Annotated in this window: 105 protein-coding genes and 4 pseudogenes (1 of these 109 running past the window's edge); 50 read left to right on the plus strand and 59 right to left on the minus strand. The window is 39.8% G+C overall.

Translation table 11 applies throughout. The features are described 5' to 3' along the window. Positions 1–79 precede the first annotated feature (79 nt). From B806_RS0101870 to B806_RS0101950, 17 genes are all read right to left on the minus strand, one after another. Positions 80–334, minus strand: coding sequence for an acyl carrier protein (locus tag B806_RS0101870; protein WP_001987856.1), 255 nt, complete (start codon positions 332–334; stop codon positions 80–82). Positions 335–339: 5 nt separating this feature from the next. After that, positions 340–600 (minus strand): phosphopantetheine-binding protein, encoded by a 261-nt coding sequence (locus B806_RS0101875; protein ID WP_000067033.1) that lies wholly within the window; start codon positions 598–600, stop codon positions 340–342. A gap of 1 nt (position 601) precedes the next feature. Then, positions 602–1,405: a lysophospholipid acyltransferase family protein gene (locus tag B806_RS0101880; protein WP_079380914.1), complete on the minus strand. Its 804-nt coding sequence runs from the start codon at positions 1,403–1,405 to the stop codon at positions 602–604. Next, positions 1,390–2,004, minus strand: a complete 615-nt coding sequence (locus B806_RS0101885; protein ID WP_017402538.1) for a beta-ketoacyl synthase chain length factor — start codon at positions 2,002–2,004, stop codon at positions 1,390–1,392. Before B806_RS0101885 ends, B806_RS0101880 begins: the two co-directional genes overlap by 16 nt. Positions 2,005–2,200: 196 nt before the next feature. Then, entirely contained in the window at positions 2,201–3,610 is a 1,410-nt protein-coding gene (der, locus tag B806_RS0101890) for a ribosome biogenesis GTPase Der (RefSeq protein WP_005066184.1), read from the minus strand. Positions 3,611–3,799: 189 nt separating this feature from the next. Next, the gene (gene bamB, locus B806_RS0101895) at positions 3,800–4,945 is read right to left on the minus strand and encodes an outer membrane protein assembly factor BamB (protein ID WP_017402539.1); all 1,146 of its coding nucleotides are present in this window, start codon (positions 4,943–4,945) and stop codon (positions 3,800–3,802) included. Next, on the minus strand, positions 4,945–5,643 hold the full coding sequence (locus B806_RS0101900; RefSeq protein WP_017402540.1) for a tetratricopeptide repeat protein: 699 nt from the start codon (positions 5,641–5,643) through the stop codon (positions 4,945–4,947). Before B806_RS0101900 ends, bamB begins: the two co-directional genes overlap by 1 nt. Positions 5,644–5,671: 28 nt before the next feature. After that, positions 5,672–6,964: a histidine--tRNA ligase gene (gene hisS / locus B806_RS0101905; protein WP_017385736.1), complete on the minus strand. Its 1,293-nt coding sequence runs from the start codon at positions 6,962–6,964 to the stop codon at positions 5,672–5,674. Then, positions 6,961–8,076, minus strand: coding sequence for a flavodoxin-dependent (E)-4-hydroxy-3-methylbut-2-enyl-diphosphate synthase (ispG, locus tag B806_RS0101910; protein ID WP_017402541.1), 1,116 nt, complete (start codon positions 8,074–8,076; stop codon positions 6,961–6,963). Before ispG ends, hisS begins: the two co-directional genes overlap by 4 nt. A 21-nt stretch (positions 8,077–8,097) precedes the next feature. After that, on the minus strand, positions 8,098–8,889 hold the full coding sequence (locus tag B806_RS0101915; RefSeq protein WP_017402542.1) for a helix-turn-helix domain-containing protein: 792 nt from the start codon (positions 8,887–8,889) through the stop codon (positions 8,098–8,100). Further along, positions 8,880–9,680, minus strand: coding sequence for a type IV pilus biogenesis/stability protein PilW (gene pilW / locus B806_RS0101920; protein ID WP_193786206.1), 801 nt, complete (start codon positions 9,678–9,680; stop codon positions 8,880–8,882). Before pilW ends, B806_RS0101915 begins: the two co-directional genes overlap by 10 nt. 14 nt (positions 9,681–9,694) lie before the next feature. After that, positions 9,695–10,930: a 23S rRNA (adenine(2503)-C(2))-methyltransferase RlmN gene (rlmN, locus tag B806_RS0101925; RefSeq protein ID WP_002115097.1), complete on the minus strand. Its 1,236-nt coding sequence runs from the start codon at positions 10,928–10,930 to the stop codon at positions 9,695–9,697. A 123-nt stretch (positions 10,931–11,053) separates the two neighbouring features. Then, the gene (gene ndk, locus B806_RS0101930) at positions 11,054–11,485 is read right to left on the minus strand and encodes a nucleoside-diphosphate kinase (RefSeq protein WP_000963851.1); all 432 of its coding nucleotides are present in this window, start codon (positions 11,483–11,485) and stop codon (positions 11,054–11,056) included. 113 nt (positions 11,486–11,598) lie between these two features. Further along, positions 11,599–11,799, minus strand: a complete 201-nt coding sequence (gene iscX, locus B806_RS0101935) for a Fe-S cluster assembly protein IscX (RefSeq protein WP_004698764.1) — start codon at positions 11,797–11,799, stop codon at positions 11,599–11,601. A gap of 99 nt (positions 11,800–11,898) precedes the next feature. Then, positions 11,899–12,450 carry a phosphatase PAP2 family protein gene (locus B806_RS0101940; RefSeq protein ID WP_005066176.1) on the minus strand — a complete coding sequence of 184 codons (552 nt, stop codon included), beginning with the start codon at positions 12,448–12,450 and terminating at the stop codon, positions 11,899–11,901. Between the two features lie 24 nt (positions 12,451–12,474). Next, the gene (locus tag B806_RS0101945; RefSeq protein ID WP_079380913.1) at positions 12,475–13,764 is read right to left on the minus strand and encodes a glycosyltransferase family 1 protein; all 1,290 of its coding nucleotides are present in this window, start codon (positions 13,762–13,764) and stop codon (positions 12,475–12,477) included. A 137-nt stretch (positions 13,765–13,901) separates the two neighbouring features. Next, complete coding sequence (locus tag B806_RS0101950) at positions 13,902–16,085, minus strand: carboxy terminal-processing peptidase (protein WP_017385731.1); 2,184 nt, start codon at positions 16,083–16,085, stop codon at positions 13,902–13,904. Between the two features lie 192 nt (positions 16,086–16,277). Here B806_RS0101950 and nagZ point away from each other — a divergent pair, with 192 nt between their 5' ends. Further along, entirely contained in the window at positions 16,278–17,297 is a 1,020-nt protein-coding gene (nagZ, locus tag B806_RS0101955) for a beta-N-acetylhexosaminidase (protein ID WP_017402545.1), read from the plus strand. 325 nt (positions 17,298–17,622) lie between these two features. Then, complete coding sequence (locus B806_RS0101960; RefSeq protein WP_017402546.1) at positions 17,623–18,465, plus strand: class I SAM-dependent methyltransferase; 843 nt, start codon at positions 17,623–17,625, stop codon at positions 18,463–18,465. 55 nt (positions 18,466–18,520) lie between these two features. Here B806_RS0101960 and B806_RS0101965 read toward each other — a convergent pair whose 3' ends face one another. After that, positions 18,521–19,834 (minus strand): alpha/beta hydrolase, encoded by a 1,314-nt coding sequence (locus tag B806_RS0101965; protein WP_017402547.1) that lies wholly within the window; start codon positions 19,832–19,834, stop codon positions 18,521–18,523. A 299-nt stretch (positions 19,835–20,133) separates the two neighbouring features. Here B806_RS0101965 and B806_RS0101970 point away from each other — a divergent pair, with 299 nt between their 5' ends. Beyond that, on the plus strand, positions 20,134–21,399 hold the full coding sequence (locus tag B806_RS0101970) for a glutamate-5-semialdehyde dehydrogenase (protein ID WP_017385727.1): 1,266 nt from the start codon (positions 20,134–20,136) through the stop codon (positions 21,397–21,399). Between the two features lie 67 nt (positions 21,400–21,466). On the opposite strand, the gene B806_RS0101975 is transcribed toward B806_RS0101970, so the two are convergent. The 5 genes from B806_RS0101975 to edd all read right to left on the minus strand — a co-directional run bounded on the left by B806_RS0101975 (position 21,467) and on the right by edd (position 27,840). Beyond that, entirely contained in the window at positions 21,467–23,095 is a 1,629-nt protein-coding gene (locus B806_RS0101975; RefSeq protein ID WP_017402548.1) for an NADP-dependent glyceraldehyde-3-phosphate dehydrogenase, read from the minus strand. A gap of 167 nt (positions 23,096–23,262) precedes the next feature. Further along, complete coding sequence (locus B806_RS0101980; RefSeq protein WP_014208329.1) at positions 23,263–23,775, minus strand: gluconokinase; 513 nt, start codon at positions 23,773–23,775, stop codon at positions 23,263–23,265. A 17-nt stretch (positions 23,776–23,792) separates the two neighbouring features. Beyond that, positions 23,793–25,151 (minus strand): gluconate:H+ symporter, encoded by a 1,359-nt coding sequence (locus B806_RS0101985; RefSeq protein WP_017402549.1) that lies wholly within the window; start codon positions 25,149–25,151, stop codon positions 23,793–23,795. A 185-nt stretch (positions 25,152–25,336) separates the two neighbouring features. Beyond that, the gene (gene eda, locus B806_RS0101990; RefSeq protein WP_009390833.1) at positions 25,337–25,966 is read right to left on the minus strand and encodes a bifunctional 4-hydroxy-2-oxoglutarate aldolase/2-dehydro-3-deoxy-phosphogluconate aldolase; all 630 of its coding nucleotides are present in this window, start codon (positions 25,964–25,966) and stop codon (positions 25,337–25,339) included. Positions 25,967–25,986: 20 nt separating this feature from the next. Continuing rightward, a complete protein-coding gene (gene edd / locus B806_RS0101995) occupies positions 25,987–27,840 on the minus strand; it encodes a phosphogluconate dehydratase (RefSeq protein WP_017402550.1) in 1,854 nt (617 codons plus the stop codon). Between the two features lie 660 nt (positions 27,841–28,500). On the opposite strand from edd, the gene B806_RS19100 reads away from it, so the two are divergent. From B806_RS19100 to B806_RS0102020, 5 genes are all read left to right on the plus strand, one after another. Next, positions 28,501–28,620: a hypothetical protein gene (locus tag B806_RS19100; protein WP_079380912.1), complete on the plus strand. Its 120-nt coding sequence runs from the start codon at positions 28,501–28,503 to the stop codon at positions 28,618–28,620. Next, the gene (locus tag B806_RS0102005) at positions 28,602–29,804 is read left to right on the plus strand and encodes an acetate kinase (RefSeq protein WP_005066132.1); all 1,203 of its coding nucleotides are present in this window, start codon (positions 28,602–28,604) and stop codon (positions 29,802–29,804) included. Before B806_RS19100 ends, B806_RS0102005 begins: the two co-directional genes overlap by 19 nt. A gap of 45 nt (positions 29,805–29,849) precedes the next feature. Further along, entirely contained in the window at positions 29,850–31,994 is a 2,145-nt protein-coding gene (pta, locus tag B806_RS0102010) for a phosphate acetyltransferase (RefSeq protein ID WP_017402551.1), read from the plus strand. Positions 31,995–32,222: 228 nt separating this feature from the next. Next, positions 32,223–33,749 carry a fumarate hydratase gene (locus B806_RS0102015; RefSeq protein WP_017402552.1) on the plus strand — a complete coding sequence of 509 codons (1,527 nt, stop codon included), beginning with the start codon at positions 32,223–32,225 and terminating at the stop codon, positions 33,747–33,749. Between the two features lie 143 nt (positions 33,750–33,892). Next, on the plus strand, positions 33,893–34,447 hold the full coding sequence (locus B806_RS0102020; protein ID WP_017385722.1) for a DUF2059 domain-containing protein: 555 nt from the start codon (positions 33,893–33,895) through the stop codon (positions 34,445–34,447). Between the two features lie 25 nt (positions 34,448–34,472). Here B806_RS0102020 and B806_RS0102025 read toward each other — a convergent pair whose 3' ends face one another. The 4 genes from B806_RS0102025 to tig all read right to left on the minus strand — a co-directional run bounded on the left by B806_RS0102025 (position 34,473) and on the right by tig (position 38,894). After that, positions 34,473–35,189: a DUF2846 domain-containing protein gene (locus tag B806_RS0102025; protein ID WP_002115030.1), complete on the minus strand. Its 717-nt coding sequence runs from the start codon at positions 35,187–35,189 to the stop codon at positions 34,473–34,475. A gap of 152 nt (positions 35,190–35,341) precedes the next feature. After that, a complete protein-coding gene (gene clpX, locus B806_RS0102030; RefSeq protein WP_002114726.1) occupies positions 35,342–36,655 on the minus strand; it encodes an ATP-dependent Clp protease ATP-binding subunit ClpX in 1,314 nt (437 codons plus the stop codon). Positions 36,656–36,760: 105 nt separating this feature from the next. After that, positions 36,761–37,366, minus strand: coding sequence for an ATP-dependent Clp endopeptidase proteolytic subunit ClpP (clpP, locus tag B806_RS0102035; RefSeq protein WP_002114870.1), 606 nt, complete (start codon positions 37,364–37,366; stop codon positions 36,761–36,763). Between the two features lie 193 nt (positions 37,367–37,559). Continuing rightward, on the minus strand, positions 37,560–38,894 hold the full coding sequence (tig, locus tag B806_RS0102040; RefSeq protein WP_002114878.1) for a trigger factor: 1,335 nt from the start codon (positions 38,892–38,894) through the stop codon (positions 37,560–37,562). Between the two features lie 415 nt (positions 38,895–39,309). Between tig and B806_RS0102045 the strand changes: the two genes are divergently transcribed. From B806_RS0102045 to rdgB, 7 genes are all read left to right on the plus strand, one after another. After that, on the plus strand, positions 39,310–41,598 hold the full coding sequence (locus B806_RS0102045; RefSeq protein ID WP_017385721.1) for a TonB-dependent siderophore receptor: 2,289 nt from the start codon (positions 39,310–39,312) through the stop codon (positions 41,596–41,598). A 104-nt stretch (positions 41,599–41,702) separates the two neighbouring features. Then, complete coding sequence (locus B806_RS0102050; protein ID WP_017385720.1) at positions 41,703–42,386, plus strand: Fe2+-dependent dioxygenase; 684 nt, start codon at positions 41,703–41,705, stop codon at positions 42,384–42,386. A gap of 458 nt (positions 42,387–42,844) precedes the next feature. Beyond that, the gene (leuA, locus tag B806_RS0102055; protein ID WP_005066113.1) at positions 42,845–44,542 is read left to right on the plus strand and encodes a 2-isopropylmalate synthase; all 1,698 of its coding nucleotides are present in this window, start codon (positions 42,845–42,847) and stop codon (positions 44,540–44,542) included. A gap of 83 nt (positions 44,543–44,625) precedes the next feature. Next, complete coding sequence (locus B806_RS0102060; protein ID WP_002114709.1) at positions 44,626–45,786, plus strand: homoserine O-acetyltransferase; 1,161 nt, start codon at positions 44,626–44,628, stop codon at positions 45,784–45,786. After that, on the plus strand, positions 45,786–46,379 hold the full coding sequence (metW, locus tag B806_RS0102065) for a methionine biosynthesis protein MetW (protein ID WP_017402553.1): 594 nt from the start codon (positions 45,786–45,788) through the stop codon (positions 46,377–46,379). The genes B806_RS0102060 and metW overlap by 1 nt, the downstream gene beginning before the upstream one ends. Then, positions 46,376–46,963, plus strand: a complete 588-nt coding sequence (locus B806_RS0102070) for a tetratricopeptide repeat protein (protein ID WP_005804213.1) — start codon at positions 46,376–46,378, stop codon at positions 46,961–46,963. The genes metW and B806_RS0102070 overlap by 4 nt, the downstream gene beginning before the upstream one ends. A 174-nt stretch (positions 46,964–47,137) precedes the next feature. After that, positions 47,138–47,764: an RdgB/HAM1 family non-canonical purine NTP pyrophosphatase gene (gene rdgB / locus B806_RS0102075; RefSeq protein WP_017402554.1), complete on the plus strand. Its 627-nt coding sequence runs from the start codon at positions 47,138–47,140 to the stop codon at positions 47,762–47,764. Between the two features lie 193 nt (positions 47,765–47,957). Here rdgB and B806_RS0102080 read toward each other — a convergent pair whose 3' ends face one another. Then, on the minus strand, positions 47,958–48,833 hold the full coding sequence (locus B806_RS0102080; protein WP_017402555.1) for a permease: 876 nt from the start codon (positions 48,831–48,833) through the stop codon (positions 47,958–47,960). A 252-nt stretch (positions 48,834–49,085) separates the two neighbouring features. Here B806_RS0102080 and B806_RS0102085 point away from each other — a divergent pair, with 252 nt between their 5' ends. From B806_RS0102085 to B806_RS0102105, 5 genes are all read left to right on the plus strand, one after another. After that, positions 49,086–49,304 (plus strand): Sec-independent protein translocase subunit TatA, encoded by a 219-nt coding sequence (locus B806_RS0102085; RefSeq protein WP_002114991.1) that lies wholly within the window; start codon positions 49,086–49,088, stop codon positions 49,302–49,304. Positions 49,305–49,316: 12 nt separating this feature from the next. Beyond that, positions 49,317–49,754, plus strand: a complete 438-nt coding sequence (gene tatB, locus B806_RS0102090) for a Sec-independent protein translocase protein TatB (protein ID WP_017402556.1) — start codon at positions 49,317–49,319, stop codon at positions 49,752–49,754. After that, positions 49,751–50,521: a twin-arginine translocase subunit TatC gene (gene tatC / locus B806_RS0102095; RefSeq protein WP_017402557.1), complete on the plus strand. Its 771-nt coding sequence runs from the start codon at positions 49,751–49,753 to the stop codon at positions 50,519–50,521. The genes tatB and tatC overlap by 4 nt, the downstream gene beginning before the upstream one ends. A gap of 175 nt (positions 50,522–50,696) precedes the next feature. Then, complete coding sequence (locus B806_RS0102100) at positions 50,697–52,649, plus strand: alkaline phosphatase PhoX (protein ID WP_017398797.1); 1,953 nt, start codon at positions 50,697–50,699, stop codon at positions 52,647–52,649. 205 nt (positions 52,650–52,854) lie between these two features. Next, the gene (locus tag B806_RS0102105) at positions 52,855–55,047 is read left to right on the plus strand and encodes a PhoX family phosphatase (protein WP_017402558.1); all 2,193 of its coding nucleotides are present in this window, start codon (positions 52,855–52,857) and stop codon (positions 55,045–55,047) included. A 47-nt stretch (positions 55,048–55,094) separates the two neighbouring features. Here the strand turns inward: B806_RS0102105 and B806_RS0102110 are convergent, their stop codons facing one another. Further along, a complete protein-coding gene (locus B806_RS0102110) occupies positions 55,095–55,874 on the minus strand; it encodes an NRDE family protein (RefSeq protein WP_017402559.1) in 780 nt (259 codons plus the stop codon). 93 nt (positions 55,875–55,967) lie between these two features. Between B806_RS0102110 and lgt the strand changes: the two genes are divergently transcribed. The 7 genes and pseudogenes from lgt to msrA all read left to right on the plus strand — a co-directional run bounded on the left by lgt (position 55,968) and on the right by msrA (position 60,811). Beyond that, positions 55,968–56,786 (plus strand): prolipoprotein diacylglyceryl transferase, encoded by an 819-nt coding sequence (gene lgt / locus B806_RS0102115; protein WP_005066098.1) that lies wholly within the window; start codon positions 55,968–55,970, stop codon positions 56,784–56,786. Positions 56,787–56,866: 80 nt separating this feature from the next. After that, positions 56,867–57,226: a hypothetical protein gene (locus B806_RS0102120; protein WP_002115133.1), complete on the plus strand. Its 360-nt coding sequence runs from the start codon at positions 56,867–56,869 to the stop codon at positions 57,224–57,226. 9 nt (positions 57,227–57,235) lie between these two features. Beyond that, positions 57,236–57,701: pseudogene (locus B806_RS0102125) on the plus strand (hypothetical protein). Between the two features lie 18 nt (positions 57,702–57,719). Beyond that, the gene (gene thyA, locus B806_RS0102130) at positions 57,720–58,562 is read left to right on the plus strand and encodes a thymidylate synthase (RefSeq protein WP_017385709.1); all 843 of its coding nucleotides are present in this window, start codon (positions 57,720–57,722) and stop codon (positions 58,560–58,562) included. 44 nt (positions 58,563–58,606) lie between these two features. Beyond that, a complete protein-coding gene (locus tag B806_RS0102135; RefSeq protein ID WP_002114723.1) occupies positions 58,607–59,116 on the plus strand; it encodes a dihydrofolate reductase in 510 nt (169 codons plus the stop codon). Positions 59,117–59,130: 14 nt separating this feature from the next. Continuing rightward, positions 59,131–60,186 (plus strand): DUF4105 domain-containing protein, encoded by a 1,056-nt coding sequence (locus B806_RS0102140; protein WP_017402560.1) that lies wholly within the window; start codon positions 59,131–59,133, stop codon positions 60,184–60,186. A 100-nt stretch (positions 60,187–60,286) separates the two neighbouring features. Continuing rightward, entirely contained in the window at positions 60,287–60,811 is a 525-nt protein-coding gene (gene msrA / locus B806_RS0102145) for a peptide-methionine (S)-S-oxide reductase MsrA (RefSeq protein WP_004794799.1), read from the plus strand. 57 nt (positions 60,812–60,868) lie between these two features. Here msrA and B806_RS0102150 read toward each other — a convergent pair whose 3' ends face one another. The 5 genes from B806_RS0102150 to B806_RS0102170 form a co-directional block, all read right to left on the minus strand. Beyond that, the gene (locus B806_RS0102150; protein WP_017385707.1) at positions 60,869–61,273 is read right to left on the minus strand and encodes a biopolymer transporter ExbD; all 405 of its coding nucleotides are present in this window, start codon (positions 61,271–61,273) and stop codon (positions 60,869–60,871) included. Further along, positions 61,273–61,893, minus strand: coding sequence for a MotA/TolQ/ExbB proton channel family protein (locus B806_RS0102155; RefSeq protein ID WP_001011664.1), 621 nt, complete (start codon positions 61,891–61,893; stop codon positions 61,273–61,275). The genes B806_RS0102150 and B806_RS0102155 overlap by 1 nt, the downstream gene beginning before the upstream one ends. Before the next feature lie 43 nt (positions 61,894–61,936). Continuing rightward, positions 61,937–62,686, minus strand: coding sequence for an energy transducer TonB (locus B806_RS0102160; RefSeq protein ID WP_002114938.1), 750 nt, complete (start codon positions 62,684–62,686; stop codon positions 61,937–61,939). A gap of 379 nt (positions 62,687–63,065) precedes the next feature. Continuing rightward, entirely contained in the window at positions 63,066–63,929 is an 864-nt protein-coding gene (purU, locus tag B806_RS0102165) for a formyltetrahydrofolate deformylase (protein WP_005066088.1), read from the minus strand. Between the two features lie 74 nt (positions 63,930–64,003). Then, entirely contained in the window at positions 64,004–64,696 is a 693-nt protein-coding gene (locus B806_RS0102170; protein ID WP_002114968.1) for a TetR/AcrR family transcriptional regulator, read from the minus strand. Between the two features lie 112 nt (positions 64,697–64,808). Here B806_RS0102170 and B806_RS0102175 point away from each other — a divergent pair, with 112 nt between their 5' ends. The 4 genes from B806_RS0102175 to B806_RS0102190 all read left to right on the plus strand — a co-directional run bounded on the left by B806_RS0102175 (position 64,809) and on the right by B806_RS0102190 (position 68,687). Next, entirely contained in the window at positions 64,809–66,257 is a 1,449-nt protein-coding gene (locus B806_RS0102175; RefSeq protein ID WP_017385706.1) for a coniferyl aldehyde dehydrogenase, read from the plus strand. Between the two features lie 167 nt (positions 66,258–66,424). Then, positions 66,425–66,661, plus strand: a complete 237-nt coding sequence (gene rpmB, locus B806_RS0102180) for a 50S ribosomal protein L28 (protein WP_000048256.1) — start codon at positions 66,425–66,427, stop codon at positions 66,659–66,661. A gap of 12 nt (positions 66,662–66,673) precedes the next feature. Continuing rightward, entirely contained in the window at positions 66,674–66,829 is a 156-nt protein-coding gene (gene rpmG, locus B806_RS0102185; RefSeq protein WP_001205031.1) for a 50S ribosomal protein L33, read from the plus strand. 148 nt (positions 66,830–66,977) lie between these two features. Continuing rightward, the gene (locus B806_RS0102190; RefSeq protein WP_005066082.1) at positions 66,978–68,687 is read left to right on the plus strand and encodes a cation:proton antiporter; all 1,710 of its coding nucleotides are present in this window, start codon (positions 66,978–66,980) and stop codon (positions 68,685–68,687) included. A 35-nt stretch (positions 68,688–68,722) separates the two neighbouring features. Here B806_RS0102190 and B806_RS0102195 read toward each other — a convergent pair whose 3' ends face one another. From B806_RS0102195 to B806_RS0102240, 10 genes are all read right to left on the minus strand, one after another. Next, positions 68,723–69,001, minus strand: coding sequence for a hypothetical protein (locus B806_RS0102195; protein WP_002114792.1), 279 nt, complete (start codon positions 68,999–69,001; stop codon positions 68,723–68,725). Positions 69,002–69,113: 112 nt separating this feature from the next. Further along, entirely contained in the window at positions 69,114–69,617 is a 504-nt protein-coding gene (locus B806_RS0102200) for a DUF6586 family protein (protein ID WP_005066079.1), read from the minus strand. 80 nt (positions 69,618–69,697) lie between these two features. Next, on the minus strand, positions 69,698–70,060 hold the full coding sequence (locus tag B806_RS0102205; RefSeq protein WP_017385705.1) for an ASCH domain-containing protein: 363 nt from the start codon (positions 70,058–70,060) through the stop codon (positions 69,698–69,700). A 9-nt stretch (positions 70,061–70,069) separates the two neighbouring features. Continuing rightward, a complete protein-coding gene (locus tag B806_RS0102210; protein ID WP_002115113.1) occupies positions 70,070–70,309 on the minus strand; it encodes an RNA-binding protein in 240 nt (79 codons plus the stop codon). A 73-nt stretch (positions 70,310–70,382) separates the two neighbouring features. Continuing rightward, on the minus strand, positions 70,383–72,362 hold the full coding sequence (locus tag B806_RS0102215) for an ATP-dependent helicase (protein WP_017402561.1): 1,980 nt from the start codon (positions 72,360–72,362) through the stop codon (positions 70,383–70,385). Positions 72,363–72,476: 114 nt separating this feature from the next. Further along, positions 72,477–73,058, minus strand: coding sequence for an HdeD family acid-resistance protein (locus B806_RS0102220; RefSeq protein ID WP_014208303.1), 582 nt, complete (start codon positions 73,056–73,058; stop codon positions 72,477–72,479). A gap of 126 nt (positions 73,059–73,184) precedes the next feature. Next, entirely contained in the window at positions 73,185–73,943 is a 759-nt protein-coding gene (locus B806_RS0102225) for a hypothetical protein (RefSeq protein WP_017385702.1), read from the minus strand. An 88-nt stretch (positions 73,944–74,031) separates the two neighbouring features. Continuing rightward, positions 74,032–76,668, minus strand: coding sequence for a type I DNA topoisomerase (topA, locus tag B806_RS0102230; RefSeq protein ID WP_017385701.1), 2,637 nt, complete (start codon positions 76,666–76,668; stop codon positions 74,032–74,034). A 35-nt stretch (positions 76,669–76,703) separates the two neighbouring features. Beyond that, positions 76,704–77,153: a hypothetical protein gene (locus tag B806_RS0102235; RefSeq protein WP_002114763.1), complete on the minus strand. Its 450-nt coding sequence runs from the start codon at positions 77,151–77,153 to the stop codon at positions 76,704–76,706. Positions 77,154–77,301: 148 nt separating this feature from the next. Then, positions 77,302–77,679, minus strand: a complete 378-nt coding sequence (locus tag B806_RS0102240; RefSeq protein ID WP_005079187.1) for a helix-turn-helix domain-containing protein — start codon at positions 77,677–77,679, stop codon at positions 77,302–77,304. A 99-nt stretch (positions 77,680–77,778) separates the two neighbouring features. On the opposite strand from B806_RS0102240, the gene B806_RS0102245 reads away from it, so the two are divergent. Further along, positions 77,779–78,798, plus strand: a complete 1,020-nt coding sequence (locus B806_RS0102245; protein WP_017402562.1) for a zinc-binding alcohol dehydrogenase family protein — start codon at positions 77,779–77,781, stop codon at positions 78,796–78,798. Between the two features lie 44 nt (positions 78,799–78,842). On the opposite strand, the gene B806_RS0102250 is transcribed toward B806_RS0102245, so the two are convergent. Further along, positions 78,843–79,088 (minus strand): SlyX family protein, encoded by a 246-nt coding sequence (locus tag B806_RS0102250; RefSeq protein WP_002115104.1) that lies wholly within the window; start codon positions 79,086–79,088, stop codon positions 78,843–78,845. 32 nt (positions 79,089–79,120) lie between these two features. Between B806_RS0102250 and B806_RS0102255 the strand changes: the two genes are divergently transcribed. The 4 genes from B806_RS0102255 to B806_RS0102270 all read left to right on the plus strand — a co-directional run bounded on the left by B806_RS0102255 (position 79,121) and on the right by B806_RS0102270 (position 84,300). After that, complete coding sequence (locus B806_RS0102255) at positions 79,121–81,031, plus strand: ATP-binding cassette domain-containing protein (protein ID WP_002114959.1); 1,911 nt, start codon at positions 79,121–79,123, stop codon at positions 81,029–81,031. 224 nt (positions 81,032–81,255) lie between these two features. Then, positions 81,256–81,888, plus strand: a complete 633-nt coding sequence (locus B806_RS0102260) for a LysE family translocator (protein WP_017385699.1) — start codon at positions 81,256–81,258, stop codon at positions 81,886–81,888. A 110-nt stretch (positions 81,889–81,998) separates the two neighbouring features. Further along, positions 81,999–82,934 carry an LpxL/LpxP family Kdo(2)-lipid IV(A) lauroyl/palmitoleoyl acyltransferase gene (gene lpxL, locus B806_RS0102265; protein WP_017385698.1) on the plus strand — a complete coding sequence of 312 codons (936 nt, stop codon included), beginning with the start codon at positions 81,999–82,001 and terminating at the stop codon, positions 82,932–82,934. Positions 82,935–83,199: 265 nt separating this feature from the next. After that, entirely contained in the window at positions 83,200–84,300 is a 1,101-nt protein-coding gene (locus B806_RS0102270) for a glycosyltransferase family 4 protein (RefSeq protein WP_017385697.1), read from the plus strand. A gap of 56 nt (positions 84,301–84,356) precedes the next feature. On the opposite strand, the gene gltP is transcribed toward B806_RS0102270, so the two are convergent. Then, positions 84,357–85,643, minus strand: a complete 1,287-nt coding sequence (gene gltP / locus B806_RS0102275) for a glutamate/aspartate:proton symporter GltP (RefSeq protein WP_017385696.1) — start codon at positions 85,641–85,643, stop codon at positions 84,357–84,359. A gap of 698 nt (positions 85,644–86,341) precedes the next feature. Further along, positions 86,342–87,451 carry an endonuclease/exonuclease/phosphatase family protein gene (locus B806_RS0102280; RefSeq protein WP_017385695.1) on the minus strand — a complete coding sequence of 370 codons (1,110 nt, stop codon included), beginning with the start codon at positions 87,449–87,451 and terminating at the stop codon, positions 86,342–86,344. A gap of 187 nt (positions 87,452–87,638) precedes the next feature. On the opposite strand from B806_RS0102280, the gene asd reads away from it, so the two are divergent. The 5 genes from asd (at position 87,639) to truA (ending at position 93,419) form a co-directional block, all read left to right on the plus strand. Continuing rightward, positions 87,639–88,757, plus strand: coding sequence for an aspartate-semialdehyde dehydrogenase (asd, locus tag B806_RS0102285; protein WP_016142294.1), 1,119 nt, complete (start codon positions 87,639–87,641; stop codon positions 88,755–88,757). A gap of 148 nt (positions 88,758–88,905) precedes the next feature. Next, on the plus strand, positions 88,906–90,255 hold the full coding sequence (locus B806_RS0102290; RefSeq protein WP_017385694.1) for a hypothetical protein: 1,350 nt from the start codon (positions 88,906–88,908) through the stop codon (positions 90,253–90,255). Positions 90,256–90,314: 59 nt separating this feature from the next. After that, complete coding sequence (locus tag B806_RS0102295; protein WP_017385693.1) at positions 90,315–91,577, plus strand: hypothetical protein; 1,263 nt, start codon at positions 90,315–90,317, stop codon at positions 91,575–91,577. 58 nt (positions 91,578–91,635) lie between these two features. Continuing rightward, positions 91,636–92,601 (plus strand): asparaginase, encoded by a 966-nt coding sequence (locus B806_RS0102300; protein WP_017402563.1) that lies wholly within the window; start codon positions 91,636–91,638, stop codon positions 92,599–92,601. A gap of 20 nt (positions 92,602–92,621) precedes the next feature. After that, positions 92,622–93,419: a tRNA pseudouridine(38-40) synthase TruA gene (truA, locus tag B806_RS0102305; RefSeq protein WP_017385691.1), complete on the plus strand. Its 798-nt coding sequence runs from the start codon at positions 92,622–92,624 to the stop codon at positions 93,417–93,419. A 242-nt stretch (positions 93,420–93,661) separates the two neighbouring features. Here the strand turns inward: truA and B806_RS0102310 are convergent, their stop codons facing one another. Then, complete coding sequence (locus tag B806_RS0102310; RefSeq protein ID WP_005066032.1) at positions 93,662–94,672, minus strand: AraC family transcriptional regulator; 1,011 nt, start codon at positions 94,670–94,672, stop codon at positions 93,662–93,664. 263 nt (positions 94,673–94,935) lie between these two features. Here B806_RS0102310 and infA point away from each other — a divergent pair, with 263 nt between their 5' ends. Then, positions 94,936–95,157 carry a translation initiation factor IF-1 gene (gene infA / locus B806_RS0102315; protein ID WP_001284370.1) on the plus strand — a complete coding sequence of 74 codons (222 nt, stop codon included), beginning with the start codon at positions 94,936–94,938 and terminating at the stop codon, positions 95,155–95,157. Positions 95,158–95,208: 51 nt separating this feature from the next. Here the strand turns inward: infA and B806_RS0102320 are convergent. Beyond that, positions 95,209–95,578, minus strand: a pseudogene (locus B806_RS0102320) (lysozyme inhibitor LprI family protein). A gap of 175 nt (positions 95,579–95,753) precedes the next feature. On the opposite strand from B806_RS0102320, the gene B806_RS0102325 reads away from it, so the two are divergent. Next, positions 95,754–96,161 carry a hypothetical protein gene (locus B806_RS0102325; RefSeq protein ID WP_017385689.1) on the plus strand — a complete coding sequence of 136 codons (408 nt, stop codon included), beginning with the start codon at positions 95,754–95,756 and terminating at the stop codon, positions 96,159–96,161. A gap of 53 nt (positions 96,162–96,214) precedes the next feature. On the opposite strand, the gene leuB is transcribed toward B806_RS0102325, so the two are convergent. From leuB to leuC, 4 genes are all read right to left on the minus strand, one after another. Beyond that, positions 96,215–97,294: a 3-isopropylmalate dehydrogenase gene (gene leuB / locus B806_RS0102330; RefSeq protein WP_002114882.1), complete on the minus strand. Its 1,080-nt coding sequence runs from the start codon at positions 97,292–97,294 to the stop codon at positions 96,215–96,217. 38 nt (positions 97,295–97,332) lie between these two features. Further along, entirely contained in the window at positions 97,333–97,917 is a 585-nt protein-coding gene (locus B806_RS0102335; protein ID WP_005066026.1) for a hypothetical protein, read from the minus strand. A gap of 112 nt (positions 97,918–98,029) precedes the next feature. After that, entirely contained in the window at positions 98,030–98,677 is a 648-nt protein-coding gene (gene leuD, locus B806_RS0102340) for a 3-isopropylmalate dehydratase small subunit (RefSeq protein ID WP_002114814.1), read from the minus strand. Between the two features lie 18 nt (positions 98,678–98,695). Then, entirely contained in the window at positions 98,696–100,114 is a 1,419-nt protein-coding gene (gene leuC, locus B806_RS0102345) for a 3-isopropylmalate dehydratase large subunit (protein ID WP_002115007.1), read from the minus strand. 237 nt (positions 100,115–100,351) lie between these two features. Between leuC and B806_RS0102350 the strand changes: the two genes are divergently transcribed. Both B806_RS0102350 and B806_RS0102355 read left to right on the plus strand, forming a co-directional pair. Beyond that, positions 100,352–100,561 (plus strand): DUF2061 domain-containing protein, encoded by a 210-nt coding sequence (locus B806_RS0102350; protein ID WP_029768954.1) that lies wholly within the window; start codon positions 100,352–100,354, stop codon positions 100,559–100,561. 160 nt (positions 100,562–100,721) lie between these two features. Next, complete coding sequence (locus B806_RS0102355) at positions 100,722–101,585, plus strand: LysR family transcriptional regulator (RefSeq protein WP_005066023.1); 864 nt, start codon at positions 100,722–100,724, stop codon at positions 101,583–101,585. A gap of 34 nt (positions 101,586–101,619) precedes the next feature. On the opposite strand, the pseudogene B806_RS0102360 reads toward B806_RS0102355, so the two are convergent. The 3 genes and pseudogenes from B806_RS0102360 to B806_RS0102370 all read right to left on the minus strand — a co-directional run bounded on the left by B806_RS0102360 (position 101,620) and on the right by B806_RS0102370 (position 104,700). Further along, positions 101,620–102,366: pseudogene (locus B806_RS0102360) on the minus strand (sporulation protein). Positions 102,367–102,420: 54 nt separating this feature from the next. Beyond that, positions 102,421–103,860 (minus strand): annotated as a pseudogene (locus B806_RS0102365) (DUF2252 domain-containing protein). A 189-nt stretch (positions 103,861–104,049) separates the two neighbouring features. Beyond that, complete coding sequence (locus B806_RS0102370) at positions 104,050–104,700, minus strand: HAD family hydrolase (RefSeq protein ID WP_017385686.1); 651 nt, start codon at positions 104,698–104,700, stop codon at positions 104,050–104,052. Positions 104,701–104,882: 182 nt separating this feature from the next. Between B806_RS0102370 and B806_RS0102375 the strand changes: the two genes are divergently transcribed. The 3 genes from B806_RS0102375 (at position 104,883) to katG (ending at position 110,429) form a co-directional block, all read left to right on the plus strand. Beyond that, the gene (locus B806_RS0102375; protein WP_000567255.1) at positions 104,883–105,368 is read left to right on the plus strand and encodes an RNA pyrophosphohydrolase; all 486 of its coding nucleotides are present in this window, start codon (positions 104,883–104,885) and stop codon (positions 105,366–105,368) included. An 85-nt stretch (positions 105,369–105,453) separates the two neighbouring features. Then, a complete protein-coding gene (gene ptsP, locus B806_RS0102380) occupies positions 105,454–107,748 on the plus strand; it encodes a phosphoenolpyruvate--protein phosphotransferase (protein ID WP_005066019.1) in 2,295 nt (764 codons plus the stop codon). 524 nt (positions 107,749–108,272) lie between these two features. Continuing rightward, entirely contained in the window at positions 108,273–110,429 is a 2,157-nt protein-coding gene (gene katG, locus B806_RS0102385; protein ID WP_017402568.1) for a catalase/peroxidase HPI, read from the plus strand. 66 nt (positions 110,430–110,495) lie between these two features. On the opposite strand, the gene B806_RS0102390 is transcribed toward katG, so the two are convergent. Further along, positions 110,496–111,548 carry an MBL fold metallo-hydrolase gene (locus tag B806_RS0102390; RefSeq protein ID WP_005066015.1) on the minus strand — a complete coding sequence of 351 codons (1,053 nt, stop codon included), beginning with the start codon at positions 111,546–111,548 and terminating at the stop codon, positions 110,496–110,498. A gap of 653 nt (positions 111,549–112,201) precedes the next feature. On the opposite strand from B806_RS0102390, the gene hcaR reads away from it, so the two are divergent. Continuing rightward, positions 112,202–113,107: a DNA-binding transcriptional regulator HcaR gene (hcaR, locus tag B806_RS0102395; protein ID WP_005066014.1), complete on the plus strand. Its 906-nt coding sequence runs from the start codon at positions 112,202–112,204 to the stop codon at positions 113,105–113,107. Positions 113,108–113,372: 265 nt separating this feature from the next. Then, the gene (locus tag B806_RS0102400; protein ID WP_017402569.1) at positions 113,373–114,050 is read left to right on the plus strand and encodes a DUF1345 domain-containing protein; all 678 of its coding nucleotides are present in this window, start codon (positions 113,373–113,375) and stop codon (positions 114,048–114,050) included. A 58-nt stretch (positions 114,051–114,108) separates the two neighbouring features. Here B806_RS0102400 and B806_RS0102405 read toward each other — a convergent pair whose 3' ends face one another. Further along, positions 114,109–114,714 carry a glutathione S-transferase family protein gene (locus tag B806_RS0102405; protein ID WP_017385682.1) on the minus strand — a complete coding sequence of 202 codons (606 nt, stop codon included), beginning with the start codon at positions 114,712–114,714 and terminating at the stop codon, positions 114,109–114,111. 49 nt (positions 114,715–114,763) lie between these two features. Next, positions 114,764–115,343 carry the 3' portion of a YafY family protein gene (locus B806_RS0102410; RefSeq protein WP_002114898.1) on the minus strand. 116 nt of this gene lie beyond the right edge of the window, so only the last 580 of its 696 coding nucleotides appear in the window; its start codon lies off the right edge, out of view; it ends in the stop codon at positions 114,764–114,766.

A 115,343-nucleotide genomic window follows, 5' to 3' on the forward strand; every position in this document is an offset into this window, starting at 1 on the left:
TCCTCTGAAGGATAAATGAAAATTAAGTACTTACACAAAATTTAGAACAGTCCCGTCATTATCCCTTTAAGAATAAACTTCATTCAGCAGTCATATTCTGAATAACCGTCACCACATCAAGTACGGTTCTCACATTTTTAAAGTCTTCAGGCTTTACTTGCTTGCCTGTTAACTCTTTAATTTTTACAACTAAATCGACCGCATCAATACTGTCTACATCAAGATCAGAATAAAGGTTCGAATCGAGTTGAACAGTCTCCGGTTCAATTTCAAACAAATCTTCCATCCATTCGCGGAGTTTAGTTAGTACTTGCTCTTGAGATAACATCATCACGCTCCTTATGACTTCTGTTGTGCTTCAACTAAAGCAACCAAGCTCTGGATTGACTTAAAATGCTGTTTGGTTTCATCCGACTCTGCATTTAAATGAATGTTGTAACGCTTTTTCAAAGCCAGTCCCAACTCAAGTGCATCAATCGAGTCTAATCCTAAACCTTCTCCAAATAATGGAGCTTCTGTATCAATATCGGCAATAGTAATATCTTCTAGTGCTAGAACATCAATAATCATTTGCTTTAGTTCATCAGCAAGATTGCTCATTTCAAGATAACTCTTCTTCAAAAATTTTATAAAAACTACGACTTAACTGACGAACTTGTTTAGGTCCTACTGTTAAATCATCTAACAGATCTGATACTTGCACAGCATCTAATACCTTGACCTCGATATGAAATGGTTGAGATGGTACGTGGTACCATTTTTCATTTTTGGTTAAAGTTGATGGTGTACAAGTAATAATTACTGGGCGAATTGGTACATTTGCACGAATGGCAATATTGGCTGCGCCTCGCTGAAACTCGTTTAGGGCCATCCCTTTTTCAGTGCGCGTTCCTTCCGGAAAAATTAAAAGAGAAGCCGCATTATTTTCTTTTAGACGCTTTACACAGTCTTCAACAAACTGCTGAGAACCTGCATTTAAAATATAGCCTGCGCTTTGTACGGGTCCTTTGGTAAATGGGTTCGACCAAAGAGACTGCTTCACGACACAATTAGCCTGCTGCATCATACCAATTAGTACTACAACATCAATCAAAGTCGGATGATTGGCAATCACCAGCTCTTGGCGACTATTTTGTAGTTTTTCCAGCCCCTCTACCGAATAAGTCATGATGCCGAGTTTGACCATCATGTCGGTAAAGCCTTTAAAACTATGTTTAATCACATTTTGCGCACGTTGCTGTCGCTTTTGCGGATCAGAAGTGGTTGTATTGAGTACGGGGGCAATCACTGAGGCAATTGCCATACCACCCAGCCCAAAACTGGCAAAACTAAAGCCAGTAGCAGCCACACGCCAGCAATAATTACTTTTTTGCTTGAGATTTTTAAGATTTAGCATTTGTTCCACCCAAATGCAGATGTTAACTGGTCAGCATCCTGCCAAAAATGAGCAAAAGCAGGAGCATCTGCTTCATCTCTATGCGTCCACGCAGTAATTTGTAAATTAGGTTGCTCTAGAGTAACGACAGCAGCCATCGCATAGGCAGGAAAATTGATTGCCTCAGCATAAATATTAGGTAATGGCTCATCATAAGCGACGACTAAGACCCGCTTAATCTTAGGCATTGACTTTAAAAGTGCATAAGCCTCAATCAAACCTTCAGTCCATGAACAGCTTAAGCTGGTAGAGGGAGTATCATCCTGACATAAAATTGAATAGAGGCCAGAAACTGCATTATGAACGGACGTTGAAAATTGTGTTGGCGATGGGGTTTGATCATTTAAAACATCTTGCAAGATATTTAACGTTTTGGCCTCATCACCATATTTTGATACCCAAACAATATAATCGGCCTTATTACTTTCTAATGCACCGATCGCACTATTTAAAGCAAGTTTAGCCAATGGTGATAAACGTCTACGCTGCATAGCTGGGATGCAGTCGAGAGCCGCATAGGAAGGCTGAGCATGTGTAAATATAAGCTGAGCAAGATGTAATGTTACCATGCTAAAAAATGAACCCTAAGCCGCGTTATTCTGTCGAAATATAAATTATTTTATAAAGATGCTGATTATAGCATTCGTTATAAAATTTACAAAAAATTACGTTTATCACTCACACTTTTTCATAACTCTTCGGAGTAGCTCATTTATTTGCAAAAAAAACCCAAAGAAAACTTTGGGTTTTTGAACAGTAAAAAACTTAACGGTTAAATTTTTTCTCTGCTTTCTTAAATTTCTGAATATAACGACGGCGACGTGCAGCAGTACGTTCATCAACCTGACTCTTACGACCTTCAAATGGGTTTTCAGAAGTTTTAAAGTCAATACGAACTGGCGTACCTTCGAGTTTATACACTTTACGGAACACGTTTTCTAAATAACGACGATAATCAGCAGGTGTCTTATCAACCTTATTACCATGGATGACGATAGTCGGTGGGTTCTGTCCACCCATATGTGCATAACGCATTTTAATACGACGACCGCTAATCATTGGTGGCTGATGAGCTTCTGTCGCATCACTCAAAATTTGAGTCAATTTAGCTGGTGATACTTTTAAATTCGCAGACTCATAAGCACGGTGGATAGAAGGATATAAATCACCTACCCCAGTTCCATGTAAAGCAGAAATTAAATGGATTTTTGCCCATGGAATAAAGTCAAAACGACGTTCAACATCAAGCTTACATTGCTTGCGGTCGTATTCAGACATGTTATCCCATTTGTTGATGGCAATAACCATGGCACGACCAGCTTCAAGCGCATAGCCAATTAAATGCAAGTCTTGCTCAACAATACCTTCACGCGCATCGACTACAACCACTACAACATGTGCATCTTTCATGGCTTGCAAAGTTTTAACAATTGAGAACTTCTCAATCATTTCATCAACTTTACCTTTACGACGCACACCTGCTGTATCAATTAAGGTGTATTTACGGCCTTCACGCTCAAAAGGAATGTAAATAGAGTCACGCGTTGTACCTGGTTGGTCAAATGCCACCACACGGTCTTCACCCAGCAAACGGTTGACCAATGTTGACTTACCAACGTTAGGACGACCAATAATTGCTAAACGTAAGCCAGTATCTTTGTCATGTTCTTCAGGGTTTTCATCTTCTGGAACTTCTGCAAGTACATCTTCCAGCATTTGCTGTACGCCACGACCATGGCTAGCGGCAACTTGTAATGGTTCACCCATACCAAGTTTGTAGAACTCAACCAAAGCTGCTTCAGCATGAACACCATCTACCTTGTTCGCAACAAGATAAATTTTCTTGCCTAAAGTACGTAGTTCACGAGCAATTTGCTCATCAGAAGCTAACAATCCCGCACGAGCGTCAACCACAAAAATAATAATATCTGCTTCATTGATCGCTGTTTTTGACTGCTCGGCCATGTAGTTATCGATACCGCCTTCACTCTCACCGATACCACCAGTATCAACAACAATGAAAGACTTATTTTGATAAGTCGCATCACCATATTTACGGTCACGAGTCAGACCTGCGAAGTCGGCTACAAGTGCATCACGACTCTTGGTAATCTGGTTAAATAACGTTGATTTTCCGACATTCGGACGACCAATGAGCGCAATAACGGGTTTCATACAATAACCTTAATTCAAGACCAGCCATATCTCATGGCATGAGCATTAGAAACAATACAGGAGATATATTTTAAGGTCAGATATGACCATAATAAAAGACGGGGCTTTGAACTGATTTAATTCAAACACCCCGATATTTTTTTAACAGCGTAATTTGTTAAGCGGCTATTTTAGCACAAGCAAACGAAATTAACGATTCTGCCAAATACTTAAATCGCCTTTTCTGGTCGAAACAAAAAGTTGGTTCTCAATAACACGTAATGTATTGACCTCACCACTTGTTTTTGAACGACCAATCAACTTACCTGTTGCAGGATCAACAAGATGTAATACGCCATCTAAATCACCAACAATAAGGTCCGATCCCAACACAACAGGGTTACTTAAATGACGGTTTAATAAACTATCATTTTGCCAAACTTGTTCGCCTGTCGTTAAATCATAAGCAGTTAACTTACCATCAGTTGATGAAACCAATACTTTATTGTCATAAACTTCTGGACGCTTCGTACTGCTTGAGTCTTCACTCCAAACTACACGTTGCGAAGCTAGATCAGTTACAGTCACTTGCCCTTGGAAACTTGTAGTTACCATAAACTGTCCAGCAACAGTAGGATCACCATCGATATCAATCAAACGTTGAATATCAGAACGACCTTCACTTACCGCAACACGGCGTTGGAAACGTGGAATACCACTAATCGTATCAATTGCATAAACATACGCATTCGCAGATGCGATTAATACAGTACGCGGGTCAAGACTCACTGGTGATGCTTGACCACGTAAACTAAATTGGACATTTGGCAATTTATAAGCCCAAACTTGCTGGCCTGAAGCAGCATCATGCGCAAATACAGTACCGTCGTTTGCAATGGTAATAACGCGTCCAGACTGAACTAAAGAAGGACTTAATAGTGCACCAGATAACTGCGCAGTCCACTTTTGTTCACCTGTTGCCTGATCTAAAGCAAAAAGTTGACCTTTACTATTACCAACAACAACAATTCCTTCAGCAGCTTCAACACCAGAGCTCAAGCCTAATTTGCTGACTTTTTTCTCCCAAAGACGCTGCTTACCACGATATGCAGCGACTTCACCTTTTGGGTCAAGCGTAAAGACCACGCCCTCACTTGCATCAAGCTGCAAACGTAACGGATCTGCCTTATCAGTAGAAGAAACACTGCGCGAAAACACGGGTACTAGAGTCTTTTTCGACTCAGTCAATTTCGGTAGTGGATTTGGTTTTGCTTCTTTTACTTTGTTGCTAGAACATCCCACCAGTACAGCTGATGCGATTGCAATTGCCAAAGGCAGTTTGAATTTCTGATTCATTAAGACTCTTCCACCTGTGTTTCCAAAATTGGGCGCTCAATCTGTGGATCTTCAACTAAAACGCCAACACTTTCGAGTTTAATTTGTAAAATTTGTCGTTCTTGTTTACGTTCCAGTAACGAATCCCATGCTGCCTGATACGCTTTTTTAGCAGAATCAATATCTTTCTTGGCAACAAAGATATCACCACGTAACTCTTCTACTGTTGCTTTAAATGCAGGATCAACGTTACCAGACAAGGTTTTTAGTGCTTCATCATATTTGTTTTGCGCCAATTGTGCATCTGCTAAACGCAATTTTACAACCTGAATCAAACCTTCATCTTTTACTTTTGAATTTTCGACTTTCTTCAATGCTTTTTCAGCAGCAGCATAGTCTTGTTTTTCATAGGCTAATTTTGCTAATACAAACTGAGTCTGTATCGCCTGAACAGAATCGATATCATCTTTTACGATTTTATCTGCCGATGCAGTGATCGAAGTTAAAGCATTAGGATTATCAGCACTTGCATTTGCCTCATCCATTAACTGCTGTACTTTTGCAGTTTCTGTCTGGCTGCTCGCAAGATTTCTTTTTTGCCAATATTCCCACCCAAAAAAGGCAATCAATGCAATGAGAATCCCGCTAATCATGGCAGAACCATATTTTTTGGCGAACGACTTTAAGCTGTCGAATTGTTCTTCATCACTTACACTCATGTGATTGTCCTTTTCCAGATGTTTCAGTTTATTTTGTAAATTTTTCGATTAAGAATGGTACAAGCTCAGCCAGCGCAACTTGTGACTGCTCAGCTGTTGCTAACTCTTTGATAGCAAGCTGCTGTGCTTCCCATTCACGCTCACCTAAAATCATGGCGTAAACAGCCCCAGCCTGATCAGCTTTTTTCATCTGACTCTTCATACTGCCTTGTGAACCTGTTTTGATTCGAATACTGCTATTTGCAGCTTCTAACTGGTCACGTAATTGCTCCGCTAAAATCAAAGCTTTAGTTTGATAAGCAGGTTCTGCAACCAAGAATACTTCACAATCACGAATAACTTGAGCTTGTTCAACCTGCTCAAGTAGAAGCAATAAACGCTCCATACCCATCGCAAAACCAACAGCAGGTACAGATTGATCGGCCTTACCTTTTAGCTGACCAACTAAACCGTCGTAGCGACCGCCAGCACATACAGTACCTTGCGAACCAAGTGCAGTTGTTGTCCATTCAAAAACGGTTTTATTGTAGTAATCCAGACCACGCACCAATTTTTGATTAATGACAAATTGGATGCCAGCAGCTGTCAAATAATCTTGTAACTGCTTAAAATGATCCAAACTTTCTTCTTTCAAGAAGTCATGTAATTTTGGCGCATTTTCTAAAATTTTCTGAGTAGATTCAATTTTAGAATCCAAAATACGTAATGGATTCGTTGTTAAACGACGCTGTGAGTCTTCATCCAACGCATCTTTATGCTCGTTTAAAAATGCAACTAAAGCATTACGATACTCTGTACGCTCATCAGTTTCGCCCAAAGTATTTAACTCAAGCTGAACCTTATCAGCAACGCCCATTCGTTTCCATAAACGAGCGGTCAACATAATCAATTCAGCATCAATATCAGGAGTCGCAACACCGAAAGTTTCCACGCCAAACTGGTGGAACTGACGGTAACGCCCTTTTTGTGGTTTCTCATAACGGAACATAGGTCCCATATACCACACGCGTGGCGTAGCACCGCGCAACAAATTATGTTCAACCAAAGCACGAACACAACCTGCTGTACCCTCTGGACGTAAGGTTAATGACTCTGGTGGATTACCTTTGTCGAAAAAGGTATACATTTCTTTTTCAACAATATCGGTAGCATCACCAATAGCACGTTTAAACAAGCCCGTTTGTTCAACGATCGGCAAACGAATTTGTTGATATCCATAAGCATCCATTAAAGATGCTAAATGTTGCTCGAGACGTCTCCACGCTACTGTTTGCGTTGGTAAGATGTCATTAAAACCTTTGATTGCGACGATTGAACTCATGATGAACTACGAATAATTTCTTTAGATTTAGCTTCTTCAAGCTCTTGGACACGTTGACGAACCATAGTTTCGATTTCATCAACCAATTGATCGGTATCGATTAAATGGCTTTTTTCACCATTACGATAAACCAATGAGCGAGGCGCAGCCCCAACAACCCCGATGTCAGCTTCTTTTGCTTCACCTGGGCCATTTACTTTACAACCAATTACCGACACATCCATTGGAGTACGAATATCTTCTAAACGCTCTTCCAATGCTTGCATTACCTGAATAACATTAAATTCTTGGCGAGAGCAACTTGGGCAAGCAATAAAGTTAATCCCGTTAGAGCGAAGCCCAAGTGATTTTAAGATATCAAAACCAATCTTGATTTCATCTTCTGGTTCGGCGGCAAGCGAAATACGCATCGTATCGCCAATACCTTCTATCAACAATCCACCAAGGGCAATCGCCGACTTCACGGTACCTGTACGGTAAATACCAGCTTCAGTTACGCCTAAATGTAATGGATTATCAATTTGCTGAGAAAGCAAGCGGTAAGCATCCATGGTTAAAAACACATTTGAGGCTTTTACGCTAACTTTAAACTCATGGAAATCAAGGCGGTCTAAAATATCAATGTGACGTAAAGCCGATTCAAGCAACGCCTGACCTGTAGGCTCGCCATATTTCTTTTGTAAATCTTTTTCTAGAGAACCCGCATTGACCCCAATACGCATAGAAATGCCATGATGACGCGCCGCAGCAACGACTTCACGCACTTTCTGATCTGAGCCGATATTACCCGGGTTAATACGTAAACAGTCTGCACCATAGTCTGCAACTGCCAGAGCAATTCTATGGTCAAAGTGAATATCAGCCACTAATGGAACTGAAACACGTTTACGGATCGCACCAAATGCCTCAGCAGCCTCCATAGATGGGACCGAAACACGCATAATATCAGCACCTGCATCAACACAACGCTCGATTTGAGCAACGGTTGCATCGACATCGCAAGTTTCGGTATTTGTCATACTTTGCACACTAATAGGTGCATCGCCACCGACATACACCGAACCAACACGGATTTTACGTGTTGGTCGACGTTTAATTGGGTTCTCTATCATTGTATCGCTCAACTCATGGTATTAGCGGGATAAACGGAATTCTGCTTTACCGTTTACCGTATATGGAGACAATGAAATCTGTTCTTGGTTTAGACTTAATGACACAGCGGTTGCATCATCAAGACGAATCTGGAATGGAGACTCACCATTTAAGTTTAGAGTTGATGACTGACGACCTGTCGCCAAAACTTTACCTGTTGCATCAACAATATGAACAGAAGTTGGTCGGTTAAAGTTTAACACCAATTGGTCACCCACTGTTGAGGTGGTAGCCCCTTGCATAGGTAAAACTTCAACATTCGATTGATTTACTTTAGGTAAATCAGCATCTTCTTTCTTTGAAGTCCATTTTTGGACACCCATAACAAGCAATGACACAACAGCAAGAATTACAACAGCAAGAAATATGCGTTTTAACCATTTCTTATTACGATCACTATTAGAACCCGGGAGTTTACCCATGATTTTAATTGGCGAATTATTTAAGGCATGATTTGGTAACAGCCCAGTATCATTTGCATAAATCTCATCGAAACGCTGAATTATTGCCGTCGCGTCCGTATTTAAATATTTTGCATATGAACGGTAATAACCCTTAATGAAAGTCGCTTCCGGCAATGATTTATAGTCATCTTGCTCTAAAGCGGTCAAGGTCTTAACCGGCATATTTAAATCTGAAGAAACTTGCCCTAACTCTTTATTCTGAGCAACTCGAATTTGACGTAAATACTCGCCAGGACGTTGAATATTTCCTAAAGCAGAAGTCGGTAAGCTTGAGCCAGTTGGCTGCTGTGAATTAGGATTTATTTCCATACGGCCTCAGTACTATACTGTAATTGCAAATAACGTTGATATTCTGGACTTTCCGGGAACAAAGCACGTAACTGGTTTACTAACACTTGCATTCCCATTTTATCCGTATTGGCTCGAGCCACTCTTACACCAATCCAAAGTGCTCTTGCACCCTGATTTTTCTGCCCCACTGTACGAACATATTGCTCATACATTTGTGTAGCAGCCGGAATCTGCTGCTGCAAATAAAAAATTTCCGCTAACTCTAACATTGAAATATAAGAGTCGCGGTTAGCAAGGAGTGCTTGTTTGAATGTTTTTTCAGCATTCGCAACATCACCCAATTTTAAATAAATACGCCCCAGATTTTCTAATGCCTGATAGCGTTGGTCATAACCTAATGTTGCGCCAGCAATACGAAATTGCTCAACCGCATCATTATAACGCTCCATTTGATATAAATAAGTACCATAATTATTATGTGCTTGAGCATTATCCGGTTCAGATGAAATTGCTCTTTTAAAATAATGTTCTGCTTTTTCTAAATTGGGCTTGCTACCTTCTTGCTGTAGCAAAATACCCATCATCATATTTGCAGTAGCATCGCGGCTATCTACACTTAAAGCTTGATCAAGAGCACGCTTTGCTGAGTCCAAGTCACCCGAACGAATATGTTCAGCAGCAAGTTGTGTACGCACTTTTACCGCTTTCTCTGGGTCTTTTTTTTGCGTATGCGTTGTCTGGCAACCACTTACCAGAAATGCAACTGCAATCCCCATACATAAAACCGTTTTTAACTTTGGAATACTCAAAGCCTGCCCTCAATTTATCCTTGTGTACGCAAAATCTCTTGACGCTGTGTGACTTTTTTCTGCCACTGTTCAGCACGACGGGTTCTGTCAGCCACTTGACCTACTAACTGCCCACATGCAGCGTCAATATCATCACCACGTGTTTGACGAATCGTACACACAAATCCAGCATCAGACAAAGTTTTTTGGAACGAGATAATACGATTTCGGCTTGAGCGACCATATGGCGCATGCGGGAACGGGTTAAACGGAATCAAGTTAATTTTACTTGGTAAATTTTTTAATAATTTAATCATTTGCTGTGCATGTTCAGGCTGATCATTTACGCCTTCTAACATCACATATTCAATAGTCACATGTTTACGCGTACTTTCATTACCATCTTTGGCAATATAACGCTGACATGCTGCAATTAACTGAGCCAATGGATATTTTTTATTAATAGGTACTAATTCGTTACGTAATTCATCGTTTGGCGCATGTAAAGAAATGGCTAAAGCCACATCAATGTCTTTCGCAAGCTGATCAATTTTTGGTACAACACCTGATGTCGATAAAGTCACACGACGTTTCGACATGCCATAAGCAAAGTCATCAAGCATAATCTGCATTGAGCTTAATACGGCATCATAGTTGAGCAATGGCTCACCCATGCCCATCATCACAACATTGGTCACTGAACGTTCGCGCTCAGCAACAGGCACTTCTTCCATATAAGAATAGTTTGCCATCCAGAGTTGCCCAATAATTTCATCTGGCGTTAAATCACGTTGGAAACCTTGTTTACCTGTTGAACAAAATGAGCAATCTAATGCGCAGCCCACTTGAGAGGAAATACAAAGCGTTTTACGTAACCCAGTTTTATCTTCGGCAGGAATTAATACAGTTTCAACTAAAGAACCTGCACCCTCACCTACGCGAAACACCCACTTACGTGTACCATCTTTTGAGTAATGACGGTGAACCACTTCAGGTGCTTTAATTTCACAAATCTGTTCAAGCTTCGCACGTAATTTGCCTGAAATATTGGTCATTTCAGCAAAGTCAGTAACAAAGTATTGATGTATCCATTTCATGACCTGTCCGGCACGAAACTTCTTCTCACCAATATCTTCAAAGAATTTTTCTAACTCAGGACGAGACATGCCGAGTAAATTCACTTTATTTTCGGCAGCAGGGATTACCGGCGTGGACGAAGATTGCTGCTGTCCATCAAGATTTTCAGATGAAACGACCACTGCAGAACTCATGTGTATTTACCTAAACCATGTCAAAAAACTGAAGATATTGTTCAAGAATCAAACAATATTCTCTTAAGAGAATAAAAAAACCAGATAAGTAGTATACCACTTATCTGGTTTGAATGCTTTCGATTAACGAGTGCGTGGGCAGATCTCGTTGTCAGCAAAGAAGTAAGCAATTTCACGCTCTGCAGAAGCAACTGAGTCAGAACCGTGAGCAGCGTTTTCGTCGATGCTTACAGCGAAGTCAGCACGAATCGTACCAGGAGCAGCTTCTTTAGGGTTTGTAGCACCTAAGATTTCACGGTGTGCAAGAACTGCGTTTTCACCTTCAAGAACAGATACTACAACTGGACCAGAAGTCATGAATGCAACTAAGTCACCAAAGAAACCACGTTCTTTATGCTCAGCATAGAAACCTTCAGCATCAGCTTGAGAAAGGTGTTTCATTTTAGTCGCAACAATTTTTAAACCCGCTTTTTCAAAACGAGCAAAAATTTCACCGATGTGGTTTTTAGACACTGCATCAGGTTTTACGATAGACAAAGTACGTTCAATAGCCATGAGTGGCTCCTTTATTTTAAGATTTAAACTTTAAAAAATTTGCCGCATTATACCGATGTCATAGGCAATAATCAGCTTTGAATGTGTAAAAGTTGCGATTTTTTCTACTGTTTTTAGCGAACTTCGTCTATCCAGGCCATCTGAATGCCTTCTAGCAATCCTTCTGTCGATTTATTTGGGTCATCACTGAAGTCTGGCAATGCGCACACCCATGCATGTAAATCGGTAAAACGGATCCATTGCGGATCAACTTCTGGATGTGCTTCTGACAATTCAATGGCAATATCAATCGTATCTGTCCAACGTAAGCCCATAGCGGCTCCTATCTGTTTAATCTGCTAAATCACGAACTGTGTACTTTAGCAAATCCACAAACCTAATCGATAGCTTAAGCTGATAAAAATTACCGATGCTTATAAAGCGATGTTCAATAATGGCGCCACAAAAATAATCGTAGCCGCGACCGCTGCACCAATTAGCGCACCAACAATCACATCACTTGGGTAATGAAGACCCAGTACCATACGAGACAAAGCGACAAGCACCATAAATGGGAACATGGCAGCAAGCAAAACTGGCTGGATGTAACCCAATACAATTGTCACCATGACCGCATGAAGCGTGTGACCTGATGGAAAACTAAAGTGATCAAGTGGTCTTTCACCAAGAACAATCACCTGATGCACCTGATAAGGACGTGGTCGCGTTGTTTTGTGTTTTAAAAATTTATAGATTGCTGTGCCAACAGAACCACCTAATAACAAGTAGATGATTTGCAAGCTATAGTTAATGCCTTGCATACCCCACACGATTGCCAACATTAGATACCAAAATGGACCATCACCAACACGACTGATAATTTTGAAAAAAAGGGCAACACGCTGTGAGTGAGAGAAATTGTTCAGATATAAACAGCCTCTCAAATCTAAATCGAGTATTTTTATTTTTGCATTCTTAAATTTCATGGTCATTCTCCTATCTTAGGATACTTAGGTGAAGTCCAACGAGGGCTCCTTCACTACCTGATAAAATGCCTGCTCCAATTGCTGAACCGGAAGTTGCCAACCGCTTTGCTGTACTTTATGACAGGCTTGTACGCCCATTTCTCTAAGTTGTTGTAATGAAGGAAGCTGATAAATTTGTTGTATAAAGTGGTTTTTTTGTCCAAGTGGGCTTAACCAGCCATTCACACCATGTGTTAAGTATTGATGTGCACATGCATAATCATACGCTATAACTGGTAAACCGCTTGCCATTGCCTCTAAAACTACGTTACCAAACGTTTCAACTTGACTCGCAAATACGAATACATCTGCACTCGCATAGGCAGCTGCCAAATCTTGACCTCTCAGACTTCCAGTAAAGATAACACCCTTCGCTTCAGGTAGTGACTTTAAACGAGCAAAATCTGGGCCATCTCCTACAATTACTAATTTAGTTTTATTTGGCTGAATAGTTTGCAGGTTCGCATAACTTTCAATGAGAACTTGTACTTCTTTTTCGGGAGACAAACGCCCCACATAAAGCATAACGCGTGTATTCTCATCAGCATCCCATTGTTTTCGCAAATTTTCAGAGCGATGCTTCGGTGAAAATCTGGTTGTATCTACGCCACGCCCAACGACAACCAGTGGACAAGTAATACCAAAACCGCGTAATGCTTCTTGAGTATCTTTACTCGGCACACAAGTTACTTGAGTGTTATTGTGAAACCAGCACAGGTATTTTTGAATCGGTTTGACTAAAAAAGCCAAATCGAAGAAACGACTAAAGTCTTGAAATGGCGAATGAAAGCCACTCGAAACAGGAATAGCTTTTGCCTTAGCAGCCTGCATGGCGGTTAAACCTAACGGCCCTTCAGTCACGATGTGCACGACATCTGGCACAAACTTTTCAAAAGCTTTCGATACTTTTAAATATTGTGGCCAACCAAATTGTAAAGTTGGATATTTTGGAATTGCCTGCGACATAACCAAACATTCTTGCTCTGGTGTAAAGTCATGGCATTTTGCTTTTTGCTCTGGGCGAATCAGTAAAATCTTATGCCCCTGTTTTTGTAAACCTTGGCATAACTGTAATAATGATAGTGCCACACCATTGATTTCGGGTGGCCAAGTTTCCGTCACAATCGCAATTTTTAAACGTGGGCGCACCAAATCATGCAATGAATGTGCATTAGATAGCTGCTGCTTTTGTTTAAAAAAGAATTGGAAGCTTTCAGGAAGTTGCTGTTGTTTTAATAGTGCTGTCGCATATGAACTTTGCATAGCGCCATCCATCAATGTATTTATTTTCATGCTTAAAGATTAAGCAGTTTTTTTGACATTTTGATGATAAATGCATGACAGTTTACTGACATGAAAAATAAAAAAAGCACACTGATGACAGCATGCTTTTTCTTAAATTCTAGTAACTCTTAGCGATTTTGCAATTTTGCATAATCCATGAGTACATTAGCAGCTTCAGTCACAAAAGTTTCTTCTTCAGGTAACGCTGGACGTTGCGATGCTTTCATTTTAGCGCGAGATTCAGCTAGAGCATCTAATGATGCTTGATAGCTTTCCCAGTTTGCAAAAGGCTTTTGACCCGTTGCAGCACGGCGTTCATTCTCTGCATCTAAAGTTTGTTTCTCTAAACCAAGTAATTCAGCACGGCGCTTATCAATATCAAGTACTACTTGTTTTTGATCACTCGTCACCTTAGCAATCGCAGTACGTTTATTTAGATATTTAAACTGAGCATCATTGCCAACACGTTGTTCAGAAAATTGAGACAACTTTGTCACATAAGGTTGAACAGAACCTTCGCGCTTAAATGGTGCAGTAGGAATTGTGTCCCACTTCAACGCATTTTTCGATTTACGTTCACCAAACTCTTCGTTATAGATATCGACGAGTTTAATGTCTGGCACTACACCTTTATTTTGTGTACTACCACCAGTAATACGATAGAACTTACGCTGAGTTAAAGTCGCTTGACCATATGCCAGAGTATCAAGTTGTACCTGAGCTGTACCCTTACCAGTGGTTGTACTACCAATAATAATACCGCGCTCATAATCTTGAATTGCAGCTGAGTAAATCTCACTTGCAGATGCAGATGCCAAGTTCACCAATACCGCGAGTGGACCTGTATAAATTTGCTGACCGCCATCGTTATCTTCAAACACACTTACGTTGCCATTGCCATCACGGATTTGTACTACCGGACCGGACTTAATCACCTGACCCAACATACGTGCAACTTCTTCTAATGAGCCACCTGGGTCATTACGTAAGTCAATAATAATACCTTCTACTTTCTTCGCTTTTAGTGCTTCGAAAGCATTTGCAGTATCTTCAGAAACTGAACGGTATTGTTGACCCGCACGACGTGAACGATAGTCAAAATAGAATGATGGAATTTCAATTACGCCCAACACATGCTTTTTGCCATCACGTGTCACTTCAACTGTGCGTGAACGAACACCAGCATCTTCTTCTTGAATAACATCACGTACTAAAGTCACATTACGAGCCTGACTCATTGATGCGCCAGCACCAAGAAGTTTTAGCGTGACTTTTGTTCCGCGTTTACCACGAATGAGTCCAACAATTTCAGAACTTGTCCAGCCAATCACATCAACCATTTTCTCGCCTTCTTGGGCGACACCAATGATTCGATCTCCTGATTTCACTTGACCAGACTTACTTGCAGGACCACCTTCTACAATGGTTTCAATCTTGGTGTAATCTTCGTTGCCACGTTCTGGACGAATCGACACCCCAATACCTTCGAGTTGCAAGGTAGTTTGGCGATTAAGTTCGATCGCATCAATTGGCGGGTAATAGTTACTATGTGGATCATAGGTCGCCAACATTGCATTTAATGTTTTGTCCAAGACGTCATCGCTTTTCACACGACTAATTCTTTCAAGCTGACGCGTATAACGTTTAGTTAACGTTTGAGCTGGCGTTAAATCTTCTGGGCCAGTTAAGTCTTGACCATCAGCAAGTGAAGGATTTTCTTTAAGCGCTTTTTGTTTCGCCTGCTCTTCTTCACGGCTAATCGTTAAATTAATTAACTGAGAAACCAGCATTTTACGCCAGTGATTTTGTTGCTCAGCAGTCGTTTTAAAATACGGTGCTTTTTCACGATCAACTTCAATATAACTATTAGGCTGCTTTAAATTTTGCTGTTGTTTTAACTCAGCTAACATGAACTCATAAAATTGTTTTAAGCGTTCACGATATTGCTGATGAATTGCAAACGGTCCAGTTAAATTCCCCGCTTTTAATGAAGCACCAAAATTTGAACCATATAGTTTTTTATAATTTTGAACTTCAGAATCTAGAAATAATGAGTGATCTGGATCAAGACTATCTAAATACATATCTAGAATACGATTTGATGTGGTCGCATCCAAACGCATATTTAAATAATGTTGACGATCAACTAAAGTTGCCAGTTGGCGAGCCACCAAAGCCTGTTCTTGCGTTGGCTGGATTGATTGAGAAACCGCAGCAGTATTGGTTGCCGCTCTCGCTTCATTCATCGTATGAGAGAAGAATAAACCGCCAGTCGCGATCGCTACTGCACAAGCTATAGTTTGAAGTTTCATAAATTTTTAATACTTCCTTGGGTGTTCCTATCTTACACGCTCTGTTTTCGATATGAACTAAGCAGATTCAAAATCTTAACCAACTAAATTGTTTATACCGTGTAGTTTTATCATATTCTGTACTGACAAAATGTAGCAAAACATTGCAAAATTCGCTTATTGTTTTTCAATCAAAATTCAAATGGAACCAATATGATTGGCGCATTGATGCTGGACATCGCCGGCACAGAACTTACTCAAGAAGATATTGAACTATTACGCGCTCCGCAAGTCGGTGGCATGATTTTATTTGCACGAAATATTGAATCTCCACAACAAGTGCGTGCTTTAACCGACCATATGCGTCAAATTCGCCCAGATATTTTGATTGCTGTTGACCAAGAAGGTGGCCGAGTTCAGCGCCTAAGATCAGGTTTTACCTTATTACCAGCCATGGCCCGTTTCGGAGAGTTGTATTTAACTCAACCACAAAAAGCACTTCAGCTGGCTGAACAGTGCGGCTGGTTAATGGCAACTGAAGTTCTTGCTGTCGGTATCGATTTCAGTTTTGCACCGGTTTTAGACCTGAATGCTATTAGTGACGTGATTGGCGACCGTGGCTTCTCTAAAAATATTGATGATATTGCCCCGCTTGCAGGCGCATTTATGCAAGGCATGAAAAAAGCTGGAATGGCAAATACGGGCAAACATTTCCCAGGCCACGGTTCTGTGAAAGCCGACTCTCATGTTGCTGCTGCAATCGACAGCCGTAGCTATGACGAAATTTATAACCATGATATGCAAAGCTTCATTAAGCTTATGCCTCAGCTTGATGCGCTCATGCCTGCACATGTGATTTATGATCAAGTTGACCCAAATCCAGCAGGTTTTTCACCTTTCTGGATTCAAGAAGTTCTACGCAAGCGTTTGAAGTTTGATGGTGTACTTTTCTCTGATGACTTAAGCATGCAGGCTGCATGTGTAGCAGGTGGCGCAGATGCTCGTATTCAAGCTGCTCTAGCGGCTGGGTGTGACATGGGGCTAGTGTGTAATGACCGAAGTGCAGCCTGTACAGCACTTGAAGGCATTACAAACTTAGAACTACCAAACCAAGAGCGTTTAGAACGCATGCGCGGCCAAATTCCACCAATTCAGATTGGTGAAACTTTATCGCTTGGAAATGAGTGGCAAGCTGTCAAAACAGCCATTGAAGAGTTTAAAAATTCGATTTAAGTTAGTAAAAATTTTAATTGGCTACAAAAACCTATTCACTATCTGATACGCGGTTAAGTCATACGCAACCTGCTCATCTGCTGATGGATATTGATTGCTTCAATATATTTGATAGATTCAGAAAGTGAACAGGTTTTGCGTATGACAATGGTTTTGGTTACTTTTCCCGAAAGAAAAGTAACTCCAACTGAAAGTTCATCCCAAAATGCTAACCTAATTGACAGGACTCCGTCATGCAGGTTCATTCAACATCAATGCAGTAAAAACTCTTCATTTTTATAAATAATGAAGATCACACAAAAACAATAAATCGAGTTCAGGACGAATGACACAACAACTTTCAAAACACCGCCACATCTCTTTTACAGCCCACTATACGGGTTATATCTGGTATCAAATGGGGATCTCTCATGAAGCACTTGCCACAACCAAAGGCAAATCACTGGCTTATTTGGTTCATCCAATAGAATCATGGGCAGAGAAATATGTCGGCGGTAGCATGCGTACCACGCTTAAACAACGCCACACCATGCTTGATCATTATTTAGAACAACTCATTCAAGAAAATCCTGATTTACAGGTTCTAGAAATAGCATGTGGCTTGTCTCCACGTGGCTGGTGGTTTAGACAACATTACCCTTCTATTACCTATCGGGAGCTTGATTTGCCCGATATGGCACAAACCAAACAAAATGCGTTACAGCAAATTGAAAAAAATGCACCTGAAATCTTATCAGTTGATTTATTTACAGATGCTTTTGCACAAGCATTTGAAGTATTTGACCCTAACCGCCCATTGGTTGTAATCAGCGAAGGCTTGATTAACTATTTTGATAAAGGTTTATTAAAACACTTGATCCAATCGATTGGCCACTATGGGGCTACTTTTAAAAAGTTCCACTATTTAACCGACTTATATCCTGAACCCATTAAGAACAAACTCGCTAGTATTATCTGGAATAGTAGTAAGTTACTTAAACTCATGTCTCGCAGTTCATTTAGTTTTCATTTCAAAAGTCCACAAGAAGTTAAAGACTTTTTTAAAGATACAGAATTTGAGCAGGTTACTATTGAACAGCCACAAATATTTTTTGGGCAAGTTTCTCAAGATAGCCATGAAGAGCATTTAGGCGACTTAGTCTGGATTATTCACGCTCAAATAAAATAATAAATATAAAAAATGGAAGCTCGACATAAACGAGCTTCCATCTATAACTATATTATTAAGCTGCTTGTTTTTGACGAGCAATAAAACGGCTTAACCGATCAGCAAGCTCAAAACTACCATGTTTAAATAAAGCACGTATTCCTTGTTCAGTAGCTTCAAAGATTAAACACTCAATTGCAAAATGACCTTCTTCATCTTCTAAATGAAGTGCCAAATCACGTGGATGATCATTCACAAAATCAAGCTGTGAAACATCATCCATTTTTAAATACATCCCAAAGAAAGTCACGTCAACAATCGTCACTGGCACTTCTGTTTTACATTCACGGTGGCTCAGTTGAGTATTCGGTTGCAAAACCGGAACTCGCTCTTCACCACGGCGCTCCATGTTTTGCATTTGTTCACGTGTCATTGGAATAATACCATCCAAATTTTGGATAGATTCACCCTTCAAGAATGAAGTGAACAAACTCATAGTTTCTTTACGACGCTGGAGCTGCGGTACATGATCAGCGTTTGCAATCAGAGCAAATTCCATATCCGGACATTGCAAAGCAAAATTGGCATTTTCATGAGGCAAAGTAAAACTATCGTACTGCCCTGCTGCTACCAGTGTTTTGCACTCGGGAATAGGTACATCTGTTAACCGCAAAAGGCGATTACAGTTAATTTCATAACGTTCTCGCTCAGTCCCCGTAAACTCGGCCATTTGTCTAAAAAATAACTTTTTAGCGGTTGGTGACATACGAGTTTTATCTAATTTTGCATGATTAACTAAATACAAAATAACAGCTTGCCCAAACTCTTCCATGCGGTTTTCTTGCATGAGTTTGAGGGATTCTTCCAAAATCATTCGCCAACTTTTTCGGGTCTTTTGCATAACACCCATCAAAATCATACGATCCATTAGGTCAGGACGGTGATGAGCAAAACAAGAGGCAATCACGGACCCTAAAGACATTCCCATTACAGAAACTTTTTGTATTCCAACGATATCTAACCAACGCCCTAACATTTCAGATAAATCAGGAAGTTCTAAAGTACCGGCAGATACTCCTGTGTCGCGATTGGTAATTTGCTGATTTGCACCCATTGAAGGTAAATCAATTAAAATAACTGGACCACTTTCAAACAATTGTTCAACACAATATTTATAAGAATTAAAATTCTGGAAAGCACCACCAACAATCACAATCGGCGTTTTGTGAATCGTTTGAGGATCGGCAATTGCCATATATTCAATTTTCCAACCGTCAATCCATGTTGTACGAGCAGGTTGTTTAAAACTATCTCTATGGTAGATATCGAAAAAGCCAAAACCGGCATAAGCTTGGTTGATCTCCGAATCCATTTGAATAATGGAATTCATATCCTTGCTTCCTCCTTGCTGTAATTTTTTTATGCTGCAAGAGTTCCTTCTTGAACACGTAATCTTTTATGCACAAAACTTTAAAATTTGTATTAGTTTGTATTGCACAATAACATTCTAAACAATTGTCTGAAATATACGCAATCGCTGAAATGACCGCTCATCTTGTTTAAGTCGCTAATAGTTTGCAAAATATTTAAATGTTTTTTTATGGCGGTCACATTTTTCAAAAAAAGCCATTCATTGTTCCGCATTTGACTGCTACTATCTTACTCATTGGTAAATGATTAAAAAATGCTATGCAAGATTCAATTGAACAATATATGCAAAAAGTTGGGCAACAAGCACGCGAGGCCTCACGCGTCTTAACAAGTGCTTCTACCTCACTAAAAAATCATGCACTCTCTGCTATTTATACTGCTTTGGAAAATAATCAGGCAGCAATCTTGGCGGCGAATCAAATCGACATGGATAAAGGTCGTAGCAATCAGCTCGACAGTGCCTTACTTGATCGTCTTGAGCTTACGCCCGCACGCTTTAAAGGGATGTTGCAAGGTTTAAAAGATGTGATCGCGCTTGTCGATCCAATTGGGGAAATTACTGATCTTGCATATCGCCCCACAGGCATTCAAATTGGAAAAATGCGTGTACCTTTAGGTGTGGTTGGTATGATTTACGAATCACGTCCAAACGTAACACTTGAAGCTGCATCTTTAGCGATTAAATCAGGCAATGCCATTATTTTACGTGGTGGTTCAGAAGCACTCGAGTCAAATAAAGCAATCGCAGAAGCAATTAAGCATGGTTTAAAAGTTGCCGGTTTACCTGAGCATTCAGTACAAGTCATTGAAACTTCTGACCGTGCAGCTGTTGGTCACCTCATCACCATGGCTGAATATGTAGATGTAATCGTTCCACGTGGCGGCAAAAGCTTGATTGAGCGTGTAACTAACGAAGCTCGTATTCCGGTGATTAAACATCTTGATGGTAACTGCCATGTATTTGTTGAAGCACAAGCAGACTTGCAAAAAGCATTGCCAATTACATTAAATGCAAAAACACATCGTTACGGTGTTTGTAATGCGATGGAAACGCTGTTGGTTGATGAAAAAATTGCAGACGTTTTCTTACCACGTATTGCTGAACTGTATGCTGAAAAACAAGTTGAATTACGCGGTTGTCCAGAGACACGCCGTATTTTGGGTGCCTCTGTAAAACCTGCGACAGAAGAAGATTGGTATACCGAATATTTAGGGCCAATTCTTGCTATTAAAGTGGTTAGCGGTATTGATGAAGCAATTGACCATATCAACAAATATGGTTCACATCACACTGATGCCATTGTGACTGAAAACTATACTTTGGCTCGTCAGTTCTTGGCTCGTGTAGATTCAAGTTCAGTCGTGATTAATGCATCAACTCGTTTTGCTGATGGTTTTGAATATGGCTTAGGCGCAGAAATTGGTATCTCTACAGATAAAATCCATGCCCGCGGTCCTGTTGGCTTAGAAGGCTTAACTTCTCAAAAATGGATTGTGTTAGGTGACGGTCAAATTCGTCAATAATTAATCTATTTGTTCAAACAAAAACGCCTGATCAATATCAGGCGTTTTTTATTATTCAAGTTATTAATTAGAAAATAAAGTCAGTATTCACAAATTTAGAGTAGTGCTCAGACACCATAGAAGCCAGCATACCTTTGCTTTCATCGGTCTGTTTAGCAGCAATCATAGCGCGGATCGAGAATGCACGTAACGCATCATGCACAGACAGCGTACCTTCGGCAGAATCTTTACGGCCACCGAATGGAAATACATCTGGACCACGCTGACATTGACAATTGATGTTTACACGACAGACCTGATGGACCAGCGGATCAACCAAGTGACCAATTTGCTCAGGGTCGCTACCAAAAATACTCACCTGCTGACCATGATCAGAAGTAGTGACATAGTCCAGCACAGTTTCAATGTCATCGTAAACAGAGACTGGTATCACTGGACCAAACTGTTCTTCGCGATACAGCCTCATTCCCTCACTCACTGGATAAACTACAGCTGGATAGAACATCGTTTTGCAGAATTCACCGCCTTCCGGATTAACTACTTTTGCCCCTTTAGCTACAGCATCTTCAATGACTTCAGTCATGTAGGTCGTACGGTGCATACCTGGTAACGGAGTAATAAACACACCTTTTTCCCAAGGCATACCCACTTTAAGTTTGGCCAGCTCAGCCGTTAAGCGGTTAACAAATTCATCTGCTATTGAACGATGTACCATCAACATTTTGAGTGCGGTACAACGCTGACCATTAAACGACAATGCACCCAGCAGACACTCTTTCACTGTTAGATCCAAGTCGGCATCTGGCAGAATAATAGCGGCATTCTTCGCATCTAGCCCCAAAATCGCACGCAGACGGTGAGATTTAGGATGTTGCTTCTTCAAATGATCAGCTACTTTACTAGAACCAATCAGTGCCAGTACATTAATTTGCCCAGATGCCAGTAGATGGGGTACCACTAGAGAACCTGGTGCATAAATGGTATTGATCACACCTTTTGGAAATGAATCACGGAACGCTTCTAGTAACGGTTCAAACAACAATGTCCCAAATTGAGGTGGTTTGAAGATGATCGTATTCCCCATCAGCATGGCTGGGATCAGAGTCGCAAAGGTTTCGTTCAGTGGGTAGTTGTATGGTCCCATACACAACACGACACCTAATGGAGTACGACGGATTTGTCCAATCGTACCTTCAGCAATTACAAAGCGGGAGTTGGCATTATCCAAATCTTTCAGGGCATCAATCGTTTGACGCATGTAGGTAATCGTACGATCAAATTCTTTCTCTGAATCCGCCAAGCTTTTGCCAATTTCCCACATGATCAGCTTAATAATCAGATCTCGTTGCTCCACCATGCGCTGAATAAAATTTTGCATACAGGCAATGCGCTCACCAACCTTCATCATGGGCCATTCGCCACGACCATTATTGTAAGCCCTTACCGCTGCTTCTAGTGCTTCATCGCTTTCTTTTTCACCCATGACTGGATAACTACCAAGTTCAACTTGCTGTAGGCTACCGTCAGGCTGCTGAATCCAGATCGGAGATAATGTTTTCTTGGTTGCACCAGCCCATAGCTTCAACTCACCATCCACGAGTGAGACACGCTGATGAATTTGAGATGGCAAACGTACACTTTCAGGAATACCGTCCACTACTGGGAATTTATGCTGTAGATTATTTAACTGATTCATTCTTCTTAATACCTTATTATTCGTATGTCTTTTATATATTCCCGAACTCGCCACTGTAATCAGGTTTTATTCGGGTCAATATCACTATTATTATCCGTACTCACCTTGCTTGAACCGTAAACCACAAGGTGAATATGTTAAAGCGTTGATAATCTTTCTAGATGAATTTACCCCCGACACACACTATCAGTCACCCCTAGCTTCTGGATGACTTGTTCAATGATCTGTTCTGGTGTGAGAGCAATATCAATAGCAATTGCTTCATTCACATCAGGTTCCTCTAATGTGTCTAGCTGGGTTTGTAGCAACGCTGGGTCAAAAAAATGACCTGATCTTTCTGCAAGTCGTTGCTGTAATAACTCATAAGAACCTTTTAAGTAGACAAACTTAACATTCTGGTCCTGACCTCTTAAAATATCGCGATACATGCGTTTTAAAGATGAGCATGTAAATACAGCCGTTTCACCGTCTCTCTGTTTGGTTTCAATGGCCTGACGAATTGCCTGTAACCATGGCAAGCGGTCTTCATCAGTTAAGGGAATACCTTGACTCATCTTACTTTTATTTGCAGCTGAATGAAGCGTATCGCCATCAAGGAACTCACAAGCCAAACGCTCTGATAACAATTCACCAATTAGGGTTTTACCTGTTCCACAGACACCCATTGCAATCACAATCATGGATTACTCACCTTTAATTATAAAATAGTGCTAAGCAGTAGCGTGAAAGATAAACCCAACACTGAAATGATCGTTTCTAATACTGACCAAGTCTTGAGTGTCTGCCCTACTGTCATACCGAAATATTCTTTGATTAACCAGAATCCTGCGTCATTTACATGTGAGAAAACTAATGAACCTGAACCTGTGGCAAGTACTAAAAGTTCTGGCCTAACTGCGACACCCGCCGTAGCTGCAATTGGAGCGACAATACTACACGCTGTAGCCATAGCCACCGTTGCCGATCCTGTTGCCAAACGAATCAGTGCGGCAACAAACCAGCCTAACAATAACGGCGACAGGTTTGCCTTCAACGCTGTAGAAACAATCTCATTAGAAATACCAGTGTCACGCAAAATACCGCCAAAACCACCACCAGCACCTACAATCAACATAATCCCAGCAATAGAAGCTAAACACCCACCGCAGAATTTTTCAATTTGTTCACGGTTAAAGCCCTGCATCGTACCAAAGGTAATAAAGCTGACCAGCACGGCAATGAGTAATGCGATATCAGAAGTACCAATAAAACGTAGCAAATCATTTGCGAAAGTTTGTGGTGCAAAGAAAAGATCAGCCCAGCTACCAACCAACATCAATCCAACTGGCAGCATGATCGTAAATAAGGTAATACCAAAACTTGGTAATTCACGTGTCTTACTAGCATCTGCTTCAACAAACTGCTTTGCTAAAGGATTATTTTCAGACAATTTGACGTATTTATTGATCCAAAGTGCATACAATGGTCCAGCAACAATTGCCGTTGGCACACCCACTATCAGACTATAAGCAATCGTTTTACCGATATCAGCATGATAAGCCTGTACTGCCAACAATGCTGCTGGATGTGGTGGAATTAAGCCATGCACAACCGACAAACCTGCAACCATTGGCAAGCCCACAACCAGTAAGGATTTGCCTGTTCGCTTCGCAATGTTGAATGCAATTGGAATGAGTAGAACGAAACCTACTTCGAAAAATACGGGAAGTCCAACAATAAGGGCAATAAACATCATGGCCCAGTGAATATTTTTCTCACCAAACCACTTAATTAAAGTAATTGCTATTCGCTCTGCGCCACCAGACTCGGCCATCATTTTACCGAGCATCGTTCCTAGTGCGATTACAATCGCGAGGTGACCTAAGGTTTTACCTGTACCTGCTTCATATGACTTAACAATATCACCCATTGGCATGCCAACAGCCAAGGCTAAACCGAGTGAAACAATAATGAGAACTAAAAATGGATAAATTCTAAACTTCGCGATCATGACAACCAATGCAATAATCGCGATTACAGTGTAGATCAGTAACATGCCACCCTGAACCGTCTCCATGGGACACTTCTCCTTGGAATAATTATTTAGGCACACTGCCTAAACAAGGGTCTTCAACCACAGTAATTCCTACTGTTAAGACATTAAATTTTTATATTTAGGTGTGACCAGCAAAAACTGGTCACATCAATACAGCCTTTAAAGCACATAAAATGCACTTCATTTTTTATAAATATTGTCTACATTTACAATGCTCTCAACTGACTCGCAATTTGTGCCAAGCGAGTAATTTCAGCCCAGTCTTGGGCAGCTACTGTAGCTTTAGGTGTTAACCATGAACCACCTACACAAACCACGTTAGGTTGTTTTAAGAAGTCTGGCGCTGACTCTGCCGTAATTCCACCAGTCGGACAAAAGCGCAAGTTTGGAAATGGACCATAAAATGCTTTTAGCATCTCAACACCACCTGCCTGTTGAGCTGGAAAGAACTTCACAATGTCATAACCCAATTCAATCGCTTGAATCAGGTCACTTGGTGTCATCACACCAGGCAATAGAGGTAAACCAGCATCTTGCGCAGCCAAATGTAGGTCTTTAGTCAAACCAGGAGATACCCCAAATTGAGCACCTGCTTTTTTAGCTTGAGCACAGTGTTCTGGCTTGGTAATCGTACCTACACCCACCACAATGTCATCAGCTAATTGGCTAGCACGCTCAATAGCAGCAAGACCAGCAGCGGTACGCAATGTAATCTCAAGAACTTTCACGCCACCTGCATGTAAAGCACGTGATACATCCTCACCTTGCTCAGCAGAATCAAATGCCAATACAGGGATAACTGGGCCTAATTTGACGATATCTTCAATTTTAATCATTATTTTTCAGTTCCTTTGACTCAAATCTGCTCTGGTGAATTTTCACCAACTAATGCACCAAATACAGATGCCCCATGTTCAGCTGGCGCAGCAGCAGCACGGAAAACACCAAATAATTCACGGCCAAAGCCAACTTCGTTTTCTGCCTGATGTTCTGGCTGTGCAACAGGGCGCGACTGCCATACACCGTCCTCTATTTCAACATCGAGTACGCCAGCTTCGGCATCAATGATTAACATATCGCCTGTTTGAACTTTAGCAATCGGCCCATTTAGTAAGGCTTCTGGAGATAAATGAATCACCGCAGGAACTTTACCTGAAGCACCAGACATACGCCCATCAGTGACTAAAGCAACGTGGAAACCTTGATCTTGTAAAACACCCAACACAGGCGTTAAACGATGCAATTCAGGCATACCGTTAGCACGCGCACCTTGGAAACGAACAACCGCAATAAAGTCTCTGTGTAATTCACCACGATCAAATGCAGCTTGTACTGCTTCTTGAGAATCAAACACAATTGCTGGAGCTTTAACTTTGCGATGTTCTGGCGCAACAGCAGAAATTTTGATAACACCACGACCTAAACGACCCTGCATTAAACGCAAGCCACCATCTGGTTGAAACGGCTCGTCAATGCTACGTAGAACTTTGTCATCAAGGCTTTGAACCACACCGTCAACCCAAGTGAGCTTGCCATCAATCAGTTTTGGTTCTTTGGTGTAGTGCTGTAAACCTTTACCAGCTACAGTCGTTACATCGTTATGCAACAGGCCAGCTTCAAGTAAGTTACGAATGAGGAAAGCGACCCCACCCGCAGCTTGGAAATGGTTTACATCAGCTTTACCATTTGGATAGATTTTTGCGAGCAATGGAACAACAGCCGATAACTCATCGAAGTCATCCCAGTCAATCAAGATGCCAGCGGCACGAGCAATCGCAATAAGATGTAGAGTGTGGTTGGTTGAACCACCTGTAGCGAGTAACGCCACAATACCGTTTATAATTGCTTTTTCATCGACAACATGACCAATCGGCGTGTAGTTTCCACGCTCAACTGTTAAATCAAGTACACGAATCGCCGCTTCTGCGGTGAGTGCATCACGTAATGGTGTATGAGGATGAACAAATGCGGCACTTGGCAAATGCAAGCCCATGACTTCCATCAGCATCTGGTTACTATTGGCTGTACCGTAAAAAGTACAAGTCCCTTGTCCGTGATAAGCAGCTGACTCAGCTTCTAGCAAAGCATCTCGGCCAACCTGACCCGTCGCAAATTGCTGACGAATTTTAGCTTTCTCATCGTTAGATAGACCACTGGTCATTGGGCCAGCTGGCACAAAAATAGTAGGTAAATAGCCAAACTGCAAAGCACCAATGAGCAATCCCGGCACGATCTTGTCGCAAACACCAAGACATAAAGCTGCGTCAAACATGTTATGAGACAATGCAATCGCTGTACTCATCGCAATGGTTTCACGAGAAAACAATGACAGTTCCATGCCAGCATTACCTTGGGTAATACCGTCACACATCGCAGGAACACCACCTGCAAACTGCGCTACTCCCCCATTTTCGCGAGCGGCATTTTTAATTAAATCTGGAAATGTTTTATACGGTGCGTGAGCCGACAGCATTTCGTTATATGAAGATACGATGCCAATATTTGGTTCACGGCCTACTTTAATAATTAATTTTTCATTATCGTCCATACTGGCAAAACCATGAGCCAGATTGGCACATGAAAGTGCTCCACGAGCAGGAAATTTGCCTTGTGCATGTTCAATACGTTGTAAATATGCAGAACGAGTTTTTTGACTACGTGCGATTACACGCTCGGTCACTTTTGCCAATACTGGATTCGGCAAGTCCATGCTGGACGCTCCTGTACAACCGGATAAGCCGGAACATAAAAATAGACCAAATGATATATTTCATCATCATTTGATAAGGGGAAGGAACAATATTATTAAGGCAAAAAGCGACATGCAAGCCCTAGTAAATTTTACGGTAATACCGGAGCATGGGTATTAAATACAAATTATGTTTAAGTTTTAAACAAGAAGCTGGTTTTATTTTTGACTATATTTACTGGTATATTAGCTTCTAATAACTACGAGAAAATTCTCATAATATCAAAGCAATAAAATATTCTTATAAATGTATTGATACCGGCTTTTTTATACTAAGTTTTATATTAAAAATGTTTATGATTTATATATTTTAACCTATATATAAACGATTAAAATTTAATTTCATTTACGTATATTATTTGTAATACTCCCCTATAGTTTGATTAAAATAACACCACTTCTTTTTTCTTAAAAAATTTATATCAAATATTTGAAAAATACATTAAATAGAAATTTACCTTTTATAAATATATACAAAAAACTCGTTTCAACACGCATAAAAAAAACAAGGAATACAGTGGTTAAGCTTTATACTGGACAAATATTAGTTACAAATAATTTGATGGTCGATAGTGCTTAAGTCTAATGGGCTAAAGTCTATCTTGGACAGAAAAACAACACATGTTAAAACATGACAACCCGTTCAATCTGTATCAAAAAATAATACATCTTGAACAGGAAGTTAGGAAAACTATTTTAAATCAGGACTTGGGTATTTCAACGTGGCTACATCAGTATTAGTTATCAATTGCGGCTCTTCATCTATTAAATACGCACTGGTTTCAGAGCGTCGTGAAGATCGTATTTACGGTTTAGCAGAAAACTTGGGGGCAGCTGATGCTCGTATTAAGGGAATTACAGTAGGTGGTGAACCACTTGAACTTTCAATCCCTTATGCTGACCATGCCAAAGCTTTAGAAACTTTACTTGCACGTCTTGCCAACTACAAACCGCAAGCAATCGGACATCGTGTTGTACACGGGGGTAGTTTAACCAAAGCAGAATTACTCACTCCTGAAATTATTGAACGTATTCGTGCTGCGACACCTTTAGCCCCACTTCATAACCCAGCACATTTAATTGGTATTGACGCAACCGTACGTCTATTTCCTGAATTACCTCAAGTTGCCGTATTCGACACTGCATTCCATCAAACCATGCCACCGCATGCATACCGTTATGCAATTCCTAAGTTTTTATATACTGACCACAACGTTCGTCGTTATGGCTTCCATGGTACAAGCCATGCTTATGTGTCTGATAAAGCGAGTGAGCTAGCAGGTAACCTTAAAAAAGGTGGATGGTTAACAGCGCATCTAGGAAACGGCAGTTCAACTTGCGCAGTGTGGAATGGACAAAGTGTTGATACCTCTATGGGTCTCACTCCACTTGAAGGCGTAGTGATGGGAACGCGTAGTGGTGACGTTGATCCAAGCTTACATAGCTTCCTTGCGAAAAATCTCGGTTGGGACTTGGCTAAAATTGATAAAGTTTTAAATAACGAAAGTGGCTTACTAGGCTTATCACAACTCTCTAACGACATGCGTACAGTCATTGAAGCTGCTGAAAATGGCAACGAAGATGCTAGTCTTGCAATTGAAGTGTTTAGCTATCGCCTAGCAAAATCACTTGCTGCATTAAGCTGTGGTTTGCCAACTTTAGACGGCTTAATCTTCACGGGCGGTATTGGCGAGAACTCAGCTTATATTCGTGAAAAAACCTTAGCGTATTTACCTCATTTTGGTTTGCAGCTTGATAAAGATCAAAACAACAACCTAAAACGCGGCACTGAAGGCCGAATCGACAACGGAACAGGACCTCAAATTTGGGTCATTCCTACAGATGAAGAAGGCCGTATTGCCAAAGAAACTCGTCAAGTTGTTGAAGCGGCAGAAAATACAGCATCTGTAGCAAGCCTTGCTTAATTAGAGCTTAGCGAAAACTCGATATTCGTTTATTTATAGGTTTATATGAATACAATTTTATTGATTCCTACAGGTGAAGGGGTTGGCTTAACCTCTGCCTGCTTAGGTATGATTTACGCTCTTGATTGCAACGGCATTAAAGCAGGCTTTTTAAAACCATTTTCTCAAGAAGACCAAGAGCATCTTGACCGAACCACTTCATTATTCGGTCATTTATTTCAAAGTAAAACCGTTCAATCTATTTCGCATGAAAAATTAACTCAGCTTATTGCCGCTGGGGAAGTAGATGAATTACTTGAAGAAGCGGTTAGCCTTCACCGTAGCGTTGCAGCAGACCACGATGTCATTATTGTGGAAGGCTTATTACCTAACGGACAAGACCACTTTGCCAGTGAGCTCAACGCAAGTCTTGCACAAGCACTTGATGCAGAAGTTGTATTAGTTAGTACAGCAGATATTCAAAACCCGAAAAAAGCAGCAGAAAAAGTAGATGCTCATTTACGCCAGTTTGGTGGAGCAACATCAAATCGTACTGCTGGTGTACTGTTTATGCGTACCCGTGGATTAACCGAAGAAACAGCTCAAATTCCTGTTGCGTTTGATCCATCGTTACGACCGACTGAAGAAATCGCAAAATTTACGACTGAACTGCAAAAATATAATCGTTATTTTGGTTCTAGTGATTTACCGATTATTGGGCTGGTTCCATTTAGCAACACGTTAAGCGTACCAAGAACACTTGATATTGCAAATGTCATTGATGGGCAATGGGTACATCAAGGTGAAGCGAAAACACGTCGTATTTTGCATTCGAGTTTAATTGCTTCAAGCATTGAATATGAACTGAATAAGTTTATTGCAGGCGAATTGATTATTAGCGCATCTGAGCGTACCGACGTTTTACTTGCAAGTAGTTTGGCAACCAGCAATGGTATTCCTCTTGCAGGTTTGGTACTTACCGAAAGAGAAGCACCAGCACCAGAGCTTTTAGAGTTTTGCCAAAGTGCAATTAAACAAGGTTTGCCAATTTTACATACCCGTTTAAATACACTTGAAACTGCTCAGCGTTTATCTAATTTTGGCAATGAGATTCCAACTGACGATACCGAACGAGCTGAGCAAGTGACTCGATTTGTTTCAAGTCATATTGATGTTGAATGGCTTAAGCAGCACAGCAACAATGCCGCTACCCCTCGCCTGTCGCCATCGGCTTTCCGTCATGAACTGGTGCAAAAATCAATTGCAGCTAAAAAACGGATTGTGTTACCTGAAGGTGATGAACCACGCACCATTCAAGCTGCAGCAATTTGTCAGGCACGTGGTATTGCTGACTGTATTTTATTAGCTAAACCAGATGCTGTGCACGATGTTGCGAAAGCACGCGGTATTGAATTACCTGCCGAATTGGCAATTATTGATCCTGATAGCATTCGTGATCAATACGTTGCACCAATGGTTGAGCTACGTAAAGGTAAACTCAATGAGCTTCAAGCGAAAGAACAGCTTCAAGATACTGTAGTGCTTGGCACCATGATGTTAGCCTTAGATCAAGTCGATGGCTTAGTTTCAGGTGCGGTACACACCACAGCAAATACGGTCCGCCCAGCATTCCAGCTCATCAAAACAGCACCTGAATATTCACTGGTTTCATCAATATTCTTTATGCTTTTACCAGATGAAGTTTATGTATATGGCGACTGTGCGATTAATCCAGACCCGACAGCAGAACAACTTGCTGAAATTGCAATTCAGTCGGCTGACTCAGCGAAAGCTTTTGGGATTGACCCACGTATTGCCATGATCAGCTACTCAACTGGTACTTCTGGAACAGGTGCAGATGTTGAAAAAGTACAGCAAGCAACTCAAATTGCTCAGCAACGTCGTCCTGATTTACTGATTGATGGTCCACTTCAATACGATGCAGCTTCCGTTGAAAGTGTGGGACGTCAAAAGGCACCAGACTCACGCGTTGCTGGCCGTGCCAATGTATTTATTTTCCCAGACTTAAATACAGGTAATACGACATATAAAGCAGTACAGCGTGCTGCAAATGTTGTGAGCGTTGGACCAATGCTGCAAGGCCTAAACAAGCCTGTTAATGACTTATCTCGTGGAGCATTGGTAGATGACATCGTCTTTACCATTGCGTTAACGGCAATTCAGGCAGAACAACAAGCCACTGCCAAATAATTAATATAATTAACCTTTACTACCTCTCGCCATTTGATATCCGCTCAAATGGCTTTTTTTATTTTAGTCATTCAAAAATAAATAATTCTCCGATCTGTCTCTTTTAAATCACATCAATATGTTCTTATGCGACTTTCGGTCAAAAGATCAACCAATCTCCCACAACACTGTCTTTTTGTCATATAATTTAGCCCGCTAGCTAACAGCCCGCTCAAGAGATTTTCTGGTATGACAACGATTATCAAACAAGATGACTTGATTACATCGATCAAGGACGCCCTACAGTTTATTTCGTACTATCACCCGCAAGACTTTATCCAAGCGATGAGCCGTGCTTATGATCGCGAAGAAAACAAAGCCGCAAAGGATGCAATTGCACAGATTCTAATTAACTCTCGCATGTGTGCGGAAGGTCATCGTCCAATTTGCCAAGATACTGGTATTGTTAACGTTTTCCTTGAAGTGGGCTTAAATGTTAAATTTGATTTAACGATGAGCTTAGACGATGCAGTAAATGAAGGTGTTCGCCAAGGTTACCTTGAAAACAGCAACGTTCTTCGTGCTTCTGTACTTGCTGACCCTGCATTTGGTCGTAAAAATACAAAAGATAATACCCCTGCTGTAATTCACTACAAACTCGTTCCGGGTAACAAAGTAGATATTACTGTTGCTGCTAAAGGTGGCGGTTCAGAAAACAAATCTAAACTTGCGATGCTTAACCCATCTGACTCAATTGTTGACTGGGTACTTAAAACTGTTCCAACTATGGGTGCAGGCTGGTGTCCTCCTGGCATGCTCGGTATTGGTATTGGTGGTACTGCTGAAAAAGCCATGATGCTTGCTAAAGAAGCACTCATGGAAGAAATCAACATGGACGAATTACTTCGCCGTGGACCAGAAAACAAAATCGAAGAACTTCGTATCGAAATCTTTGAAAAAGTAAACGCACTTGGTATTGGCGCACAAGGTCTTGGCGGTTTAACGACTGTTCTTGATATTAAGATTAAAGATTACCCATGTCATGCTGCTGGTAAACCAGTAGGTATGATTCCTAACTGTGCTGCTACTCGTCATGCTCACTTCCAGCTTGATGGTACAGGTGTAGCTCATATCCAAGCACCAAAACTTGAAGACTACCCTTCTGTAACTTGGGATTCTTCACAGTCTAAACGCGTAAACCTTGATACCATTACCCAAGAAGAAATGGACTCTTGGAAACCAGGTGACACATTACTTCTTAGCGGAACAATGTACACAGGTCGTGATGCTGCACACAAACGTATGGTTGAAATGATCGACAATGGTGAAGAATTACCAGTTGATCTTAAAGGTAAGTTTATTTACTACGTTGGCCCTGTTGATCCAGTGGGTGATGAAGTCGTTGGTCCTGCTGGCCCTACAACTGCAACACGTATGGATAAATTCACACGTAAAGTATTAGAACATACTGGCCTATTCGGTATGATCGGTAAAGCTGACCGTGGTCCTACAGCAATTGAAGCAATCAAAGACAACAAAGCAACTTACTTAATGGCAGTTGGTGGTGCGGCTTACCTCGTATCTAAAGCTGTTCGTGAAGCTGAAGTTGTTGCGTTTGCAGACTTAGGTATGGAAGCAATCTACAAATTCGTAGTTGAAGATATGCCTGTTTCTGTTGCAGTTGATGTAAACGGTACTTCAATTCACGCAGTAGCTCCAAAAATCTGGCAAGCGAAAATTGGAAAAATTCCAGTAGTCGATGCAGCAGCTGGCTAATCAAGAAAAGCACCGAATTCGGTGCTTTTTTTTATGCATTCTTTTTTTATTTTAAAATCTGAAAAGAATTGTAACAATTACTTCGTCAATCTGTGCTATTAATGAAAGCACCCTCTCGCCAAATATTGAATATAGGTCATTTCATGACTATTCGCCCTATTCTTAAAAATCTCTCAATCAGCCTCTGCCTAAGCTGTATTACTACAAGCTTATTTGCCTCTCCTGCCAAATTAAGTTCTGTTAAAGAACTCATGCAAATGAGCCAAATTGATTATCTGCTTAAAGAATCAATTAATGAATTAACGCCTTACTATGATCAACAGGCAGAACAGATCGTTAGTAATATTACGGGTATCAAAACTTTAGGTCCAAAAGAAAAAGAGGCCGCGAAGAAGTTAGGTTCACTCTTAAAAGATTCGAGCAATCAGCTCATTAGTAACCCAAAAACAGCTCAAGCCTTACAGGATATTTATCTTAAGACTTATACTGAAGAGGAAATTCAGGCTAATCTGAAATTTTTAAAAACCCCAGAAGGCCAATCAATTACGCGCAAAAACGTACAGATTATGGGGCAAATTTCAGAATATATGATGGAGTTGGGACAGCAAACATTTAATGACCCTAAAGCACGAGATCATATGCAAGAAGAGATACTTAAAATTCTTGCACCGTTGATGAAAGATAAAGAAAAGTCTTAAACTTTTCTTTATCTTTTGCAGCTCATTACCAAGTTAAAGGATTCCATAATTTAAATGGCTTAATCAGATGTACATCTGATTTTTCATCATATTTGGCTGGCTTTAATTCTTGTGGTTTATGACGGATCTTTCCTGAAGCATCTTCAGCCACAAAATTATAGCTAGAAGATTTAAGCTCGGTAAATGCTATCTCTCTACGTCCAATATTGTCTTGCATTAACATAAATGGACCAGTATGTTCACTGCGGTCCATTTTATTTTCTTCATCATATTTCAAATAATAAGACGTTCCCGCCTCAACAGTGATATCAATATATTTTGGTTCTTGAAAATGGATACCAAGTAAAGGGCGACTCGCAGAAAGGCGATACGTTCCTGCTGGCAACTCAATCCAGTAATAATGATTATGTAATAGACTCGGAATGCGCTTACCATTCACAAAGAGATTAATCGCTGCGATTTCCTGACGATTCCATTTTGTGTCTGGTCGATATAGATAAACTACAGCTGCCTGTTCATTTTGTGGTTTAATTGGAGCAAAAGTCTGACCCAATTTTTGGTTGACCCACCCTCCCACAGTAAAACCGCCTAAATGATATTGATCTAATAAACCAGGTTCTTTTTCAACATCAACTTTAGGTAGAGTCGCAGTCAATTCACTCGGATTTTTTTCTAAATGAGATGAACTTTGACAGCCCACAAATAGTCCTGCACAGCACAAAGATACGATTAAATAACGCATGGCATCCCTCAAAGCGTTTTGTTTTTGATTTATTTTTTACACCGCAAAACTATGCGTATTTTGTATTTTTAAGATTAACACTACCCATATAAATTGAAAACAAAAAAAGCATGAATCACTAACGCGATTCATGCTTTTTAGATGAATGAAATCTATGCAGACTTCGAATCAATAACCTTTAAATCTGCCTTAGCGACACTTTCATGCGTTGCAGCTTCTTTAGGTTGGCGTTCAGCCTGATAAACAGGTTCTGCTTCACCATTAATGACTGCTTCATTAATAATGACTGTTCCAACATCTGTACGACTTGGTAAATCATACATAGTTTCAAGCAGTACGTTTTCCATAATAGAACGTAGACCACGCGCACCCGTATTACGTTCAAGCGCTTTTTTAGCAACAGCACGTAATGCAGAATCTTCAAAGATCAGATCAACATTTTCCATAGTGAAAAGATATTGATACTGGCGTGTTAATGCATTTTTTGGCTCAGTCAAAATTTGCATTAAAGCTTCTTCATCTAACTCTTCAAGTGTCGCAATCACTGGTAAACGACCAATGAATTCTGGAATTAAACCAAATTTCACTAAGTCAGTTGGCTCAACCTGACGGAACAATTCAGCAAGCTTTTTGGTTTCATCTTTGTTTTTAACGTCAGCTGTAAAACCAATACCGCCTTTCTCTTGACGCTGTTGTACAATTTTTTCCAAACCAGAAAATGCACCACCACAAATAAATAAGATATTTGAGGTGTCAATTTGGATAAACTCTTGCTGTGGATGCTTACGACCACCTTGAGGTGGAATCGAAGCAACTGTACCTTCAATCATTTTCAATAATGCTTGTTGTACACCTTCACCAGACACATCACGCGTAATTGATGGATTTTCAGATTTACGAGTAATCTTATCAATTTCGTCGATATAGATAATGCCCTTCTGAGCCTTCTCTACATCGTAGTCTGCTTTTTGCAAAAGCTTTTGCACAATATTTTCAACATCTTCACCCACATAACCCGCTTCGGTTAATGTTGTTGCATCTGCCATCGCAAATGGAACATCTAAAAGGCGAGCTAATGTTTGCGCAAGTAAAGTTTTGCCTGAACCAGTAGGTCCAATCAGTAGAATGTTACTTTTAGCAATTTCTACTTCTTTAGACACATGACCATTATGACCAACTTTCAAGCGTTTATAATGGTTATAAACCGCAACAGAGAGTGTCTTCTTGGCAAGATCTTGACCAATAACATATTGATCAAGCGCAGCACGTATTTCATGTGGTTTTGGCAATGCCTTACTCGCCCAGTCACCCGCTTCAACCTGTTGGCTGGTTTGTACAAGGTCTAAGCAGACATCCACACATTCATTACAAATATATGCGTCCTCACCCGCAATCAGTTTCCCGACTTCAGACTGCGTTTTACCGCAAAATGAACAATGTTTTTGTCCTTGAGGATGTTCGGACATATTCACTCCACAAATAGAATCTTAAATATTAGGGCAAGATGCACTGCATAAATAACTAAATGGAGATCTTTTTCAACATCTCAAGTTATTTATATAAGACGGTCCTTATGGACGCTTACTTAACACCTGATCAACCAGACCATATTCTTTAGCAGCTTGGGCTGTCATAAAGTTATCACGGTCAGTATCACGAGCAACGGTTTCATAGTCTTGACCACTGTGCTCTGCCATTAAGCGGTTCAAACGTTCTTTAATAAAGAGAATTTCACGCGCATGGATTTCAATATCCGATGCTTGACCACGGAAACCACCCAATGGTTGATGAATCATGACACGGGCATTTTCTAAACAATAGCGTTTGCCTTTGGCGCCCGCATTTAACAAGAATGCACCCATTGAAGCAGCTTGACCCATACAATATGTCACGACATCAGGCTTAATAAACTGCATTGTGTCATAAATGGCCATGCCCGCTGTCACAGATCCACCTGGAGAGTTGATATAAAGGTGGATATCTTTATCAGGATTTTCAGCTTCTAAAAACAACATTTGGGCAACAATCAGATTTGCCATGTTATCTTCAACTTCACCTGTCAAAAAAATGACGCGCTCACGTAAAAGTCGTGAATAAATATCAAAAGAACGTTCGCCGCGAGAAGATTGTTCAACCACAACAGGAACTAAAGCATTTTCAATTGTTGGAACATACATACGTTATTTATTCCTAAATTTTTTGTGACTTAACCTATGGCAACAATATGCGGGATAATTTCTCAAATTGCAAAAGGTTCGCACTGAAATATTATATTATTTATACCTAAGTACTTAATGCCGCACTCTAATTGACCACATAAAGAAAAACAAAAAAGGCGCCTCAGGCGCCTTTTTCTGACTTCTTAAAAGATTAGCCCATACGGCGAGCTTGTTGTTCTTTCAATAAGTCATCATAAGATACAGCTTTGTCAGTCACTTTAGCACCAGCTAAGATGTGATCAACAACTTGATCTTCTAATACAACTGCTTCGATTTGAGCACGTTGTTGAGCATCATTTTTGAAGTATTCAATCACTTCAGTTGGATCTTCGTAAGAAGAAGCCATGTCGTCAATGTAAGCATCAACGCGAGCTTGGTCAACTTCAAGTTTAGCATCAGCTAAAACTTTGCTTACCAATACGCCAAGCTTAACAGAACGCTCTGCTTGTTCTTTGAACAATTCGTCAGGAAGCATGCTCTTGTCAAAAGATTGCGCGCCTGCACCACCAAATTGTTGAGTGAACTGTTGAACCATTTGTTGACGTTGACGGTCAATTTCTTGAGCAACCATTGCAGTTGGAACTTCAACTTCGTTCGCAGCAACAAGAGCATCAAAAGCAGCTTGTTTAACTTGGTTACGTAAACCATTGCGAACTTCACGTTCCATATTCTTACGAACGTCAGCTTTTAACTTTTCAACGCCTTCTTCTTCAGTTACACCGAAGATTTTTAAGAATTCAGCATCAATTTCTGGAAGTTTAGATTTTTCAACTTGCTTCACAGTGATTTTGAACTGAGCTGCTTTACCAGCCAAGTTTTCAGCTTGGTAATCTTCAGGGAAAGTAACATCAATTACTTTCTCTTCACCAGCTTTCATGCCAATGATGCCATCTTCGAAGCCAGGGATCATACGACCTGAACCTAACACAAGTTTAAAGTCTTCAGCAGAACCGCCTTCAAACTTCTCACCATCGATAGTGCCTTCAAAGTCAAAAGTCACTTGCATGTCTTTTTTCGCCATACCCTTGGTTACAGCCCAAGTTTGACGTTGTTTTTGCAAGTTTTCGATCATAGCGTCAACGTCAGCGTCTTTGATTTCAGCTGATTTACGTTCAACTTCTAAGCCGTCAAATGCTTTTACTTCAACTTCTGGATAAACTTCTACAGTTGCTTCAAAAACTAAAGCGTCTTCTTTATGTTCAACTTTCTCAATGTTCGGCATACCTACCGCATTGATTTTTTCTTGTTGAATTGCTTCAAAAACGCTATCACGAATGATGTCATTTACAACTTCTTGATAAATGCTTGCACCGTATTCGCGACGAACAACGTTTTCAGGTACTTTACCTGGACGGAAGCCGTTGATCTTCACAGTTTTGGCAGTGCGCTTCAAACGAGCTTCAAATTGCTCGTTAATACGGCTCGTCGGTACAGACACATTTAAACGACGGGCAACGCCCGAAACCGCTTCAGTCGTTACTTGCATGGCTTCCTCGATAAAAATTAGTTAGTAGGAACAGTTTTTAAAAAAGTGCTGTATTATATGACAACTTTCAAGATATACAAAATTAACCGATCACTTCATGTAAGTGAAGAACATTATTCTAGTAAATTTCACAGTAATTTTATGATTTTTTAAATATTTTTCATAAGCACTTAAGTAAAACTAATTTTTTAGTTATTCTTTATAAATCTAAATTTACAATCATTTTTCATAAATTTATCGCTTTTTAAAACAATTAAACACAATCAAATAATTAGCTATTTTTTAATACTAAAACCCATCCAACCTTTCACATTTCCTTCACAATTCTATCGACAAATCCAATTAACACAAACTGTACATATAAATAAGAATTATTATTATTCGCATAACCTTTATGATTTAAAGTCCTGAAATTATGTCTTTCATCAAAACCCGCAAGAAAATTGTATCGTCTGCAATTGCTTCTTCTCTCTCTGTGATAGCAACCGCTGCTATCGCACAAGAACAAGTTGAAGTATTAAAAACTATTAATGTGCATGCTGAAGCAAATCAAGCAGAATCATTGAAAATAGATCAGTCTGCGAACGCGAAATTTGTAGCTCCGCTAAAAGATACGCCAAAATCGGTGTCAATTCTTTCCCAAAAGCTACTTCAAGAAACGAATTCAAATACCCTACTCGAAGCTCTACGCAATGAACCAGGTATTACACTTGGTGCTGGTGAAGGCGGCGTTCCATATACAGATATTCCTTATATTCGTGGTTATAACGGCCAATCTTCTATTTATGTTGATGGTGTTCGTAATGCAACAGCTCAAACTCGTGACATGTTTGCGATTGAACAAGTTGAAGTCATCAAGGGCTCAAGCTCTGCTTTAACTGGGGGAAGCGGGATTGGTGGCAGCATTAACCTTATTCCAAAAATTGCCCATGAAGGTAATGTTTATCAAGGATCTGTTGCGGGTGGTACAGACAACTACCGTCATATTCAGCTTGATGCCAACAAAGACTTTGGCAATGGTGTTGCTGGCCGTGTTGTTGTTATGGGCCATGAAAATGACAAACCTGGTCAAAGTAATGGAGCCGAATACGCTCGTGTTGGTATTGCACCGAGCCTAGCGCTCGGCTTAGGTTCTGCAAACCGAGCTACATTAAGCTATTACTTCTTAAAAAGTAATGATGAACCTGATTCAGGTATTCCATTCAATAACCCAAACCTTGTTAATAATGATGGTACACCGAAATCAAATGTTCCTGCTGGTGCAGAAAAAGGAGATGGTAAGCCTGTCGCTGTTAAGCAAGGAGCATATTATGGTTGGAAAGCGCGTGATTTCGACAAACGCGAAAACCATATTGGCTCATTGAAGTTAGAACATGACTTTAATGATGATCTAACACTTAGTAACACAGCAAGCTATAGCCGCTCTAAAGCAGACTATATCTACACTAACCCAGATGACTCTAAGAGCAACATTTATAAAAATCAAGTTTGGCGCCGTGTTACACAATCTATTCGTGAAACAGAAGCGTTCACAGATCAACTATCTTTAGCCGGAAAACTTCAAACTGGTCAGCTTACACATAGTTTTAATGTAGGTGCTGAATATAGTCGTGAAGAGACTGAACGTGGCTCATATAACATCATCTACCCTGGTTATAAGGGAACAACGACAACTGGCTTTGATAATACATGTAAAAATAATGATGGGTGGTGTACCAGTTTAACAAATCCATCTGGGAATGCCCCATGGTTAGGTTCATTAACAACGAATCCAAAACAAAGAACATCAACCAATGAAACAGTATCAATTTATGCTTTAGATAGCATTGAATTCAATAAATACTGGTTGCTCAATTTAGGTGCGCGTTGGGATAAATTCGATTCAGAGTTAAAGTTCAATAAGGACTACGTAAGTGGCAGCACTACTACGCCTGCTGGAACTGTGTATACCAATGACTCTGATTTCTTCTCGTATCAAGCTGGCGTAGTATTCCGTCCAACTGAACATGGCAGTATTTATGCAAGCTATGCTACCGCTGCTAACCCAGTAGGTATGGATGCTGATATTGATGGCCTGTCTGCATCGAATCAGGCTTTAGATCCAGAAAAAGCTCGTACTTATGAAGTGGGAACAAAATGGAGCCTTTGGGAAAATCGCGCGAATGTTACAGCCGCAATTTTCCGTACCGAAAAGCAAAATACGCGTATTGCAGTTGATGCAAACACCACAACCAATGCTGGTGAAAGTAAAGTTGATGGTTTTGAGCTTGGTTTAACTGGTCATATTACCGATAAATGGGAAATGGCTGTAGGTTATAGCTATCTTGATAGTGAAGTTGAAAAAGCTGCCTACAATGCTGTTGCTCAAGAAGGCAAACCTCTACCATTCGTTGCAAAAAATAGTGCAAGCTTATGGACCACTTATAAAGTTCTACCAAAACTAACCGTAGGCGCAGGTGCACAATACCGTGACCAAGTGTATGCAAACACAAATCCAAATACCGCATTGACTTCAACCAAAATCTTACCTGCATTCACTATTTACAATGCAATGGTTCAGTATAAAGTTGATGAAAATGTAGATCTACAATTAAATGTTAATAATATTTCTGACAAACGTTACTTTACTAGTGCCCATGCAGCTCATTATGCAAATGAGGGTGAAGGTCGTAACGCAGTGTTAGCAATTAACTTTAAATATTAATCCTAAATCCCATAATATTTTTATGGATTTCATTTAGTTTCTATAAAATAGCCTCATCATGAGGCTATTTTTACAAATAGAATATATCTTAAAAGGTGTTTGCCGTGATTCATCATATCCCCAGTGTTTTAAGCAAAGAGCAAGTTGCCGAGTTTCGTAAGCTCATGGAAGATGCCGATTGGGTAGGTGGCAAAGTGACTGCCGGCACCTTGTCTGCTTCAGTGAAAAGAAATCAGCAACTCTCCGAACAGGACCCACTTACTCATCATTTAAGTGATCTTGTCATCAAAGCAATTTGGCAAAATCCAGTGTTTCAGGCCGCAGCCCTACCCCACAAAATTATTCCACCACTTTTTAATCGTTATGATGAACATGAAAGCTTTGGTTTCCATGTAGATAACTCGATTCGCCTTATCCGTGGAACTTCTGAACAGCTACGCACTGATTTATCTTGCACATTATTTTTAAGTGAACCAGATGAATATGAAGGTGGTGACCTAGTGATTGAAGACACTTATGGTTATCACGAAGTTAAATTACCGGCAGGTGATGTCGTGCTCTACCCGTCTACTAGCCTGCACGAAGTCAGTAGCATTACCACAGGTACTCGTTTTGCTTCTTTTTTCTGGGTACAAAGTTTGGTCCGTGACGATAGTAAACGTCATCTTTTATTTAATCTTGATGAGAGCATTCGAGAACTACGTAAATCACACGGCGATAACTATTCAGAAGTCATGAAGCTGACCAACATTTATCATAATTTAATCCGTATGTGGTCAGAACTGTAACTATATTTATTTTTGCCTTTTTAAGACCAGATAATCTTTTTTACCTTAATAAGGCAAAAATATGAAAATTATTTCCCCAAAAAAACAAAACAGCGCAAAATTAGAAAATTATTTTCTAAACAACTTAACTAAAATTATGATAAGAATTTCGTACAAGGTGTAATCATTGTTTAGATGTGATATATCTAAATAACAAGATTACCTGCAAACCACCAAACTTATTATTTCACGGTCTAGAGATGAAAACGAATTACTTGTTTGCCCAGCCTACTCAAGCAAGACATCATCTGCAACTCCTGATGCTGCGCCAAGCGCGCGTATAAAAATTTTGTCTGCATTTTAAAGCAGCACTTCAAAATTACCTTTAATTTTTCTGAATTAGATACCATATATTAAGTAGAGACGTTGCCTTTTAAATATATCCAGAGCAACCGCGCTACGAGACAAGGAGTTTTCTCATGATGTTGGCTGACCCTAGCAAAAAATACCGCCGTATGTACCAGCGTGTGGATTTACCAGATCGCCAATGGCCAAATAACGAAATTACAAAAGCGCCAATCTGGATGAGTACGGATTTACGTGACGGTAACCAAGCAATTTTTGAACCGATGAACATGGAACAAAAATTTAAAATGTTCAAAATGCTTGTAAAAATCGGTTTTAAACATATTGAAATCGGTTTCCCTTCTGCATCTCAAATTGACTTCGATTTTACTCGTATGTTGATCGAAGAAAATCATATTCCTGATGACGTATACATTGAGGTTTTGGTTCAAGCACGTGACCATTTAATTGAACGTACTTTTGAATCTTTGGCAGGTGCTAAACGCGCAATTGTGCATATTTATAACTCGAACTCTCCAACCTTCCGTCAAAAGGTGTTGAATGTAGATGTTGATGGCGCAAAACAATTAGCAATTAATGCTGCTCAAAAAGTTAAAGAGTATGCGGCTCAATATCCTCAAACTGACTGGATTTTCCAATACAGCCCAGAGTGTTTCTCTGCAACTGAATTAGAAGTCGCTAAAGATGTCTGTGATGCCGTCACAGAAATCTGGGATGCACGTCCAGATCATAAAGTGATTTTAAACTTGCCAGCGACTGTAGAAGTTTCTACACCAAATGTTTATGCAGACCAAATTGAATGGATGCATCGTAATTTGGCGCGTCGTGATGGCGTAATCATTTCTGTTCACTGCCACAATGACCGCGGCTGTGGTATTGCTGCATCAGAACTTGCCATTATGGCGGGTGCTGACCGTGTTGAAGGCTGTGTGTTCGGTAATGGTGAACGTACAGGTAACGTTGACGTTGCAGCAATTGCATTGAACATGTACACCCAAGGTGTAGCACCAGAGTTAGATTTTTCTAATATTAATGAAGTGATTGCAACGGTTGAAGAATGTACTGGTTTACCTGTACACCCTCGTCATCCATATGCAGGCGACTTGGTATTTACTGCATTCTCTGGTTCACATCAGGATGCGATCAAAAAAGGCTTCGAGTACCAGAAAAACGAAGAAATCTGGGATATGCCTTACTTACCAATCGACCCGAAAGATTTGGGCCGTGACTACGATGCTGTAATTCGTGTAAATAGTCAGTCTGGTAAAGGTGGTATCGCTTATTTATTAGAATCAAACTACAACGTTGTGTTGCCACGTCGTTTGCAAATCGAATTCAGTCAGGTTGTTCAACAATATGCTGATGAGAACGGTACAGAAATTAACGCTAAAGAGATCTGGACGTTATTTAAAGACGCGTATGTTGATGTGAAGAATCATCACTACACAGTCAAACACTACAAGTTATCTGACATTAATGGCACTCAAATTATCGAACTTGATATTGATGTCGAAGGTGAAACACAACAACTTCGTGGTGAAGGTAATGGACCAATTTCTGCATTCTTAAATGCTCTTCAATTACCAATTGACGTATTGAACTATGAAGAACGTAGTATTAGTTCAGGTGCAAATGCGAAAGCCTTAACTTTAATTGAACTTCAAGTAAAAGGTACTGGTAAAGGTTCGTTTGGTGCCGGTGTTCATGACAATACAGTCACCTCATCTATTGAAGCAATTATTGCGTGTACCAACCGTTTGATTGATCAAGGTGTTTTAAGTACAGATCAGGTTGTTGCCGCCGCTGTTTAATTAAAAAAAAGACTTTGGAAAGGATACCTAGCTTGGTATCCTTTCTTTTTATTCCTGAAAGATTTAAAAGGCGAAATGTTCCCGTGTCTTTTCCAGCTGATTCAGTGGGGTTAGTCACTCCGCAAAAGTTCCAATTTGAAGAACCATTACACCTTGAATGTGATCGTGTTTTGCCACGTTTTGAACTAATGGTCGAAACCTACGGCACTTTAAATGCTGATAAATCAAATGCAATTTTAATCTGTCATGCTCTTTCCGGACATCATCATGCAGCGGGTTATCACCACGAAGATGATAAAAAAGCTGGATGGTGGGATAGTTGTATTGGCCCGGGTAAGGCAATTGATACGAATAAGTTTTTTGTAGTTTCGCTAAATAATATTGGTGGGTGTAATGGCTCAACTGGCCCGACCTCACCAAATCCTGAAAACGATAACCGTCCTTATGGACCTGATTTCCCATTAGTAACGGTACGCGACTGGGTTAAAACTCAGGCCATGCTTTCTGACCGTTTGGGTGTAGATGTCTGGTATGCAGTGGTCGGTGGATCATTAGGAGGCATGCAAGCACTACAATGGTCCGTAGACTACCCTGACCGCCTACAAAAATGTGTGATTATTGCCAGTGCACCAAAGCTTTCAGCACAAAATATTGCATTTAATGAGGTTGCTCGTCAGTCAATCTTGTCTGATCCAGATTTCCATCATGGCCGTTATTTAGAAAATGATAGTTATCCGAAACGCGGACTAATTTTGGCTCGCATGGTCGGTCATATCACCTATCTTTCAGAAGAAGCCATGAAACAAAAATTTGGCCGTGATTTAAAATCTGGCAAATTTATGTACGGTTTTGATGTCGAGTTTCAAGTCGAAAGCTATTTACGTTATCAAGGTGAACAGTTCAGCCGTAACTTTGATGCCAATACCTATCTCATCATGACTAAAGCTTTAGATTACTTTGACCCATCACGTGAGTACGGTCATTCTTTAACTGAAGCGATGGGTAAAACTAAATGCCAGTTCCTTATTGTCTCGTTCACAACTGACTGGCGTTTTGCACCAAGCCGCTCACAAGAAATTGTAGATGCACTTATTACCAATCATAAGCCAGTAAGTTATCTCGACATTGATGCTGAACAAGGCCATGACTCGTTCTTATTCCCGATTCCACTGTATGTCAAAACCATGCGCGCTTTCTTAGGCGGTGAAGAACACTTAAAATCGACATCACTGGAGGCAAGCTAATGCGTATTGATCAACAACTGGCAGAAAAGTGGATTAAACCCGGCTCAAGCGTACTCGACTTAGGGTGTGGTGACGGTGAATTACTCGCTCATATGAGCCAAAAGCATCAAATTCGTGCTTATGGCTTAGAAATTGATCAAGAAAAGATTGCAATTGCCGTCAGTCGCGGGTTAAATATTATTCAACAAGATTTGAATCTCGGCTTAAGCCGCTTTGCAGACCAGTCCTTTGACTATGTGGTTATGGCACAAGCTTTGCAAGCCGTAGATGCACCCGATGTTTTATTAAGAGACATGTTGCGTGTGGGTAAACAGGCAATTATTACTTTTCCAAACTTTGCACATTGGAAGACTCGCTCTTTTCTTGCATTAAAAGGAATGATGCCTGTATCGGATGCTCTACCATATATGTGGTATAACACTCCCAACATTCATTTATGTACATTTAAAGATTTCGAAGCACTATGTGCTGAAAATCAGATACAAATTATTAATCGACTCGCCGTCAATGGAAATCAGCAGGGAAGCCTGTTAAGCAAACATGTTCCGAATTTGTTTGGTGAAGTCGCTATTTATCGAGTGAGTGCACTATGAAAAAGACATTATTTAGCACACTATTTGCAGGACTGCTAAGTATGCAGGCTCATGCAGATTATATCGCCCAGCCACAATCGGTTGCGAGTCAGGCTGCACGTTTTTCAACAATGGGGATTAACGATCTTCAGAAAGCAGCAAAAGCTGGTCAAGCAGGCGCACAGTTTTATCTTGGTACACATTATCAATATGGTAAAGATGTAGCAAAAGATGACAAACAGGCTTTCGCATGGTTTAAAGCAGCAGCGGATCAAGGTTTATCGCCAGCACAATTAAACGTAGGCCGCATGTATGCCGACGGTATTGGTGTTAAAAAAGATGAGTCTATGGCTCGTAAATACTTTGAAAAAGCAGCAAGCAATGGCGATAACCGTGCAAGCTATAACCTTGCGATGATGGAAGAGCAAAAGAAAAACTACGTTGGTGCTTACCAATGGTATGAGCTTTCAACTCGTGATGGCATGCTCGACAATAAAGTGATTAGCCTATCTGAAGGTAAGAAAACTGCTCTAGCAGCGAACTTAACTCAAGAACAAATCCGTACAGCACGTGACCGTGCGGACAAATGGATTCAAGCACAATAATAACGGTTCATCCGTAAAAAACCTTACTCGACTAAAGCCACCTTGTATGCTCTACAAGGTGGCTTTAGTTTAGGTTGTCCCATTTTATATTCTATTTGTTTTCCTCTATATCCCCTTCCAAAAAACACGTAACATAACTGATGTTTGATATTAGCTATAAAGTTTGGTTTTATTATGTCTACCCCACATTGGTTTGATCAGGGCAGTTTAGTTCTTGCCAGCAATAACAAAGGTAAAGTCGCAGAGTTTGAAAAACTTTTTGAACAGCTTAAGTTACCAGTAGAAATTATTCCTCAAGGTCGCCTTAATATTCCTGATGCAATTGAAGATGGTTTAAGCTTTATTGAAAATGCCATTATTAAAGCTCGTCATGCCTCTAAAATTTCAGGTAAACCTGCTATGGCTGATGACTCAGGCATTTGTGTTCCTGTTTTAGGCGGTGCACCTGGCATTTATTCTGCACGCTATGCTGGAGAACATGGTGACGATGCAGCCAACAATGCCAAATTATTAAATGACCTTTTACCCTACCGTAAAAATGGTGAAGTAATTGAAGGTATGTTTGTGTGCGTACTTGCTTTAGTCACTCATGCTGAAGATCCTTTACCACAAATTTTCCAAGGCATTTGGCACGGCGAAATTTTAGAAGCGCCACGTGGTGAAAATGGCTTTGGTTATGACCCACTATTCTGGTTACCTGAGCTACAAGTGTCTAGCGCTGAATTATCTAAAGAAGATAAGAATAAGATTAGTCATCGTGGACAAGCGATGCAGTTATTTAGAGAGAGCTTACAGAAGTAAGCTGATCACATGGCCACAATATGCAGCGTTAGAATATATTAAACTTTGTATAGGCAGACCTTACTTTTCAAAGATGAAAAAGTAAGCAAAAATCTTTTGTTAGACTGATGGTACGTTCATGTACCACAGTCTAACTGGCGGCATCCATGTCGCCTTCGCACAAGCAGATATAGGGGAAAAATTTTTAAATTAATTATAGTGGGAAATGCAAAAATACCGCATAAATCGCAATAAAAATACAACTCACAATCGTCCCTGAGGCAATATAAGCCGCCGATCTTCCCGTCCCTTGATAATGTGTTTCTAGCGCTACAATATTGGCTGCTGGCGGCAGACAGAACATTAAAAACATCACTCCAATTTGCTGACTGATATTTGGAATGGGTAAAAATCTATAAGTTAAGCCACAAAGAATAAACCCGCACACTACTTTAAATGCTTGAGCTTTTGTACTGTAAATTAAGTCTTTTAAATGCACTCGGGTACGGCGTAGCCACATTCCCAGCACACACATACCAGCAAAAGTCATCACAAACTTGGCAACTTCATATACCCAATGTATAGCAGGATGCTCGATATGTTGAGCACCTAACGACCTAAGTAAAAGTGCACAAAATATTGAAATACACGGTGGAGAAGTTAAAACCTTTTTTAATATGTTGAGCTTACTTTGTGGTGCAGTGGTGACTGCCGTAACAGCCCACGCATTGCCAAAAAGAGAGACTCCAATATATAGCGCAACAATAGGAGCTGTAGCATCAGGTCCAAATAAGGCCATAGCAAACGGAAAGCCAAGCCACCCCATGTTGGTATAACTCACGCATAGTGCTAATAATCTGTCTTTAAATAAAGCTAAATAAGCAAAGAAAATAAGAAATGCTGAACCAGAGCTAAACAGCATTAAACTCAAACTACCTGGCTGATAAAATACCATGTTGTAAATAATAACAATTGGAATCAGTAAGCGGGAAAGCCAAGCTGAAAGAACAGGTTTTAACGTTTCTGAAAGAGAAGTCTGAGCAAGTAGAAGTCCTGTGATAAATGCCAATACAGGCAGTAGTAGCGCCACGCTCTCTCCTCTTGCTCATTAAAACCAGCTTGCTATGCTACACCTTTTCAAAATGAAATGTACTCTCCATTTCAAGTAATTTAAGTGACTCTTTTCAAACTATGTATAAATAAAAAAAGAAGATATTCAGTTTATAAAATGAACTTTTTAGGTTTTGACAATCATTCATTGTCTTAAAAATGACATATAAATGTCACATTCCTGTCATGGCAACCTGTTGATATAAAGCAAACTGAAAAGAGGTATAAGATCATGGCCGGTTTATCTATTTGGCATGTCGTTATTTTTGCAATTGTCGTTATTTTATTATTCGGTACGTCGAAATTAAAAAATATCGGTAAAGACGTAGGCGGTGCAGTAAAAGACTTTAAAAAATCAGTTCGTGAAGAAGATGAGACTACTGCTCTTAATACTCCACGTACAATTGATGCCCAAGTCAAAACACCTGACAGCACATCAGTAAAAAGCTAAAGGTTTTCGACCATGCTTGATGTAGGAATGACAGAGCTACTCTGTTTTGCAATTATTGCAATTTTAGTTTTAGGCCCGGATAAACTTCCAGAAGCTGCACGCTTTGCTGGTCGTTGGTATGTTCGCCTAAAACGTTATATTACCAATTTGCAAAATGAGATTGATCAAGAGTTGCGTCTTTCTGAGTTTCGAAAAGAAATGCAAGAAGAACTCAACCGCATTGAAGCACTAGAACGTAAAGTACAACAACAGCTTGAAGAAATTCAAAAGCAAAATATTTCTGAAAATATAGATAAGGCTGAGGCAACCAAATCAGCACCCCAATCTATTCGGATATGTCTTCCTATATCAGGCCATTATAAAGTCCCATACATTAGAAAATTTATGCCTTTAGCATCACCAACTGATATTTCAGAGACATCACCTGTTAAATTGAAGATTGCCGTATGAACCAACTGCCTTCAACCACTGTAAATAATCAGGAAAATTTAGACCAAATGCCAATCATGAGCCATTTGGTCGTTTTACGACGTCATTTATTTAGGATTGTCGGAGTAACCTTATTTTTATTTTTTTGCTTATTACCATTTAGAAATAATACTTACCAATTACTATCTGAACCTTTGAGGCTGCAACTTCCAACCTCCTCCTCAATGATTGCAACAGATGTCACTGCAACATTCATGGCGCCTTTTAAACTCAATTTATTTGTCGCACTTGTGCTGGCAATGCCATTTATTCTGTATGAAATCTGGTCATTTGTTCGTCCAGCGCTGTATCAAAAAGAACGTCATTTAGCACTACCATTACTCATCGGTAGTATTGTCTTGTTTTATGCGGGTGTTGCTTTTGCATATTACATTACTCTTCCGGCAATTTTACATTTCTTTATTAGTGTATCGCCTGAAACTGTTGCACCGATGACGGATATTAATAGCTACCTAAGCTTCTGCTTAAAGTTATTTTTAGTATTTGGACTGACTTTTGAAATTCCAATCGCGACGCTCCTCCTTATTTTAATCGGTGTGGTAAATACAAAAAGCCTTGCTGAAAAGCGACGTTTTATCATTGTTGGATGCTTTTTTGTAGCGATGTTTATTACCCCACCAGATGCAATTTCAATGGTGATGTTAGCCATCCCAATGTGGTTGCTTTTCGAACTTGGCCTACTCTTTGGTAAAATTATTGAGAAAAGAAAAAACCATTCTGCTGAATAAAATGATTTCTAAGAAAAAGCCTGAGCCTACAAGTTCAGGCTTTTTTATGTAGAACACTTTTTAATCTACAAAGCAATAAACTGTCTTCAAAGTGACTTAAAAATGTAAGAAAAGTGTCATTTTCAGTCCATAGAATCAACTCAACAAATATACCCACAAAATTTACGGATTTCTTATGACAACTGCTTCTACTCAACCAACGCGTCGCGAAATTTTAAAATGGTTTTCGGGGATTCCTTTTCTACCATTAGGAGCGATGGCTACGGCAGCAACATTAGCAGGTTGTAATGATAGTGATGACAGCTCAGTAGTCACTCCAACACCACAACCAAGCAAATTTAAAAATGCAAAATTCACAGCAATGCCAGCGCCAACAACTGCGGCAGACCGTGCAACAACTGTAGTGAATTCTAAATTAAAAATTGATTGGGAAAATTCAACCAGTACTGAATACCAACTCGCTTATAAACCTTTCTTTAAAACTGGTGATAGCGTACCAAAACTTGGTGGTGGGACGATTATCGCGGGTGGTTATTTTGATGTTAACGGCAATCCAATTATGGATAAGTCAGTTGCTGGTAAAGAACGTCAGTTCTTTTCAGACTGTCCAGATGGTTCATCTCTAATTCAATTAGAAGGTGCGAAAGTTGAAGGCGTAGCAAACCCAGTGTTCCACGTTGTTCAATTTGAATATAACTCTAAAGACCAAGCAGGAGGTGATACTTACGGTCAATTACCTTCACCAATCGCAATTTTAACTTTAGATCAAGACCAAAAAACAGGTCACCTAGAACTTAAAAAATACTTCAACGTTGATACTGCACCAGTACACGGTTTATGGATTACTTGCGGTGCTAGCTTATCACCTTGGAACACTCACTTATCAAGTGAAGAATATGAACCAGATGCATTCAATCAAGGCATTGGCGGTACAGATCCAAAATATCTTGGTAAATACTTCTTTGGTGATGAAACTAAAGCAAACCCATATAACTACGGTCATTTGCCAGAAGTAACAGTTAACCTTGATGGTACTGGTAGCATTAAAAAACACTATTGTTTAGGTCGTATTTCTCACGAACTTATCCATGTTATGCCAGACAACCGTACAGCACTTATGGGAGATGACTACACCAACGGTGGCTTTTTCATGTTCGTTGCAGATAAAGAAAAAGATTTATCAGCAGGGACACTATATGTTGCTAAATACATCAATACTCTAACTGAAACCTCAACTGCTAGCATTCAATGGATCAAACTTGGCCATGCGACAAGTAAAGAAATTGAGGATTTAGTTGCTGGTGGGATTAAGTCAACTGACATCATGGAAAGTTTAACAACCAATCCAAATGATGCCAGCTATACTGAAATCACTTTGGCAAAGAAACAGCTTTGGGTCAAACTTAAACCAGGTATGGAAAAAGCAGCAGCTTTCTTGGAAACACATCGTTATGCAGCACTAAAAGGTGCAAGTATGGCATTCACCAAGATGGAAGGTACTAACGTAAATATTAAAGATAAAGTTGCTTACTCTGCTTTAGCTAATATTCAAGATTCAATGGTCATTGGTGGTAAAGGTTATGTCGCTGGACATAATGTCGCGTTCTCTAAAAAAATTACTGCTGGTGGCGTGCTTGCACACAAGTTAGGTAATAGCTTTACAGACAACGAAGGTAGCGCAATCAATAGCGAGTGGGTTCCTCTTTACTCATATATGCTACTCATGGGTGAAGATCTTGCTGCGAAAGATAGTTTAGGTAATACAGCGAATCCAGACAAAATTGCTAGCCCAGACAATCTGAAGTTCTCTGAAACTTTACGCACATTATTCATTGGTGAAGACTCAGGTAACCACGTGAATAACTTCTTATGGGCATACAATGTAGATACCAAAGAGTTAACACGTTTACTTTCTACACCGGCAGGTGCAGAGTCAACAGGTTTACATGCGGTAGATTCAATCAACGGTTGGACTTACATCATGAGCAACTTCCAACATCCAGGCGACAGTAGTAGTGTACCTGAGGATGTTAAGGCATTAATTAACCAAAATTACAACAATGGTTATAGTGCTAACGTCGGCTATATTACAGCAGACCCAATTGCCCCTTCAGTCACAACTAAATAATTTTTCATAAGCTCTCTAAACATTAAAGCTGGCTAAGACCAGCTTTAATGTTTTTACATTCAGCTTTTACTTTTTATGAAAAATAAATGAAAAATTACAGAACTTTTCATTAACTTATCATCAAAACGTCAACGCCTCGTCACATTCACAAACTAAGCTCATGAAGAATTTTAGAACAATCTCTTTATTTACTTAGGAATTTCCCATGACAGAGCTGACGCCATATCATGAAGACCAAGAATTGGATAACAATACTTCTGACAATATCCACTTTCGTGACATTTTAGAACAACACATCAGTCGCCGTAGTTTAATTACTAAAGCAGCAAGTGGTGCTGTAGCGTTAACTTTAGCCTCTACATTAACAGGCTGTAATGATAGCGATGATGATTCAGGTTCTAACAACGGTGGAACCACACCTGTAGATCCAAATAAAAAACCAGAAAAATTAACTTTTACCACAGTTGCGAAAAACCATAATGATATTGTGACTGTACCTGAAGGTTATGAAGCGAATGTCATTTTTGCTTTGGGTGATTCAATCAACCCTAATTTTGGCGAATGGGACGATAATAATATTCCATCTGGCCCAAGCTTCCAGTTCCGTTCAGGTGACTGTCATGATGGTATGCATTATTTTGGTTTAAATACTTCAACAAACCGCTTTGACGAGAGTGCTTCAGCGCAAGGTTTGTTGGTCATGAATCACGAATATATCAATCAAACTTTCCTTCACCCAAAAGGCCCAACTAAGGTTGACGGTCGCCGTCCTGAAGATGAGGTCATTCGTGAAACCAATGCGCATGGCGTTTCTATTGTTTACATCAAAAAAGATGCTGCAACTCAAAAAGTAACAATTGATAAAAATTCTATTTTTAACCGCCGTATTACAGCATCAACAGAGATGGATTTTGCAGGTGCTGCAGCTGGTTCTGGCTTGCTTGCAACTCGCTTCTCCCCGACTGCTCGTAAAACACGTGGTACCCATAATAACTGTGGTAATGGTTATACGCCTTGGGGCACATACTTAACGACCGAAGAAAACTTTATTGGTTACTTTGCTCGTAGTACGACTGATGACGCATTACGTACTCCAGAAGAAATTATTGCACTGAAACGCTATGGCTTAAAAGCAGGATCTGGCTCACGTTATGGCTGGGAAACAGCAATTGGTCAAGTAGAGTCACAAGACTTATATGACCGCTGGAATGCCGATGTAAAAGCTGCACAAGCTACCCAAGACTACCGTAACGGTCCAAATACATTCGGCTGGATGGTCGAGATTGATCCGTTTGATGTTCGCCAAAACCCGGTTAAGCGTACCTCATTGGGACGTTTTGCACATGAAGATAGTGCTTGTCGTGCCGTAGCAGGTCAACCATTAGCATTTTATATGGGTGATGATTCTCGCGGTGAATACATCTATAAGTTCGTCTCTACCGCAGTGTGGGATGTCAAAGATGTAAATCGTGGTTATGCGGCTGGCGACAAATACATGAACGCAGGTAAATTGTATGTTGCCAAGTTTAATAACGATGGTTCAGGTCAATGGATTGAACTTGCCTATGGCAAAAATGGCTTAAATGAAAGCAACACGACCTACCCATTTAAATCTCAAGCTGACGTTGTCACATTTGCACGTTTAGCTGCCGATGCAGTCGGTGCTACAAAAATGGACCGCCCAGAATGGTGTACGGTCAACCCAGTAAACGGTGAAGTCTATGTGACCCTAACCAACAACTCAAATCGTGGTAAAGATTACGCGACCGATGCTGCAAACCCACGTAACTACACAGACCTCTACAACGGCACTAAAGAGCAAAAGGGTAACGTGAACGGTCATATCATCCGTTTTAAAGAAACTGATGACAAAACCACTGCTGAAACCTTCAAATGGGATATTTATCTATTCGGTGCTGAAGCATCTATGGCTTCAAACATCAACTTATCAGGTTTAACAGACAACAATGATTTGTCATCTCCAGATGGTATGTGGTTTGACCCACGTGGCGTACTTTGGATTCAAACAGATGATGGCGCATACACTGATGTCACTAACTGTATGATGCTTGCTGCGCTACCAGGCCAGATTGGCGATGGTGCTCCGGCAACTACGTCAAATGGTCAGCAAACTTTAGTCGGTGCTAAAGTTACTGACTCAACTTTGCGCCGTTTCTTGGTGGGACCTAAGCAATGTGAGATTACAGGTATTGCGATGACACCTGACTACAAAGCAATTTTCATTAATGTTCAACACCCTGGCGAAGATTCTGCAAGTTACTCGACACCAGAAAGTAACTGGCCAGCAACCCAGAAAGATCCAAGTAACAAAACTGCGCGTCCACGCTCAGCAACTGTTGTGATTACCCGTAAAGATGGTGGTGTGATCGTGGGTTAATTCTTAGATGATTAAAAATGCCGGTCAATTGATCGGCATTTTTATTATCATCGATTTAAGAGAACCTGCTGCTGAACAATTTGCCCACTGTGCTCGCCTTGTTGGGTCTTTTCTAACCAAACCCATTCATTATTGGTCATTCTTAAAAAATTTGAACAACGTGTACCATACACAGGACTTTGAATAAAAGTCGATGATAATAACTCTTCCATTTCTGGCTGAATGCCGGTATTGGGTAATAATGCCGTTGTGACCTTACGTTCATCTTCAAGAATATCCCATGCAGCATGTTGCAAAGTTAACTCTTCCGTCTGGTGCTGAAGCATAGGCAAAAACTCTTGCGTAAAACGTGTTCTTAAATGTCTGGTTTTTTCCCAATGTTCAGACATCAAACCATTTGAAACCACATAAACACCATTGGCTAATACTTGCGGGGCTTCACCACGGTTACTCATATAAACCGCTTGATCAGCATTTCCCATAAACAGGTTAAAGCCAGCGAAGTTCTGTTGCTGCTGTTCTAATTGTTGAGCAAATCGAATCGGCAATAAATCTGACTCTAAAAAAGCCTGAACTAAGTGCCCTCGAGAAGTTTCATATGATTTTTGTTCTCGTCCATCACGAAAATTGGTCAAGACAGCCCATCGGCCTTCAGGTGTAACGCCCATCCAAGTCCCACCCGACTGTAAATCTTGCCCAGCAATAATCGGTGTATGTTGCCACTGATGTAACAAGGCTGTTGGTCGATGGTAGAACTCATCCCGATTTGACATAAGACATAAGGGCATATCATCCAGAACATGCCATGCTAAAGCCACAATACACATCTTTTCTTATTCCCTATCTTTACACATTGAATGTACAACATTTTTCACATCATTCCGCTACAATCTGTCAAAACGTAAGATCAAGGAGCAGCAATGCTGACCTATCCTAATATCGATCCGGTCGCAATACATCTAGGACCTCTTCAAGTTCATTGGTATGGACTCATGTATTTATTGGCATTTTTATGTGCTTGGGGGCTTGCTTCCTACCGTGCCAAACAGCGTGATGGCTGGACATCAGAAATGGTTTCCGATCTGGTGTTTTACGGTGCTTTAGGTGTCGTTCTGGGCGGTCGTGTCGGCTACGTCCTTTTCTATGAGTTTGATAAATTCCTTGAAAATCCGATTTGGCTATTCCAAGTCTGGACAGGCGGTATGAGTTTCCATGGCGGCTTCTTAGGCGTCATGATTGCGATGTTATTTTGGTGTAAAAAATATCAAAAAACATGGTTCCAAACCCTCGACTTTATTGCCCCATGTGTACCGACTGGCTTAATGTTTGGGCGCTTTGGTAACTTTATTGGTGGAGAGTTATACGGTCGTGCGGTAACTGACCCAAATTATCCATTCGGTATGATCTTCCCAACTGATCCATTACAACTGGTACGTCATCCATCACAAATTTATCAAGCAATTTGTGAAGGCTTAATCCTATTTATTGTCTTGTGGTGGTTTAGTTCAAAACCACGTCCACGCATGGCGGTTTCTGCCCTATTTTTAATGGGCTATGGTGTTGCACGCTTCGTAATGGAATTCTTCCGTCAACCAGATGCCGACCAAGGTTTTATTTTGTTTGGCTGGATGACTAAAGGTCAGATCCTCACCGTTCCGATGCTACTGATAGGCCTTTGGATGATGTGGTATGCCTACCAAAAGAAAATCTATGACTGGGGCCCACAAAAGAACAGTTAATATGATAAATCAGAGGAGTTTCGGCTCCTCTTTTCTTTTTTATGCTACAGTTTTTACTCTCCTAAAAATGAAGATACGACATGCTGGAATTCTGGTTTAACACTCAAGTCCCGACATTTAAAAAATTAGTAATTTTAATTATTACACTGTTGATCTGTATTGGGTTATATCAGTACCAACCACTGCCTTTAGATACCATTCTAATGTTTACAGGAACTGGGGTTATTTTTTTAATCTGTCGCTATTTTAAATTGCATTTTGCTCAAAAAAATCCAACTGGCCTACTTTATCGCCTGCTGACGTGGATACCTATCGCTCTTTTATTTGCACTTATTTTTGTTAAAACAATGCCGAACTTGCTGATCTGGGGTGTGCAAGGAATCGCTTTTATGGCACTTGCTGCTTTTATTTTTTCACCTCAATCACTTTTTAATAAATAGGCTCAATATATGTTGGCTTATTGGTACAACGCACCACGTCACATCAAACTTATCTTCATTATTGTTGTTTGTGTTGCAGTTTATGCTGCTAATCAAGTTCAGCCCTTACCTCCTATTTATACAATACTCAGCCTTATTTTCGGGTTTGGCTTACATATTGGGCATTTCTTGAATACCAAACTTTCAAACAACACATCAGGCAAATCGAGCTTGAGACTTTTAATCAAAACCTATCCTATTTTGATCATTATTATTTTGATGTATTTGCTCCCTGTTCAGCTTAAATGGATTCATCTCATACAAGCTTTAGGCTTTGTACTGATTGGCTTTTTCCTTGTCTCGATTTATCAAAATCGCGCTAAACGATTTTAATTACAAACTATTGCTCGCTTTCCTACCTGTCATTAAACCATGTTATTATCTTCCACGGTTTATTGATCCAGAAACCATCTCCCCTTCTATTTTATGGAATTAATCCGAGCTCGAGAGTGTTATGCGTGCATATTTAGACCTACTACAACATATCCTTGATAATGGCGGTGACAAAGGCGACCGTACAGGCACAGGAACCCGTTCTGTATTTGGTCATCAAATGCGTTTTGATCTCTCTAAAGGTTTTCCTTTACTCACCACAAAAAAAGTTCATTTCCGTTCTATCGTGATTGAGTTACTTTGGTTTTTAAAAGGCGACACCAACGTCCAATACCTAAAAGACAATAAAGTTTCAATTTGGGATGAATGGGCAACAGCAGAACAAACTGCTCGCTTTGGCCGTCCAGAGCATGAACTTGGACCAGTCTATGGTCATCAATGGCGTAATTTCGGCGCAACTAAAAATGCTGACGGTACTTATAATCAAGATGGTTTTGACCAGATTAAATGGTTAATTAACGAAATTAAGACCAATCCAAACTCGCGCCGTTTAATTATTTCTGGCTGGAACCCAAATGAAGCTGGACAAGTTGCCTTACCGCCTTGCCATACGCTCTTCCAATTTTTCGTACAAGACAACAAGTTGTCATGCCAGCTTTATCAACGTAGTGCTGACGTGTTTTTAGGCGTACCTTTTAATATTGCGAGTTATGCTCTACTCACCCATATGATTGCTCAAGTATGCGGTTTAGGTGTAGGTGATTTTGTCTGGACTGGTGGTGATACGCATCTTTATGCCAACCATTTTGAACAAGCTAAACTTCAATTGACACGTGAGCCTTTACCGCTATGCCAATTGAAACTAAATACAGAAATAACTGACTTATTTGATTTCAAATTTGAAGATATCGAGATTGTAGGTTACGAGTCACATCCGGCAATTAAAGCACCAGTTGCAGTATAACGAAGGCTTAAATTTCATTAGATTACGGTTTAGAGAATAAGATTATGGCATGGCAAAATGTAGAAGTTGTCCACGTTGTGGCAATGGACAAAAACCACTGTATTGGTAAAGGCAATGCGTTGCCATGGCATATTTCTGCCGACTTAAAACATTTTAAAGAAATCACACAAGGCGGTGTGGTCGTGATGGGCCGTAAAACCCTTGAGTCTATGGGCCGTGCTCTACCAAACCGTGTGAATTGGGTGATTACCCGTGACATTAACTGGCAATTTGACGGCGTTAAAGTTGCGTATTCAATTGAAGATGCCTTAAATGCAGCTTTAGAAGATGTAAAGAATACCGAAAAACAAGCGTTGTTCATTATTGGTGGTGGTGAAATCTTTAAGCAAACCTTATCGATTGCAGACCGTCTTGAGCTCACTCATGTTGACTTAGATGTACAAGGTGATGCACATTATCCAACAATACCGAGTGAGTTTCATAAAACCGCAAGTGAACAGCATGTTGATGAAAAATCAGGAACTTCATTCGAGTTTGCCACTTATAAAAAATAATTTTATGGATGCCTATGCACAATATCGGAACACGTGAATTTATTACTGCTCTACTTTTTGGGCTATTACATAGTTTATTCACGCTGTTTATTGTGTTCTCTAGTATTTGGGTATGCGTAGCGCTTTGGGTTCAACAACCTTTTGGCTGGTTAGGTAGCCGCATACTCATTGGCATCTGGATTGCTTTTGCACTCAGCATGGTTGGCTTATATGTTGAAGGTCATATTATTAGCCGCCGTACCGATATCCTGATTTATCTTTTAGCGTTTGCCTGCTCTCTTGTTTGGTATTTTTCCATAACTGCACGTCAAGATCGTGACTGGAATCCAGAAGTTGCCAATATGCTGAGCTATGAAAAGCACGGCGATGTAATCACTTTACACAATGTTCGTAACTTCAACTGGCATCTTGATGGAACTTATGATGTGCGATGGGAAACCCGAACATTTGATCTTAAGCAATTAAATGGCATAAACATCATTGCCTCTTACTGGATGGGACCACAAATTGCTCATACACTGGTAAGCTTCGAATTTAAGAATCAGCAACCTTTGGTCTTCTCAATCGAGATTCGCAAAGAAAAAACTGAAGAGTTTTCGGCAATTGGCGGTTTTTTTAGAAAATATGAACTGAGCTTAATTGCTTCTGATGAGAAAGATATTGTCTATACGCGTAGCAACATCCGTAAAGAGCAAGTTTATAATTTTCCAGTCAATATGCCGCGTAGCGAGCAAAAAGCGCTATTTTTAGAATATCTTAAGAAATCGGATGAGCTACGCAAGAAGCCTGAGTGGTACAACACCCTTACGAGTAACTGTACAACCTTAATTTTCGATATGGTTCAAGCAATTAACCCATATCAGCTTCCCAAAGATTATCGTCTAATCGCTTCGGGTTACTTACCTAATTATTTATATGACCTTAAAGCACTTAATCAAAATATCAGTTTAAAACAGTGGTATCAAATTGCGCATATCAACCCAAGAACTGAAAATTTTGAACAGCTCTCAGATCAGAGTAGTGAACACTTCTCTCAAATCGTTCGACAAGGTTTACCTAAAGCTAAATGAAATAAGTAATGCACTTTTCTTTACTTTTTTATACATGCTTTACTTTGTATTTTAAATACATAAACCCTATTGTAATAGGCAGGAAATAGAGGGAAAAACAATGCAACAAGCATTATTTGGCGGCGGCTGTTTTTGGTGCGTCGAAGCTGTATTTTTACAAATACGCGGTGTAGAAAAAGTAACGAGTGGTTATGCAGGTGGACACACCACTAACCCTACCTACGAGCAAGTATGTCAAGGAGACACCCAGCACGCTGAGGTGATCTTAGTCGACTTTGATGAAGAGCAAGTAACTTACTCCCAGTTACTCGACGTGTTCTTTGCGACTCATGATCCAACGACTTTAAATCGCCAAGGTAATGATATCGGCACACAATACCGCTCTGTTATTTACTATTATAATGAAGAGCAAAAGCAGGCAGCGGAACACACGATTCAGACTCTAAAAAATGACGATCTTGATATTGTGACTGAGCTGTCCCCTGTTCCGACATTCTATCCAGCAGAAGAATATCATCAGAATTACTATGCAAAGAATCCTTCACAAGGTTATTGCAACTTTGCGATTCCACCAAAGCTGCTCAAGCTATATAGTAAATTCCAGCATCTGATGAAAGATCAATAAATCAGAACAATAAAAAAGCAACCAGTTTGGTTGCTTTTTTATTGAGTAAACTAAATTTTAGTTTTCACTTACAAAGGCAATATCGCTCAGTCCGGCTTCACTGGCGCGAGACATTACCTGAGCAACAGCATCGTACTTCGACTCTTTATCAGCACGAAGTTGAACTGTTGGTTTAACATCGCCTTGACCTGCTTCTTGAAAACGTTTTTGAAGCTCATCTAGGCTAATTACTTGAGTATCCCAAGCCACTTCACCATTTGCATTGATACTAATCGTAATTGCTTTTGGTGGTGGATCAATAATTTCAGCAGTTGTTTTAGGAAGCGTTAATGGAATCGATGGGTTGGCAACTGTTGCTGTGACCAAAAAGATGATCATTAACACCAACATAATGTCGATTAGCGGAATGAGATTCATCTCATTCATGCCACTATCGTGGTCTTCACCCAATTGAAAAGCCATTAAGCTTGACCTCCAACGTAACTTTGCTGTGCAGTTTTAACATCAGACTTTACAGTTGAGTCTTGCTGCAACATTGTGTCAATTAACAAGCTGTGCGCTTGATCTTGTAAGTCATGAGCAAGACCACGGTTTGCACGTACACAAATGTTATAAGCCAATACCGCTGGAATCGCAACTGCAAGACCAAGACCCGTCATAATAAGTGCTTCACCTACTGGTGTAGCCACTTGAGCCAAACCTGCTTGTCCGCTTTTACCTACGGCAACCAGCGCATGGAAAATACCCCAAACAGTACCAAACAAACCTACGAATGGTGCAATTGAAGCAATTGTTCCTAAAACAGAAATACCTTTATCAGCATTGGCCTTTTCAGCAGAAATCTGACGAAGTAATGCCTGCTCTGCAACCGCTTTACGCTGTTCAAAACTCAAAGGTTGTAACTTTGCTTTTAACGAAGTGATAGCCTGAGAAAGTTGAGCATAAGCTTGTTGTTTTAGCTGGCGAGTCCCCATCAAACGTAAGATGAAAACTGTCCAGGTAGCAATCGACATTGCCAATAAGATGAAATACAGGGTTTTACTCACTGCATCTGCATGTTGCCAATAGATTGAAAAGTTCATATTGAACTCCTGATTAAGGTTAGCCGTTGGGACTCAAATTCATTTAAGGGGTTAAATCAAAGGGTTGCTCTGCTTTAATTGGATAAGCAACACCATTTTCCATATAAGGTTTAAATTTCGCACCGCGAACAGCACGTACAACTTTGTCATCTAGACTTGAAATACCACTACTTCTAGTCACTCGTACATTAATAATTTTGCCTTTTTCATCGGCTTCAATGAGTACCATGACAGAGCGTGCTTCGCCTTGTAAATCTTTTGAAGAAACTGTTAAACGTGGTGAGCGGCTCCACTGTACACCCGAACCACCAATTGAAACGCGTTTCGGTGATGGATCTGGGGCAGGTTGAGCTTTAGGCGCTTCTTGTACCACTGGTTTTGGTTTTTCGATAACTTTTTCAGTAACAGTTGTCGTTACCACTTTGGTTTCAACTTTAGGTTCTGTCTTTACTGTTTCTTTTGGTGTTTCAGCTTTTTTCACCTGTTGAATTTTTTCCACTTTTTTAGGTGGTGTCACAGGTTTTTCAACAACTTTAACTTCTTTTACCTCTTTTTTAGGTTCCGGCTTTTTAGGCGGTTCCTTTGGCTTAGGAGGTAGTGGTTTTGGTTGCTCTTGAATTTTTACGAAACGTACCTGTAAAGGCTTCTTCTCGATTGGCTTTAATTCAGCAGGCTTAATATGGCTGACCGCCCATAAAACCCCGATATGACCAATTGCAACCGCAATTAGTGCCGTGATGACTTTCTTTTTCATCGGATTGGGAGAGTTTAAGGCTGCGGAAGATTGACTCATAAGAATCTAATTACCTAATGGATGATGATTTCAGATTTCTATTTGTAGAAACGATTTCAAACATCGGATAGAACAATAAAGTGCCACAATAATAAATGAGAAGTGTTTTCATTTGCAACTATTTTTTGAGAAAAACATTTGCTCAATATCACTAATTTGTATCAGTTGAGTGTCTTTGCTTTTGTTTTCTCATAGTTACATGAACGCGTATCTCTTGTTCACAAAGTGTTTAATCTAACTTATATAGTTAGGCTAATTTCACTATGAAGAGATCGAATCCTACCATAAATTCATTCAATATTGTTACGTTATATCATTTCAATAGATTTTTTGATATAAAAAAACACGCATGAAGCGTGCTTTTTTAATTAAGCGTTATTTAAAAAACAACCGTCTTGTTACCATCAACAATAATACGGTCTTCTAAATGCCATTTTACTGCGCGAGCTAATACATTACGCTCAACATCTTCACCTAGCTCACGAAGTTGCTCAACATTATAGTCATGGCTTACACGCTCAACGTCTTGCTCAATAATTGGGCCTTGGTCTAGGTCAGCAGTTACATAGTGAGCTGTCGCACCAATCAACTTCACACCTTTTTCATAAGCTTGCTTGTATGGATTAGCACCCACGAAAGCTGGCAAGAAAGAATGGTGGATATTGATGATTTTCATTTCCCATTTCGCAACAAAATCTTCGCTTAAAATCTGCATGTAACGTGCAAGAACTAATAAGTCATTGCCCTGCATCATTTCATCAATTTGTGCATAAGCTTCAGCTTTATTGTCTTTAGTTACTTTAATTACAGTAAATGGAATACCGAAGTTCTCAACGGATTCACGTAAATCTTCGTGGTTAGAAATCACATGTGTAATTTCACAAGGTAACGACCCACGTGCATGACGCCACAATAACTCAAGTAAAGCATGGTCGACTTTAGAAACTAAAATACCAACCTTTTTAATTTCGTTTACGAAAGCAAGACGCCATTGCATGCCATAACGCTCAGCAACGTTAGCAGCAAATGTTTGAATTAATGCATCTTTACGTGACTGTAAATGGTCAAGTTCAAACTCAACACGCATGAAATAACGTCCACCCTGAGCTTCCGTCGCATACTGATCAAGCGCGGTAATGTTTGCACCTTGGTGGTACAAAAAGCTCGATACAGCCTGTACGATCCCAGGCTTGTCTTCACAAGTAATCAGTAAACGGGCTGTATTGGCAGTGGTCATATTCATTTGGTTAATATCACTTAATTGAGTCAAATTTTTAATAAGCCGAGTATTCTAGCGCTCTAAATAGGCAAGTACAACTATTCATCTTTTAATGACGACAAGCTGGCGAATAGATCAGAAGGCCCCAGTGAATCAAGCAACTGCTCGTAAGTTGCTCGGCTTTCCCCCATAAGATAAGGACCTTCAAGGAAAACCATTTGACGTAATGCCTGCCAAACCCATTTCTCTTCTAAGTGGTTATTGTCACTAATGTGACCAGACATATATAAAAAGTTTGTCCAGTTTGTTAATACAATCCATAAGTTAATAATGAGCGCTTCAATTTCAGATGGCGTCATTTTCATAAGGCCGGCATCGACAAAGGCTTGATAAATCTTTTGCCCCTGTTGCATGACCTGTCCAGCAAACCGTGGATAAATCTTTTTAAAGTCTTCGTTACTTTCAACTAAATGATAGACATCACGATGGATAAAACGGTAACTCCAGAGTTGGCCACTTAATACTTGAAAATAGTTGATTTTGTCATTGGTCGTTAATGGTCTGTCTTCAGGTAAAGAAAGCATTTCCAAAGTCTCAACCTGATATTGGTACATTAATTCTTTAATAATTTCATGCTTATTCCGGAAATGGTAATACAAGTTTCCAGGACTAATACCTAACTCCGCCGCAATATGATTGGTTGTAACCGACCGTTCACCTCGCTCGTTAAAAAGCTGCAAACTAATTTGTAAAATCCGGTCTTTTGTCTTCAGAGCTTTAGGTAGAGACATTTTAATAACCTTTAATAATTCACATGGTTAAGACTTAAACACATAAACCGACTTGACTATTTAGAGTATTTACTCTAAAAAATAAGTATATCAGTATATTTGGTAAGTACCGATGAACAGTCAAACAAAAACAAATCCAGAGACTCAGCTTCCTTATGATGTTAAGCATTTACATGATTTGCTTGAACAACAAAAGCTCGCTTATTTACGTCATCCGGTACCCACTGCTAAAGAGCGTATTGATCGTTTAGCTCGTCTTAAAAGAGTCTTGGTAAAATATCAAGATCAGATTGCCGAAGCAATTAACCTTGATTATGGCAATCGTGCAGTTATGGAAACAAAAATTGGTGAACTACTCACGAGTTTGGAACAAATTAAGTATTACAGTAAACATCTGACTGCGTGGATGAAACCATCAAAACGCCACATCAGTGTATTACATCAGCCAGCAAAAGGTTGGGTACAATATCAACCTATGGGTGTCATTGGTATTATTACACCATGGAATTACCCATTATTACTTTCAGTTGGACCTCTGATCTGTGCACTAGCTGCAGGCAACCATGCCATGATCAAAATTTCTAGCGCCTCGCCAAACTTTGGCCGAGTCCTTGAAAGTGCATTGGCAGAAGCATTCCCACAAGAATTAGTTGCTGTGGTAAATGGTGGTGGCGTTATTTCAGATGCGTTTAGTCATTTGCCTTTTGACAAAATGATTTTCACAGGCTCAACTTCTGTTGGTAAAACAGTGATGGCAGCCGCAGCTCAAAACCTTGTTCCTGTGATTCTTGAGTTAGGCGGAAAGTCTCCTGCCCTTGTGCATGCATCTATGGATATGAAAGATGTGGCTCAACGTATTGCTGTAGGTAAATTGTGGAATGCAGGACAAACTTGTGTTGCACCAGATCATATTTTCTTACCACGCGGCAAAACTGCCGAGTTCATCGAAAACTTTAAATTGATCGTAGCTGGAATGTATCCTCATTTCCGCAACAACCAAGACTACACTTCTATTATTAATGATAAACAGTACAACCGCATTCAGGGTTATCTCGAAAATGCCCGTGATCAAGGCGCACGTATTGTTGAAATTAATCCGCAAAATGAAATTTTAGATGATGTCCGTAAAATTGCGCCGACTTTAGTCACTGGCGTGACAACCGCAATGGATATTATGCAAAATGAAATCTTCGGGCCTATTCTACCGATTTTAGAATATGACCAAATAGAAGAAGTCATCGAATTCATTAATAGTCGTCCACGTCCTTTAGCGATGTATTATTTTGACTATGATCAAGCGCGTGCTGACTATATTGCACAGCACACCCATTCAGGGCATTTCGGAATTAACATGGTGATTACCCATGTTGCACAAGATGATTTACCGTTTGGCGGAATTGGCGCATCAGGTATGGGTAAATATCACGGACCAGAGGGCTTTTTTAGCCTTTCTCATGAGCGTTCGATGATGTCAAATCCAAAACTTTATAGCCTTAAATACATTCTTCCACCGTTCAATAAGCCTATTCATCGTTTCATTTCGAAAACCTTGTTGCGCTAACTGATCAAGGCATGATCTGTTATACTAAATCATGCCTCGTTTTTACCAATTTCGCTTGTCTTTTAATCGTATTTTTGGTATAAAACGCCCCTTGAATGAATTCATCCGTTTACATTTAGTATGACTGGCCACAGATTTGCTGTTGGCTGAATCAATGGAGTTACACCATGTCTAAGGTTTGCCAAGTTACCGGCAAGCGTCCAGTCGTTGGTAACAACGTCTCACACGCCAACAACAAAACCAAGCGCCGGTTCGAGCCGAACCTGCACCACCACCGTTTCTGGTTAGAAAGCGAAAAACGTTTTGTACGTCTTCGTTTAACCACTAAAGGTATGCGTATTATTGACAAATTGGGTATCGAAAAGGTTGTTGCAGACCTTCGTGCTCAAGGTCAAAAGATCTAAGGAGTCTGAGCAATGCGTGATAAGATTCGCCTCGTTTCTTCAGCTGGTACAGGTTACTTCTATACCACGACTAAAAACAAACGTACTATGCCGGAAAAAATGGAAATCAAAAAATTTGATCCAAAAATCCGTCAACACGTGATTTTCAAAGAAGCTAAAATCAAATAATTTTAGCCTCGAAAAAAACGACTTCTTTATGAAGTCGTTTTTTTTTTGCATTTTTTTTATACCTACCTTTTTGTTAAACTTTCTCTACATTCCGCCTTGGCATTTTTTATGCTTGTTTTTAGCCTAACTCACGTAAAAGGAGTTTTTAGTGCCGCATGACGTAGATTTAATTATTTTACTTGCTGTTGGTTTCGGCGTTGCCCTCATTTTTGGCTACATTGCAGCCCGATTACGACTCCCCCCTCTTATCGGCTATTTAATTGCCGGAATTATTATTAGCCCAAATACACCCGGTATAGAAGCAGATATCCACCTTGCCAACCAGCTTGCAGAACTCGGGGTCATGTTCTTGATGTTTGGTGTAGGAATGCACTTTTCATTAAAAGACTTATTACTGGTTCGTCGTATTGCCTTGCCTGGTGCAATTTTACAAATCGCTGTTGCAACCTTACTTGGTATTGGCGTTTCAATGCTATGGGGATGGAGTTTCGGGTCTGCACTCGTTTTTGGCTTAAGTCTATCGTGTGCGAGTACAGTTGTATTATTAAAAGCATTAGGAGACCGAGGTCTTTTAGACTCAGTTAACGGCAAAATTGCTGTGGGTTGGTTGTTAGTCGAAGATTTAGTGATGGTACTGGTTTTAGTACTTCTTCCAGCTACAGCTGTTTTACTCGGTGGAAAAGCACCAGCAGGTGCAGACGGTAATATCTGGTTAACCCTTGGGATAACCCTATTAAAGGTGATTGGCTTTATTGCCTTTATGCTCATTGTAGGCAAACGCGTTGTGCCTATTATTATGCAATTTGTTGCTCGTTTAGGGTCACGAGAGCTATTTACGCTAACCGTAGTCGCTGCTGCAGTTTCGATTGCCTACGGTTCTTATGCCATTTTTGGGGTTTCAATGGCTTTAGGGGCATTCTTTGCGGGTATGGTCGTTAAAGAATCAGACTTTAGCCATCGTGCAGAAGAAGAGACTCTCCCACTACGTGAAATTTTCTCGATTTTATTTTTCGTTTCTGTGGGCATGCTGTTTGATCCACATATTCTTGTTGAGAGTCCGCTCCATATTTTAGCTGTTATCGCGATTATTATGGTAGGTAAGACTCTTGCAGCAATGGCATTGGTTTTATTCTTCCGCTATCCAATCAATACAGCTTTAACAGTCGGGGCAAGCCTTGCACAGATTGGTGAGTTTTCATTTATTTTGGCGACACTTGGTGTTTCTTTAGGCTTATTAAGCTTAGAAGCTCAGAATCTAATTCTAGCAGGCGCTTTATTTTCAATTACGCTTAACTCTTTCATCTTCTCAGCGATTGAACCTGTACAACGCTGGATTCGTGAACGCTCTCACTTAGCTCGACTGCTTGAACGTAGCGGTGACCCATTGGCAATGTTACCCGATGAAGTTGATCAAGCTTACTTACGTGATCAGGTCGTAATTGTGGGGTATGGCGGTGTAGGACGACGCATTACTGAAAATTTAATTAATGAGAATATTAAGGTCGTTATTGCTGAAGAGAATCGTGAAATCGTAGAAAAACTACGTAACGCAAATATTGCTGCTGTGAGTGGTGTTGCTACTGAACCAAGTGTTTTAATTCAAGCACATATCATGCATGCACGACTCTTGGTAATCTCACCTATGGATATTTTAGATATCCACCGTATTGTGACCATTGCCAAGCAATTAAATCCTCAGATTCAGGTATTAATTTGTGCAGAAAGTAAAGAAGAAGCAGCGGTTATCCGTGACGAAAATATTGGCGAAGTGTTCTATGCAAAAGAAGAAATGGCAAAGAATATGAGTCACCACATCTTAAATCAGATCGAGCTTGCTCATCAGTCAACAATTCATTAACCCATATAAAAAGCGTACTCAAGAGTACGCTTTTTTTAACTCAAGAATTTAGGCTGTTCGTCTAATACCTCAGCCTGCCACTCGTTTACCTGCTTTTCCAGCAGTCCAAACAATGCAGCCTGAATCATATGCTGAGCAACAACTGGAGTCTGCTCACCCAAGATTGCTTTGACTTCATCGCTAAATTGAATTTTAACCAAGGGTTCATTCTCAGAACCTGCATTACGCAAGGCGAGTTCACCACCTTCGAGTTGAACTAATTCCAACACTGCTTCTTGATTTCCAAATAACTCTTTCAATTGCTGTATAGACATATACTTCCTCCATGTTTCAACATGGTGGCAAAGCACCCTTGCACTTTGCATCTCTTGTCTTATTTATATAGGCACACCTAGTCTAAATTTCAAGCATCTAGGCAGTTTAATTTTAGAACTCGACCATTTCGTTACGAAAACCATCAATTAAATGACTTAATTCTCGGTGCCATTCACGCAAGATTTTAACATCTGGCAACCAAGACTGAGGCCCTTGTGTCACTTTAATAATAAGGTTAGAAGAAGTTTCTTCTTCAGGAGTCGGTTCTTTTGGTTCTGGGGCGTATTGGCACATACGATAAGCTCGTTTTAACTCTGCAACAAAACCATCTTTTGCCAATTGCTGCAAAACGGACACTTCAGGGGAAACCTGTCCTTTTGCCGCCATATGTTCCTCTATAGATTTTAAGGTGGGTTGCAAATCATTTAAACGGTAATAACGTACCAATTCTTGTAAGAACGCTAACATTGCGCCATGTAAATGAAATACAGCTGCTTCACGGTAAGCTTGTACCTGCTGCACATGATCAGTCTGCTCTGCCTGTTGACACGCTAGACGTGCAAAATAGAGCTTCTGATTGGTACGATCGGCATGATAACGAGCAACACGTGACATAACTAAACTTTCCTGTTCTAAAATCGCCATTGCAATAGCTATTCTTAGCTTAACGACTCCATTGATAAAATCAACGTTATTTATGGTAAATCCAGCTCAACTTGATAAATTTTACGTTTAGCTAAAACTTTTACTGGCTGCCTTAAAGGGCGAATATTACTTAAAACCCAAGCAAAATAGCCTTCACTCCAAGCAGATGCACAGGCTAAATTGACCTCGTCATTTCGCCAAGTATGAACTGAGTCGACATCAACTAAAGCGACAGCAACTCCCTCCTCTTCATCAGTATCTTTAACCAGAAAGTTCTGGTTTTCGACAATTAATAGATCTTTCACTGGTAACTGTGTAGGCACCCATGAACGTACTTCAAGTGTTTTTATACCTTTAGCAATACGAGTACCATTCGGCGTTACAATTGAGAGAGCTAAAAATTGTCTTTTCATCAGGAAAACTTATTCTTCGGCTGCTTTAACTCGAATTCCATAGCCTTTAACTTTAAGCGTATTTAAGCCTTTAATTGCCTTAATCGCTTCACGGGGATTAGGCATTTCAACAAAACCAAAGCCCTTCGATTTACCTGTATCTTTATCAGTCACAAGAACACATGTATCAACTTTACCATATGCCTTAAACAACTCTAAAACTTCAGCTTCACTTACAGCACGATCTAAATTACGAACTAATATTTTCATTTTCTAACCTTAATTGGCAATAAAAGGGAGAGCCAATATACATTTAAGTAATCACAGCGTCTTATACAGTAGTTTAGTCCAGATCGATACCAAAACCTAAATTTACTGCAGGAGATCTGTTCCATTGTTTTTTAGTAAATTGCTGAGGTACTTGTCTATGAATTTTTGCTTGAACCAAGTGTGCAGGCAGATCATTTAAGAAATAACTCTCAATTTTACGACCTTGCTCATCATAAGTGTCTTGCGACCACGTATTAAGATCTTGCTTCGTCAAGATTAATTCATTTTCAGCACGCGTTAAGGCGACATACAGCACACGGCGCTCTTCCTCAACATCATCAAAATCACCCTGTGCTCTTGCATAAGGATATTGATTTGGCGATACGTGAGGTACATAACAAACTTTCTGTTCGGCACCCTTAGCTGAATGAATCGTAATTAAAGTTACCAAATCTTGATCAGCAGCTTTTTCAATTTCAGAAACTGAAATCGGCTCAAGCACATATTCCTCAAGGAATTCACCTAACGACGCATGTTTGCGTGCAAGTTGCTTAACCAAATCAAAGTCTTTTAAACGACGCGACCAATCTTTAGTTTTATAATTTTGCTCTAGCTGTTCACCTAAAGCATCGAGAGCCAAACCAATACTTACCTCGACATGCTGCTGTAATACATCTAGCTGTTTTAAAATTAAAATCGCTTGTAGAGGTACCTTGCCATGGCGTTCAAGTCGCTGACAGCGCTCCTCGACATCAACAATTCCCATCAGCTCTTGGGCTAACTTACTAGCACCAACATCACCGATCCCATCCCACAAGGTTAGAAAGCGCATCCAAGCCAAATCATCGTGAGGGTTACTCACAATACGTAGCAGGCTCAGTACATCCTTTACATGGGCCGACTCAAGAAGCTTTACCCCACCAATAAAACGATAAGGTATTTCAGCCGCAATAAAAGCCCCTTCTAGATATCGGGCACTATAGCCAGAACGGACTAAGACCATATGGTCATGCCAGTTTGCACCTTGCTGATGCCGCGTTATTAAATCTTGTGCAATCCAGTTTGCTTCTTCAAACTCATTACCAAACAAATTTAGCTGTGGCTTTTGCCCTTGGCCACGATGTGCTTGTAGCTGTTTTTGATAATCGATTGGGCTATGTGCCAACAACCAATTTGATAAATCTAGAATTTCTTGAGTCGAGCGATAATTTAAAGCAAGTGTAAGTACTTCTGCATCAGGTATTCGTTCTTTAAAAGAATGAATATTTTCAAAGTCTGCGCCACGAAAGCCATAAATGGACTGCGCATCATCACCCACGCAAAATAACTTCACTTTACCAATTAAGGGCTGCAATAAAGCCCATTGCAAAGGGTTTGTATCTTGCATTTCATCAACTAGCAATGCCTGACAAAAACCTGCAACCCAATTGGTTAACGCTTCTGAGTTTTGTAAATGAACAGCCACAATCGACAAGATATCGTCGTAATCTAAAAAATTACGCTCTCTTTTGCGTTGCTCATAAGTTTTCATCAACTCAGCAATTTGAGTTTTATGCTCATATGCATCTGGAAGCTGTTTGATTAATGCTTCAGAAAGCTTTGTTTGAGTATTTCTTGCATAGGAATATAGATCACACAGCTCTGCCGCTTTAGGTAAAACATTATCTTTGTCTTTACCTCTTAATAAACGGAACATCAGCAACTGATCATCACGATCAATAATACTAAATTGATTTAAGCCAAAAGCTTGTGGATTACGGCGCAGTAAATACATACAAAAAGTATGAAAAGTTGAAGCTCTTAGACCCTTTGCCTGTGCTCCTACATGCTGCTCTACTCTTGCAACAATTTCACTCGCAGCACGTCGAGTAAACGTTAAAATCTGAATTTGGTTTGCTGGTAAGCCTTGATCAATTAAATAGGCAGCACGGGCAACAATCGTCTTAGTCTTGCCACAGCCAGCACCTGCTAAAACTAAACAGTTCTGCGCAGACGTTGTGGCTGCTTTTTTTTGCTGAGCATTTAGTTCATTAATTAATTTTGCAAGACTCATAACACATATCGCTAAAACACCAAGACATAGTTTAACAGACCCAAACACTGATGCGTCTGCCCGTCCTAAAAACAAAAAGAGCACCTAAAGTGCTCTTTGATTCAATATTCTTATTTAAGATACTGTTTTTGAACTAGATGGCAGATGCTTAATCGCAGAAGCCAAACCTAGAAAATTAATTCCTTGAAATAAGATATCTATGGCAAGGAACATGCCTAACACCCAAAAAGGTGAATCTTTAGAAACCAAGATCAAAATACCTGTAGCGAGTGTTAATAATCCTGAAAATAAGGTCCAACCCCACCCAGTAATTGGTTTAAGTAAAATCGCGTTTACTGTACGTATAGCTCCAGCAATAATCAGTGCTATTGATAATAAACTCGTCAAAACTACCGCTGTCGTTACGGGAGTAGAAAAAGCATAATAACCTGCCATTAGATAAAGCACGCCAAAGAGTGCCCATAACCAGCGGCTTGCACCTTTAAATACACTAATGGCCGCGACAAGATGTAAAACACCTCCGACCATCATGAGTATTCCAAATAAAAAAACCACAGAAAAGGTCGCAAATGGTAATGAACTAAACAAAATCAGACCAAAGCCAATAAGCACAAAGCCTAATATCAAATACCACTTACGATCAGCATGTAACTGATTACGCACCAAATCATTACCGACAGTTTTCATCATGGCCACTCTTATTATCAGGTATTAGAATTTCATCTACCTAATAATAGTGATCCACTTCACATTTTTTGTCTGTATAAGATCTGCATCGTTTCTTATCAATTAATGTGGATAAAGCAGTATTTATCCACAATTTTATTTCACCCAACCAATTTCTTGAGCTGTAGGTAAACCTATTATCGTTTCATGTAAACTATTCGGCATTTTACTGCTCTGCTCAGATAATGGTGTTCGACCACCCATGATTTCAGCGTCAGTTTGCGGATATAAAGGCACTTTTTCAGGGTGCGCGTAACCTAGAGGATAAAGCGGTTGACCAGTTTTTAAATCATATTTGTCTTGTGCCCCAAAGCCATGTAATAGCTCATGAACAATCACAACCTGATTTTGGGAAGCTTGTGTTTTAGTCGCAAATAAATTCACACTACCAATACGACCTTTTTCCAAAGCAGTTGAATGGATCAAAACTTTTTGATAATTAGGATCGTAATAGTTTAAGTAAAGTTTAAGTGATGCCCCATTGTCTTCAGGTTGTTGATGTCGCCATGCATAAAAACGAAACTTTAAACTCCACCACATCACATGAAAGATATTGGCATTTTGAGGAACCTCAGGAGGTCGTTGCTGTAATGGCTGACCTAAACGAATTACAAAGTTTCCTGATTGACCACGATAGTGTTGCGACCATTCTGCCAAATAATTTCTTATTCTCTCAAAATCAGTGTATTGCAACTGATGAATATAGCTCTGCGTTGTCTGAAAACCATCTGCATTAATAGGATGTAAAACGACAACAATAGGTTGATTCCAGTCTTGGTTTTGATCTCGCCATGCTTGAACAGCAACAATCAGTAAAATAATTAACAAACATAAAACTCGAATGTTTTTCCACATTCTTTTTCCCCATAAAATTAAAATTTTCTTTTATTGTTTTAGATATAAAAAATGCTAGCTGAGCTAGCATTTTTTATTGTGGACTTAATTAGCCCTCAACCCATTTACCATTTTGATAAATTAGGCTCCATTTGGTTTGTTTACCTTCTGGAGTTTCCGAGCCTACATATTGTGATTGATTCTTACGACTGAATTTCACAACTGTCGGATTACCTTCAGGGTCTACGTCTGGCGCTTGTAAAATAAATTGATATTTAGGATCAAGCTGAGCAGCAACACTACGCAATTCCGCAACTTTTGGCGCACGTGTTTCACGAATTTTCGGGAATTTACTTGCAGCCAAGAATAAACCAGCAGCACCATCACGCAACACGAAATAGTCATCATGCTTTGTTGAGCGCAAATGTTCCATTTTGATCGGTTCTACACGTGGAGGTGCAGGCTGACCGCTTTTCAAGACCTTACGAGTATTGTCACAGCTTGTACAAGCGAAATACGGACCAAAACGGCCAGTTTTAAGCTGCATTTCACCATCACATTTATCACACGGAATGGTTGGTCCATCATAGCCTTTAATCTTGAACTCGCCTTCTTCAAGCTCAAAACCGTCACAGTCAGGGTTGTTACCACATACGTGCAGTTTACGACCACCATCAATTACATAGCTGTCCATGGCTGTACCACATTTTGCACAACGATGTTTTGACATCAAGTCTGCAGTTTCAGCGCCATCATCATCAGACAGGGCAGCTAAGGACTCAACAGGCGTTAAGTTCAAAGTACCTTTACAACGCTCTTTAGGCGGTAAGTTGTAGCCAGAACAACCTAAGAATACGCCTGTTGTACCTGTACGAATCTGCATTGGACGTGAACATTCAGGACAATGTACCGCTGGCACTTCAACCGGCTGGTTGCGGCGCATGCCGTGCTCGCCCTGAGCATTGGTAAGACGTTTCTTGAAGTCACCATAGAAAGCATCAAGTAACTCTTTCCAGTTACGCTCGCCTGTTGCAACTTTATCGAGCTGCCCTTCAAGGTCTGCTGTAAAGGCATAGTTCATCAAGTTATTGAAACTTTCATCAAGTCGATCCGTGACAATTTCACCCATTTTTTCGGCGAAAAGACGACGGTTTTCTAACTTAACGTAGCCACGTTCTTGAATCGTAGAAATAATCGCTGCATAAGTCGAAGGACGACCAATACTACGTTTTTCAAGTTCTTTAACCAAAGAAGCTTCAGTAAAACGTGCAGGTGGTTTAGTAAAGTGCTGACTTGGGTCTAACTTCTCTAATTTTAAAATTTCACCTACTTTAATTGCAGGCAAAATAATATCGTCATCAGACTTGTTAGCACCACGCACTCGTGTAAAACCATCAAATACAAGCGTACGGCCTTTTGCTTTTAATTCAATATTTGCAGCTTCAACCGTTAAAGTTGAAGATAAATATTCTGCTGGAGTCATTTGACATGCAACAAACTGACGCCAAATCAAATCATACAAACGCTGAGCATCACGCTCTACACCTGCAAGTTGGTCACCTGTAAGCGCAACATTAGAAGGACGAATTGCTTCATGGGCTTCTTGAGCACCCGCTTTGTTACCATAGCGGTTTGGCTTCGCCGGTAAATATTTCTCACCAAATTGGCTTTCAATATGAGCACGTACCATGCTTACTGCATCATCACTCAAGAACGTTGAGTCAGTACGCATATAGGTAATAAAACCTGCTTCATATAGACGCTGTGCCAGCATCATGGTTTTCTTTACAGAAAAACCTAAACGTGTACTTGCAGCTTGTTGCAGCGTTGAAGTGATATATGGTGCGCTTGGATTTACCTTAGTCGGTTTATCTTCACGCTGTGCAACTTTATATTCAGCACCCTTTAAAACATCCAATAAAGCATCAGTTTCAGCTTTATTTTTGAGTTTAAGGGTTTTACCAGCTTGCTTAACTGCTTCAAGACGAATGTCATCTTTCTTGGCTTGCGTGTCTGCAAAAACTTGCCAGTATTCTTCCGGAATAAAAGCACGAATTTCTCTTTCACGCTCTACAACCAGTTTCACCGCTACAGACTGTACACGACCTGCCGATAAGCCACGGGCAATCTTTTCCCACAGCAATGGTGAAACCATAAAGCCAACAACACGGTCTAAGAAACGGCGTGCTTGCTGAGCATTAACTCGGTTTAAATCTAGGCGAGTAGGTTGTTTAAATGCTTCTTGAATGGCATTTTTAGTAATTTCGTTAAATACCACGCGATGATAACGACTGTCATCACCACCAATAACTTCTCTTAGGTGCCAAGCAATGGCTTCCCCTTCTCTATCCAAGTCCGTTGCGAGATAGATTGCATCGGCATCTTTGGCGAGTTTTTTTAGTTCAGCAACAACATTTTCCTTACCTGGCAGAACTTCGTAATGAGCTTCCCAACCATGTTCAGGATCAACCCCCATACGATTAACTAAAGCCTGACTGGCTTTTTGTTCTTTTTCTGCTTCAGTGAGTTTCGTCCGGGCAGCCGGCTTTTTCTCAGTTGATTTGCTGCCACCTGTTGGCAAATCACGTACGTGACCTACAGAAGACTTTACAATGTATTGCGAACCCAGATATTTATTGATGGTTTTCGCTTTGGCAGGCGACTCCACAATCACTAAGGCACGTTTATGTGCAGCAGGTGCAGTAGATGCTGTGCTTTGAGATGCAGAGCGCGAGGTATTCGCCATATAAAATGTTATTCCTATACCAATAAATTTAAAAATCAGGCTTTAGCCAAGTTCAACAGATAAGCCTTCATCTCATCTAATTGTGTTGCTCTCAGGTCTGATTCCTCATCCCAATAAAGCCCTACACAGTTTGCCTGCATATCAATAGCATAAATCCCTTTTAATGCAATGGGAGAATCATTAAATTTCTCATCACCCTGAACCACTTTTAATTTGCCGTCTACAACGCGAGCACGCATTAAAGATAAACGGGCATCGGGAATCAATACACTATAATAAGCAACCATGCTGGCACGCTTTTCAGTCGCCATTGGGACATGTGTCCATTCAGGTGCAACGATTACACGTGGGTGTAAACCCATTTTACGAGCTTTATCACGCATAATACCAAGTGCCTTTTCACGTGGGCTCACTCTTAAACCAAAAATGGAGCCTAGTACGAAAAGAACAATGATAACGGTAACCCAAATTCCCATATTGTCCATAGCAAAACCTATTAATCTCTTTTATTAGAGTTGCATAAGCTGACCAGAAAACGCAAGTTTCATCATAAAAATAATGCCCGATACAGGGGCAAGCTTCAAAATAGTCAGATTTCACCATGCAAATTGCAATGAGTGGACTCAAATATCATTAAGGATTCGGATGTCCATCAACAAGTGTCAGCTTTCCAAACTGGTCAATATGAGCATCCCCCCATTGTTTTAAAGCAAACAGAATTTTCTCAAGACTTTGCCCCAAATCAGTCAGGCAGTATTCTACTTTAGGTGGTACCTGAGGATAGACTTCCCGATGAATAATTCCATCTTGTTCCAATTCACGTAGCTGATTTGTCAGCATTCTTTGGGTAATACTCGGAACACGCTTTCGAATTTCGTTAAACCTCAAGGTGCCTTCATTAAATAAATGCCAAAGAATGACGCATTTCCATTTCCCATCAATCAAGCTAATCGCAGCCTCCACTGAACAACCCGGAGAGCAATCAAAACTTGAATGTCGTACTTTTGCCATTTTACAGTATCCTTTTTGACACTATGAGCGTTATTTGTCTGTAGTCACTTATTTTAAGCTTACGTTATGATCAAACTCTCAACAAGAGGAATGATAATTATGAAAGCTGTGGCATATCAAAAAGCTGGTCCCATTACATCGCCAGAAGCACTCGTTGATATTGAACTCGATGCCCCTATTGCTGAAGGACACGATTTACTTGTTCGTGTACAAGCTGTCTCAGTAAATCCGGTAGATACTAAAATTCGAAAGAATGTAAGCCCTGAGAATAATCAGTGGAAAACGCTTGGCTGGGATGCAGTAGGTGTAGTTGAAGCGATTGGAGATAAAGTTACTCAATTTAAGATTGGTAATATCGTTTGGTATGCAGGTGCTCTTAATCGTCAAGGTAGTAATAGTGAATTGCAATTGGTTGATGAACGGATTGCTGGCCATAAACCAAAAACTTTAGAAGCAACCGAGGCGGCAGCTCTCCCTTTAACTGCAATCACGGCTTGGGAGATGTTATTTGATCGCCTGCAAGTTCCAAAGAACGCGCCAGAAAACACAACAATATTAGTGATTGGTGGAGCTGGTGGTGTTGGCTCAATCACCATTCAACTTCTTAAACAGCTGACTAACCTAACAATTATTGCAACAGCTTCACGAGCAGAAACTCAAGACTGGGTTACGCAACTTGGAGCAGATTATGTGTTAGATCATCGTCAACCTTTAGCAGCCCAAATCAAGCAATTAGGTTTAACTGCACCTTTATATGTGTTCTCAACTACTCAAACAGATCAGCATTTAGCAGATATTGTAGAGTTGATTGCACCGCAAGGCCGTTTTGGACTCATTGATGATCCTGAACAGCTAGATATCAAACCGTTTAAATCGAAGTCCGTATCAGTGCATTGGGAATTTATGTTTACACGTTCAATATTCCAGACCGAAGATATGGCAAAACAAAGTGAACTATTAAATGAAGTCAGCAAGCTGGTTGATGAAGGAAAAATCAAAACAACTGTGACAGAAGTTATAAGTCCAATTAATGCTGAAAATTTAAAACGAGTTCATCAGCAAATTGAAAGTGGTACAACAAAAGGTAAGATCGTCTTACAAGGTTTTAAACAAAATTGAAAATATTCCCAAATAAAAAGGCAAGTATCGAACTTGCCTTTTTATTAATAGTGGGGAGGTTTATTCGTTAATGGATCAAAAGGTGCAATGCCTTCTGACAAATCCGACGATTCCACACGTTGATAAAGAAATTGCATTTGTTTTTTCAAATCAGCTATTTCTTGAGTTTGAATAGCGAGTTGTTGATTTAATTGTTCAACTAAATCATCCAAAAATGTAATTCGCACTTGCAAATCTTCAATGGGTGCGGAAAATGACGCTTGATCATCATGATATGGTGGTTTAGTCATTTAAATCCTCATTTGAGATTCTGGAAAACATTATGGCCTATATTACCCTAAGGGATGTCCAACTTGCTTTTGGCGGACCTGCCCTGCTCGATGGCGCGAACTTTAATCTAGAACGTGGCGAACGAGTCTGTTTAATTGGTCGTAATGGTGAAGGTAAGTCTACTTTACTTAAACTGATCGAGGGAAGCCTATTACCGGATTCTGGTGAAGTTTCCATTCAAAATGGTTTAACTGTTTCAATGTTAGCCCAAGACGTTCCAATGGATTCAGGAAAGGTTGCTGATATTGTGGCTGATGGTGCAGGCGAAGCTGCCGAAGTACTCAGAGCTTACCATGAAGCAACTGATGCTTGTATGCTAGGAGATATGGAAGCCTGCGATCGTATGGGTAATCTTCAGCATAAGCTCGACCAACTCGACGGCTGGGCACTCGAAAACAAGGTTAATGCCCTGTTAAGTAAAATGGGCCTCGATCCAAATGCAGATTTGGCAGATCTTTCAGGTGGACGTAAACGCCGTGTTTTACTCGCTCGTGCTCTTTTAACACAACCAGACGTATTACTTCTAGACGAACCGACCAACCATCTAGATGTTGAAAGTATTGAGTGGCTAGAAAAATTTCTACTCGATCAAAATAATTTAACGCTACTATTTATTTCGCATGACCGTTCTTTTGTAGACAGTATTGCAACTCGAATTGTTGAACTTGACCGTGGCATATTACGTGGCTACGAAGGTAACTATTCACGCTATTTAGAGCTTAAAGCTCAGCAAATGGAAGCAGAAGAGAAACAAAATGCTTTATTTGATAAAAAGTTAGCTGAAGAAGAAGCTTGGATTCGCCAAGGGATTAAAGCTCGTCGTACGCGTAACGAAGGTCGTGTGCGCGCCTTAAAAGCTTTACGTGAAGAATCGAAAGCTCGCCGATCACAACAAGGCAAAGTGAGTATGGCGACTCAAGAAGCAAATCGCTCTGGTAAATTAGTATTTGATATCGAGCATTTAAGCGTATCTTATGACGACAAACCACTGATTAAAGATTTCTCTACACTAGTCATGCGTGGCGACCGTATTGGTCTAGTCGGCGATAACGGTGTTGGTAAAACAACGTTAATTAAAGCCATTTTAGGTGAAATTGAGCACGGTGGTTCTGTTAAGACTGGTACACAGTTAGAAGTAGCCTATTTTGATCAATTACGTAATGCCTTAGACCTTGAAAAGACAGTGATGGCAAACGTTTCAGAAGGTTCTGACTTTGTTGATGTAAATGGTAACCGCCGTCATATCTATAGCTATTTACAAGATTTCTTGTTTTCACCTGAACGTGCACGTACACCAGTAAAAGCCCTTTCTGGCGGTGAGCGTAACCGTATTTTGCTTGCTAAATTATTGCTTAAACCATCCAACCTGATTGTGATGGACGAACCAACCAATGACTTGGATATGGTGACTCTTGAACTACTTGAAGAGATGCTTTCTGAATATAAAGGCACCCTATTACTCATTTCGCATGACCGTGCATTTATGGACAACGTCGTAACATCGACTTGGGTATTTGATGGTAAAGGCAATATTGCAGAGTACATTGGCGGCTACCAAGACTATTTGCAGCAACGTCCAGATGATAAAGTCGTAGACCAAAAGTCTGACGTTAAAAAAGCTCAGGCAAAAGCCGAAGCTGAAAAAGCCGCAGCACAAAGTAACGTTAAAAAAGTCAAACTGAGTTATAAAGACCAACGTGAACTTGAGCAACTTCCTGCCGAAATCGAGAAATTGGAAGTTGAACAAGCAGAGCTTTCCGACAAGCTGGCAGATGGTTCATGGTTTGTAAGTAATGCCGATGAAGCAACTAAAGCAAGTCAGCGTCTCGCAGAAATTGAAGAGGTATTACTTGAAAAATTAGAACGCTGGGATGAACTTGAACAAATGAGCAAAGGAAATTAATTCGCGTTCTTTCCTACAATTTAAATAACAAAAAAGCCTCCTTAAATTAAGGGGGCTTTTTTAGAATATATAAATTTTAAAAGCACAAAAATCTATAAAAAACACTTGATGAGTGATTAAGTTTAGTCAGCATTAATACTTCAAAATGTCACTCTAATTGAATATAAGACTTATAAAAATAATTATGTTATATCTACCAATATAATAATATTCGAGTATTTTTCATGCTAGATCTTTCTCAAATTTTAGCATTCGGATTAATCTGCTTGGCAATGGTGCTTACCCCTGGCCCAAACATGATTTACCTTATTTCTCGTTCAATTTGCCAAGGAAAAACGGCGGGATTTATTTCACTCACTGGTGTTGGCGTTGGCTTCGTATTTTATATGCTTTGTGCTTCTTTCGGGATTACAGCACTTATTGTTGCAGTTCCTTATGCTTATGACACCATCCGTATTGCAGGGGCAATTTATTTACTCTGGCTAGCATGGAAAGCACTACGTCCCAATGCATCCCCTATTTTTGATGTAAAACAATTATTAGTAGACTCTCCAGCTAAACTATTTTTAATGGGTTTCGCTACAAATCTACTTAATCCTAAAATTGCGATTATGTATTTATCGTTATTGCCACAGTTTATTCATCCACAGCAAGGCAGTATTTTATGGCAATCCATTCAGCTCGGTACTATTCAAATTTTTGTTAGCGTCTCGGTAAATGCGCTGATTGTGCTTTCTGCGGGTAGCATTGCTCTTTTTCTTCAACAAAAGCCTCTTTGGGCAAATGTACAACGTTGGCTTATGGGCACAGTGCTAGCTGGGCTTGCTGTTCGTATTCTTTTAGAAAATCGTCGATAACCACGTTTTACTTCCTTATCATAACCGCTCAATTCAACAGTGTATTACGACGATAAATTCAGTTCGTGATACACTTTTGCCAGTTTTAATTTTGAATTCTTTATATCGTTATGAGCCAAAAGCAGACTTATACGCCCGGTGAATTTCAATGGTCCTTTTTATTGCCTAAATATTGGGGTATTTGGATTGCCATTGTTTTTTTAATGCTTTTGGCTATTTTGCCGTGGGCAATTCAGTGGCGTCTGGCTCATGGCTTAGCAAATCTGGCTTGGAAATATTTAAAATCTCGCCGAAAAACGACTATTCGTAATTTAGAAGTCTGCTTTCCCGAATGGTCAGCCGAAAAAGTACAGCAACAAGCTAAGCAAGTTTTTGTAGATATGATGCTGGGTATTTTTGAGACATTAAACGCATGGTATAAGCCTTACTGGTTTAAAAACCGTGTCACCATTGAAGGCTTAGAACACATTACCAATGCTCAAGCTCAGGGCAAAGGCGTTTTATTATTGGGTACTCATAGTACGCTTCTTGATGCGGGTGGCTATGTTTGTGCTCAATATTTCGAGCCAGATGTTGTGTACCGCCCTCAAAATAATCCATTGCTCGATATGCTGATTTATCGTTGCCGTGGCACCATTTATAAAGCACAAATCGACCATGATGATATGCGTGGTTTAATTCGTCACCTTAAAGATGGCGATGCCATTTGGTATAGCCCCGATCAAGACTTTGGACTCAAGCAAGGGGTGATGGCACCCTTCTTTGGTGTGCCAGCGGCCACTGTAACTGCTCATCGTCGTTTACTAAAAATCTCTAAGGCAGTTGCCGTTCCTTTATATTTTTATCGTCACGGTGATGTACAGGACCCTAAATATCATATTTTGATTGAACCTGCGGTCGAAAATATACCAAGTGAAGATGAAGTCGATGATGCAACTCGAGTTAATAAAATTATTGAAAATCAGCTTCGTATCGCACCGACTCAATATATGTGGTTCCATCGTCGTTTTAAGACACGTCCTGAGGGATATGAAGAGATCTATTAAGATAAAGCTGTGATAATTTTAAATTGATGACAGACACAGCCTTAATTTAAAGTGAATTTCAAATACTATCGAATAGGCAGACCTTACTTTTTAAGGATAAAAAGTAAGCAAAAATCCTTTGTTCCGCTGATGTTACTTCCTTGTAACACAGCGAAACAGCGACCTCCATGTCGCTAGCACGATAGTAAATTCCGGATAATGATTTAGTTTGAAATGATGTATCTATGGATGGTCCATCTTTTATGAATGTATAAGGCAAAAAACAATGAAAGTGATGCAACTTCTCCCAGAACTTAATAGCGGTGGCGTAGAACGCGGCACGCTAGAAATTGCACGCGCACTTGTTGCACAGGGCCATCAATCTCTGGTTGTGTCTAATGGCGGACGATTAGTGTCTCAACTTGAAGCTGAAGGTTCTATTCACTTAACGCTACCAATTCATAAAAAATCACTTTCAAGCTTGTGGCAAATTCGTCCTTTACGCCGGCTGATTGAACAGCATCAACCTGATATTGTTCATGTGCGCTCTCGTGTACCAGCTTGGCTTACTCACTTTGCCTTAAGAAAAATACCTGCAAACAAACGCCCTCACCTCATTAGCACTGTACATGGTTTCTATTCAGTTAATCGTTATAGTGCGATTATGACTCAAGCTGAAAAAGTGATTGCTGTTTCTGACAGCGTGGTTAAATATATCACTGACCATTATAAAAACTGTCCACCGCAAGATATTGTGCGAATTTATCGGGGCATTGACCCAACGGCTTTTCCACATAATTACCAGCCCTCAGCACAATGGTTTAACCAAGTTTTTAATGACTTTCCTGAGCTTGAAAATAAGTTTTTACTTTGCTTACCTGGTCGTATTACACGCTTAAAGGGGCATGAAAGTTTAATTGAACTGATGCAACAACTTCAGTCGCAATATCCTCAGCTACATGCGGTTGTTGTCGGCGGTGCTGATGCCAAAAAGCAAGCCTACTTAAGTGAATTACAAAGTACCATTCAAAGCAAAGGACTCGCAGATAAAATTACCTTCGTAGGACATCGCTCAGATATTCGTGAATGGCTCGCTTTTAGCGATATTGTGCTCTCTCTATCCAACCAAGCAGAAACATTCGGTAGAACAGCCTTAGAAGCGCTTTCAGTGGGTTCGCCAGTGGTTGGCTGGAACCGTGGCGGTGTTGCCGAGATTTTATCGAATGTATACCCCCAAGGTCTTGTTGAAGCAGAAAATGAAAAAGCCTTAATCGAGACTGTAAAAAATCATATTGAACAACCTCAAATCGTTGCTCCTGTCACTATGTTTAGCTTAAAAGATATGTGTGATCAAACACTAGAACTATACCAACGCGTTTTGAAATAACCCCAATAAAAAACCCGCAATATTCGCGGGTTTTTTACAACTAAAAGAAAGCCATCTTATTTAAATGTTGCTTCATAAGCAGCAGCTTTTTCAGAGTCGTATTGTTTTTCCCATTTACTGATTACAAGTACAGCAAGTGCGTTACCAACAACGTTCAACGCAGTACGAGCCATATCCATAATACGGTCAACACCAGCAATAAATGCTAAGCCTTCTACAGGAATACCAACACTACCTAATGTCGCTAATAACACAACAAATGATACACCAGGAACACCAGCAATACCCTTAGAAGTAATCATTAATGTTACAACCAAAATAACTTGTTGGCTGATTGACATTTCAATACCGTAAAGCTGTGCAATAAAGATTGCCGCGATACTTTGGTAAAGCGTAGAACCATCAAGGTTAAATGAATAACCAGTTGGAATCACAAAGCTGGAAATTGCTTTTGGCGCACCGTAAGCTTCCATTTTTTGCATAATACGCGGTAATACTGTTTCCGAGCTTGCCGTTGAAAATGCCAAAATCAATTCATCTTTTAAAATCTTAAACAAGATAAAGATGTTGATTCCAAACATTTTTGCAGTCAAACCAAGCACAACAAATGCAAAGAAGAAGATTGCACCGTAAACTAATACAACTAATTTACCTAATGGAATGAGTGAAGCAAAACCGAAGTTTGCAACAGTTACAGCGATTAAACCAAATACACCCACTGGCGCATATTTCATGATGATGTGCGTTACGCGGAACATCGTTTCTGAAACTGCATGAAACACATTTAACAATGGGTCTTTAGTGGTTGCTGGTAAAGAAGATAAACCAATACCAAATAGTACAGCAAAGAAAATCACAGGTAACATTTCGCCATGCGCCATTGAACTAATAATGTTCGTTGGAATAAGCGATAATATTGTTTGAATTAAACCATGTGACTGAGACTGAACTTCTTCAGTTGTATGCTTATATTGAGAAATATCTGTTTGAACCAGCTGAGACATATCAATGCCTGAGCCTGGATGGAAGATATTTGCTGCAAACAAACCAACTAAAATAGCGATAGTCGTAATAATTTCAAAATAGAGAATGGTTTTAAAACCAAGTCGCCCTAAACTTTTCGTACTGCCAACACCTGCAATACCTAAAATCAAGGTAGAGAAAACGATTGGAATAACAATCATTTTAATCAGGCTAATAAAGATCTTACCGAGTGGGGCAAGAACATTATTCACAATACTGTCTCTGATTTCAGGCTGGTTATGTAAAACAGCCCCGACAACTATCCCTAGGATTAAAGCAATTAAAATTTGCCAAGCAAGGCTAAATTTAAAATTCTTCATAAGACAATCCTTATGCACCGCAAAGTATCAAATATGAGAGGGAGAAGACCACTAACTAAGAGTGAAACCTCAACATGCACACTAATTCCCAAACAGAAATTTAAATGTACAAACAAATCACAACCCGCCGATCCGGCGAAGTAAAAAACAATGCCTGTTGACGATCCAACATGTCAACGATCGGCACATTCTATTGAGATTTATTAATTAAACAACCCCAATTTATCTTTAAATAAATCAAAGCCTATATTTATCCCTTAATAATCTATAAAAACAAAAACTTAGATAAAAAAATTTTTATATCTTTTTTCACTAAAAATTGCGCAGATGTATATGAAAACGTATGGAGGCTTAACGCGAATTAAATAGATTTTAAAAATAAGATAATCTTGGAAATATTTATGTGATTTGCAATAAATTTTATAAGGTATATAAAAATATCAACCCGAGTTCTGCGTCCTGCAAAACTCGGGTAAATGAGGTTGTGCTTTCAGGTTAATAATTATTTTTATCGTTTCCGTTCCAACATCTGATCCGTGATGCTATTCCATATCATCGTTGTGTATCCTTACTTGGGACTATCCATTCCCGGTTCCGTGTGCCGATGAATGTAGAATAAGGTTTTTATAACCCTCTGCCTATTCGCCCTAGACTCAAATCTTTGTACGATATTGCTTACATCACTTTTTATATTCTTTTTATTTATAAGGCTGTGCAATTTTATCAGTCACCACTTTTTCTTCGGCTTCAGCCTTTGCAATTCCTTCTTGGATAGCTCTTTGTGCCTCTTCTTCATCATCTTGAGTTTGTTCCAATTCCTCTTGAATATGCTCAAATATTCGACCAGTCTGCAAAACCACATAGACAGGAAAATGATCAGATCCAACATGAGGTAAACGCTGCATCTTCACCAAACCGAAATCGGTACTATGGAAAATATGGTCTAAAGACCAACGCAACAATGGATAATCTGCATGAAAAGTATTAATGAAATGTCGCCCAACACGCGGGTCAAGCAATCCACTAATCCGTTGAAATAACCGTGTAGTACGTGACCACGCTACATCGTTTAAATCACCCATCACAATACAGCTTTCATCTAGATCTTTAATTTGGTCGCCCACAATTAAAAGTTCAGCATCGCGTAAAGTCGAATCCTTCGCCTCAGTTGGACTAGGGGGCTTAGGATGCAAACAATAGAGTTGAACTGGCATACCAGACCGTAAAGTCACAGTGGTATGAATAGAGGGAATTTCATCACTGAGAATAAATTTAACTTCAGTATTTGATAAAGGTAGACGGCTATATAAATGCATGCCGTAGAGATTATCTAAAGGTACAGGAACACGATAAGGATAGTCACCTTCGATCTCCCTTAAAGCATTTTCCCATGTCGTATCGCTTTCTAATGTAAGTAGTAAATCTGGTTTTAATGTCCTGATCTGTTCAAGCAATAAATGATACTTATCATTAGGAGTAAGGACATTCGATACGATTAATGAAATCTGCTTTTGTGGATCTAATTGAGACTTTTTCACCTGTTTAACCTGTTTTTTCCAAAACAAGGTATAGGGCAAAATCATTTTAAGCTGATAGGCAATGGCAGCAATGAGCGCAGCCAGCACTACTTCACGCCAAAGATTCCATTCGTCGGGCCAAAACAGCATTCCTATAAAAGCTAAAAGACCAACAAATAGAATCTGCAACCGAGGAAAGTCGGCACCACGAAACCACCACTCATCACGAGGAATAAGTGACCAGAAACTTAACCAAATCACCAGACCTGCTAGAACTTCGATATAAATCATTGAATTTTCTCTTTTAAGATGATTTGTTTTTTAAAGTTTTTGTCATCTTTATCAATTTTGTATGTAACATAAACAAGATATTCTACTCAATAAAGATGGTGTTTTGTTTCTGTAACGCTTGCAGTTGTGGACACTTTTGATACACTCAACTCCCCCTAATAATTTTAACGCACCGAGGCAAAATGACATGAAAGTAGGTCTGGTCGGTTGGCGCGGGATGGTCGGTTCCGTCCTTATGCAACGTATGGTTGAAGAGAATGATTTTGCTCATATTGAGCCATTTTATTTCTCTACCAGTAATGCAGGTGGTGAAGCTCCTTCATTTGGTGGTAAGACTGCCCCAGCACTTATGGAAGCTACAGACATTAATAGTCTGAAGCAAATGGATGTCATTATTACCTGTCAAGGTGGTGACTATACGTCTGAAGTTTTCCCACAGTTAAAAGCGACTGGTTGGGATGGCTACTGGATTGACGCAGCTTCAACTTTACGTATGTCAGATGATGCGATCATCGTTCTTGACCCAGTAAACCTTAACGTTATTAAAGACGGCTTGGTTAACGGCACCAAAACTTTCGTAGGTGGTAACTGTACCGTATCACTTATGTTGATGGGTGTAGGTTCACTTTTCCAAAATAATTTGGTGGAGTGGATGACTGCTATGACTTATCAAGCAGCATCAGGTGCTGGCGCACAAAACATGCGTGAGCTAATTACTGGTATGGGCTACTTATATAACAATACCAAAACATTGTTAGATGATCCTAAATCTGCAATTTTGGATATTGATCGTCAAGTTGCTGAGTTACAACGTGGTGAAGGTTTCCCATCTGCTAACTTTGGTGTGCCATTAGCGGGTTCATTAATTCCTTACATTGATAAGCAACTTGAAAACGGTCAATCAAAAGAAGAGTGGAAAGGTCAAGTTGAAACCAACAAGATCTTGGGTAACTCACAAATTGTTCCTATTGACGGTCACTGTGTCCGTATTGGTGCAATGCGTTGCCACTCACAAGCACTTACAATCAAGTTGAAAAAAGATGTACCGCTTGATGAAATTGAAGACATGATTCGTACTTCAAACCAATGGGCGAAAGTTGTACCAAACACTCGTGAAGCGTCTATGACTGATCTTACACCTGTTGCTGTAACTGGTACTTTAACTGTGCCTGTAGGTCGTCTACGTAAACTCAACATGGGTAAAGAATATCTAGGTGCATTTACAGTGGGTGACCAGTTACTCTGGGGTGCTGCTGAGCCTTTACGTCGTATGTTACGTATTTTAGTTGAATACAAAAGCTCATAATTTGATTTGAATTATTCAGTCAAAATAAAAAGCCGATCACATTAGATCGGCTTTTTCGTAACTGGTTTGTGAAAATTTTACAATTTATTTACATTTCATTATTGTATAATTTTGAATGACTTTACGACTTATTAGGTCATGGATTGAGATGACTGTTTATAACAAATTAAAAATTGCCATTTTCACCATTATGTCTTCGCCTTCTATTTATGCGATTACATTAGACCCTATACAAATTCAGTCCGCACCTGGCGATTTGTTATATGCCGAAATGAATTTTCAACAAGCTGACCCCAACGCCAATCTACAAGTCAGTCTAGCGACTCCTGAAGATTTAAGCGCGTTAGGCATAACTCATCAGCCGCCCGGAAATCTTAATTTTTATACGCGCCAAAACGGTCAAGGCTCAGGGGTTATTGTTATTACCTCATCTCGCCCTGTGATTGATCCTGAACTAAATATTGTAGTAAAAATTAGTGAAGGTTCTGCTACACGTTTGCAGCATATCAAAACCGTAATTAAGCCTTCTTCTATAAAAAAGACTGAAAATAACGAAAGTACTTTGTCACCTCAGTTTATTGTCAATGAAAAAGACATTGCTCTAAATCTGCCAGAAAGTACTCGATATGCATCACCAACTTTGGCCTCAACTCCAACTGATTCGAATAGTGAACATAGCCTTAATATTAACTCTGGAACTGCTCCAGCTGTAAATACAAATTCATCCAATACACTTAGTGCAAATTCTTCTACTCAACTTGCTCAACAAGTTACAATAGCTACTACCCCAGATCAGACAGAAATTAAACCAACCAGCGCTAAGACACCTACAAATAATTCACCAAAAACTCCGGTCAAAAATTTAACAGCGCAAAAGAAATCTGTACCTCAAAAAGCGCTTAACCAAAATCCTGCGAAGAAACAATCGTTAAGTTCCTACAAAGGACCAGCATCATCAGGTAAATATGTGGTACAGCGAAATGAGTCTTTATGGAGCATTGCTAATCGTATTGCCGCGAAAACAAAACAACCTGTTGCGAAAGTCATGCATGATATTCAAACACAAAACCGACATGCTTTTATTCAAGGTGATGTAAATCGTTTGCGTCAGGGAATCGCACTTAACCTAGCTCACTCTCCTGCAGCTAAACCTCAGCAAAACAAGTCAAAAACAGATATCGCACATACTGCAAAATCAACTTCTGGCAAAGCAAAATACCGTTTACAGCAAGCCGAAATGAGTATTGTGGCTGAAAACAGTCAAAATTCTACACATGGAAGTGCTAAAAAGAGCACACAACAAAGTCAAAACAATACTGAGTTAGCAGTAAAAGTTATGACAACAAGAGAAAAAACCGTTACATTACAAAGGAATGTAACCAAACTAAATCAAACTTTACGTTTAAAAGACCAACGTATTCAACTTCTGAATGCACGTTTGGCAGAGTTACAACAGCAGTTACAAGCACAGCAACAGACTCATAAGCAAAAGCATTAAGTTAAAACCAGAGTCAGCTCGCTTTATATTGCAAATATTTATTTTTTAAGGGGAAAGTAATGTTATATGTGATTCCATTCATCATATTGCTCGTGATCGCTGTCATTTTAAAAAAACGCGAAAATAGCCAAAAGCAAGAGTCGAATTCCCCTAAAACAATAAATAGAAAAACCAATAAAAAAACGAACTCTAAATCAACTAAAAACTCGCGTGAAAAAACTAAAGTAAATGTAGTTGATGAATCTATTCCCTCTACTCCACAAAGCAGTCCTGTTCCAGACGCTGTTCGTCAGAAGATTCAGCTACTTATCCAAGAAAGACAATTCTCAGCCGCTGAAGCTCAAGTCAATCAGGCACTAAAGAAAGATAATACGCAACATGAACTTTATTTATTACTACTTGAGATTCATATTGCACAAAAAGATGAGTTTGCAATAACTCAACTGATTAGCCATATTCGTAGCTTAGCGCTCAATGAAATAGCCATTCAAGCAGAAGCCAGACAAAAAGAATATGAGTCATCAAGACAACCAGATGCGATCGATTTTCCTCAAGCTCAAACATACCAAGAGCCAAAAAATACATCTGATGCAACAGCTCAGTTTGACCAATTAACAACAAGTTCTTCTGAAACTTCTTTTGATGAATTGCAGCAAGACTATACCCCTGTAAAGCAAGAACCTGCTGCTGAAGTTGAACCTTTAGAGTTTAATTTTTCATTTGAGCAAACCACGACTACCGAAAGTACCAGCCAACCAACACAGAAATCAGAGTTATCGCCATCTCAAGAAACAAATGAGCTAGCTGACCTAGAGTTTTCTTTTGACTTGGCACCTCTGCATGAATCTGAGGAAAAAAACCAGACAATAGCGGCACCAGCAGCTCAAGAGAACACCAATGCTTTGGATTTTAATCTTGAATTAACCCATGAAGATCCAGAAGTAAAACCTAATGAACAGATCTCATCATTAGATGAGCTTAAATTGGTAGAACAAGCGCCATTAGACTCGAATTCAATCGCACCTCTTGAGTTTTCGCTAGACGAGCCTGCATTAGTTACAGCACCAGAGATTGAAACTCAAAACCTTGTAGACTTAGTACGCGAAGAAACTACCCCAGATCAAACCAAAGATCCCCTTGTAGAAGCTTTTCCAGAATTAAAACAGTTAGATGAAAATGAACTTGATTTAAAACTAGCTGAGCAATACATCAAGTTAGGAGCCTACCCAGCAGCTCAAGCCTTATTGGCAAGCAATGAGCAAAAATTCAACACAGAACAACAACAACGCGCGAAAAACTTACTTAATCGCATAGCTTCTTAGAACTGTTCGATTTACCATAAGCAGTCAGAGATGACTGCTTTTTTATGCCTGCAAAAATATGAAAAAAATAGCCTTATTTTATATGGGTGGTACTTTTGGTTGCATTGGTGAACCTTTAGCTCCTATGCCTTATGAGCAATTCTTGCCTCAACTTGAAAAAGTGATTCCCCCACACTTAACAGTTGACTGCTTTGCTGCACCCAATATTGTTGATAGCAGTGCATGTACGGCACCTGACTGGTTGCGCCTGATTCAACGTATACAACAACTACAACTTGAAGGTTATCAGCATTTCGTTGTTATTCATGGTACAGACACGCTCAGTTATGCGGCTGCGACCCTAGCCCGCTTTTTAGGCCAAAGCTGTCATATTGTGATTACCGGTAGTCAATATCCGCTACTCAATATTCAAGGCGATAACACCCGTGAATTTACTGATGCAATTGAGAACTTATATCTTGCATTAGAACAAGTGATTGCTTTCCCTGTGGGTGCTTATCTCGCATTCCACCATCAAGTATTCCACGCGCAAACTGCATTAAAAACGCATACGACTGAACTCGATGCATTTTCAGGGTTAAGTAGTGAAGCTGAGTTTACGCCTCAGCAAAATGAATTGATCGTACAAGATGCCCAAATTGAACGAGCTGCTTCCTTCCAGATTTTAAACTGGATGATGCAACCCATTGCAACACAGCACTTAGTACAACAATTACGCCACTTACTTTCAGCCCCACCACACTTTTTAGTGTTACAAGGTTTTGGTACTGGCAATATTGCAGTAAACCAAGAATTACTTGCAACATTAGATGAGCTTTACACACGTGGCTGTGTTCCGATTCTTACCACTCAGGTGACATTCGGTGGTATTGATCAACGTTATGCGATTAGTGCATGGGCCAAAACTGCAAAAATTGTCATCAGTGATGCACATAGCCATGCAGATCTCTATGCAAAAGCACTTCAAATCTATTTAAAATACCCAACCCCAGAACAATGGCTCAGCCATTGGAATGAAAATTAGCATTAAATAGAGGTGAAGCTATGCAACGTTATGCAGTCGGTATTGAATTTAGCGGAGTTCAATACCGAGGTTGGCAAACACAACAGCCAGGCGTTGCCAGCGTTCAGGAAACGATCGAGCGTGTACTGAGTAAAATTGCAGATGAGCCCATTGCACTTCACGGTGCGGGTCGTACTGATGCGGGAGTACATGCAACGAATATGGTGGCACACTTCGACACGAATGCTATTCGTCCAGAAACGGGGTGGTTAAGAGGGGCAAATAGTCAACTACCTAAAGATATTTCCATTCAGTGGATTAAACTGATGGATGAAAATTTTCATGCCCGCTTTAAAGCGACTGCTCGACGTTACCGCTATATCATCTATAACGCACCGCATCGCCCAGCACTATTACACAAGCAAGTTACGCACATTTACCAAAAGCTAGACGTACAAAAGATGATTAAAGCTGCTAGTAAGTTCGAAGGAACGCATAACTTTGAAACTTTCCGCGCAGCAGCATGCCAATCAAACCAGCCTGTTCGACATGTAAAACATTGCCGTTTATTTGAACATGGACGCTATTTAGTTTTAGATATTCAAGCAGATGGTTTTTTACACCATATGGTGCGTAATATTGTCGGTTGCTTACTCGAAATTGGTCAAGGTATGTATGAGATTGATCATATCGATGCAATGTTTGCGGCGCAGGATCGTAAGGCAGCTGGGGTAACAGCCCCACCCGATGGCCTTTATTTTATTCAGTGTAATTATCCTGAACAGTTTGATTTGCCGCAGCCACCACTTGGGCCACATTGGCTAAACTTACCAGATTAAAATATTTAAAACTCAGTATCAAAATTAAGCATTAAATAAGATACGCGACAAAGTCATACGCAACCTGCCCTAAATATATAATTATATGTTTTTGCGATACATTAGATCTTGATAATTATCTAACAGGTTTTGCGTATGACAATGGTTTTGGTTACTTTTCCCGAAAGAAAAGTAACTCTAGCTGAAAGCCGATCCAATTATAAAAGCCTCAATGGCACGACTCCGTCATGACATAGAATAAATTAACGGTGCTGTTTACGCTTACGGTATTCCACAGGTGTTTCATTCGTCCAACGCTTAAATGCACGATAGAACGTACTTGGTTCAGAGAAGCCAGTTAAATATACAATACGCTCAACACTCTCATTGGTATTTGCCAAAAGTTTTTTAGCTAAACGACAACGATAGTCAGAAAGTATTTGCTGGAAGCTGGTATTTGCCTCACTGAGCTGAGTACGTAAACGACGCGGCGTAATATTCAACTGAGCAGCAACCGTCTCTAAAGTTGTTTCTCCACTTTCAAGTGTCGAACCAATCGCACGACGAACCTCACCCACTAAATCATAACGGGCGAGTTCTTGTAACTTTTCAATCGCTAATTGTTCATGCAATTGAAGTAACTCAGGCTCTGCCTGCCAAAGCTGAAAATCTAAAATAGCTGGGTCAAAATATAAACGTGTCTCTTTCTGACCTAAGCTAACTGGACAGCCAAATACACGGAAATATTCATCCTCAGATGCTCCTTCGCTAAAATTAAAATCGATGAAGATAGGATGAAATTGTCCTTCAGTAATGAACTTAAAAAATCTAAGCACGCCCGAAATCGCACATTCAGAGAAATGACGATTGACGAGATTGTCAGCACCAATCTGTTCACCATTGGTTAAATAACAACGTCCTTCTTCAACTACTAGTTTTGCATCAAATGCATCACTAATCAGTCGCTGATAAGCTAAGGCTCGTTTTAAGCCTTCACCAAAGGTTTCACTACTAATAAATAGATGTTCAATCACCTGCCCTCGATACAAAGGCAAATGCTCACCTAAATGCAGACCGATGTCTGGATCTTTACTGACTTCCTGAGCGGCAGTCCAAAAGGCGTACTGTGCACTTAACGGTGTACGTGCATTGGTATCGACCTGATTTAAAGCAACTCCCGCTTTGGTTAATATTTCTTCTGTTGGCAAACCCGCACGACGAATCGCTTGGTAGCCAAAGCGTAATACAACTGATGCATCTGTTAGCTGACCCACGCAGTGCCCTTCCATGTAGATACTTCATTGATATTTAGGGCTGTTGACCTTTATGCAATTAACAGTCCCTAATAACTATGATTTTAGATTAGCGTTGATTGACCAAACTGACAACAGAATTACACTTCTTTTGTGAAAAAAATTACATCTTTTTTTATTAGTCATACTTTAACCAGATGCTTTAGCAGAAGTGTGTCTATCTTGTTTTTTTTAAAAAAATTGACTATAATTTGCGCCTTTCCAATTTGATCATCAGGTAGGCTATGGCCAATAAAGAGGAACTCATTGAGTTCGAAGGCGTTGTCACCGAAACGCTTCCTAATACGATGTTCCGTGTACGTCTTGAAAACGGTCACGAAGTTATTGCACACATTTCTGGTAAAATGCGTAAACACTATATTCGTATTCTTACTGGCGACAGTGTAAAAGTCGAAATGACTCCATATGACTTAACTAAAGGTCGTATTACGTACCGTGCTCGCTAATTAGTGAATGCAAAAAAGCCACTTTATGATGTGGCTTTTTTATTGTGTTATTTATTCACTTAAGCGACTAGTTTTACATCCCACCGTTTGGCATTCACGCAATCTTTCTTGCAGCCAATGGTTTCTTTCTTGCGTTGTCTGTAAACGACATTGCACGTCTACACTATTCCTATTTGAATCTGTACACTCGGCGTCACGTTGACGTATCCATGCAAGCTGAGACTTCTTAAGAATATTTTTCTGCGCGGTGTTTAACTTTACTCGCAGTGCTTGATAATTCTTATTCAAATCTGCATCAGCACTCGCATAAATTTTATTTGTACAGTAAATATCATCGTAAGTATTGCGGGCACTATCACAGATCTGCATAGACTGAAGTCATGCCAAAGCTGCATAAAAAAGCAAAAACTATTTTTCTCATACTATTCGTCCTTAAGTTTTCTATAAAATTATTATTAAAGTAGTTCGGATGTAATTGATAAATCGAAAGACAAATTTACCTTCCATTTATCATAATCCTCCTTTTTTACTTTACAAGCTTGTAAATACAACCTATTGTTCTTTAATAATAAATATAATTTTATATAGTGAAAAAAATGAACATATATACCCGCTGCCAAATTGGCTTATTATCTTTCATCATTATTTGTCTTAACGGTTGTGCTAGCCACCTACGTCAATCCGTAGATTTACAGGAATATTTAAAAGGCTTTTTAGGTAAATCCTCGGCGACCATTCAACAAGATATCAATCTACGTAGCCTTGGTTTTCAAGTCGCCAACTCTCCGCAAAGAACACCCAATCAGCTCATCTATACGATTTTGCGTCCTTTAAGCATTCCTATTCCAATGGTGAGTAATGTTGATATGAGAGGAAGCTCTATTCCTGTCCAATCAGGAAATCTGAGCGGCAATTCTTATGATATTAATTTCAATTGCAAAGTGATTTTCCAGCTTAAAAATGATGTTGCTGAATCAATTCAATATGAGGGTAAAGCCTGCTAAGACATCGGCACAAAAAAACGCAGCTCAACGCTGCGTTTTTTTATAATAAGCTTTTAAGCAAGAGCAGCTACAACAGCCTCACCCATTTCAGCCGTACCTACTTTTGTCATACCTTCAGACATAATATCTGCTGTACGCAAACCTTGATCAAGCACTTGACCTACTGCATCTTCAATTGCTTTTGCAGCAGCTTCTTCACGGAATGTGTAGCGAAGCATCATTGCAACTGAAAGAATAGTTGCTAATGGGTTTGCCACATTTTGACCCGCGATATCAGGTGCAGAACCATGGCAAGGCTCATACATACCTTTGCCATTTTCATCTAACGAAGCCGATGGCAACATACCGATTGAGCCTGTAAGCATTGCTGCTTCATCAGATAAGATGTCGCCAAACAAGTTACCCGTTACGATCACGTCAAACTGTTTCGGTGCACGTACAAGTTGCATTGCAGCGTTATCAACATACATATGTGAAAGCTGAATATTTGAATAATTTGCTTGCTGTAAATCAGTAACTGTTTGCTTCCAAAGCTCTGTAACTTCCAAAACGTTAGCTTTATCTACAGAACAAACCTTTCCACCACGTAAGCCTGCAAGTTCAAAAGCTACTTTTGCAATACGCTTAATTTCGCTTTCAGAATAAACGTCGGTGTTATAACCTTGCTTTTCACCGTTTTCGAGTTCACGGATACCACGTGGCTGACCGAAATAGATACCGCCAGTCAATTCACGAACAATTAAAATATCTAAGCCAGCAACAATTTCAGGCTTTAAGCTCGAAGCATCTGCTAATTGCGGATATAAAATCGCTGGGCGCAAGTTAGCAAACAAGTTAAGTTCACTACGAATTTTTAAAAGACCACGTTCAGGGCGAATAGAACGCTCAATGGTGTCCCATTTTGGTCCGCCTACCGCACCTAATAAAATTGCATCAGCTTTTTTTGCTTGTTCACTTGTTACTGCTGGGTACGGTTCACCATGCGCATCAATTGCCGCGCCGCCTAATAAGCCATGTTCCCAAGTTAACGATAAATTAAATTTTTCATTTACTGTATTTAATACTTTTTCTGCCGCCCCAACAATTTCAGGACCAATACCATCACCAGCTAAAATTAAAATCTGTTTAGACATGAACTTTTTCCATTTTCCAAAGACAAGCAGTGCTACAACTACCGCGGTGTTAATTTTTTCTGCTCAAGGAATTCACCTAGTCCTGTTGTAACATCAAATGGTCGACAAAAACGGCGAATGACATGCCCATCTTGTTCTAAATCGACACATAATGGATCTGGTACAGAAACATTCAGCAAACTACCCGAACGGTTAGATTTGTCTCGGTACATTTTAAATGTATAGCGATGGTTAGCATTAAACTGGTGAATCACATGAAATGTTTCTGCACGATCCGGAGAGATCGGATAGAAACGAATCACCACTTCATATTGTTTAGCAGGCACTGATAAATATAAGCTGTTAGTTTGGCTAAGCACTGAACCTTGTAATCTCACAATCCCTTGATGAATTGCCTGATTACTAATTCTTCGTGTTTGCGCATCCACTACAGTAATATCATTTAGTCGTTCAAATTCACAACTCTTCGCGCCCGAACAATATATTGCTGCATTCTGCCCCAAATTTTCTTGTTCAGCCTGCTTAATGCGGACAGTATCCACTACATTGTAAGTGCTTTGACAAGCACTGAGTGTTATTGCGCACAGGCTCAACAAAAAGCTATGAGTAACGTTCCTCTTCATTGTTCAAGCCCAATCCTCATCTAGTGCATAATTCTAAGGTGTTTTTATGCTTTAGCATGTTAGCAAGAGTTTGAACGCTACGCCATGGCTATGTTTAAAATGTACCGAAAGGTTAATTCAACTCTTGGAATACCCAAGGACGAACTTGTTTAGTTTTTTCTTCATAAGCGCGAATTGCGTCCGCATTTTGAAGAGTTAAACCAATATCATCCAATCCATTTAACAAGCAGTGCTTACGAAACGGATCAACTTCAAATTTAAATGCTTCACCTGTTGGAGTACGTACTTCTTGAGCTGCTAAATCAATTGTTAATTGATATCCCTCATTAGCAGCACATTCTTTAAATAACTGCTCAACTGTTTCTTCTGGCAAAATGACAGGTAACATGCCATTTTTGAAACAGTTATTAAAGAAAATATCAGCAAAGCTTGGTGCAATAACGGTACGGAATCCATATTCATTTAATGCCCAAGGTGCATGCTCACGACTTGAACCACAACCAAAGTTAGTACGAGCAATTAAAACAGTTGCTCCTTGATAACGAGGCTGGTTTAAAACGAAATCCGGATTTTTTGGACGTACTGAATTGTCTTGTCCTGGATAACCTTCATCTAAATAACGAAGTTCATCAAATAAGTTGTCGCCAAAACCAGTGCGCTTAATCGACTTTAAAAACTGTTTTGGAATAATTAAATCTGTATCAACATTGGCACGATCTAATGGTGCAACGATACCTTGTTCAACTGTATAAGCTTTCATGGTTTGCTCCAGACCGAATTAAAATGAACGAACATCAACAAAGTGACCAGCGATTGCAGCCGCTGCTGCCATTGCTGGGCTCACCAAGTGAGTACGACCACCATTGCCTTGACGGCCTTCAAAGTTACGATTAGATGTCGATGCACAGTGTTCACCTGGTTGTAACTTATCTGCATTCATTGCTAAACACATTGAACAACCCGGCTCACGCCATTCAAAGCCAGCTTCCAAGAAGATTTTATCCAAGCCTTCTTTTTCAGCTTGTTGTTTGACTAAACCAGAACCTGGAACAATCATAGCTTGCTTAATCGTAGACGCCACTTTACGGCCCTTAACTACCTCAGCCGCAGCACGGATGTCTTCAATACGAGAATTAGTGCAAGAACCGATAAAGACACGATCAAGTTGAATATCAGCTAATGCTTGGCCTGCATTTAAACCCATATATTGATAAGCACGCGTCCAGTCATTACGTTGAACGTCATCTTTCGCTTGTTCTAAAGTTGGTACAGCTTCTGTGACAGGAATAACCATCTCAGGTGAAGTTCCCCAAGACACTTGTGGCTCGATCTCTGCGCCATTTAACTCAACGACTGCATCAAACACAGCATCTTCATCTGAATGCAATGTGTTCCAGTAAGCAACTGCTTGTTCCCATTGCTCGCCTTTTGGTGCATAGCTACGGCCTTTTACGTATTCAATGGTTTTGTCATCAACAGCCACCATACCGACACGAGCACCGGCTTCAATCGCCATGTTACATACCGTCATACGCCCTTCAATCGACATATCACGGAAAACCTGGCCACCGAATTCGATTGCATAACCCGTACCGCCAGCAGTACCGATCTTACCGATAATCGCCAACACCACATCTTTTGGTGTTACGCCTTTACCCAATACGCCATCTACACGAACTAACATATTTTTAGATTTTTTCTGAATCAAGCATTGTGTTGCTAACACATGTTCAACTTCAGATGTCCCAATACCATGCGCCAAGCAACCAAAAGCACCGTGAGTCGCTGTATGTGAATCGCCACATACCACCGTCATGCCCGGCAAAGTTAAGCCCTGTTCAGGCCCAACTACATGCACAATCCCCTGACGAATATCATTAATACTAAATTCAACAATATTAAAGGCTTTACAATTGTCATCTAAGGTTTGAACTTGAATACGAGACGTATCATCTTCAATACCAGCGATGCCTTGGTCACGTTCCTTTTTAGACGTTGGAACGTTGTGGTCCGGTGTAGCAACGTTTGCACTTAAACGCCATGGTTGACGATCCGCAAGTTGCAATCCTTCAAATGCTTGTGGACTTGTCACTTCATGCAATAAATGACGGTCAATGTATAGTAAACATGAGCCATCATCACGCTGTGAAACAACGTGGTCATCCCACAATTTGTCATATAAAGTTTTGCCTGCCATGTCGTCTTGCTCCATTGGACTGGGTAATTCTGATCTTTATTCGATTATAGCCAGAGTTTCACATAAATCTAATTTATCATTTTTATAAATTAGAAAACTTTTTGGAATAAATTATAATTTCCATAAGGGACATCAAATTTAATAAATCGTTTTTGTTAATGATTATCATTTGCATAATCAATTTTTAATCTTATACTCTAATGCCTATACTAAAAATATCTAAAGTGGCTAAAGAGAATGATCATGGCTAATATCCAAAAATTCGTTATAAATAATCAACGTACCTTAAAGAAAACCTTAAGCTATTACATTATGCATATTACTGTAGCAATGCTAGTTGCATACTTTGTAACAGGTAATATCTGGATGGCTTTAACATTAAGTATGCTTGAACCAACCGTACAAGCTTTTGCTTTTTTCTTCCATGAAAAAGTTTGGGCTGCTTAAGATCGCCGCGTATCAGCCTTAGCTGAAAAAGAAACAACGGCTTAGGCTAAGATTAGTGCGGTAATTCACAACTTTCTCACTCGTTTTGCTGCAAGCATGATACGATTTTGGCTCGGCAACTTTAGCCCCTCGATTTTTTTATTCCAAGTTGAGTTGTATTATGAATCTTGCAGCCTTTGAAGCTTTTGTAAAAGTCATGGAAACAGGGTCTATCTCTGTGGCAGCAGATCAGTTATTTATTACTCAACCTGCTGTTACCAAAAGAATTCACAGCTTAGAAGAATATTTTGGCGTAAAACTATTTGAATCTGCAGGCCGAGGTGTTCAGGCAACTCATGCCGCACATTCATTACTTCCTAAAGTTAAAAACTGGTTAAATGAGCTGGGTGATATTCACCATACGCTGAGCCATGAACAAACTCAGGTACAAGGCCGCTTAAAAGTCGGTACGAGTCACCATATTGGTTTGCACCATTTACCCGCACCACTTAAGCATTTTGTTCAGCAATTTCCTCAAGTCACTCTAGATGTGCATTTTGTTGACTCAGAGCAAGCCCATGAACAAGTATTAGCTGGTGATCTAGAACTAGCATTTTTAACGCTTCCTCCTTCAGGAGATGAGCGTCTTAACTACATTACAATTTGGAATGATCCTTTAGTTTTTGTTGCTGCCCCTTTTCATCCGCTGGCACAAAAGAAGAATCTTACCTTACAAGATTTAATTGAATATCCAAGCTTATTACCCGCTGCACAAACTTATACTGCTCAAATCACTTTGGCTGAGTTTGAAAAACAAGGCCTTAAACCCAAAATTACCATGAGCAATAACCCTCTTGAGTCTATTCGTATGTTGGTGTCGATTGGTTTGGGTTGGTCAGTTTTACCAAAAACTCTGTTGAATCAGGATATGCAGCAGCTTGATTTAAATGTTGAGATGAATCGTCAATTAGGTATGGTTTGGCATCCTGCACGCACTCAATCTAGAGCCATGCAGGAGTTGATTAAAATGATGCAGGATGCATAAAAGACTCCCATCTAAGCATCTACTCGAATTTAATTTATCCAAGCTTTAAGAGGCTTCGAATTTGTTGCACCATTTGGTTTTCATCAAGCATATGATGTGGAATCGTCATCGTTAATAGCTGATCTGATCGAAAATGGCGGTCTACTTCAAGCATAACGTGAGTTTGGTTAGGTTCAGCAACGAAAGAAACTTCAACCTCATTAAATCCGCTAAACATATGTGAAGAGACAAATTCAAGCTCTTGCTAACAACCAATCGTTGATCTAAAATTTCGCGCAGTAAGCTGCCCTTTTTCTACATCTACTGTCGATAAAACAAAGCCACATCGCTGCATAGCCTGTAGAAATATTTGCATGGCTGGAGTTGGCAGAACCTTTAGATAATCACGATCAGTTGCATCTAATCCCCAATCAACATCCATATGGGTTTGAATCCAAACACGTGCACCATTTCTTCGACAAGCAACCTCAGTAATTGGTGTCTCAAATGGTAGTTGAATACTAAAAGGGAAAGAATGTGCTTGATGTGCCGGCAAGAGGAATCGAGAGTTCACTAACCACTCTTGTAAAACTAAAGGTTGGTTAAACTCATGATCACCAGATTCGACTTCTGCCATCGTTACCAATTGCAAATAAAGACCATTAATCTCTTTATCAGATGATCCACCTTTAAAGCTAATTTCTCCATGCAATGTGCTGCCTGCTTGCAAGCTTGGGTTCTGTAAAACAGTTTCTACCGTCACACCTTGAAGACCCAAACCAGACATAATTTTACTAAACATTTTTTCTCTAACCTTTCGAATTATTTCCTGTCATCTGTAGCAGCATACTTATTATTAAAGTGCATCATCTCCAGCCAGCTGAATCTTACCATCTGCAACTTCATTCATAAATTGGTCATAGTCATTTAGATTACGTTCTGCATATTCTTCTGCATACGTTTGTAATACTTCTACTATCGTATTACCTTCGCCAAGATATCCCATAAGTACATCTGCATTTCCAGATTTAGCGTGGGCATGAGCCAAGGCTAAACCGCAACTTTCAGCATACTCATAGAAATACTCATCATCCATGTCACTAAGATCAACCGAGATTTTCATATCACGTAACTGACGTACATGAAAATGTTGATTTGATATGGAAGAGAACCCAAGAAATATATCACTTGCGGCCTGCATGAGCTGCTGACCATGCACTACACGCTCACCTTCGTGATTTACCTTGTCTACAAATAACGGGCTAAGAATTGATGGATTCGCTTCTTTCATTTGTAAAATTAACGGTTCTCGATCTGCATCCTGAAATAATGCAATCGCTGATCGTGTACCAACACTTCCGACACCCACCACTTTCAAAGCTATATCTGTACGTTGATAACGATCAAAAAGCACTTGGCGATCATATTTCAAAGAATCACGGTATTTTTGAAAAAATACATCAACATCTTTACCAAATGGCTCATCTAGATCTGGATGCCATAATAACGGCGCATCATCCACAAAATGACGAAATCCTGTATCTTGATCTTGCCGGGTAAGCTTTGGCAAAACAGAGTACGCCGTTCTTTTCTGTGCTGAATCGAGATGCTTCTCGCGTTTCTTTCTTAGTTTTCGACACTCAGTATTTTCTAATAATGTACTGGCATCAACTTTTTCATACCAAACTTGGAGTGGTGAAAGTTCTGTAATTTCTAATAAGTGCTGACGATAACTATTCAGCATTATTTTAATTGCTTTTAACCCGACTTTCTCTGCAAGATGAATATCACGCGCCGCGATTACAAGACTGGTTGCTAAACGCTTTACATCCCATTCAAACGGGGCAACTAAAGTTTCATCAAAATCATTAATTCCAAATAACAGATTACGTTCTGGACTTGCAAAACCACCAAAATTACTTAAATGACAATCCCCACAAATCTGTTGAAATAAGCCTGAATTTACCTACTCCCACGCTTGGTCAAATAGCATCAAAGAAGGCATGCCACGATAAAATGTAAATGGAGAAATACTCATCCGTTTTGCACGAATCGGTTTGAGTTTTTCTAAACGACCTTGGTTACTCCAATCATAGATCGTTAAAGCAGTTGTACCTTTTGGTCGTTCAGAAAGTTTTGATAGGTGTTCACGTGGAACTTTTTTACGTTGAGCCTTACCTAATTTGAAGCCTTCGCTTTTATTTAGTAGTTTCCCCTGATAGCTATGACGTGTTAAATCAATACTTTCATCATTCCAAAGTTGTTTTGGTAATTTAATTTGTGCTGTTTTTGACATTATTTCCTCATTTTTAAATTAAATTTTTTTATATTCTGAAATCTTTGCCAAGATAGAATTTATTTTATTAATCATAGCAATATCTGTTTTTAGCTAAAATTTATAAGAGATATTAAAAAATGATTTTAAATATAATTAAGAGTTGGAAGACCTCAAAACTTTTTAAACTGTTCTTCCAACTCCATAATCTTAAATCGACCAGTCCTGAATGTCCCAGTTATGTTCTTGGGCCAGTTTTTCAAGACGATCATCGGGGTTTACTGCAATTGCATGAGTTGCATATTCAAGTAAAAAACGGTCATTAATTGAATCGGAATACGCCCAAGACTCAGACACGTTACGGCCTTCCAACCATGCATCTAGACGTGCAAGTTTGCCTTTTTGATAACACGCTAAACCAGCAACTTTGCCCGTATATTTTCCGTCAGCCACTTCAGCATTGGTTGCTAAAATTTCGGTAATCCCAAATTCACGAAAAATCGGTGCAGTAATAAAATCACTTGTTGCCGTAATACCCACAATGGTATGGCCTAAATCTTGATGTTTTTTGATTGCATCAAAACCTTTTGGACGCATTTGCGGACGAATGACTTTTTGCATGAACAATTGGTGGAGCTCAGTTAAGTAGTTATTGTCATGCTGCGTTAAAAATCCAAAAACAAATTCATTATAAGCATATGGGTCAAGTTGCCCTGCTTTGTAATCTTCATAAAATTTATCATTCATCTGACGATGATGAACCGGATCAACCAAACCTTCATTGACTAAAAATTCACCCCAAGAATGGTCTGAATCGGTATTTAACAAGGTATGGTCTAAATCAAACAACGCCAGTTTCATGAAAATTCTCGTTTAAACTGAAATTTAAGAAAAAAAATGTAAATCTATCTCCGCTAGTCGATAGAAATTCGTTAAGATCGTAGCAATTTAAACATTTTACTTTGATCTTTTCGAGCTGGACATAAAAAAGTGTTTGTCCCCGCGATTAAAGTCAACGATATAGACAATATTTAGGTAGCCAAATGATCGATTCAGAAGGTTTCCGACCGAATGTCGGGATCATTTTGGCAAACGATGATGGACAGGTTTTATGGGCAAAGCGCATTGGTCACAATGCTTGGCAATTTCCACAAGGAGGCATCCAGTTTGGAGAAACCCCTGAACAGGCACTTTTTCGAGAACTGAGAGAAGAAATCGGCTTATTGCCCGAACATGTCCAGATTATTGCGCAAACCAAGGGATGGCTGCGTTATCGTTTGCCACATCGGTACATTCGGTCAGACTCTGACCCCGTATGTATCGGACAGAAACAAAAATGGTTTTTACTGAAGTTAACTGCGCCTGCAAAAAATATTCAGTTAAACCTCTCCGACCCGCCCGAATTCGATGAATGGCAGTGGGTTAGCTATTGGTATCCTCTTGGACAAGTGGTGAACTTCAAGCGTGATGTTTATCGTAAAGCCATGGTGGAGTTGTGTACACAGTTGCCGATGCAACAATTACCCTAAAAATCATTTATCTAGCAAATGATTTTTATTAAAAGTGCTGTTATAAATACATTCATAGTCTAAAAAAATACTGGAGTATACATCCATGTCAAACATGCAACTCGACACTCTACGGCGCATTGTCCAAGAGGTTAATGCGTCCGTCAGTTTGCATGAATCATTAGACATCATGGTTAATCAGGTTGCTGAGGCCATGAAAGTGGATGTTTGTTCTATTTATTTACTCGATGAACGCAATCAGCGCTATGTATTAATGGCCTCTAAAGGCTTAAATCCAGAATCTGTAGGTCATGTTTCTTTGCAACTCGGTGAAGGCTTGGTTGGTCTGGTCGGGCAACGTGAAGAAATCGTTAACCTTGACAATGCGCCAAAACATGAGCGGTTCTTATATTTACCTGAAACAGGTGAAGAAATTTATAACTCTTTCCTCGGCGTACCGGTCATGTATCGTCGTAAGGTTATGGGCGTTTTGGTTGTTCAAAACAAACTTCCTCAAGATTTTAGTGAAGCTGCCGAGTCCTTTTTAGTTACGCTATGTGCTCAGCTTTCTGGCGTTATTGCTCATGCTCATGCAGTGGGTAATATTGACGTATTTCGTAAGCCGAGTAATGGACCTGCCTACAAAACCTTTCAAGGCGCTTCAGGTGCAGGCGGTGTTGCTTTAGGTCGCGCTATTATTTTATATCCGCCTGCCGATTTGGGTTCTGTGCCTGATCGTGAAGCCGAAGATATTAGCGATGAACTTCGAATTTTAGATCAAGCCATTTCATCAGTTCGTTCAGAGATTCGTTCTTTAGATGAAAAAATGCATGATTCTTTAATGGCCGAAGAGCGCGCTTTATTTAGTGTTTTCTTAAGAATGCTAGACGAAAATGCATTGCCAGCAGAAATTAAAGAACTCATTCGTGATGGACATTGGGCACAAGGTGCAGTACGTCGTGTCATTGAAAAACACACTGCTCTTTTTGCACAAATGGAAGATGATTATCTTCGTGAGCGAGTTTCTGATCTTAAAGATTTAGGGCGACGTATTTTAGCTTCTTTGCAAGAAGAAGACTCTAGCCATCGTGACCTGAGTCCGGACAGTATTTTAATTGGTGAAGAAATTAGTACTGCTGCTCTCGTTGAGTTGCCAGTAGACAATATTGCAGCGATTGTGACATCCGAAGGTGCAGCCAATTCGCATATGGTGATTGTGGCTCGTGCATTAGGTATTCCAACCGTAGTTGGTGTAACTGAACTGCCAGTGAACACACTTGATGATGCAGAAATGATTGTGGATGCCTATCAGGGCCGTGTTTTTGTAAACCCTCCACGTCGTTTACGTCAACGCTATAAAGAAATTCAGAAAGAAGATGAGCAAATCGCAAAAGATCTCAAACAATACGAGACCAAAGAAGCGATTACTCCAGATGGTGTGTCTGTTCAACTTTATGTAAATACGGGCCTCATGATTGATGTTGTCCGCGGAGTACAACGCGGTGCTCAAGGTGTCGGTCTATACCGAAGTGAAATTCCATTCATGTTACGGGAGCGCTTCCCAGGTGAAGAAGAACAACGCGCAATCTACCGTCAACAGTTGAGCCATTTCGCCAATAAACCTGTGGTGATGCGAACTCTGGATATTGGTGCCGATAAAGACTTGCCGTATTTCAGTATTGAAGAAGAAAACTCGGCATTAGGCTGGCGTGGTATTCGTTTCACGCTCGATCATCCCGAGATTTTTTCTTCGCAAATTCGCGCCATGCTCAAAGCCAGTATTGGTTTAAATAATTTGCATATTTTATTGCCAATGGTCACTACAGTCAGTGAAGTCGAAGAAGTACTTTATTTACTTGAGCGTGACTGGATTGCAGTGCAAGAAGAAGAGCAAGTTAAAATTACCAAACCAAAAATTGGAATTATGGTTGAGGTGCCGAGCGTACTGCTACAAATTGATGAGTTTGCTGAACTCGTCGATTTCTTCTCGGTCGGTTCAAATGACTTAACCCAGTATTTACTTGCAGTTGACCGTAATAATCCACATGTGGCAAACGTTTACTCACACTTTCACCCATCCATTCTACGTGCGCTAACCCGCTTAGTTAAAGAATGTCATGAATACAAAAAACCTATCAGTATTTGTGGTGAGATGGCGGGGGATCCATTATCAGCAATTCTGCTCATGGCAATGGGCTTTAATACCCTTTCGATGAGTTCGAGTAACATTTTGCGCGTAAGAAAAGCAATTTGTCATGTGCCAATGACAGATGCACAAAAATTGCTGGATGATGTCATGAAAATGAATAATCCACTCATCGTAAAAAGCTGGCTTGAGTACTATTTTAAAACTCACGGTTTAGCTGATATGGTGAAATCGAATCGAATCGTAAATGTTTAATATATAAACAATAAAGGAGAACAATGCTCTCCTTTATTCATTTGAGATCGCTTCTACTACAACTCAATATAAAAAATTTCATCTCACTATTGCGCTCATCTTAATCTTTTAAACAAACATATAATCGGTTTTTTAAATTAATATTGACAGTTTAATCCATTTGAAAAATAAGACTCCTACTCCTAGTATATTTACAGAGCGTTATTAAAAGATCTTACGTTGTTCCAACAATTCAAGAGGTAATTCTATGCATCGTTATTTACAAGTTTCATCTTATTTTTCCTCTTGTTTTTTAACCTTCATGCAGTAAATTGGAGGAATAACAAGTAAAGGAATCTGATGCATTATTAAATAAAAAATAATGGCCGACATCTCAGTGAAAAGACTTTTAAACGGTTTCTCTCACCATTTGTTCTCCCATTTCTTTATTTAGTAAACATGAGTTTTTAAACCAGAAGTCCAGGAAAATGAGCCCTAACATTTTACGAAGAGCTCAATAATTATTACCCAGAGAGAATATAACCATGTCAGACGAATCAAAATGCCCTTTTTCAGGCCATAAATCAAAATCAGAGGTAACGGTCGGTGGTGGCACGCCTAGTTTACACTGGTGGCCAAAACAACTACGCATCGACCTACTCAACCAACATTCAGAACGCTCTAATCCACTCGGTAAAGAATTTAATTACCGTCAAGAATTTAAAAAACTCGACTACTACACCCTCAAAGCTGATATCAAAAATGTATTAACCGATTCTCAAGATTGGTGGCCAGCCGATTGGGGAAATTATACAGGCTTATTTATTCGTTTAGCGTGGCATGCTGCCGGTACATATCGCATGGGCGATGGTCGTGGTGGTGCTGGTCGTGGTCAACAACGTTTTGCGCCATTAAATAGTTGGCCTGACAATGCAAGCTTAGATAAAGCGCGCCGCTTATTATGGCCAGTTAAACAAAAATACGGTCAAAAAATATCGTGGGCAGATTTATTTATTCTTGCTGGAAACATCGCACTTGAATCTTCGGGTTTCCGCACCTTCGGTTTTGGTGCAGGTCGTGAAGATGTTTGGGAACCAGACAACGATGTAAACTGGGGCGATGAAAAAGAATGGTTAGCTCATCGCAACTCTGAAGCATTGGAAGGCAGCAATCTAGCTGCAACCGAAATGGGTCTAATTTATGTAAACCCTGAAGGCCCACAAGCCAGCGGTGACCCTAAATCAGCTGCACCATTTATTCGCGCGACTTTCGGCAATATGGCAATGGATGATGAAGAAATTGTTGCCTTAATCGCAGGCGGTCATACTTTAGGTAAAACTCACGGCGCTGCCTCTGCTGACCATGTTCAGGCTGATCCTGAGGGAGCTTCAATTGAACAAATGGGCTTTGGCTGGTCAAACAGTTTTGGCACTGGTGTTGGTAAAGATGCAATCACCTCAGGTTTAGAAGTAATTTGGTCACAAACACCAACACAATGGAGCAACTACTTCTTTGAAAACCTATTCAAATATGAGTGGGTACAAGAGCGCTCACCTGCTGGTGCAATTCAATGGGTAGCAGCAGATGCTGAGGCAATCATTCCAGATCCATTCGACCCATCAGTTAAACGTAAGCCAACAATGCTTACTACAGATTTGACCTTACGTTTTGATCCTGAGTTTGAAAAGATCTCTCGTCGTTTCCTTAACGATCCACAAGCATTTGCCAATGCTTTTGCTCGCGCTTGGTTCAAGTTAACTCACCGTGATATGGGTCCAAAAGCACGTTACTTAGGTCCTGAAGTTCCGGCTGAAGATTTAATCTGGCAAGACCCATTACCTGCTGCCAGCGCTATACCATCTGCTGCTAGCATAGATGATGCAAAAGCAAAAATTGTTGCATTGGGATTATCTGCTGGTGAGCTAGTTTCCCTTGGTTGGGCTTCGGCATCAACTTTCCGTGGTGGAGACAAGCGTGGCGGTGCAAATGGTGCACGTATTGCTTTATCGCCACAACGTGAATGGGACGTAAATAAAAAAGCAGTTGAGACTTTAAGCAAAATTGAAGAACTCAAAGCATCTACTCAATTATCATTAGCTGATTTAATCGTGCTTGCAGGTAACGTTGGTGTAGAGCAAGCTGCTCAAGCGGCTGGTTTCAATATTAGCGTTCCATTTGCTCCTGGTCGTGTTGATGCAATACAAAGTCAAACTGATGTCGAATCTTTCCAATTACTCCTTGGCCTTGCCGATGGTTTTAGAAACTGGAAAAAAGAGGGTGTCAGCGCAACAACTGAGGCATTATTAATTGATAAAGCACAACAGCTGACTTTGACTGCACCAGAGTTAACTGCATTGATTGGTGGCTTACGTGTACTGGGCACCAACTGGGATGGCTCACAACACGGCGTATTCACTCAGCAAGTTGGTGTACTTAGCACAGACTTCTTTACGAACTTACTCGACATGTCTACTGTATGGGCACCTGTTGACTCAACAAGCGAAGTATTTGAAGGTAAAGATCGTAAAACAGGCGCAGTAAAATTTACCGCAACACGTAATGATTTAGTCTTCGGTTCAAACTCAATCTTACGTGCATTAGCCGAAGTTTATGCTCAGGTAGATGGTAAAGAAAAATTTGTTCAAGACTTTGTTGCTGCATGGACTAAAGTCATGAATCTTGACCGTTTTGACTTAGCTTAATTTAAGTCAAAATAGTAAAAAGCCAGTTCAATTTGAACTGGCTTTTTTAATATCAAGCATCGTTTTTTAAACAGTCAGTTTGTGTCCTTCCCGAATGCAATAAAAAGGATTTGCAAGCTTTGAAGAAGCTTTAATTGCCTGCGCTAGAGCATGCTCTGGGTCTTCTCGGTCTTCATCAGTCAACTGGAAAGTTCGATAATGAATCGCAATAGAACGATGAGCCTGTAAATCGAAGTGCGCATGTAGCGCATCTTGCGGGTTCATATGAACATAGCTCATCAGTTCACGTGGCTCATACGCACCTATTGGAAGTAAGGCAACTCGCGGTGCGCCATAACGGGCATGTATTTGCTTAAAATGACCCGCATAACCGGTATCACCCGCAAAGAAACAATGACCTGTTTTAGCCACGACCGAAAAGCCGCCCCAAAGTGCCTTATTCTGGTCGCGTAAACCACGACCTGAACCATGCTGTGCAGGTGTATAGATTATTCTTAATTCGTGATAGGGAATTTCTTGCCACCAATCCATCTCAATGACATGGAACTCTTTAGGTAGATAAAAACCATTCCCGAGTCCAGTGTAAATTGGCATTGCGAATTTTTTATGTAGCCATTCAAGTGTCGCCAAGTCCATATGATCATAATGATTATGGCTGAGCAAAACTCCATGAATCGTCGGTAATTGTTCTAGTGCAAAACCTGCCGGGCATACACGGCGTGGGCCACGCCCTTGTGAAGGACTTGCATAATCACACCACACTGGGTCGGTAATAAAGTTATAAGGGCCAATCTGAACCAATACCGTTGCATGCCCAACGAACCAGACTTGCCAATCATCCAGATCTGCCTGAGGTCGATTTTGCGGCAAAGCTACAGCCGTATTTACACGAGTTTCATATTCATTTTGAATATCCACTTTCCATGTAAAAGACTCACGCGTAACTAACCAACGCAATAACTCTTTTGAGCCACGAGCAGGTGACTTAGGCTGTTGATTATAAAAACGTGTATCCGTTTCATGCCCAGACTCGGGATGACAAAAAGGAGGTTTTATCCATGTATGCGTCCAACAGGACTGAGTCGGCAATTGATATGTTAATGTCGGCTTGTCTTTCATGGGCTTTTCTATGTTTTAGCATCAGCAGAATGGATGTGATCAGGTTTCTATCTTAACGATTAAAACAAATTAAGCTATGGCACTTACACTTATTTATCATATAAATATCCATTTTATCGTGGTCATAGCCAACCTAAGTTAAATTAGAGTGCCATAAAAAGCACTTAGATGTGTTGAGTTTATGCGTCAGTAATTACCATTCTTACTAAGACTTCTTGTATAACATAACAATTAGAAGATGCCGAAAGCCGCCATAGAACCTGTCTATTTCATCTTTGTCGCCCGTAATTTTTAACTTAAGATTCTTCTGTGCAATGAAAACAATATATTTAGTAACAATTACATTTGGGTAGATCTTAGCGACCTCTAGGTTATAAATTTATTTTATTATTCTAGTTTTTGCATAATATGAGAATTTCTTAAATGAATATTTAAATCCTTTAAAAAATTCTTTGATTAATTAAAAATAATGTATTTATTATTTAATTATTAATATATTTTATGAATTATTAGAGCTTATATTCCTATATTAAATCTTTAATGAAAATTAAAATTCCATTTATTTTATAAATACCTAAATCACCTTCACGCTATATCTATTTATGCTTTATACTTCACTTAAATCATAGTAAGACATTTTTTGGATTAGTCTTATGGAACTACGCCATCTCCGATATTTCATTACCGTTGCTGAAGAATTAAATTTTAGTAAAGCCGCTCTTAAACTTTTTACTGCACAGCCCTCTCTTAGCCAACAAATTAAAGATTTAGAAGAAGACGTTGGTGTACGACTTTTAAACCGCACAAAACGCAAAGTTGAGTTAACAGAAGAAGGCGAAGTATTTTTAGAACATGCTCGACTCACCCTCGCTCAGGCTGAAAAAGCGGTCGCTATGGCACGACAAGTTTCTAAGGCTAAACAGCAATTGTTACGTATCGGTTTCGTTCCCATCGCAGAAATGAAAATTTTCCCTTATGTACTTCCTAATCTTCGACTACAACACCCCGACCTTACTATTGAACTATCTAATTTAAACAATACTGAACAGCTTAAAGCCTTAAAAAAAGGAGAGCTGGACATTACGTTTACTCGTGAAAATACAGATAGTGATGAAATTCAAAGCCAATTTGTTTTAACTGAACCCCTGATTTTCTTACTTCCTAAAAATCATCCACTTGCTCAATATGATCGAATCCCAGTCCATGCTTTACAAGGTATTGACTTTATTATCCCGGCAGCCGAACAATCACAAACCTTACATAACACTATTTTAGATTTCGCTAAAACTCATAACATCGAACTGAATATTGTTCAAAAAGCAGACAGCATATTGTTCAACATTAACTCTCTTGGTTCTGGATTAGGCTGTACAATTTTACCTGCCTACGTTGCGCCTTTAGGCATCAAAAACACGATAGTTCGTCCACTTGATGTCGACTTACCAACACTTGATTTATTCGTAAACTATCGTAAAAACTCACAGTCGTTAGGCGTTCAAAAATTCATTGACCAGCTCACTAAAGTATTTCATTTAGATAAAAACTTAAACCACGCTTAATTATTACGAATAATTTTATTATTAAGCGCATGATTAATAAGATCATCTTTATAAAAAAGTATAAATAAATATTCCTTCTATTTATTTTATACTTTTTATAAACAGTTTAATCCGCGGTAATATCCTATTTTATCTAATAGGTAAAATTAAATATCTGATGAATATAAATGAAAAGAATTGAAATAAAATCTATATAAAACCATATATTATTTTCACCATTTAATAAAAATAATATATTTCCCGTGTAATAAAGGAGACTAGGAAAATGGTTGGCGTATTTCAACATCTAGGACGTAGTGTACAAAACCGCCCACATTTCTTTATTGCTTTATTCATAGGTATTGTCACAGCCTGTATTTTGACATGGTTAACATCATGGAAGTGGTCAACTATTTTATTAGTCAGCTGGAATGCTTCCGTTAGCATATATTTACTACATGTTTGGCAACTCATGAAAAGTGCCGACCATTCACAAATGCAACAGCAAGCTAAAAAACAAGATGAAAGCAAATGGGTCATTATGCTGATTGTTTTATTAGCATTAATCATGTGTTTGGTTGCTATTCTAATTCAACTGTCACAACTCCCTTCCGACAGTTCTGCAAAGTTAGGTCATGTGGCTTTAGCTTTACTCACCATTGTGTCTGCATGGCTTTTTATGCATACCGTTTTTGCTCTACATTATGCCCATGATTTTTATATGGCTTTATCTAGAAATGAGGAAAATGGAGGGTTAGATTTCCCTGGTACAAAACAGCCAACTTATCCTGATTTTCTATATTTTAGTTATATTATTGGTACTTCTGCTCAAACTGCGGATGTGTCAATTACCACCAAGCACATGCGTCTTTTAAACTTATTTCACGCTGTGTTGTCTTTTGGATTTAATACCACCATTTTAGCGATTTGTATTAACGTTGCTGCTGGCTTTCTTACCAATTAAAACCTTTATTTGAAAACAAAAAAGCCACCCCTTTGGGTGACTTTTAAGAATATTAGGTTTACAGCAGTTGCCCCATAGTACTTTGTTTTAAGCCTTCACGCTGTTTGATTGTTTCAACATAACGGGTAATAGCAGGATGTGATTCAATCGCATTCATTTTTAACTGCCATAAAAGCATTGCTCCCACACTTATATCTGCTGCGGTAAATTGCTCACCACATACATACGGATTCGCTTCACTCAATCCCTGAACTAAAGCTTGATAAGCATCGTTGTAATCGCCATAGCCAACAAACATTTTTTGCTCAGGTGATACTTCTATGCCTAAAGCTTTATCAACACCTGCAGCTTCCCAAGGGCCCGCCATCATAAATAACCAACGATAGTACAAACCACGTTTTGGATCATTCAAGGCTGGTGCCAAACCTTTATCACTAAACTTGTCGGCTAGATATGCACAGATTGCACCCAACTCATAAATCACTACATCGCCATCTACCAATACCGGCACTTTTCCAAAAGGATTAAGTTTTAGATATTCAGGTGACTTCATTTCAGTCTTATATGCGACTTCAATTCGTTCACATTCAACACCTAACTCGACCAAAAGCCAGTCAATAACTACACCACGCGACTCTTTGTTAGTATAAAGTTTAAGGCTCATTCTTATTGCTCCTTGTTTATCGTAGTTCCTAGTTTACAAATAACTTTTGTCAGTTTTTGTCAGTAGTCCTTTGCATTTCTTGTTTCCACCACCTTTGAAACAGATGTTTTTTAAATTCAGGATATATTTCCTCACTCATTTGCAAGTCATGGATACGATCTATCCGAAAATGGCGAAATGCCTGCCGTAATTCACACCAAGCAGCAAGTACAACTTTGTCATGTAAATACCCTAAAGCAAAAGGCCAAAGTGAACGTTCACTTAACCGTTTTTGTTCATCGCAATAATCGACTTTTATTTTTACTTGTTTACGAATCGCTAAACGTACTTGTTCTACTAAAGCTTCATCAACCGGATGCCAGTAATGTGTAACGCCTAGCGTCATGTCATCGATCAAATATTTCCGGTGCTCAGGTAGAACTGCATAAAGTTTAGAATAGATTGAAACGGCTGCCGATTTCATTGCCTGATCTGGAACGTCTTTCAACCACTCTAAAGCTAAAAATAGAGCTTCGGCTTCATTCTCATTAAAAGTAACCGGTGGTAATAAGATGTCTTCTTTAAGCTGAAAACCTAAGCCTGCTGAGGCATCAATTCTTACACCTTGCTCACGTAAGCTATCAATATCT

The organism is Acinetobacter sp. TG2027, from assembly GCF_000302435.1.
GTDB classification, from domain to species: Bacteria; Pseudomonadota; Gammaproteobacteria; order Pseudomonadales; family Moraxellaceae; genus Acinetobacter; species Acinetobacter pittii.

What these genes read in the sequence shown, in the direction of transcription:
- B806_RS0102270 (WP_017385697.1), top strand. Translation starts at nt 83,200, where the DNA reads ATGAAAGTGATGCAACTTCTCCCAGAACTTAATAGCGGTGGCGTAGAA.
- leuD (WP_002114814.1), bottom strand. Translation starts at nt 98,677, where the DNA reads ATGAAAGCTTATACAGTTGAACAAGGTATCGTTGCACCATTAGATCGT.
- B806_RS0102400 (WP_017402569.1), top strand. Translation starts at nt 113,373, where the DNA reads ATGGTTGGCGTATTTCAACATCTAGGACGTAGTGTACAAAACCGCCCA.
- B806_RS0102250 (WP_002115104.1), bottom strand. Translation starts at nt 79,088, where the DNA reads ATGACTAAACCACCATATCATGATGATCAAGCGTCATTTTCCGCACCC.
- B806_RS0102200 (WP_005066079.1), bottom strand. Translation starts at nt 69,617, where the DNA reads ATGTCACGTGTTGCTCGTTATCATGCCGATCGTACCAATCAGAAGCTC.
- B806_RS0102135 (WP_002114723.1), top strand. Translation starts at nt 58,607, where the DNA reads ATGGCATGGCAAAATGTAGAAGTTGTCCACGTTGTGGCAATGGACAAA.
- lpxL (WP_017385698.1), top strand. Translation starts at nt 81,999, where the DNA reads ATGAGCCAAAAGCAGACTTATACGCCCGGTGAATTTCAATGGTCCTTT.
- B806_RS0101915 (WP_017402542.1), bottom strand. Translation starts at nt 8,889, where the DNA reads ATGGAAATAAATCCTAATTCACAGCAGCCAACTGGCTCAAGCTTACCG.
- B806_RS0102235 (WP_002114763.1), bottom strand. Translation starts at nt 77,153, where the DNA reads ATGGACAATATGGGAATTTGGGTTACCGTTATCATTGTTCTTTTCGTA.
- B806_RS0102100 (WP_017398797.1), top strand. Translation starts at nt 50,697, where the DNA reads ATGACAACTGCTTCTACTCAACCAACGCGTCGCGAAATTTTAAAATGG.
- B806_RS0102045 (WP_017385721.1), top strand. Translation starts at nt 39,310, where the DNA reads ATGTCTTTCATCAAAACCCGCAAGAAAATTGTATCGTCTGCAATTGCT.
- B806_RS0102170 (WP_002114968.1), bottom strand. Translation starts at nt 64,696, where the DNA reads ATGTCTCTACCTAAAGCTCTGAAGACAAAAGACCGGATTTTACAAATT.
- hisS (WP_017385736.1), bottom strand. Translation starts at nt 6,964, where the DNA reads ATGAGTTCAATCGTCGCAATCAAAGGTTTTAATGACATCTTACCAACG.
- B806_RS0102325 (WP_017385689.1), top strand. Translation starts at nt 95,754, where the DNA reads ATGAACATATATACCCGCTGCCAAATTGGCTTATTATCTTTCATCATT.
- iscX (WP_004698764.1), bottom strand. Translation starts at nt 11,799, where the DNA reads ATGGGCTTACGTTGGACAGATACGATTGATATTGCCATTGAATTGTCA.
- katG (WP_017402568.1), top strand. Translation starts at nt 108,273, where the DNA reads ATGTCAGACGAATCAAAATGCCCTTTTTCAGGCCATAAATCAAAATCA.
- B806_RS0101965 (WP_017402547.1), bottom strand. Translation starts at nt 19,834, where the DNA reads ATGAATTCCATTATTCAAATGGATTCGGAGATCAACCAAGCTTATGCC.
- B806_RS0102295 (WP_017385693.1), top strand. Translation starts at nt 90,315, where the DNA reads ATGTTATATGTGATTCCATTCATCATATTGCTCGTGATCGCTGTCATT.
- asd (WP_016142294.1), top strand. Translation starts at nt 87,639, where the DNA reads ATGAAAGTAGGTCTGGTCGGTTGGCGCGGGATGGTCGGTTCCGTCCTT.
- ptsP (WP_005066019.1), top strand. Translation starts at nt 105,454, where the DNA reads ATGTCAAACATGCAACTCGACACTCTACGGCGCATTGTCCAAGAGGTT.
- B806_RS0102245 (WP_017402562.1), top strand. Translation starts at nt 77,779, where the DNA reads ATGAAAGCTGTGGCATATCAAAAAGCTGGTCCCATTACATCGCCAGAA.
- tig (WP_002114878.1), bottom strand. Translation starts at nt 38,894, where the DNA reads ATGCAAGTAACGACTGAAGCGGTTTCGGGCGTTGCCCGTCGTTTAAAT.
- B806_RS0102260 (WP_017385699.1), top strand. Translation starts at nt 81,256, where the DNA reads ATGCTAGATCTTTCTCAAATTTTAGCATTCGGATTAATCTGCTTGGCA.
- infA (WP_001284370.1), top strand. Translation starts at nt 94,936, where the DNA reads ATGGCCAATAAAGAGGAACTCATTGAGTTCGAAGGCGTTGTCACCGAA.
- B806_RS0102110 (WP_017402559.1), bottom strand. Translation starts at nt 55,874, where the DNA reads ATGTGTATTGTGGCTTTAGCATGGCATGTTCTGGATGATATGCCCTTA.
- B806_RS0102215 (WP_017402561.1), bottom strand. Translation starts at nt 72,362, where the DNA reads ATGAGTCTTGCAAAATTAATTAATGAACTAAATGCTCAGCAAAAAAAA.
- B806_RS0102350 (WP_029768954.1), top strand. Translation starts at nt 100,352, where the DNA reads ATGATCATGGCTAATATCCAAAAATTCGTTATAAATAATCAACGTACC.
- rpmG (WP_001205031.1), top strand. Translation starts at nt 66,674, where the DNA reads ATGCGTGATAAGATTCGCCTCGTTTCTTCAGCTGGTACAGGTTACTTC.
- B806_RS0102255 (WP_002114959.1), top strand. Translation starts at nt 79,121, where the DNA reads ATGGCCTATATTACCCTAAGGGATGTCCAACTTGCTTTTGGCGGACCT.
- B806_RS0102205 (WP_017385705.1), bottom strand. Translation starts at nt 70,060, where the DNA reads ATGAAAAGACAATTTTTAGCTCTCTCAATTGTAACGCCGAATGGTACT.
- B806_RS0102070 (WP_005804213.1), top strand. Translation starts at nt 46,376, where the DNA reads ATGAAAAAGACATTATTTAGCACACTATTTGCAGGACTGCTAAGTATG.
- rpmB (WP_000048256.1), top strand. Translation starts at nt 66,425, where the DNA reads ATGTCTAAGGTTTGCCAAGTTACCGGCAAGCGTCCAGTCGTTGGTAAC.
- leuB (WP_002114882.1), bottom strand. Translation starts at nt 97,294, where the DNA reads ATGTCTAAACAGATTTTAATTTTAGCTGGTGATGGTATTGGTCCTGAA.
- rlmN (WP_002115097.1), bottom strand. Translation starts at nt 10,930, where the DNA reads ATGAGTTCTGCAGTGGTCGTTTCATCTGAAAATCTTGATGGACAGCAG.
- B806_RS0101940 (WP_005066176.1), bottom strand. Translation starts at nt 12,450, where the DNA reads ATGAAATTTAAGAATGCAAAAATAAAAATACTCGATTTAGATTTGAGA.
- B806_RS0102085 (WP_002114991.1), top strand. Translation starts at nt 49,086, where the DNA reads ATGGCCGGTTTATCTATTTGGCATGTCGTTATTTTTGCAATTGTCGTT.
- B806_RS0102155 (WP_001011664.1), bottom strand. Translation starts at nt 61,893, where the DNA reads ATGAACTTTTCAATCTATTGGCAACATGCAGATGCAGTGAGTAAAACC.
- B806_RS0102375 (WP_000567255.1), top strand. Translation starts at nt 104,883, where the DNA reads ATGATCGATTCAGAAGGTTTCCGACCGAATGTCGGGATCATTTTGGCA.
- B806_RS0101945 (WP_079380913.1), bottom strand. Translation starts at nt 13,764, where the DNA reads ATGGATGGCGCTATGCAAAGTTCATATGCGACAGCACTATTAAAACAA.
- eda (WP_009390833.1), bottom strand. Translation starts at nt 25,966, where the DNA reads ATGATTAAAATTGAAGATATCGTCAAATTAGGCCCAGTTATCCCTGTA.
- truA (WP_017385691.1), top strand. Translation starts at nt 92,622, where the DNA reads ATGCAACGTTATGCAGTCGGTATTGAATTTAGCGGAGTTCAATACCGA.
- bamB (WP_017402539.1), bottom strand. Translation starts at nt 4,945, where the DNA reads ATGAATCAGAAATTCAAACTGCCTTTGGCAATTGCAATCGCATCAGCT.
- B806_RS0102335 (WP_005066026.1), bottom strand. Translation starts at nt 97,917, where the DNA reads ATGAAGAGGAACGTTACTCATAGCTTTTTGTTGAGCCTGTGCGCAATA.
- B806_RS0101900 (WP_017402540.1), bottom strand. Translation starts at nt 5,643, where the DNA reads ATGAGTGTAAGTGATGAAGAACAATTCGACAGCTTAAAGTCGTTCGCC.
- B806_RS0101975 (WP_017402548.1), bottom strand. Translation starts at nt 23,095, where the DNA reads ATGAATCAGTTAAATAATCTACAGCATAAATTCCCAGTAGTGGACGGT.
- der (WP_005066184.1), bottom strand. Translation starts at nt 3,610, where the DNA reads ATGAAACCCGTTATTGCGCTCATTGGTCGTCCGAATGTCGGAAAATCA.
- B806_RS0101980 (WP_014208329.1), bottom strand. Translation starts at nt 23,775, where the DNA reads ATGATTGTGATTGCAATGGGTGTCTGTGGAACAGGTAAAACCCTAATT.
- B806_RS0101960 (WP_017402546.1), top strand. Translation starts at nt 17,623, where the DNA reads ATGACACAACAACTTTCAAAACACCGCCACATCTCTTTTACAGCCCAC.
- B806_RS0102290 (WP_017385694.1), top strand. Translation starts at nt 88,906, where the DNA reads ATGACTGTTTATAACAAATTAAAAATTGCCATTTTCACCATTATGTCT.
- B806_RS0102405 (WP_017385682.1), bottom strand. Translation starts at nt 114,714, where the DNA reads ATGAGCCTTAAACTTTATACTAACAAAGAGTCGCGTGGTGTAGTTATT.
- B806_RS0102370 (WP_017385686.1), bottom strand. Translation starts at nt 104,700, where the DNA reads ATGAAACTGGCGTTGTTTGATTTAGACCATACCTTGTTAAATACCGAT.
- B806_RS0102160 (WP_002114938.1), bottom strand. Translation starts at nt 62,686, where the DNA reads ATGAGTCAATCTTCCGCAGCCTTAAACTCTCCCAATCCGATGAAAAAG.
- B806_RS0102105 (WP_017402558.1), top strand. Translation starts at nt 52,855, where the DNA reads ATGACAGAGCTGACGCCATATCATGAAGACCAAGAATTGGATAACAAT.
- ispG (WP_017402541.1), bottom strand. Translation starts at nt 8,076, where the DNA reads ATGATAGAGAACCCAATTAAACGTCGACCAACACGTAAAATCCGTGTT.
- nagZ (WP_017402545.1), top strand. Translation starts at nt 16,278, where the DNA reads ATGATTGGCGCATTGATGCTGGACATCGCCGGCACAGAACTTACTCAA.
- B806_RS0102240 (WP_005079187.1), bottom strand. Translation starts at nt 77,679, where the DNA reads ATGGCAAAAGTACGACATTCAAGTTTTGATTGCTCTCCGGGTTGTTCA.
- B806_RS0101885 (WP_017402538.1), bottom strand. Translation starts at nt 2,004, where the DNA reads ATGGTAACATTACATCTTGCTCAGCTTATATTTACACATGCTCAGCCT.
- B806_RS0102195 (WP_002114792.1), bottom strand. Translation starts at nt 69,001, where the DNA reads ATGTCTATACAGCAATTGAAAGAGTTATTTGGAAATCAAGAAGCAGTG.
- B806_RS0102280 (WP_017385695.1), bottom strand. Translation starts at nt 87,451, where the DNA reads ATGATTTATATCGAAGTTCTAGCAGGTCTGGTGATTTGGTTAAGTTTC.
- B806_RS0102225 (WP_017385702.1), bottom strand. Translation starts at nt 73,943, where the DNA reads ATGTGGAAAAACATTCGAGTTTTATGTTTGTTAATTATTTTACTGATT.
- B806_RS0102150 (WP_017385707.1), bottom strand. Translation starts at nt 61,273, where the DNA reads ATGGCTTTTCAATTGGGTGAAGACCACGATAGTGGCATGAATGAGATG.
- B806_RS0102025 (WP_002115030.1), bottom strand. Translation starts at nt 35,189, where the DNA reads ATGCGTTATTTAATCGTATCTTTGTGCTGTGCAGGACTATTTGTGGGC.
- pta (WP_017402551.1), top strand. Translation starts at nt 29,850, where the DNA reads ATGAATACAATTTTATTGATTCCTACAGGTGAAGGGGTTGGCTTAACC.
- B806_RS0102175 (WP_017385706.1), top strand. Translation starts at nt 64,809, where the DNA reads ATGAACAGTCAAACAAAAACAAATCCAGAGACTCAGCTTCCTTATGAT.
- hcaR (WP_005066014.1), top strand. Translation starts at nt 112,202, where the DNA reads ATGGAACTACGCCATCTCCGATATTTCATTACCGTTGCTGAAGAATTA.
- leuC (WP_002115007.1), bottom strand. Translation starts at nt 100,114, where the DNA reads ATGGCAGGCAAAACTTTATATGACAAATTGTGGGATGACCACGTTGTT.
- B806_RS0102390 (WP_005066015.1), bottom strand. Translation starts at nt 111,548, where the DNA reads ATGAAAGACAAGCCGACATTAACATATCAATTGCCGACTCAGTCCTGT.
- B806_RS19100 (WP_079380912.1), top strand. Translation starts at nt 28,501, where the DNA reads ATGTTAAAACATGACAACCCGTTCAATCTGTATCAAAAAATAATACAT.
- tatC (WP_017402557.1), top strand. Translation starts at nt 49,751, where the DNA reads ATGAACCAACTGCCTTCAACCACTGTAAATAATCAGGAAAATTTAGAC.
- metW (WP_017402553.1), top strand. Translation starts at nt 45,786, where the DNA reads ATGCGTATTGATCAACAACTGGCAGAAAAGTGGATTAAACCCGGCTCA.
- B806_RS0102210 (WP_002115113.1), bottom strand. Translation starts at nt 70,309, where the DNA reads ATGAAAATATTAGTTCGTAATTTAGATCGTGCTGTAAGTGAAGCTGAA.
- B806_RS0101970 (WP_017385727.1), top strand. Translation starts at nt 20,134, where the DNA reads ATGCAAGATTCAATTGAACAATATATGCAAAAAGTTGGGCAACAAGCA.
- B806_RS0102120 (WP_002115133.1), top strand. Translation starts at nt 56,867, where the DNA reads ATGCTGGAATTCTGGTTTAACACTCAAGTCCCGACATTTAAAAAATTA.
- thyA (WP_017385709.1), top strand. Translation starts at nt 57,720, where the DNA reads ATGCGTGCATATTTAGACCTACTACAACATATCCTTGATAATGGCGGT.
- B806_RS0102355 (WP_005066023.1), top strand. Translation starts at nt 100,722, where the DNA reads ATGAATCTTGCAGCCTTTGAAGCTTTTGTAAAAGTCATGGAAACAGGG.
- gltP (WP_017385696.1), bottom strand. Translation starts at nt 85,643, where the DNA reads ATGAAGAATTTTAAATTTAGCCTTGCTTGGCAAATTTTAATTGCTTTA.
- B806_RS0102140 (WP_017402560.1), top strand. Translation starts at nt 59,131, where the DNA reads ATGCACAATATCGGAACACGTGAATTTATTACTGCTCTACTTTTTGGG.
- clpX (WP_002114726.1), bottom strand. Translation starts at nt 36,655, where the DNA reads ATGTCCGAACATCCTCAAGGACAAAAACATTGTTCATTTTGCGGTAAA.
- leuA (WP_005066113.1), top strand. Translation starts at nt 42,845, where the DNA reads ATGATGTTGGCTGACCCTAGCAAAAAATACCGCCGTATGTACCAGCGT.
- B806_RS0101985 (WP_017402549.1), bottom strand. Translation starts at nt 25,151, where the DNA reads ATGGAGACGGTTCAGGGTGGCATGTTACTGATCTACACTGTAATCGCG.
- msrA (WP_004794799.1), top strand. Translation starts at nt 60,287, where the DNA reads ATGCAACAAGCATTATTTGGCGGCGGCTGTTTTTGGTGCGTCGAAGCT.
- B806_RS0101950 (WP_017385731.1), bottom strand. Translation starts at nt 16,085, where the DNA reads ATGAAACTTCAAACTATAGCTTGTGCAGTAGCGATCGCGACTGGCGGT.
- B806_RS0102020 (WP_017385722.1), top strand. Translation starts at nt 33,893, where the DNA reads ATGACTATTCGCCCTATTCTTAAAAATCTCTCAATCAGCCTCTGCCTA.
- rdgB (WP_017402554.1), top strand. Translation starts at nt 47,138, where the DNA reads ATGTCTACCCCACATTGGTTTGATCAGGGCAGTTTAGTTCTTGCCAGC.
- topA (WP_017385701.1), bottom strand. Translation starts at nt 76,668, where the DNA reads ATGGCGAATACCTCGCGCTCTGCATCTCAAAGCACAGCATCTACTGCA.
- B806_RS0102015 (WP_017402552.1), top strand. Translation starts at nt 32,223, where the DNA reads ATGACAACGATTATCAAACAAGATGACTTGATTACATCGATCAAGGAC.
- B806_RS0101875 (WP_000067033.1), bottom strand. Translation starts at nt 600, where the DNA reads ATGAGCAATCTTGCTGATGAACTAAAGCAAATGATTATTGATGTTCTA.
- edd (WP_017402550.1), bottom strand. Translation starts at nt 27,840, where the DNA reads ATGGACTTGCCGAATCCAGTATTGGCAAAAGTGACCGAGCGTGTAATC.
- lgt (WP_005066098.1), top strand. Translation starts at nt 55,968, where the DNA reads ATGCTGACCTATCCTAATATCGATCCGGTCGCAATACATCTAGGACCT.
- tatB (WP_017402556.1), top strand. Translation starts at nt 49,317, where the DNA reads ATGCTTGATGTAGGAATGACAGAGCTACTCTGTTTTGCAATTATTGCA.
- purU (WP_005066088.1), bottom strand. Translation starts at nt 63,929, where the DNA reads ATGAATATGACCACTGCCAATACAGCCCGTTTACTGATTACTTGTGAA.
- clpP (WP_002114870.1), bottom strand. Translation starts at nt 37,366, where the DNA reads ATGTATGTTCCAACAATTGAAAATGCTTTAGTTCCTGTTGTGGTTGAA.
- ndk (WP_000963851.1), bottom strand. Translation starts at nt 11,485, where the DNA reads ATGGCTATTGAACGTACTTTGTCTATCGTAAAACCTGATGCAGTGTCT.
- B806_RS0102300 (WP_017402563.1), top strand. Translation starts at nt 91,636, where the DNA reads ATGAAAAAAATAGCCTTATTTTATATGGGTGGTACTTTTGGTTGCATT.